Consider the following 115,343-nt stretch of genomic DNA (forward strand, 5'->3'; position numbering starts at 1 on the left):
TTAACATGGTTAACGTTGGATTATTTGGTGAGCTTGAAAGCTGGTTTTCAATGATTAAGGTGCTGGCCATCTTAGCTTTAATCGTTACTGGCTTAATCCTCTTAGTTATGCATAGCAAAATTGACTCTAGAACTGTTTCACTGAGTAACTTGATAAATTATGGGGGCTTTTTTCCAACAGGCTCATGGGGCTTCTTAAAGTCATTTCAGATGGTAGTCTTTGCCTTTGTTGGGATAGAAATTGTCGGTTTAACAGCAGGTGAAACGGCTAATCCCGATAAAGATATTCCCAAGGCAATCAATACTTTACCAGTAAGAATTGGGTTATTCTATGTTGGTTCTATGATTGCAATTATGGCAGTCTATCCTTGGAACAAGATTGTTACTACAACTAGTCCATTTGTGCAGGTTTTTGGCGCAATTGGGATTCCTGCAGCAGCTGGAATTTTAAACTTTGTTGTTTTAACAGCAGCTATGTCTGCTACTAATAGTGCTATCTTTTCAACTAGTAGATCACTATATGCACTTTCACGTGGAAATAATGCCCCAAAAAGATTTGGAAAGTTAAGTAGAAAAGCGGTTCCTAATAATGCTTTGACCTTTTCATCGCTAATTTTATTTATCGTCGTAATTCTAAATTATATTATGCCAGCACAAGTTTTTGATATTATTTCTAGTGTATCAACGATCAACTTTATTATGGTCTGGATAATTATTATGTGGACGCATTTGAAATATCGTGCAGAAAATAAAGGAAAGCTAGGTAGTTTTAGAATGCCTGGATTTCCAATAACTAGCTGGGTTACAATCATTTTCTACTTAGTGATTTTAATAATTTTGGCGCTAATTCCAGCCACAAGGCTGCCGTTACTTATTTCAATTATTTTTATTCTAGCTTTAGCATTGAGTTACACCCTTTTAGAAAGAAAAAATTAAATATCAAATAAAGACTGGTAAATAAAATTGTCGGTCTTTTATATAGCATTAAATTCGAAAAAAGCAAAATCCTATCTCGTTATTAGTAATAGGGCTTGGTATAATGATTGTAATTAATGCTCTGAAAACGCTATACTGTATAGGAATAGAATAATAATAACGAGGCAAAGGATATGGCAAGACAAAAAAATTTAGCAAGACGACATGAAATACTACGCAATACTTTTATGCTCTTGAAAAAAAGAGGCATGGAAAATGTATCGCTACAAATGATTGCAGATAAATCTGGCATTTCTAAATCATTACTCCAGTCATATTACCCACGTAAGAATCTACTGATTACTGAAATTGTTACCAATTTTATGACGGCGGTCTTAAAGAGTTTAAATGCGACTGATTTCAAAAATTTGAATACATATTCTAAGATGAAAATCTTTATCTATTTGATTTTAGAACAAGGTATTCAAGATGAAGGCGTTGAACGTGTCGTTAAAAGTATTTTAAGTGATGGCGATTCACTAGATCGCTGGAGTCAGATACTTGATGATTGGCTTAAGAATGAAGGCGTTAAGCATGATTTGGGAAATGATCGTCAGGTTCAGATTGGTTTAAACTTTATTGTTACAGCTGGAGGAGGTCTATACGTAAAACGGACTGAATTTGATTTAGATGCCGATCAAATTTCTGATATAATGGTAAAAACTTTTATGTCAACATTTTTATCAATAGATGAGTCAAAGATAAGCCAAACACTTGTAGAGGCTAAATCAGCCTTACAAAAATATGAATTAACTACCTTAACGCAGGCTATTAATAAAATGTTCGACAATTAATTTTAAGGAAGGTCGAGGAAATGGCAGTACGCACACGCAGTGAGCTGCGTAGAATTGATCAGGCTCAAACTGTGCATGATAAAAGATCTTTTGGAATTGCAATCTTTACAATTGTAGTTTTATTTTTCAGTTTAGTAACCTTCATGAATCCGATTTTTATGAAGAGTCAAATTGCTAAGGAAAGCAATGGAGTTGTAGCTGAACGCTATATTAATCAGAAATTTGATAATTTCGCTGCGGCAATTGGCGCTGATCGAAGTAGTAATAACAGTACTAATAATCTCCTAACTGTTAAGCAGACAAGACCGATTGCGAATGCAATGATTGACTATACTTTGGGAGTTCATTTATTTAGAGCAGAAAATTCTAGTTTAGCTAGTCAAATTCGTAAGGTTATTTTGACTAAAATCGATGACAATTCTTCAATGGAAGCTAAGTCTGTTCAGGAAAAGTTGAAGAAGAATAAGGAAAGTGGGCTTTACGCAATCATTACAAGCTTTGGTTTAGCTAATGCCACTTTAGCAGCAAATGTTGAGCTCGTATTTTTGATTTTAAATATCTTGGTAATCATTTTTGTGGGTATCTTAGCTTATCAACAAATTAAAAGGCTCAAAGAAATTGTTTCAACTGGGCGTTTAATTCATATGTTTGCGGCTGGAGGGATGAGAGCATCACTAGGACTGATTGTGGTTTTTGGCTTACTAGCTTTCATTCCAACAATTTTTAATGTTGAAGGTTTGATCTTGAATATTGGCTATTTTTTGGAGATAGCGAGTGGCATTTTCTTAGAGTTAGTAATTGTCGGAGTAGTCTTGTTTGTAATTAGCACTGTTACTTGGCAGCTTACAAGTGCAAAATAGTAAAAAGTTAATGAATAACAAAAAAGGTCTCAGGTTTTTACCTGAGGCCTTTTTCTGGGAAATGGCGCCGGATTGGATGATCTTAATTGTATTCAAGTAAGTGTAAAGTAGTTAGGGTATAAAATAATTGTAATATGCAACAGCCATAACGGCTCTTGTAAGGGTCCTCAACCATTTCTCACTACTTATTTTTACAGTAATTAGTGCTTAAATCAAGTTGAAAAGCCTAATTATTCTTAAATAATATAATATGTTTGAATTGAGCTGAAAGAATATTCTAAAATCACAAATTCGTTACTTTATAGTCTTTCATAAGGTATTAATTTATTAATTATTCTGCCTGATCCATTGCTTTTTACCAAGATAATACCAAGTTATATGGTCGGTAGTAATTGACTGACCATAAGCGTAACTTTTTCCAGAAGTAACATGATTGGCGGTGCGTTTTTGTAGATTTGGATAAGGACTAGTATAAATATTGGTATCGAATGAATGATTATCGATATTTACCACACCCGCAGTAAAATCTGGATTGTTGTAAACATAGAAATTATGGAACCATTGGTCATTACCTAAGTTATAGTAAGAATAACCATCTTGATAAGAACGACCGAAAATTACTGTATTCATTCGGCGCTTTTTATTTAAAGAATCACGTAGTTTTTCTGCTTGAAGTAAAAGGGCTGATTTAATAGTTGCAGATGAATCAGGATCAGCTACTTGTTTTAAAATCTTGCGCGTTGTCTTGTCACTGCTATCTTTAATATTTTGCGAGGAAGATATTTTTTCAGAGTTTTTTTCTCTGCTCTTAGTTTCAGTGTTATCATTTGAGGTTTTTAGCTTAGGTTGATTAGCAGCAACCTGATTAAATAATTTAAAACTATATTGGTAGACATTATTAATATTCACGTTATATTCATGCCCTGAAACTAACTTAATATCTCCTGGGAAGTAAGTAATAATTGTTTTGAAGTAACCATATGCCTTATTGCTAAAGTTATTAACATTTGTAGCTTGACTAACTTCGCCTGTATCTAAATCAGTGACAGTAATTTTAGGAATGCCAGGGGTAGTTTTATCAGATAAATAAAGAGACCAAGCAATGTTATTTCCTTGAAGCAATTCTATTGGAAAAACGCCACTATTGGGATAAGCAACAGCACTTTTAGCAGCAGCCTTATAGCCATCGCTTGAATATGCAACTTGCTGGACTGAATAGCGGTAGCTATTTTCACCGTATGCTGCACCAATACCAGTGGTAGTAAGTCTACTTGATAAAAGCCACGCACGATGTCCAGTATCCGATCCATCAAGATTATAGGTATCAGTTAATAAATCTGTGATTACATCACCAGCAGATTGATTGCTTACATTAAAATTCAAATTAGAGCTAGCAGAAACATTTTTGGCAATTGTCCAGTAAGTATCGCTAATGTAGTTCGGTCGTGTTTCACTAGGTAACCCGTGTTGATTAGTAAATGGGTTAGCCTTAATTGCAGCCATAACACTTGCGGTAATTTGCGCGTTGTCATTATCTGTCTTATTTGTAGAAATACTTGGCAGATCAAACAACCTACGATAAAAATTAATATAGTCTAATTGAGAGCTAATATAAGAACTGGTAACAGAACCAGGTGAAAATGGTGCTGTTAGGTGAGGGCTGCTTGCATAAAGATTACTGGAGTTAAAAGTTTGTTTTGGTAATCTTGAATATTGATTTTGAATTTGATGAACTTCTTGAATTTCATCTTTGGTAAATGTTGCGGCCAACGCTTCGTTAATCGTAACGGTGCTAGTTGTGGCACTGAGCGTAATAGCAACTATAAAAGCGGTGGCTTTTTTTGTAAAATTCATCTTATCTCCTTTTCGGGATTTATTAGAGTAATAGTAATATATATAACTTAATTATAAAAAATTTTCATTCTTTTGAGACTTTTTTTCAAAAATAATGCATTATAGCGTCACGATTGTTTATAATAAGGTTTCGAGGACAAAAAGGAGATAAAAATATGACTGACAAAATTAAGGTAGGTTTGATCTTCGGTGGAAATTCTTCAGAATATGAAGTTTCTATCATGTCTGCCCACAACATTTATGAAGAAATTGATACTAATAAATTTGATGTTTATCCAATGTGGATTACGAATGATGGTTATTTAGCTAATGACGCCGATTCTCGCAAAGTTTTAGATAATCCTAAAATGGAAGTAGCTAATCCTCATAAAGTAGCAAATATTTCTAATATTGTTGAATTAAAAGATCGTCCTGAAATTGACGTATTTTTCCCAATTGTACACGGAAACTTAGGTGAAGATGGATGCTTACAAGGTTTATTTAGAGTTTTAGATAAGCCATTTGTTGGGGATGATGTTTTAGCTGCAGCTGTAACGATGGACAAGGAAATGACCAAGATTTTAGCTCAACGTGCTGGTGTTCCTGTCGCAAAATGGATTGCAGTTAAGCGTTTTGAATATAACGATCCAGATAATAATAAATTGGACTATGAATACGTAGCCAGTCAATTAGGCTCAGATTTATTCGTGAAGCCATCAAATCAAGGCTCTTCAGTTGGTGTAAGTCACGTTACTAACGAAAAGGAATACAAAGTTGCCCTAGCTGAAGCATTCAAATATGATGACAAGGTTTTAGTCGAAGAAACTGTTCACGGTACTGAAGTAGAGACTGCCGTTTTAGGTAATGATAAGCCAATCGTTGCTGGTGTTGGTCAAATTATTAATGCCAAGGATTCATTCTATACTTATGAAAATAAGTACGATGATAATTCAACTTCAACTTTGGAAATTCCAGCTAAATTACCTGAGGGAATTGTTGAAAAGGTTAGAAAGAATGCTTTGAAGGTATTTCAAGCAACTGAATGTAGTGGCTTAGCACGTATTGACTCAATGCTTCGTACGGAAGACAAGGAAGTTGTTTTAACAGAAGTAAATGCTCTTCCAGGATTCACTAATATTAGTATGTATCCTAAACTATTTGAAGAAGTTGGGATTCCATATACTGACTTGATTACTAAATTAATTGATTACGCAATGGAACGCTACGATCACAAGAAGACTTTGTTACATAAACATGATTAAACTTAGTTTAAGTAAAGGGAGAATTTAGGATGGCAAGCGACCATAATTTTGAAGAACTCGAGGCCCCAGCAAAAACGGCGGAGGAACTTCATATTAGCGTAGCAACATTAAGAAAGTATTCTTTAATTGTTGAAAAAGTTACTGGAAATAAAGACTACTATGAAAGGACTAAGCAGAAGTCTCGGCTATATTCAGCTAAAGACATTGAAGACTTAAAAGCTTTCAAGGCTCTGTCTAAAAAAGCTGATCTGACTTTACAGGAAGCAGCAAGACAAATTTTTGCAGTGAGTGATAAAAAAGCTGAAGAGGCTAAAAAGGCTGCAAAAGTGCAAAAAGAAGTTGCAACTAAGACTGCTACTGTAGATGCTGATCAAGTAGTTAAACTTTTAACTATGCTACAAAATACGATTGCAAGTCAAAATCAAGCAATTCAGGATTTGCAAAAGCAAGTAGCGCGCGTTGAAGCTCAAAATAAAAAGTTAATTGATCGATCACACCAATTAGCTGAGCCAGAATCAACAGATTCACAAAAGGAAGTTCAATCCAATAAAGATCAGGAAGCTGCCAATAATATTACTGAAGAACAGAAAAGTGACCAAGAAGTTCATGAAGAAATCTTAAGAAAAGCTAGAGAGAACGAAGAAAAGCGTCGTAAACAAAAAGTAGAAGAAAATATTCATCGTACTTTAGCTCAGATGCAAATTCGTCCCAAGAAAAAACACCATTGGTGGGATCGCTTTTTTAATTAAAAAATAGGATGCCTGTTTGTAGGCATCCTATTTTTATTCGTCTTCAGGTTCAATAATTAATGACTCTGCTAACAAAACGTCGTTATATAGATTTAAAATATAGGTTCGATATTTGCTTTCCTTTTGCCCAATCATTTCTAGATATTCGCGTTCAATCGCAAAAGCCCTAAAAAAAGCAAGACGCTGTAGATACTGTTCTGATTTGCTTAGGTTAGGCTGGTCAATTGTTTTTAGTAGAACGCGCATATACTCACGTGTTTTAACAACTCGTTTTTGATTAAGTAGGGTATAGATAACATGGCGTTTTACTCTTTGCGGTAAATACATTTTATGAACGACAACTAAGGCGCGTTTAACCATTTCACTTCGTATTTTATCCATTACAATATGAGCTTCTTCGTCACTGACATTATGCGGAAGAATAAATTGAAAGACAATTATTGGAACAAGCATACTTAAAATAATTAAAACAGCCTCAGACATGATGACTAGGTTATAACTTTGACTTCCTAGGAAGTCAACGCTTATCGTTAATGCTAATGCTAAAGTAACTGCACCATGAATCCCTCCAAGTGAAAAGACTATGCTTTCTCTTCGATCATAACGAATAATTAAGCGACCATATAGGTAACGAACTAGCAAGTTGGCAAGGTAGACTATAATGCCAACAATAATCCATTTAGCTAAATCTCCATTAAAGAGCTTATTACGTGAAATTCTTACCATCATTAATCCTAAAATAATGAAGACCATACTATTAAAGATATCAGAAATAAGATTTTGTAAGTCTCGGCTCATATGAACCTGTCTTGAATTAAGTAATAAACTTTGCTGAGATTCTGCATTATGTAAGAGACCAGCCACTACCACAGCGATAATTCCGGAAACCTGTAGATGTTCTGCTAAAGCATACAAGGCTAATGGGGTAAGAATATAAATAAGATTTTGAGCATTTAAGGAATTAAATCTGGATCTGACAAGAGTCTGACGAAAAATAATTATTACCCACGCTACAGCAAAGCCTAAGACTGCACCGCCAATCGAAGAAATACAAAAGTCCTGAATAGTCTGTCCATAATTAATATATCCGTTTGCAAACCAAAGCAGGCTCATGTTAAGCAAGATAATCCCAGACGCATCGTTAAAAAGTGATTCGGCCCTTAAGGCTGACATTACACGACGAGGCATCCGTAATCCATTCGTTACCGCTTCACTTGCTGTAGCATCTGTTGGCGTACTAATACTGCCGATAATAAATGCAAGCGGTAAGCTAACGTCAGTAAGCAGATGGATGCTAAAGCCACTAACAATTAAAGCCAGTAAAACCATGATAATAGTTAGTCCAATTATCTCTTTAATACGTCGGCCAACGTTATGAATCCTAGTCTTTTGACCTTCAAAAAATAAAAGTGGCGCAACGATCAATTCCATAAAAATTTCTGAATCAAAACTGGCAACTTGTTGGTTTAAAAAGGGGACAAGACCAATAATGATTCCGATGATCATACTTATATAGTTAACTGATACTTTATCAATTGCTTGGGCAATAATAATACTAATAGCAGCTGCAATTGCTAGAGTAAAAGTTGAAATCATAAGTTCCATAGTTTAGATTTACCTCAGATAAATTACTATTTTTTAATAATTAGTAAAAACTTTTAATGCTACTATATTAGCATACTCACCATTTAGGTTATTAGGGAAGGTGAAGATGTGAAAAAGAATCAAAAAGTTTGGCTTAGTTTAACGACTTTAATTGTTGGCATAGTTTTTACGGCAATTACGTATTTTTCTACAACTTTTGCTAGCAAGCCAATTGCTGTAATTACCGATAATCACATTCAAGACACGCTAATTAATAAAACCAAAGACAATTATGAAAATAAAGATGAAGTTAGGCAACAAATATTGCATTTAAAAATCATCTCAGGAAAATACCGAGGTAAGAGATTCGTTGTTACCAATACCTACTCTCCTTCACAGGCTGTTTCACAAAAATATCGTCCTCATCAACGTGTGATTGTATCTTTTATTAAAGAAAAGCCAAAATTAGTTGAACCTAAACGTGATTGGGTAGTTGTCTTGAGCATGTTTTTGACTATTAGTCTGATCATTTTAATCACAGGAAAACAAGCCAGTTTATTATTAATTTCAATGGTTTTGAATAGCATTATTTTTTATTTTGTAATTAAAAATGATATTAAAGAAAATGGAACTAAAATTTTCTTAGTTTATGGTATTGCGGCCATTTTGTTTACCCTTATTTCCCTGATAATTGTACAAGGCTTTAATCAGAAAATGATTGTTACATTATGCGCTACGCTTTTAGGAGTTTTTGTGTCGTTTGGAATTTTTTATTTAGTTATGAGGTTGACACATGAACACGGGATTGACTATGAAGCAGTTGATTATGCAACGCAAGATCCGCGTGCGCTATTTTTATCTCAGACCATTTTAGGAGTTCTTGGAGCTGTAATGGATGAAGCGACTGATATCGTTTCAAGTCTTTATGCATTAGCTAAGCATAAGGTTGACTTAACTTTTAAGGAGTTATTTCTTAGTGGCCGGACCTTAGGACAAGAAATTATGGGGCCATTAATAAATGTATTAGTACTGATTTTTATGGCCGAAGCGCTCCCTATGACAATTTTGTATCTAAGAGATAATAATACTTTAGTTTATACTTTTAAATATACTCTTTCTTTAGGTGTAATTCAGAGCTTAAGTTCAGCGATAGGCATAGTTTTAACTGTGATTTTTGCCACTCTTGCTAGTTCTGTCTTTTTAAAAAAATAAAAAAGTAGAGGGGGCAGTAAAATGACAACTTTAACGGCCCTATTGATAATTCTCTTAATTTTAATGATTATCGTTGGTGGAAAAACTGGCCTTAAAAGTTACCTTAGCGTAGTTATTAATGCCTGTTTGTTAATTCTTGTTGCTTTGTTAATTTCTTGGGGAGTAAATATAATTTTAGTAGGAGTAATTTTTATTCCTTTAAAATTATTAACAATTATTTATTTAGGGACGCATGATTACACTGTAGCTAAGAACGCATTTTTGACGGCCCTGTGCGTGAGTTTGATCGTAATGCTGATAATTATCCTGTTTGAGAGCTTAGCTCAGACTCAGGGCTTTGGAGACCAGGCAGGAGAAGAATTAATTGGTTTATCGTTGAATGTAGGAATCAGTTTCGCTCAAATAGCTATTTTAGTTGCGATTTTTTCAATGCTAGGAGCCATTGCAGAAGCAAGTGTAGCGATGAGTGCAGGATTACTTGAATTAAAAAGGCATGATCCAAATATTACACAGAAACAATTGATCAAGAGCGGAAATGAAGTTGGTTCTGATGTATTAGGAACAGCCATGAATACGATTTTATTTGGTTTATTTGGTAGCTTTTTGCCAATATTTATTTGGTATATGAGGTTAAATTATTCATTGTTTGAGATTTTAAATGATAAACTTTTTGTAGATGAATTTTTAATTATTGTGTATTCATTTATCGGTGTACTTTTAACAGTTCCATTGACGACGATATTTTTAGCACATACGTTAACGCATGACGAAATTAAGAAATAAATTGCATAGAGGCTTAGCAAGATGAAAGTAGAGTATTTAACACAAAAGAATTTTAATAATCGCGAGTTTAAAATCACGTATTATGGATTACAAGATAATCCGCAGCTTTTGCAAAAAAAGAGACCGTTGATACTCGTTTTTCCTGGAGGAAGTTTTGACCATTTATCTTTAAGAGAGGGAGAACCAGTAGCATTGGCATATGCAGCTCGTGGCTTTAATGCCGCAGTTGTTTCATATAATCTAACTACTGATCCAGGTAAAATATATCCTGATGCGGCCTTATCAGGATTAAAGGCTATTTCTTATTTTAGAAAAAATAGTGAAAAGTTAGGAATTGATCAAGATCGAATTACTACGATCGGATTTTCTGCAGGTGGTCATGTTGTTAGTTCAATGAATGTGATGGCAGAAAGTGAAAAATGGCAGGCAAAATATAATTTTAACCATGATCAAGTAGCACCTAATGCCACAATCTTGGGCTATCCTTTAATTAATATTAAAGACATTGGCTTTCCATTACCACCTGATGCTAATCAAAAAATGCCTACTGTTAAAGAATTATTAGATACTGCTTTAGGAGTAACGCCTGATACGCCACCGACTTTTATTTTCCAAGCTGTCGATGATCCAGTTGTCTTGATTGATAATACAATCGAATATATTACAGCTTTAAGAAAGAAAAGAGTTCATTTTGAAGCACATTTGTTTAATAAAGGCGGCCACGGTTTTTCACTTGCTACTCCTGAAGTGGCTATGGCTGGACGGGAGCCTGATTCACATCTTGCACATTGGTTTGAACTAAGTCTTGAATGGTTAAAAGACAGAAAAATTTATATTTAGTTTCACGTGAAACAAGACTTAGTTTTATATAAAAAAGTCCGAAAAGGAAATGAAGTTAATCATTTCGCTTTTCGGACTTTTTGTTTAGTATTAGATGTTTTTTATTCTTTAGCCATAAAGAATAAAATTTCTTTACCAGAAGCTAGATTATCAGAAGTAGCTAAGATTCTAAGCTTGATTGCTTTTGCTACTACATCTCTTAACCCAATTACTTTGTTTTTAGCATCATTTGGCCAATTAATTTCTTTACTGAAGTCGCTGAAGTTTTCACCATCTTTTGAAATGGCAACTTGAACTCGTAAAATGTGACCTATGCGGTCGCGTGAACGAGGCACATAAACCATTCGGCTCAGTTTATAAATATGATTGAAATTGAAAGTTAAGTCTAGCGGACTATCTTTACTAATTTTGTCTTTTGAAAGCCATTCACTAGCTAGCTTAAGATCGGTTAAGTTTTCGACTGGAGAATCTTTTTCACTTTCTGCCGCGCTAGTAACTTTTACATTAGAAATTGCATAATCCATTTGATCGCGCTTAGTATGAGTTCCAAAGTATTCAGACCAATCCGATACCTTGTTACCAAATTTATTTCTAATTCTGAACCGATAACGTGTATTAGGTTCAAGTTCGTGGAAAGTAAAGGTATCTCCATCAATATTAGTATGAACAATTCCATTAACTTCGATATCAGCCATTATATTTTTACCGGCGAAGTTAGTTGGATTAGTCCAAGTAATAGTGATGCTCTTTGAAGTTAAACGATCTGTTAAAATTGCGGCACTTCTTGGAGAAGCCATAGCAGAATCGATGATAGCATGTTGTTCAACTTCACTACCATAACTAAAGTTTTCAATCGTAAGCTCAAATTTATTATCATGAATGTCAACTGCTGGCATTTTTACCTTAATAGCAGGTTGCAGTTGACCTGTGAATTGGCCGAATTCTTTACATGGTACGTAATCTTGCTGGTAGAAAATACCTTCTTCTGATTTGTTAAAGCTATCTAAATCATTATATTCAGGTAGGGGAACAATTTGATCATTTAATTTAAGTGAAACTTTACCTGGATAGCGATCAGCCATAATTGTTAAGAAAGTAGCCTGTTTTTCTTCAAGTCCCGCATAGCTTCCCTCAGTTGGATAAACCGTAATATGAAGATTAGATCCATTAACCGAACTAGTGATTTGAGTTGTAGCTGCGTTGCCTTTTTCATAATCATTAGTTTGATTATCATCTTCATATAAGATGGCAGAACTCTTATTTTGTGGGTAAACAAGAGCACTTCTAAGTGATTCTTGTAAGATTGCTCCTCCGCGGACATAAACCGGAAGATGCCACAATGGATAGTGCAACTTATCGTAGATTCTGCCACCAATTAATTTTTTACCAGTAAAGAGATCAATCCACATAGTTCGGTGATCAGGTAGGTAAAGATTGTCTTTTAATGAAGCTCCACTTGGATCTTCTCGCCCGTTAGTAATTGGTGCTACTAATAAGTTATTTCCTAGCATAAATTCATGCTTTACCTGATTTGTGTAGTTAACTTTTTCGTGCGGGAATGACAAGAACAGAGGTCTAACAATCGGCATCCCATCTTGAGCAGCTCGAGTAAGAGTGTAGAGATAAGGAGTAATTCTTCCTCTAAGCTTTAGGTAAGCGCGAGTAATTCGCGTCATTTTTGCATTAAATGCAAATGGCGTTTTTTGAATATTGCCATAATTATCAATTGAGTAGAGCAGAGGAGTGAAGACTTTCCACTGTAGGTCACGGATGTTTACTTGAGCATTACCGCCGCCCTCTTTTCCGTCAATAGCACTTCCGACATTTGGTTGACCAGAAAGAGACATACTTAAGAAACTAGCAATCTCCGTTGCAATTTGTTCCCACTCGCCACCTACACCTTCATTTGCAGTAGTAGCTAAAGTTTGAATAGCACTCCAACCATTACTTGCCATTGCCCAAGGACGATTAGTTTTGTTTTTATCAACTAAAGGCTCACTAGCAATTGCAAAATCTTGCATAATCTTGTCATTAGCTAAATTAGGGGCTTCTGTCTTAAATTTTAAGAAATTAGCTGGTGCATTTGTAGGTAAAGCGCCGTAAAAACCAAGTTTTATATTTTGCTCCTTGGCAAAATCAACTAAGTTAGCTAATTCGGTTTCATTTAAAGCTTGTTTACTGTTGTAGTTAGGAACAAACCAGCTAAGTGGGAGATGGTATGAGCGGTAGCGTTCAATCATTGCACGAGCAGAAAATTGATATTGTTCTTCACCATTAAGAGAGGACTTAGCAATAATTTCATTATCAGCATGGGCAATTTTATAAGTATTACCATCTTCAAATTTTATGGCGTTATTTTCTTGAGGCTTAGCAACACTCCAGCAAGTATCAAGATAGTTACCCAAGTATCCTAGACCAAGTGCATATTTAGGTAAGAAGAGGGGAGAGCCAGTAATTTTGTAGTACTGACGCAAAATTTCAGCTGGAGAATCTCCTAAAAGATAGAAATTATCAAAAATAGGAGTTTGATGGGTAATAATAGCAGTATTTCCATTTTCACCTTTAAAGTTGTAAATTCCATCTTTCCAAGTGTTTCGCAATTCTGCAAAACCAGCATTAGACCAGAAAAAGCCTTCTGGGCAAGCAACTGCCCCGGGACCAGTTAAGTTAGTATTTTTAATTTCAATAATTTTTCCTTTATGGCTAAAGCTTCCATTTTGCATTCCGCCGCCATAATAGAATTCATTTTTGTTTTGACGTAGGAATTCCCTAGAACAATCTGCTCCTAGTTCAATTGGACTGCTTTGCATCATACGGTAGCGATGGAGTTGATCATCAAAAATGCTAAAGATTGCAGGATTTTTTTGTAAGCGAAGTGAAAATTGACCACTTTTAATCGTGAAAGTTTCATCAGTTACTAAAAGTTGTGATTCTTCAAAAGGACGCAAACTAAAGTTACCTGCGGCAATCGTTAAAGACGGCGACAAAGGTTTAAATTCTGCAGTTGGATCAACGATTAATCGAAAGATCCCTTTAGCAATAATGTATAGACGTGCTCTTTTTCTGTCTGCAAATTGCAGATCGTAGTAGCGAGTACCTTTCGCTACCTGCACTAAACGACTTAATTGTTGTGGTTGTTGATTATTAGTAATTTCAGACATATTACATTTCTTCTTTAAATTAAATTTTTCATTTACGTATAGTTCATATTATAACGAAAAAATGCATTTCGTGTTTTTTTAGATTTGACATAAAGCGCTTTCTAGAATATTCTGTAGAAGGTGGTACTAACCAGTTTAAGATTGGATGGGGTTAGAAGATGAAAAGACCACTTTATCAGCAAGTGATTTCAGATCTTGAAAAGAAAATTAAGACTGAAATGAAGCCAAATGATCGACTGCCTAGTGAAAGACAACTTTTAAAAGAATACGGTGTGAGTCGAAATACAATTCGATTAGCATTAAATAATTTAGAAGAGCGAGGCATTATTTATCGATTGCATGGAAAAGGTACATTTGTTTCCACAATTTATCTAGATCAGACCAACTTAGGAAGTATGTACTCATTTAGTGAACAGATGTCAGAAGCAGGACGCAAGCCAACAACACAAAACCGCACATTAGAGCTTGTTGTTCCCGATGCAGCTGTCGCAAATCAGCTTAATTTGAAAGCTGGAGAAAAAGCGTACAAGTTAGTTAGGTTACGTCTAGCTGATGGAGTACCACTAATGTATGGAGAAACATATTTACCAGAAAGTATTTTTCCGGATCTAAAAATGTCGGATTTAAATGAAAATCATTTGTACACCGTTATGAAGCGAAAATACAATGAACAAAGTGTTCTTGCCTTTGAAGATGTACAAGCGGTTAATTTAGATAAAAGAGACAGTAAGATTTTAGGCGTAAAGCCCGGGGATGCGAGTTTAAAAATTTTTAGACGGGCAATCAATGATAAAAACGTGCCAATTGAATTTACCATTTCTCTAGCTAGAGGAGATAGATTCATTTACCGATCACGGCAATATAATCATTTAGTTTAGTTATTGAAAGGAATAAGCCAATGTTTACAAAAAGTGACGCAGAACTAAAAAAGATGGGCGCAGATATTACTACTAGAGAAATTCAGCAACAGCCTTCTCTATGGAAAGAAACTTTTAAGATTTATCAAGAAAAGAAACAAGAGATTGATGACTTTTTAGCTAAAATTAATCAAAAATTTAACAAGGTAAAAGTTATTTTTACAGGTGCAGGAACAAGTGCTTATGTTGGTAACACTGTGATGCCATATTTAAGAAAGCATGGCGATCGCACTAAGTATGACTTTGAAGCAATTGATACTACTAAGATTGTTTCAACACCAGAGGATTATCTTGAAGCAGAAACGCCAACAATTCTAGTTTCTTTTGCCCGTAGTGGTAATTCTCCTGAATCAGTTGCAACTGTTGAACTTGCTAAGCAATTAGTTACGAATTTATATCAAATTGCTATTACATGTGCTCCAGAAGGACACTTAGCTCAAGACTTAAAGGATGATCCAAATGGACTTGTTCTTTTAATGCCTGCTAAGTCATTAGACCAAGGTTTTGCGATGACAGGTTCATTTTCATGTATGAGCTTAGCCACTTTATTGGTATTTGATACTAGAGGTGATGCAGAAAAAGAAGCAATTGTTAATGAAATTTCTAAGATGGGCGAAAGCGTAGTTGATCGTGAAGCTGAAATTCAAAAGTTAGTTGATACTGATTTTGACAGAATTACTTATATCGGTAGCGGTGCTTTAGGTGGCTTAGCTGAAGAAGCTCGACTTAAAATTTTGGAATTAACAGCTGGAAAAGTTGCAGCCCTATTTGATACTTCAATGGGATTAAGACATGGACCTAAGTCATTCTTAGATAAAAAGACTATTGTTTTTGACTTTGTTTCAAATAATTCTTACACCAGAAGGTATGATTTAGACATTTTAGATGAGATTAAGGCTGATGAAATAGTTCCATTAGTAATGGGAGTAGGTCAACTTAAGAAGGGACAAGACTTTGACGGTAAATTCTTTGCCTTTTCTGGAGAAGAGTTACCAGATGCATATTTAGCATTGCCAGATATTATGTTTGGTCAAACAATTGCCTTGCTTACCTCGGTTAAGGTTGGAAATACCCCAGATACTCCTTCACCAACTGGTACAGTTAACCGTGTTGTTAAGGGTGTAACAATTCACAAATTCATCAAATAAAATTCAAATTTTGAAAACAGTTTCAATTTAGAATAGAAGTTAATTTAAGGAGTTAAATACTATGTCATATTACATTCATGCAGGAAAGTTCTTTTTAGAAAATCGAACTGAAAATGGTGGTTATCTTGAAGTTCAAGATGATGGAAACTTTGGTTTATATTATCGAGAAGATGAAAAGCCTAGTCATGGCCTAATTAAGGAATATGGCGATCAATGGATTGCACCTGGTTATGTTGACACGCATATTCATGGTTTGCTTGATGAAGATACAATGAAGAGCGACTGGGAAGGCGTTAATAAGATTTCTGAAGGTTTGTTGCAAGCTGGTGTAACTAGTTGGTTGCCAACTACTATTACTGCAAGTGATAAAGAATTAACTGAAACTTGTGAAAAGTTTGCTGCACATAAGGGTGAAGAAACTGGTGCAAAAATCCAAGGGTTACACTTTGAAGGTCCATTCTTTACTCCAAAGCATGGTGGAGCAGAAAATCCTAAGTATATGACTGATCCTTCGATTATGCTTTTAAAGAAGTGGCGTAAGGCTTCAGATGACATGTTGATTAAGATTTCAATGGCACCTGAAAGAAAGAATGCCCGCCAATTTGTACGCGAAGCTGTAAAGATGGGCTTAGTAGTTGCCTTAGGACACTCAGATTCTGATTTTGAAGATGCCATTGCTTGTGTTGAAGCCGGCGCTAGCGTCTTTACACATACTTTCAACGGGATGAATGGCTTGTCACAACACTCACCTAATATTATTGGTGCTGCATTTTCTTCTCGTTTAACAACGGATGAATTAATTTGTGACGGTCACCACGTTGAAGAACCAGCTGTTCGCGCTTTAGTAAATGCACGTGGACCAGAGCATATTGCCTTAATTACTGATTGTATGCAGGCTGGATTAATGCCTGATGGTGATTATGTTTTAGGTGAATTGCCAGTTTATGTTAAGGATGGTATGGCACGTTTGAAAGATACTAACAACTTAGCCGGCAGTATTTTACTCTTAAAGGATGCAGTTAAGAATATAGTGGACTGGAATGTTGCAACGCCAGAAGATGCAGTTATGATGGCTAGTTATGTACCAGCTAAGAGTTGTAACTTACTCGATAAGTGTGGTGTGATTAAACCTGATCACCCAGCTGACTTTGTTGTTTTGAATCATGATATGACTGTCAGTGAAACTTATCTAAATGGTGAGTCACGTTACAAGGCTTAAAAGAGTATACTTTTAGTAGGAACTTTAGAAATTCTTAAAAAAGTGGTCACAACCAGTTGACTAGTAAAAGTTAATATACTAAGATTAAAACTGTAGAAAGCGTTTACAGAAATATTTTACAGAATATGGAGGAATCTATATGAATATTGTGGGAGCTAGAATTGATGGACGACTAGTCCATGGTCAAGTAGCCAATCTTTGGACCCCGAAACTTCAAGCTGATCGTATTATTGTTGTCGATGAAGAGGCAGCAAAAAGCGATATCCAAAAAAGTGGTTTGAGAATGGCTACACCTCTTACGACTCGTCTTAGCGTTTTGCCAGCACAAGTTGCAGCAGATCATTTGATTCATGAACGTTATGGTAATCAGCGAATATTTATTGTCGCTAAAAAGCCAGCAGCCTTCTTAGATTTACTTAACTTAGGTCTTAAGCTTGATACTTTAAATGTAGGTACAATGTCTCAAACAGATACTACTAAGCAAGTAACTAAGCAGATTAATGTTGAAGAAAAAGATGTCGAAGATTTTAAAAAGATAGCAGATAAGGGCGTGAAAATCACAGCTCAGTTAACCCCAAGTGATGATTCTCATGACTTTATGAAATTAATGAATGAAAAGATTAAATAGGAGGTCTAACTATGGCTTGGTGGCAAATATTACTACTTACCCTCTATGCTGGTTATGAAATTCTTGATGAATTGCAAATTTATTCATCATTGAATACACCAGTTGGTGCCGGTTTAATTGCCGGTTTAATTATGGGTGACTTAAAGACTGGTTTAATTATTGGTGGTGCCATGCAGCTTACAGTTTTAGGTGTTGGTACTTTCGGTGGTGCTTCTAAGATTGATGCAACTACCGGTACGGTTTTAGCAACAGCATTCTCTGTAAGTATTAAAGGAATGAGCCCACAAGTAGCTATTTCTTCAATTGCGGTTCCAGTAGCTGCAATTATGGTTCAATTGGATGTTTTAGCAAGATTTGCTAACACTTACTTTGCACACAGAATTGACCACTTAATTGAAGAAAACAACTACAAGGGTATTGAAAGAAACTTCCTCTATGGTGCAATTCCTTGGGCTTTATCTCGTGCAATCCCTGTATTTATTGCTTTAGCATTTGGACGTGGCTTAGTTCAAACTATTGCTAACTCATTAAACGGAAACTTGAAGTGGTTAGGTACTGGTTTAACAGTAGCTGGTGCGGTTCTTCCTGCAGTTGGTTTTGCTATTTTGCTTCGCTACTTACCAGTTAAGAAACACATTGCTTACCTAATTATGGGATTCACATTTACTACTTTATTCTCAGTATTATTCACAAGTATTCAAACTTTAGGTACAGGCCTTCAAGCAGCAAACAAGTCATTTACTGCAACTTTCAACGGCTTGCCAATGCTTGCAATGGCTTTAATTGGATTAGCATTTGCAATCTTACACTACAAGGATGAAATTAGTGGTAAAGGTGGCAGCGGTAAAGGTGGAACCAAAGAAGCCGCAGCTACTACAGAATCAACTAATGTAGCTTCAGAGGGGGAAATCACCGATGATGAACTCTAAACCAAAATATAAATTAACTGACAAAGACTTTAATCAAATTAACAGACGTTCTTTATTTGGTTTCCAACTAGGTTGGAACTATGAAAGAATGCAAAACACTGGATACTTATTCTTGATCTTGCCACAACTTCGTAAGATTTATGGTGATAATACTCCAGAATTACAAGAAATGATGAAGACACACGTACAGTTCTTTAACACTTCTAACTTCTTTAACACAATTATCACTGGTATTGACTTAGCTATTGAGGAAAATGAAGGTGTTGAAGGTAAAGATACTGTTACTGGTTTGAAGGTTGGTTTAATGGGACCATTTGCCGCAATTGGTGACTCAATCTTTGCTGCTTTGATTCCAACCATCTTCGGTGCCTTGGCTGCTTCTATGGCTTCACAGGGAAACCCAGTAGGTGTATTTATCTGGATTGCCGCTCAAATTGCGATCTGTTTCTTCAGATGGAAGCAACTACGCTTTGCTTATGACAAAGGTGTAACTCTTGTTACTGAAATGAGAGACCGCTTGAATGCTTTAACTGATGCTGCTACAGTACTTGGTGTATTCATGGTAGGTGCTTTAGTTGCTACGATGGTTAACGTTAAGTTTGCTTGGGTACCACAAATCGGTAAAGTTACAATGAATATCCAAAACAACTTAGACATGATCATTCCTAAGTTATTACCTGCCTTGATCGTTGGCTTTGTTTACTGGTTACTTGGAAAGAAGAAGATGACTTCAACTAAGGCTATTTTAATTGTTTTAGTTCTATCAGTTGTTCTTGGCGGTATTGGTGTTCTTGCCAAAATTTAGCAGTCAATTAAAGGAAAAATATTATGGCAAAAGAATTAGTATTGATCAGTCACGGTAAGATGGCTGAAGAAGTTAAAAAGAGTGCAGAATTAATTATGGGTCCCCAAGAGCATATTCATGCTGTATGCTTGCTTCCTGAAGAAGGACCTGAAGATTTTGAAAAGAAGTTTCAAGATACTATTAATGGCATTCCTGAAGAAGATTTAACAGTATTTGCTGATTTAATGGGAGGAACTCCTGCTAATACAGTTAGTCGTTTGATTATGGGTGGTCAAAATATTCATTTAGTTGCAGGGATGAACTTAGCAATGGTGATTGATTGGCTCAATAGTCAAATGATTGGCAATGATTCAGATGCTGTTAATGCTGGTAAAGCTGGAATTGTGGATATCAATCAAATGCTAGCTAGCATGAAGAAGTAGACTATTTAAATAGAAATTAAAAACGACTTACGTTGGTAAAACCACACGTGGGTCGTTTTTTTATAATAAAAAAATTTATAGATTTTTGCTTTGATCAAGATAGGTCAAAACAATTGCAAGATGGCGTGACAAAGATTATTATTAATTCACAAGTTTCAACTGAGGGTCAGAGTGAAGATTTAAAGGCCCTAGCTAAATTAATGAATAATAAACCAGTTAAATTAAATAAGCATTTTGACTATGCGCAAAGAAGAATTAAGGAAATTAATGAAGATCCAGAAACGAGGGAAAAGATCATGCTTTACGAAACGAGAATGCTAGAACGTGAACAAGCTGCTGGAAAAGCTGGATATGAGCAAGGAAAAGTGGATTCTGCTAAAATTATTCTCGAAAATCAATTGAATAATGGCAGAACTTTGGAACAAGCTACGGAATTTGTTAGAAATTTGAAACTGATTTCTGATAAAGAGTTAGAAAAAGTTGTTGCTATGTATAAATAGTAAAAAATGCTTGCGACATTTATATCCTGAGCATTGTACAAATAATTTATAAGTATTCAATAGTGATATTTAAAAGACTGATAGATTTCATTTCTATCAGCTTTTTTTGTTGATTAATTTGTTACAATATAAACAATTTAATGATAGCGCTATAATTTATACTTTTAGAAAGGTCAAGATATGAATAAATTCTGTCCCCACTGTGGGAAACCAATTAAGCCTACTGATAGTTTCTGCTCACATTGCGGAAAGCCGGTTGTATCTTCCGAATCTGAAAAACAATTGATGCCCAAAAGAAGTGAAATTCACAGCAATAGATTAAAATCCAAAAAAAGAAATATTATTATTGGAGTAATCGTCGCCGTACTTGTTTTAATTATGGGCGGCTGGGGATTATATCAACATGGTCGAAATTCAGCGGAAAGCACAGTAATTGGTGGCAACGGAAGGCTAACTAATGCTGAGATTAAAAAGATCCCGCGTAAGCAATTAGCTGCTTGGGCAATTCTTTATGCTGATAAAAAATATGGTAAAAAGTGGGGCGAAGCAGCCGATGATCTAAGAAGTGGTCACTTGACAATAAAAAGTTATTCAAAATATCGTTTTGGAGATTATGAAATCAGTGCTACTGACGGAAGTACTTTATATGTTATAAATGATCAGGTTGGCTATTTGGTTTCTAAAGATAACAAAGAGATAACTTATGTTGGAAATAAGTCTAGCTATAGTAATAGAAGTGTTTTAAGTCAGATTTATCCAGAAATTAAATCTGAAAATACGGAGAAAAATGTAAATACTTGGAATGATAACCTGTCAATTGTTACTGGTAAGTCGGATGAAAATGCTAGTGATCAGAGTTCTAAAACTAGCAAAAAAACTAAGAAGACTGTATCTGAAGATAAATTATGGTCAAGTAATCAAAATGATGAACTAATTAGTTATATGGATGAATTTGGTGATAAAATGCACCAATCGTATGAGCATTATACTGGCAGTGGTAGCTTGACAACTGCGGCTGGACAAGAATATCCAAGTTGGTTGTCTCAAGGACGTTTTAAGCTAAGCACAGGTGACCACGACAGTCGCGATCCTGAAGATATGAGCAGTATTGACTTGAAATGGAATCCACAGGTAACTAGTGAGGATAGTGATGATGATACATATAACGTGGTTGCCATCTTTAACTATAATGGGAAGAGTGCGGAGCAACATATTACGTATCTATTTTGTTTCTATCATGGTGAACCAGTAGCCTTAGTTGATCAGACAACGAATGGTGATTATACAATTGTTCATGCAACTGCAAATAAAGACTTAACTTCTCACTTTGAAGAAATTGCAAATAATGATTAAAAAAACTTGGAGATAAAAATGAAAAATAGAGTATTTATTTTCTTACTAGTAGGATTTTTGGTTTTAACTATGGCTGGATGTCAAAGCCAGATTAAGCAAGAAAAAGGCAGTAATGAACAAGCTAGAATTATTAAAAAAACTAAAGCAAATAAAAACATAAGTATCATAGGAAGTTATCGTGATGATGCTGATGGGGCGGCAATTGCATTTAATTCTGATCATACTGGAAGATATGTATATGCTGATCCTAAAAATTCAGATACTGACGATCAGTTAACTTGGAAGAAAACTGGCAAAAATACTTATATAATTAGACTTAATGACAGTGATGTAAGCAGTGCTTTAACTGCTAAGCTTACTGGCAGCACTTTGGTTATATCAGGAGATGGCGACTGGAATACGGAAACTTTTAATAAAACAAAGAATAAACTTAATTTGGATGACTTCCTTTCAAATAGAAAAGTAGGAAATTCAACTTCAAGTAAGGCTAACGGTGATGTAAAAAATTCTAAGTCTACAAATAGTATTCCAGGTGATGAAGGATTATTTGATATGCCAAATGAACTACGTGGTACATGGTATTTAGCAAATGAAAGCGACGGAAGTGTAAGTAAACTGATAATTGATAAAAATACCATTACTGGTGAGGGATTTGTAGAAAAATTGCATAAAATGAGTAAGAACTTTGATTTTACCAGCTATGTTCAGGAACATCCATCTTACCAAGATATGACGAAGGATTGGGCAAGAGTAGTTGTTTTATCTGAAAATGGTGAAAGTAAGATTAACGTTCGTGGTTGGCTACAAGGTGCTGGAGCTGGAGAATATTATAATTTAGCTACAGAACATGGACAAAAAGTTTTAGTAATAGGTGGCGGTGCTGAGGCTTGGGTAGATGGCATTGGCTGGAAAAATAAGACAGATGCCGAAAAATATGCAAAAGAAAAATTTAGTGATCTTCATTATCGAGAAGATATTAGCCTAGAAAATAACGACGATTCTGATAGCGCTACAACAAATGATGAAAATTAACCAATAAATAAAATTAGGAAGAGTTCTTTGGATAGTAATTTATGTACAAATAAATAAGCTGGTAGATTTTTTCTACCAGCTTATTTTTATCTAATTAATATACAGCACCATCGTAGAAGTTGTATCTTGGACGGTTGAAATCAAATGTTGCTAATTCACTCATCTTGATTACGTTGTCGGCAACGCCCCAGCTCATCAAATTGATTGATTCACCGTATAAGTCATCAGGAATTACAAGTAAAACGTATTTACCTTGAGACATAGCGTATCCTAATTCCATTCCTAAGCCAACGTCCTCTTCCTTAGGAACATAAACGCCAAGCATAACATCGCTAGTCCTAATTCCAACTAAGTCACCGCTATAAGTTGCTTGAGCCCATTCTTTGTCGTGTAAATATTCAGGGTGTTCATCAACACGAATGTCTTTGTATTGATTTTGAAGTGGAACATAGCTGTTTTCTAAATCAATAGTTGGGTTAGCATTTAAAGCGCTCATTGCATCTTTGTAAGCCTTGTTTTGTGTTTCAGTAAACCAACCAGCACCAAAGTAAACTGTCTTTTGTTTTGTCATGGAAAAACCTTTCTTTCTTATCGGTGGAATATTTTTACATTAACTAACTTTAACAAAATTTGAACAAAAGGAACACCCACTTTTGTGTTTTTGAAATCGGTTTTATATAATGAAACTAGAAATTTTTGCTTAGGAAAGGCGGAACCTACTACGAATACTAAAAAAAATCTTTTCGATCCAGAAGCTGTCTTTGTAACAGATTTAACTGATCGAAATGAGATCTTCAAGACCGTTTCTCAAAAATTATATGACTTAGGCTATGTTAAAGAAGATTTTTTAGGCGATATTATTGAACGTGAAGATAAATATCCAACTGGAATTTCTATGAGACCTTTATCCCGAAAATTGCCTGATGTTGCCGTACCTCATACTGAGGGTAATTATGTAAGTACGCAATTGATTGTGCCAATTGCGCTTAGAAATTCTGCAACTTTTAACAACATGGTTAACCCTACTGAAAAGTTAAAGGTTAAATTTTTATTTTTAATTTTGAATAATGATCCAGATATGCATTCAACTATTTTGGCTAAAATTATGGATTTTCTTGCTGGAACTTCAGTTGATGATTTAAATGAATTATTTAATTCAGATTCAAATGAAGAAATTTATGATTTCTTAGAAAATAATTTTGAAAATTAAGATAGAAAAAAGAAGCTGCATCGCAGCTTCTTTTTGTCTCCAGATTAAATTATTAAACTTCCGGATAATCAGTACTTGAAAACGAAAGTGAGAAGTAGTCGCAGCGTTTATATCCGATTACTAATTCAACAACTTCACCTGTTGCACTTAAGATAGTCTTCTTAACTTGGCGTACAACTGGATAGTCTTTAGCAATATTTAGTCGTTGACTGATTTTATCGTCTGCTTGTATGATTGTATCCGTTTCTGTAAATGGCTCATCAAATAGATATAATTGCTTATCTTTTTGTAAAGTCTCATATATGCTGTGGTAGTTATTTGGATCTTTAGCCAAATTTCTATTGATGAATTTGGCTGGGATAAATGAACGGTGTAACATGAAAGGCTTATCGCCAATTAAACGTAAACGTTCAATATAGTAATAACTATCATATTTTGGTAAACCAAGCCTTTCAAGTATGTCTGGTTTATTATTTTCTTGAAGTTTTAATACTTCAACTCTATCTTCTTGTTGGTTGTCAGAGAAGACCTCATTATCACTTAGACGAACTAACTTGTCCTTTCTTGAACGTGAAATAAACGTGCCTTTTCCTTGGTGACGAACCAAATAGCCCGCCTTAACTAGGTCTTTGACAGATCTGATAACAGTAATCGAAGAAACATTAAATTTATCTTTTAATTGAGCTTCACTATAGAATTTATCTCCGTATTTAAATTTACCGGAGATGATTTCTTTTTTTAACTCATTTTCAATTTGTAAATATTTTGGAATATCCATAATATGTATCAATCCTTAAGATAGATTCTCCTAAGATCCATGATATCACGGCTTGAGAGCTTCATGGTAGAACGAAGGTATTCATTAATTCCGCCGTATTGCTGGTTTAGAACGTGTATGGCGTGATCTAAGTATTCTGGATAGACTGACTGAATGTCCTTAATAGATTGCAAGACGCGCTTGCTAGAGCCATCAGCGGCAGCTTGCTTAAGCATCCCATCAACGAAGCTCTTAGTAGTAACATTTGTTAGAGTATAGTCATATTTGATAGTAGTAAAAGGTACACCTAATGCTGATAAAACTAGCAATGCACCAAATCCGGTTCTGTCTTTTCCTGCGGTACAGTGGAAGAGCAGGGCATTTTTCTCTTGATCGTTAGCAAGTAAAAGATCAAAAAACTTACGATAGGCTTTTTGAGCTGTTTGTCCATTAATCATATCTTCATAAGCAAAGAACATATGCTTAAAGCCAAATTCAGGATCTTTTTCAGCGTTTTCTTCTAAAGCAAAAATCCCTTTAGAAGCGTTAGTTAAGTCGTCACTAAAAACTGGATCGAAAATATATTTTGCACCTTCAGGTACACGATCAGGATGCTCGGTCTTTTCTTTTTCGGTTCTAAAGTCAACGTCGTATTTTACACCGTGTTTTTGCAGTAAATCTAAGTCTGATGAAGAAAGATCAGCTAAATTTCCGGTTCTAAGCAGTTTATTATATTTGATGGTTTGACCAGATACGGTTTTATAGCCCCCAAGTTCGCGGAAATTGCGACCATTTTGGATGCCAATTAATTTTGTCTCATAATTTTCGCTCATTAATATTTTTCCTCACTAAAGTTATTTAAATACAGTATTATTACTTTAACATATTTTTTCATAAATATTTTAGATTTATTAGATCTATAAAAAGAAAACAAATTTATTAATTGTTATAATTAATGGTAAAATTACAATGTAAAGATGCGAATTCCATTTGGAGATGATTACTTATGGTAAAAGATTATGACAACATTTTAGTTCCTGTTGATGGATCTGAAACAGCAGAGCGTGCATTTGATAAGGCAGTAAAGATTGCCCTTGATAATAACGCTCACTTAGATGTATTAAACGTTATCGATACTCGTCAATTCATGGGGGAAATGCAAGATACTTTGATTTCCGGAGATACTATTTATCAAATGACCCAAGATTCTGAGGAGTATCTTAAGAGCTTAAAAGAATGGGCTAAGGAACACTTTGATTTTACCGATGTTTCTTATCACATTCGTTATGGTTCACCTAAGAGAATCATTGCGGTTGATTTCATTAAGGACCACCACAATGACTTAATTATTATGGGTGCAACTGGTATGAACGCAGTTGAAAGAATGTTAATGGGAAGCGTTACTGCTTACGTTAACCAACATGCATTATCTGATGTTTTAATTATTAAGACTGATATTGATAATAAAAAAGTTGCCAAACCTAAGAAAAAACTTTTCTAAAAAGCGAACATTAAAAAGCCACTCTATATATTTATTAATAGAGTGGCTTTTTGTAAAGTGGATCGATCCAATTCAATTAATTAAAACTTACTAGCGCTTTCATTAAAATAATAGTACCCAAGTACGAATATTTTTGGTATGATACATAAGAACGAACGTTAAATACTAGGGGAAGGAAGAGCGATGATGGTGAATTTCGATTACAACATTATAAAACGTAACCAAGATTCAGTGGCTCGTTCTTGGGCTGATTCTTTCTGGGAATCAGTCTTCATTGATGTTGGCGCTTTCGTTGGTTTTTTAGCGACTTTTAGGACTCGATGTGATTAGCTGTTTTTGTCAGCTTATCATATTGAGTCTTTTTTTGTATTTGTCATTTAATGTGTTTCATTAGGAGGAAACGATGAAAAAGTTCAAAAAAGTCTTGGTTGGCCTTTTTGCAATTTTACTTGCTGTTGTTGCAACTGCTTGTTCTAACAAGTCAAATGGTTCAAAAGATGGTTATACACCTAAGTCATTAACTATTCAGTTTGTACCTAGTCAAGCTGCTAATAAGCTTGAAGCTCGTGCTAAGCCTTTAGAAAAGATGCTTTCAAAGAAACTTGGCATTCCAGTTCATGTTTCAATGTCAACTGACTACAATACTGTTGTTGAAGCAATGAAATCTAAAAAGGTTGATGTTGGTTTCTTGCCACCAGATGGTTATGTATTAGCTCACAAGCAAGGAGCAGCTAATGTTTTACTTCAAGCACAACGCTACGGTGTAAAACAACCAGGTGGTCAAGCTACTAAGAACTTAGTTAACTCTTACAGAGCCGAAATTCTTGTTAAGAAGGGTTCTAAGATTAAGTCTTGGAAAGATTTAAAAGGTAAGAGTATTTCAGTTCAAAACCCAACTTCTTCAGCAGGATATGTTTTCCCAGTTGCTGAACTTGAAGAAAAAGGGTTAAACGTTCCAAAGGATTGTAAGTTAGTTACTGTTACTGGACACGACCAAGCAGTTCTTAACGTATTAAATGGCGATACTGACGCAGCATTTGTTTTTGAAGATGCTCGTAACATCGTTAAAAAAGATAACCCTAAGATTATGGACCAAGTTGTTCCAATTTACTTCACTAAGCCAATTCCTAACGATACTATTTCTATTAGAAGCGATATGTCTAAGTCATTCCAAAAGAAACTTGCAAAGGCATTTATTGAAGTTGGTCAATCTAAAGAAGGTAAGAAGATTATCGAATCTGTTTACAGTCACGAAGGCTACACTAAGTCTAAGGACAGTAACTTCGATATTGTTCGTAAATATGACAAGATTATTGCCAAGGACAAGAAATAGTCAATTAAATATAGCTTAGTTAGTAAAAAGATAATTGTCTCCAAAAGATGATTATCTTTTTATGCACTGTAAACAATATAAATATGTTAAGGAGAAATTTAGATTAAATGGCAGCTACTAATCAGCCAATGATTCAACTTAAAGACGTTAGCAAAATTTATGATAACGGAACAGTTGGTTTAAAAGATATTAACTTAAATATTGATAAGGGAGAATTTGTAGTAGTGGTAGGTTTATCTGGTGCAGGTAAATCAACATTGCTTCGCTCTATTAACCGTCTACAAGATGTTTCTAAAGGAGATATCTTAATTGATGGCAAATCAATTACGTCTGCTAAAGGAAAAGACTTGCGCGAAATTCGTCGTGATATCGGTATGATTTTCCAGAGCTTTAACTTGGTTAAACGTTCAAGCGTTTTGCGAAATGTTTTAACTGGTCGAGTTGCATATTATCCAACTTGGAAGACAACTTTTAACTTATTTACTAAAGAAGATAAACAAAAAGCATATGAAGCATTGCAACGAGTTGATTTAGCAGATAAAGTTTATACTCGTGCAGACCAACTTTCTGGTGGACAACAACAGCGTGTTGCTATTGCTCGTGTACTTACTCAAAATCCTAAAATTATTTTAGCTGATGAACCAACAGCTTCTCTTGATCCTCAAACTTCACGTCGAGTTATGCATGACTTGAAGATGCTTAATGAAGAATATGGTATGACAGTTGTTGCTAATCTTCACAGTGTTGAACTTGCTAAAGAATTTGGAGATCGAGTAATCGGTGTCCGTGCCGGTCAAATCGTTTATGATGGCAAGATGAGTGAAACTTCTCAAGCCGTGTTTGACGATATCTACAATGGCGGAAACGGCAAGAAAGGGGAAGAAGATGCCTAAATCTAAGGAACAGCATTTAGCTGAATTACCTAAAAAGAAATTTAAGATTATGAACCTTGTGTGGGTCGTAATTATGGTTTTAGGTCTCTTTCTTTCGGTAAATGTAACCAATACGCACATTAGTGTTTTGTTTAACAACTTTAGCCAATTTACCGATATTTTTGTACAAATGTGCCACCCAGACTGGGGATACGCTGCTACAGCAGTTCCGCTTTTAATTGAAACAATTAAAATGGCTATCTTAGGAACTGTGATTGGTTCAGCTATTGCATTTGTATATTCACTTTTAATTGCGAGAAATATTGTTAAAAATAAAGCAGTTACAGGTATTTTAAGAGTGATCATGAACATTGTTAGAACTATTCCAGATTTACTTTTGGGTGCAATTTTTGTTGCAATTGTTGGTATCGGTCCAGTTGCCGGTGTTTTAGCCTTATCAGTATTTACTTTTGGGGTAGTTGTTAAATTGTTCTATGAGGCCATTGAAACCATTGATCCAGGTCCAATTGAAGCTTTAACTGCTGTTGGTGCAAACAAGCTTCAAATTATCCACTTTGCTGTGATGCCGCAAATTATTACTTACTTTATTTCTTATGTTTTATATGCGTTTGAAATCAATGTCAGAGCTTCAACAGTTCTTGGATATATCGGTGCTGGTGGTATTGGTCTTTACTTGCAACAAACTCTACAAGTCTTTGACTATGCTAAAACTGGTCTAATTATTTTAATTATTATCGTCGTCGTAGTTCTTATCGACTATGTTTCTACTAAATCTCGGGAGGCGTTGATGAAATAATGGATACTACAATGAAAAAACTACCTCCTAAACCAATTGACACTAAGAAAAAAATTAAGCATTGGGTAATTGCAATTGTTACTGTAGCTTTAATTATTTGGTCATTTGTAGGAATGAACTTTGGTGGAATAAAAGCTACCGCTGGTCAAATTGCCGGTGCTATTTTGGCTGGTATTTTCCATCCAGATTGGTCTTATGTATATAACGGAAGCGGCGAAGATCTAATTTCTCAATTATGGGAAACAATCTGTATTGCTTTCTTGGGTACTTTTATTTCTGCAGTTATCTCATTACCTTTTGCTTTCTGGGCAGCTAACACGCGCCACAAAAAATGGTATACTTCTCGTTCTGGAAAAATTGTTTTAGCAATTATACGTTCTTTCCCAGAAATTGTTTTGGCTTTGATGTTTATTAAAGCTGTTGGACCTGGTTCGGCAGCCGGTGTTTTAGCTTTAGGTTTTCACTCCGTGGGGATGCTTGCTAAATTGTTCTCTGAAGCAATTGAGAACCTTGAAGAAGGAGCTAATGAAGCTGTTACAGCAGCTGGTGGATCTAAGTTTAACATTATTATGTTTGCAACAATGCCAAACTTAATGCCAGCTTTAATTTCTAATACTTTGTACCGTTTTGACGTTTCAATTCGTTCGGCATCTATTCTAGGTTTAGTTGGTGCTGGTGGTATTGGTTATCCATTAATTATTGCCTTGCAATATCGTCAATGGAACCGTGTAGGTGTTATCTTAGTTGGTATTATTGTCATGGTGGTCATTATTGACTGGATTTCTGGTTGGATTCGAAAGAAATTAGTCTAATTTATTATTTAAACGAGTGGAATTTTTATCTGCTCGTTTTTATTTTTGTCAAATTCTAAATTTTTTTGTAATATCTACCTATAATAATGATAAGTAAAGGAAAAAAAGAACTTTTTTGTTATAATGGAAGTTGTATTTCAAGGAGGACAATGATGGATAATTTAACTACCATGACATTGGCTGATGATATTGCTTTATCACAAGAAAAAATTATCAACGGTCAACAAGACCTGAATACCAAAAGAATTTATAATGAAATTAATAGTCTAGGCATTCTTGATAAGCCAATCGAAGAATACTTTGATATGACTCAAGATGAATACTACAACAGTGAATCTGATGGTAAATTAACTCTACTTCATTTAGATCAACCACTAAGTGAATTAAGCGATCGCATTTTGACTAATCATGTAGATGGCTATGTTGATAAGGATGAAATTAATCTAACCTATAATCATGAAGATCCACTGCAAGATGGTAGCTATGATCGTGCTACTGACTTACATGTGCTTTTATATAGTTTGAAAGTTATTGGTGCTGTCAGAGCAATTGCTCCAGATGACTTAAAAAAGGTTTTGTCTAAAGATGCGGTTTTATCATTGGGTCTTGCCGCAGCTGCTTTGGCAAAAAATTAACCCCAAGGCCAATTAAAGGCCTTTTTTTGTGTGATGAGTGGGGAAGAGTATCATGAAAATTATCAACAAAACCAAGGGTATGATTGATAAGTTTTCCGGGATGACTCGGAAGATGATGCGAAAGAAAAATAATGTTCCATTTGACGGAATGCAAAAATACATGACTGTCGGTGAGTATAACGTTGGAGCGCCAGAAGGCACGCCACATGGCGAAGAATATAAGCTTATTGTTTATAAAGATACTGATAATGTCTTACATCAAGCTTTACGTTCAGTTAATGCGTCTGATCTAGCACCAGCTTATGTCAGAAAGTTTGATAAAAGGTTAAATCGGTATACTGCCTTTGTTAATAAGCGTACTGGGCGTCGTTATATTGTTGAAGATCAGTTAGATCAATTAGTCGACTATGTAAAAAAGCATAGTAGAAAGGGCTATAATTCGATTAATATTGGCGTTATAACTGATACTCATTATAAAGATGCTGATAGTGTAGACTTCTATGGCCATAACGGTTTAAGGCATGTTAAGGAATTTAATTATCTTGAAGACAAAGACATTCTAGACTTAAAAGCACATTTAGGTGATTGGATGGACGGGTCTGATCCAGGCTTAGTAGGTGAGGCCGAGTTAATTTCTTTATCTCGAACATTTCGTTCTAAAAAGACTAATTTTGCTGTGATTAAGGGAAATCATGATGAAAATGATAAGTTTGATGAACATCATGATTTAAGGGCTAGTTTTCCTGAAAATGAATTCGAAGATATTATGTGGCCAAGCATGTATGCACAGGATGGCATTCATTACATCACGCGTAAACATGGTGTTGCATATTTTGATAAAGATGACGTCAGAATTATTACCGTTAATACTTCTGACTTACCGTATGAATTAGACGAGCAGGGAAAGAAAAAGTATGATACGAAGCTTTCTTTAGCTATTCGTGAAGACCAGATGCAAGAAATTATCGAAATTCTTGAGAATTCAAATGGTAAAACAATTATTTTTATGAGTCATGCTAACCCCATTACTCGCAAGGGAACCAATGCCCTAAAATTCAATGGTCGTTCGTTACATGAGTTGATGGTTGCTTTTAATCAACATGAAAAAGGCTACCTTAATTCTAGAGACGTTCCTCCTGAATTTACCTTAGCTAATAGCTTTGATTTTACGAAAATTAAGAATGCAAAAATAGTTGCATATTTCTGTGGACACCGTCATACTGAGGACCAATATCGGATTAATGGTATCCAATATATATTTTTTAATTGCTCGGCCCTTATGGGTCCAAACCACGCGCTTACTACGCAATATAATAAGCGCTGGAATAGACAGATGGATCATGCTAATGAAGCAGCAGGCTACATTGTAAATGTTGATATTAAAAGGCATTTACTACAAGTATTTGGTTATGGTGCAGCTTCTAAGAGAAGATTCTATCGAATTTAGTTTTTGAAATGTAAATAGCTTATAATAAGACTACTGTTTATTTTGAGGTGAAAGTTACTTATGTGTGGAATTTGTGCGTTTTTCGATCCTGAATTGAAGGATAAAGACTGTGCTATTCAAGGAATGATGGACACGATCAAGCACCGTGGGCCATCTTCAGATGGAAAATATACTAATGATCAGGTGGCTTTAGGCTTTAGGCGTTTGTCAATCATTGATCTGCGTGGCGGAAGTCAACCTATTTTTAATGAAGATAAAAGTAGAGCAATTATTTTTAATGGTGAAATTTATAACTTTAAGCCATTAAGAAAAGAATTAATTGATGCTGGCCATACTTTTACTACTAAGGCTGATACTGAAGTTCTACTTCATGGCTATGAAGAATGGGGAATGGACGGCTTATTGAAGCGCGTTCGCGGTATGTTTGCCTTTGTAATTTGGGATGACAATACTAAGACTTTATATGGTGCACGTGACTTCTTTGGAATTAAGCCAATGTATTATTCAGACCAAAATGGTAAGTTGATCGTTGGTAGTGAATTAAAGAGTTTCTTAGCTTATCCTGGTTTTAAGAAGGAACTAAATACTGAAGCAGTTAAACCATACTTGATGAATCAATATAATGACTTAAAGGAAACTTTCTTTAAGGGTGTTTACCGTTTCCCAGCAGGTCACTGGTTTGAATATAAAGATGGTAAGATGAAGACTCATCAATACTGGGATGCTAAGTATGTTGAAAATAGCTTAAGTTTTGAAGAAACTTTAGATAAGATCAACGAAGATTTAAAGGAAACTGTTGACTTATACAGAAACGCTGACGTTCCAGTTGGTGCTTTCTTATCTGAAGGTATTGATTCTTCTTATTTAACTAGCTTACTTGATCCTGAAGATGTCTTTTCAGTTTCTTTTGATGATTCAACTTATAATGAAGCATCAAAGGCTAAGGCACTTTCTGATTTACATGGCTGGAAGTTTTTCGCTGATAAGGTTGATGCAGATGAAGCCATGCGCGACTTCCCAGAAATGCAATATCACATGGATGAACCAGATGCTAACCCATCAATTATTCCATTATGGTACTTGTGTAAATTAGCTAGAAAACATGTTACTGTTGCTCTTTCTGGTGAAGGTGCTGATGAATTATTTGCCGGCTATGTAAACTATGGAATGCATACGCATAACGACGTAATTAAGGTCTTTACTGCTGGCTTGAAGAAATTACCTAAGAAGAGCCGTGTACGTTTAGCTCATAAGATCAAGAAAATGCCTAACTTTCCAGGTAAAGTACATATGTACACTAACCTGGCAGAACCAAGCGAGTTTTACGTTGGTCAATCCGTAATTTATGACATGGATTATCCAACTATCTTTACTTCTAAAGATGCTAATAATATCTTACGTGATAAGTACAAGAACGATTTGACTGTTAATGGCATTTATCAAGAAGATTTCAAGAAAGTTAAGAATATTGATGAAGTTAAGCAAATGCAATATATTGATCTTCACCACTTTATGCTTAATGATATTGAACAAAAGGCAGATAAGATCTCAATGGCTCACTCATTAGAATTACGTGTACCATATCTTGATAAGAAGATTGCCGAACTTGCTAATTCAATTCCAACTAAGTATTTAGTTAACCGTCATGATACTAAATATGCTCTTCGTAAGGCCTCTGAAAAAGTCTTGCCAGAAGAATGGGCACAAAGACCTAAACTTGGTTTTCCAACTCCAATCAAGCAATGGCTTAAGGAACCTAGATTCTACAAGCAAGTTAGAGAATTGTTTACTGAAGACTTTGTAAATGATATTTTTGACCAGAAGAAGATTGTTAAGTTACTTGATGATAATTATAAAGGCGATGGATCAGCTCGTCGTCAAATTTGGGCAATTTATACTTTCTTAGTATGGTACAAATTATTCTTTGTTGACTATGATGAAACTGTTAAAAAGTATCAACATGTTCAACCAGAAGTGGCAGAATTAATCGAAAGTGGCAGACTTGTTTAATTAAAGTTAGAGAGAAGTACGGATACGAAATGGTACAAGCAAAATTTACTCCTATTTTATTAGGTAGCGACATCAATGTTTATGGAATGGCACGTTCATTCAATGAAGCCTATGGGATCAAAGTTCAAGCATGGGCAGCTAGCCAATTAGCAGCAACGCGTTACTCTAAAATTGTTGACGTAGAAGTTCATGAAGGCTTTGAAGAAGATCCAGGCTTTATGAACGTGATGAAGCAAAAGATTGAAGAATACAAGAATCACCCAGAACCAGTTATTTTAATTGCTTGTGGGGATGGTTATGCTGAATTACTTGCTAAACACAAGGATGAATTAAAGGATACTTTCGTTGTTCCTTATATTGACTATGACTTGCTAGAGAAGTTAATTTCTAAAGAGGGATTCTACGAAATTGCTGAAAAATATGGTCTTCCATATCCACATACTAAGATTGTGACCATGGATGATTACAAGGCCGAAAATTACTTAGATTTACCATTTGATTATCCAATTGAATTGAAACCAGAAGATCCTGTTTCTTGGTTGAATTGTCAATTTGAAGGTCGTAAAAAGGCATTTACTATTCATGACGAAACTGAATTAGTAGATATTGTGGGCAAGATTTATACTAACGGTTATACTGAAGACTTGATTTTGCAAGACTTTATCCCAGGTGATGATTCTAACATGCGTGTTCTTAACGCCTATGTTGATAAGGATCACAAGGTTAAGATGATGTGCTTAGGTCACCCACTTCTTGAAGATCCTACGCCACAATCAATCGGTAACTACATGGCAATTTTGCCAGCATTTAGTCAAAAACTTTATGATACAGTTCAATCATTCCTTGAGAAGTTGAACTACACAGGGATGGCTAACTTTGACATTAAGTATGATCCGAGAGATGGAGAATACAAGTTCTTTGAAATTAACTTGCGTCAAGGTCGTTCAAGTTTCTATGTAACTTTAAATGGCTATAACTTAGCTAAGTGGTATATAGATGATTATGTAGAAGATAATTTAAAAGATAAGCCAACTGTATATGGTAATAAAGATGGCGCTAATTACATGCTTTGGCTTGGTGTTCCTAAGAAAATCTTTAAGGAATATGCTTATGAAAATGGCTCAAAGCGTTTAGCTGAAAAATTAATTGATGAAGGTCATTATGGTACTACTGTCTTTTACGATAAAGATCGTAGCTTCAAACGCTGGTTATTAATGCGTTATATGTTCCACAACTACTATGCTAGATACAAGAAGTACTATGAAGTAAACAAGGGACAATACTTTGAAGAAGAAGCTAAGAAGTTAAAAAAGCAAGCACTTCGTGATGGTCAACAAGAAAACCATGAAAATGAAATTTAGTTAAGAAATACCCTCTAAGTAGAATGACATTGCTTAGAGGGTATTTTTGTATCTAAAAGTATTAAAATAAAGATGATAGGAAAGCTACTTGAAGAAAGTAGGAAAATAGAATGATTGACTGGGGATTAATGGCTCTATGCATAGTAACGATGTTACTAGGATTTTTTGAGCTGTACCGTACTTTTAGATTTTATAAATGGGATAAAAAAACTAAAGAAATACCAACTGCACCTTATGTGATTTATTTTGGAACGTTTTTTAGTGGGGTATTAATTGTCGTGTCAGCTATGTTTATGATGGGGAATACTTCATTAACACTTCCTAAAATTTTTTACATAATTTTGGGAATTATTCTAGTAGTCGTGGCAGTTTTAATGTATCGTCGTGGACACCAAATGGCGAAGAAATTAGGTAAGGATGATAGTAACATTGCTGTTTGGCAAACTTATTTGATTAGCACAGTAATTTTAATTACTGGTTTGATTAATTTTCTTAGATGATAAAGGAGAGCTGAAATTCAGCTCTTTTTTTCCAATAAATTGTGGCTTATTATTTGCTAATAATTTTCTACTTTACTGATTATAGAAAAAGTTTAAAATTCTCTTCTTTCTTGTCTGACGTGAATTTTGCTAAATACAATATATATGTTTTGAAAAGTCAATACCTACAATATCATGTAGTTTTTGGTAGAATATAACCATACATATTGTGAAAGAAGAGAATGACCATGTTACAACAAGATGCTCAAATTAAATCAATTACTCAAATGACCCTTCCAGAAACAGCCATTAAAAGAGATGGTAGCATCTATCCTTTTGCTCTTTACAAAATTGAAATGGTCTTAGACAACTTGCATCTTACGAAACATGAAGCAGATATTTTACCTTCTATTTTGAAGAAATTAAATGGTGTAAAACAAACTTCTACGAAAGATATTGCAGATGCCTTTGTCCAAACTTTAACGGAATTAGGATTTGATGATGAAGCCAATGCTTATGTGGATTACCGTAGAGAAGATGAGGCCAATTTTGAAAAGCAAACAGAAACTACCAACCGTCTGGATCGTTTAGTTCACCATGATCCAACGATTGTTAATGAAAATGCCAATAAGGACTCACGCGTTTTCTCAACTCAGCGTGATTTAACTGCTGGTGTTGTTGGTAAGACGATTGGATTGACAATGATGCCTGAACATATTGCTAAGGCGCACTTACGTGGTGATATTCATTGGCATGATTTAGACTATACTCCACTTAGTCCTTTAACTAACTGCTGTTTGATTGATTTTAAAGAAATGCTTAGTCATGGCTTTACGATTGGAAATGCCAATATTGAATCACCTCATTCAATTGAGACTGCTACGGCACAAATGTCGCAAATTATTGCTAATGTAGCTTCCAGTCAATATGGTGGCTGTTCAGCTGATAGAGTTGATGAAGTTTTAGCTCCTTATGCTGAAAAGAATTACCACAAGAATATTAATGAAGCACGCGAATTCTTTGATGATGAAGAAAAGATCAAGGCTTTTGCAATCAAGAGAACTAAGAAAGATATCTATGATGCTATGCAAGCTCTTGAATACGAAATTAATACTTTACTTTCAAGTCAGGGACAAACTCCATTTACTACCTTAGGTTTTGGGCTAGGAACTTCATGGATTGAACGTGAAATTCAAAAGGCTATCTTGAAGATTAGAATTGAGGGTTTAGGTAAAGATAAAAGAACTGCTATCTTTCCTAAATTAGTTTTCACCTTAAAGAAGGGGCTTAACTTACATCCTGGCGATCCAAATTACGATATTAAGGAATTAGCCTTAGAATGTTCAACTAAGCGGATGTATCCAGATATTGTTAGCTATGACATGATTAAGAAAATCACCGGTTCATTTAAGGCTCCGATGGGTTGTCGTTCATTTTTACAGGGCTGGAAAGATCCAGAAACTGGTAAAGAAGTAAATTCTGGCCGGATGAATTTAGGTGTTGTTACTTTGAACTTACCTAGAATCGCAATGGAATCAAAGGGCGACAAAGATTTATTCTGGCAAATCTTTAGAGAAAAAGTTCAAACAGCACATGAAGCTTTACAAATTAAGGCTAAGCGTTGTACTGAAGCTGTTCCTGACAATGCCCCAATTCTTTACGAATACGGTGCTTTTGGTAAACGTCTGAATGCAGAAGATAATGTAAATGACCTATTTAAAAATGGTCGTTGCACTATTTCTTTAGGCTACATCGGCTTATATGAAGTTGGTACCGTCTTTTACGGACCAAACTGGGAACACAATGAAGAAGCTCATCAATTTACAATTAATATTGTTAAAGAACTTCATGACTATTGCGCTAAGTGGGAAAAAGAAGATCCAAATCATTACCACTACAGTGTTTACTCAACTCCAAGTGAAAGTTTAACTGATAGATTTTGCCGTTTAGATACTAAGAAATTCGGTAAAGTGAAAGATATTACTGACAAGGAATACTACACTAATTCCTTCCACTACGATGTTAGAAAACACCCAACCCCGTTTGAAAAATTAGCCTTTGAAGCACCATATCCATTTTATGCAGCTGGTGGTTTTATTCACTATTGTGAGTACCCAAACCTTAAACAAAATCCTAAGGCTTTAGAAGCTGTTTGGGATTGGGCTTATGACAAGGTAGGATACTTAGGAACTAACACTCCAATTGATCAATGCTATAAGTGTGGTTTTAAGGGTGAATTTAAGGCAACTGCTAAAGGATTTGAATGTCCTCAATGCGGCAACCACGACCCAGAAACTTGTGACTGTGTAAAACGTACTTGTGGTTATCTTGGTAATCCTTTGAAGCGCCCGATGGTTCATGGCCGTCACGAAGAAATTGTTCATCGTGTAAAGCACTTGAACTTAGGAATGGAAGAAAAAATGGCTAAGGATGAAGTTAGAAAGAATGACGAATATTAATGCCAGAAAAAGATAAAAACAGTCAAGAAGGTCCTGATGTTCGAGGTAACTTAATTAAAGTTAATGTTGGCGGCGATACAATTTTTGTTGATTCTAACCAATATAAGCCACAAGTTGAACATGCTAAAAAATTAAAGCAGCAACATAGGAAACCTAAAAATCCTAAACCACAAGAATGGATATCGGAAGAATATTCTAAGCATAAAATTGCGGACTATAAACCATTTAACTTTGTTGATGGGGAAGGCGTTAGATGCAGTTTATATGTAAGTGGATGTTTATTTGATTGTCCTGGATGCTATAATTTGGCAGCGCAGAACTTTAATTATGGGCGTCCTTATACACAAGAGTTAGAAGATAAAATTATTGAAGATATGTCTCAATCTTATGTGCAAGGATTGACTTTATTGGGCGGAGAACCATTTTTGAATACTTGGGTTTGCTTAAAATTAATTAACCGCGTCCGCAAAGAATTTGGGCATACTAAGGATATTTGGTCCTGGTCAGGTTATACTTGGGATGAACTCCAAAAAGAGACTCCGGATAAGAAAGAAATGCTTTCAAAAATTGATATTCTGGTTGATGGACGCTTTATGGATGACTTAAAGGATCTTACTTTACAGTTCCGTGGTTCAAGTAATCAAAGAATTATTGATGTTCAAAAGTCACTTAAAGCTAAGAAAGTCGTTATTTGGGACAAGCTAGTTAGATAAGTTTGATAGAATAAGGGAAACGATAACGTTTCTCTTATTTTTTTAGGTGAAAAAGATGCAAGAAAAAAATTTGAAATTAGTCGATAAAATAATGACAGCTCTTCAAAAAGTAGAAGATCCTGAATTATTAGTTGATGTGGTTAATCTAGGCTTGATTTATGGGATTGATATTGAAGGAGATCATGCCACAATTAAGATGACTTTAACAATTGTTGGCTGTCCCTTATCGACATATCTACAAAATTCAATTGAAAAGGCAGTTTTGTCGGTTCCTGAGATTAAGACCTGTGATGTGAAATTAGTTTGGTATCCAGTTTGGAGTCCAGAAAGAATGACGACAGCTGCTAAGCAGCAATTAGGGATGCTTGATAATGAACAAGCTCTTGACCAAGAAGAAGAGATTGAAGACACCGAAGAAAAGCAAAAGATCATTGATTTTTCAGTGCCGATTAAGAAACTAGCTGAAGAATATCCGGATTTCGTTCAAATTATGTATGATTGTGGTTTTACTAGAATTAAAATTCCGGGCTTATTATCAACAGTCGGACGTGTGATGACCATTCCGCTTGGAGCACAGGCTATGAAAATTGACTTGGATAAAATAAAGAGGGCTTTTGAAAATAAAGGCTACAAGGTGATTGATAAATGAAAGAATTGGATAAACAACGCCAAGAATCCATTTTGAAAATTTTAAATTTTATTCAAAATGGCGGAGAATTAGAAGAAGCTAAAAAAATGTTTCAAGCTGCTTTTGATCAGGTTGATGTGGCTGAAATTACAGCAGCTGAAAGAGAGTTAATTGCTCAAGGACTAGATCCAAGAAAGATTCAGTACTTGTGCAATGTTCATGCGGATGTTTTTAAAGGCAATATTAAAGAAAATAAAGAAAGTCCAGAGTTTGAAACTCCTGGACATCCTGTTCATACTTTTAAACTAGAAAATATTGTAATTAAATCTTTAATTAATGATGCCTTGCTTCCTGATTTGACTAAGTGGGAAGATGGATCTTCTGATGCTCTACCTAAATTGAAGCGAGAGTTAAAAGATCTGGCTAAAATTCACTATCACTATGCCCGTAAAGAAACTTCTATGTTTCCAATTATGACTAAGTATGGCATTACTGCTCCACCTAAAGTTATGTGGGGTGTTGACGATAAAATTAGAAAATTAATTGGTCAAGCTAATATGCTTGTTAATCAAAAAAATGTGGACCAAAGTGAAGTTGCTAGTGTAATAAAAAGTGCTGCTCATGAAGTTCTTGAGATGATTTTTAAAGAAGAAGAAATTATGCTTCCGATGATTGATGAAGTTGCTAGTGAAGAAGACTGGGGCAATGTTAAAAATGAAGAAGAGCAAATTGGCTATACTTTGATTCAAAAGCCGATGAACTGGAAGCCGAAGATAAAAGAAAAAGTAGCCGGGCCAATCTCTTTAGATAAGTTGAGCAGTTTAGCGCTGAATTTTGCGGAAGGTAGTTTAAATTTAAAACAATTGTCGGCAATCTTAGATTTATTGCCATTTGCGATAACTTTTGTCGATGAAAATGATAAGGTTGCATATTTTGGTGGTGGAGCAAATATTTTTCCGCATTCTAAAAATGCAATTGGAAACAGTGTATATTCGTGCCATCTTCCTGAGAGTGTTCCTCGGGTTAAGAAAATTTTTGATGATTTTCATCAAGGAAAGAAAGATAAGTTCGAATTTTGGTTCGAGCCACGGCATATGGGGAGATATTTATATTTGCAATATTTTGCTGTACGAAAAAATGGACGGTACTTGGGATGTTTAGAAGTTGCTCAAGATGTAACTGAGATTAGAAGCTGGAAAAATGAAAGAAGATAAAAAATAGCTTGCATTTTGCAAGCTATTTTTTGTTTGGAATCTATTGTGTGTTATGTTAAAAATGTAATCTGTAAAACTTAATTTTGTTTTCCATTAGTTTACGTGAATGTCAATCATAACTTTTATTTAATCTTTAAAGTATATGTATTGGAAATTCGTAATAATGTAATAATTGAAAAAATTCTAGTATAATAAGAATAGCAATCTCTAGAGTTAATACTGATAAAGTAGTAAATTGAGTTGTTATAATAAATTAATCAAAAATCCTATAAGAATTATTTTTAACGCGTTAAAATAACTATAGAAATCTTATAACTATTACCAATTTAAAATTGAAGGGACAGGCTAAAATGTTATTCAATAAAAAAGACTTTGATTCTAAACAACGTTTTAGTATTAGAAAATTGAGCGTTGGTGTTTGTTCTGTTTTACTTTCAACTTTATTTCTAACTTTTAATGAAGGTCAGACAGTTCACGCAAGTACGGATGCTAATGCGGCGGACACTACAACGACTAGTGTATCATCTAATACTACTAATAATAGTTCTGATAATAATACTGATAAAAAAGATGACTCCAAAGTAGAGACATCTTCTTTGGCAACCGCTGAAAAGCATGCCCCAATTCCAATTGCTGCTGAAGTTAAGAGTAACAAGTCGGAAGATCAGACAAATAGTGCAACTACTGAAACTGCTACTCAAGTAAGTAAATCTAAGCAAGCACAAAGTCAAACAACTACTAATATTGTTAAAGCTACTGCTACTCAAGCATCTACTTCTTCAAAAGATAGCTCTGACACAACAAGGTTTAAGGATAATTCTGCCCAAAATACTGTTGAAAAAAATAGATCAACCTCAACTTCAAAATATACACCTGTCTTAACTAGCGAAACTTCCGTTTCTACTAAAACTAATCAAAGTAATAGTAATTCTGCTACTCAAGAAAAATCGAATATTAAACCTGTTACCCCACACGCTGATTCAACTGAACATATTGCACCAAAGACTTACAGCATGGATAGCGACTCACCTGCTTATGTAGTTGCTGGAAGTGATTTAACGAATTTGGCCTCAAAATTTATTTCCAATGCGGATGTCTTGACTCAAAATGGTGCTACTTTTTCTTGGGTTGGCAATGTCCCGACTCCAACTCAACAAGATGCCATTGGTGGTAATACAATAACTGGAACTATTAAAGTAACGTATAAAGATGGCACAAGTATAACTATTGATATTGAATCTTACGTTGAAGCACGATCAGAGCTTCAACCAAGTACCTTCTACTACGTGAATAGGGTTGGCGATACCCCAGACTTTAACACCGCCGATGCTAATGGCAATAACTTTTCTACAATTCTTAAAAATACAGACGTATATGATCCGACTGCTTTTTCTTATAAGATATTAGGGACACTGGATACAAGTAGTTTAGGTATCCACTGGGCCAATGTTCAAGTTACGGATAACAATACTTTTGCTGGTGCACCAGATGCTCCTAAAGTTATCGGTGGCCTTTATATTGTTAAGGTTCCTTACGTAGTTCAGGGACTTAAATTGAAGGATAATATTCCAACTGATGCTAACGGTAATCCTATAATTAATGCTCAGTTGGCAACAATGCCGAAGTCAACATCTACGACACCGACAACACCGGAGGCTGCTTTTGATCCTGTCCATGGAAATTCTACTAATTTTCCAGCGGGCTTATGGGGACAATATTTCTACCAAGATTATGCTTTGGCTTATGCGCTAGGTATCAAAGTGCAAGTAGCTGCAGATGACCTAGATAATAATGGAAAGTGGAAAAACAAACCAACGGATTTAGTCAATACTAAGACCAACCACTTCGCAATGACTTTTAACAAGTTGCCTAATGCTACCCAGCAGGAAGTAGACGTAAATTACGTATCTGCTCCACATGCTGAAGATATGTATATCTATAATGCCGCAAACAAAACTTATATGACTGGTCGACCAGAAAATGCGCAAGCAATTAAGGAATTGCTTGCTGACGGCTACATGAATGATAAAGTTTGGGTAACGTTAGCTGATGGCACTAAGGTCTATGCTTCTAAACTTGACTATCTTAATAATGGTAATAACTTTGTTGTTGGTGGTGCAAAAGCCGGCCGATACAACATTAACTTCAATGCTAGTTTTGACCAAAAAAATAGCGCTGGTCAACCACAGATTTTTTCAAATAACATTTTTAATACAGCAAGTGCTGACTTTAATGATGACCTAAATAAGTGGTATCGGAAGACTAACAATCAGACGGTTGCTAATTATGCTGCACCTACTGCCGCAACCTGGGATAAGGTTTCAACTAATGGGATTTCCTTAGCACCAACGATCAAAGCCAGTGATGATCCCTACGAACAAGATTTAACCGACGGCCCAGTTACTTTTGATAGTGAGGCACTTAAAAATGTGGTTAAAAATCCAAGTACGGGTGCAGAGGTGCGTAAAGTTCAACATACTTGGCTAGCTAATATGGTCCCTAACTCAATTCTGGACAATAACACGAAATGGCCAGAAGGTACTAAACTCACTTGGGCTGGTAATGATGGCAGTACCAAATTAACCTTCGATAAAGCCGGTGAAAGCAAGACCGGGAACGTAACAATTACTCTTCCAAGTGGTTCTTCATACACGGTTAAAGACATTACAGTTATCTCTAAAGCTAATGTGATCGCAAAGAGCGAAACTGTTGACTACGGTAAGAAACTAACAGCAGCAGATTTGGTAACTAACCAGAATGTTTTCCCAGCAGGCACGACTTATCAATTCGTAGATGGTTCAGAACCAACTTGGGGGACAGCTGGCTCATACGATCATGTTAAAATTACAGCTACTTACAAGGATGCTAGTGGGGCAAGTGTTAATACACCAGTTGCAAACTGTGCAGTTGCTATTAACGATAGCCGGAGCATTAAGGTATTAGCTGGTAGTGATGTTCCTTCAGTTGATAGTGTTTTGAACTTGCCTAACAATTGGGAAGAGCACACTGCATTCTGGACTACGCCAATTAACACTACTGCAACTAATGAAGGTTTAATTACGATTCATTACCCATCAAGCAATTTGGATCAGAAAATTAAAGTTTATGTAACTGTTATTCCGAAGACCAGTGCAGTTGATGGACAAAACTTCTTTACTAATGGTAATAAGTACGATGGTACAGAGGGTAGCATTGCTAACGGTGCTAACCAAGGTGCAATTTTAACCCAAGCTAATGGTCAAGCAATTGACTACACTACTTATAGTGGTTCTAATACACCGGGAACGCAAACATCTTATGATACGAAGACGACCAGTTACACACCAACTTACGGTCTGTCTGGACTTCAGACCAATAGCGATGGCAGTTTAGTTAGCGGCGTTCAAACCGCAACTGTTCGCGTGTCTGTACCTAAGGGTACGATTGGTGCCAAAGTAGATGCTGATGACAATTACTACTATGAACTAAACGCTAAAGTAAATATTGCTCAACCTGTTACTTTTGAGTTTGTAGATGAATATAACAATGATCAAGTAGTTGGTCAGACCTACTCACAAGAATTTGTGCCCGGAATTGATACAAATCTCAATTTCAGTATGGCTATGCCAGATGGTTATGAACTAGGAAATGGTGCTTCAATTCCAAGTCAGTATACTTTGCCTGCCTTTAGTCAAACGACACCGGTTGTCAAAGTACCTATTCACCAGAAGATGCACTTCTATATTACTTTCCACGATGAAGATTCAAATACTAATCTTGGTACGGTAGAAGTGTCAGGCAGTGCTGCAGCAGGAACTGGTGGCTATTATCCAAGCATTAACACGAAATTAACATTCCCAGCAGGTGCTGATGCTGGTGACTATTATTCTGTTTCAACTTCTGGCGTGCCGGATGGGGTGCAGTTAGTTGGGAGTTACGGGGTATCGCTTACCAATCCAACCGCCGATTGGACAACTCCAAACTATCAGTGGGAGAATACTTTCTCCGTTCTTAAGGCTTTAACCGGTGCAACGATGACCATTAATCTTAAGCACAAGTTTAATGAAACGCAAGAAAAACAGACGCGTACTGCAACGGTTAACTATGTTAAGGCTAAAGTTAATGCGGATGGTACTTATACCCAAGATGGCAATGCATTTACTTCTGCTGTCCTTGATGTGTACTACTCAAGAACTAAGTCAGAGGATCTGGTTACTAAGAAAATCACTTATACTCCATGGCTGTGGGATACAAATCAAGGTGATAGAACAACTCCTGGTTATCATGTTGAATCTGGTAAGTGGACTAGTCTTCCACAGCATTGGGCAGCTGTTGTTGCAGATGTGCCGACATTAGCTGGTTACACTGCTGCTACAGTTACCGATAAGTCCGGCAAGCCAGCAAATCAATTTGTTTTTCCAACTTGGAATGGATCAGATCAAGATACATCTAATATTAATAAGGAATCCTTAGCATATACTGAGAACGCCCCAATTTATGAAGCACGTCCAGTCCATACTGTTTTGTATATTCCTAATGAACAGCAAGCGAGAACAATAACTGCTAAATATGTAATTGCTGGTGGCAATAATAATGGTCAAAAGTTTGCACCTGATTCGCAAATTCAAATCTTCTATGGCCGAACTGGTACTTTAAATGTTGCCAACAATAAGATTACTTATGGAAATTGGCAGTGGGACAATACAGCAGGCGATCAAGATACACCTGGATTCCACGTGATTTCAGGATCGTGGAGTTTGCCTACAAATGGATCGTCTTGGCAAGTTAATATTCCTAATTCAGGTAACGACTATGTTGTTGCAAATTTACGTTATGATGGAGCATATTCAACTTTTACTTTAGCAGCGCCAAGTTATAATGCTAATGATGTGTTTACTAGCTCTACAAGTGATCAATGGTTCACCCGTAATACATTAGTTACTTACTATGTGCCAACTTCAATGGTGAATAAAACAGTAACGCGGACAATTACGATTTTTGAACCCGGCCAAGGTAGTAAGACCATAACTCAGACTGCTAAATTGACTAGACAGGTAAGAGTTAATAACGATGATACCGGTGTTGTTTATGATGGCTTTGCAGGTAGCGGCTGGAGTACTGGCACTTGGGGAGCTCAAGATGTTACAACTCATGACGGCTACACGATGTCTGCAACCCAAACAGTTAATGGAGTTACTACTCCAATTCAACTTGTTAACGGTCAAGTTCCAGCTGAAGAAGTCGATGGTAATACCAAAAATACTACAATTAATATCACTTGGGGTGCTGTAGCTACAGCTACATTAACTGGTAATGGCACTAGTACTTATAATGGCCAAGCTATTACTAATGCTGAACTTAATAATGCTTTGAAAGTGAATGTTACAGGACCAACTGCAGGCGCAGGTACGTATACTCTTCAAGCCGGCGATGTTGAATTTTCAACTGATGGTACAAACTGGACTACTGCCTTACCAATCAATGCTGGCAACTATCAAGTTCGTTTAACTGCTCAAGGTAAAAATGGCATTATTGCTAAATACGGCAACAACAGTATTATTTGGACTCAAAATGGTCAGTCAACTATCACCAGCAATGCAACTTACATGATTAATAAGCTTGCTGGTAATGCCGTGATGACTAATGCCCAGATCGGCAATTACGAGATGACTTATAATGGTGCTGCTCCAAGTACAATTGATCCAAGTAAGTTTGTCTTTACAACGACTGTCAATGGTCAAAACGTTGAGCTTGATACCACTGGCTTAGATAGCAGCGACTTTACTTGGGTTGATAGCAATGCACCAGTTAACGTGGGTACTTACAAGGTTATTCTAACTGATGCTGGTTTAGCTAAATTAAATGTTAATAATCCAAACTTTAACCTAAGTAATTCTGGTAATGGTACTTTCACAATTAACCAGGCTAATGCTTCAGCTACTCTTTCAGGTAGCGCAAGTCGTGAATACAATGGTCAAGCAGTCAGTGTTGATGATCTCAACTCAACTAGTACTGGTAACAACATTACTTTGACCTTGCATTATCCAAAGGATGGTAATGCTAACTATTCAACTACAGTTAAATTAAATGCTGGCTACTTTACTTGGAATACACCAAATGGTCAAGCTCCAGTTAATGTAGATAGTCAACCTTATACAATTAGTTTGAATTCAGATGCAATTGAAAGAATAATTAAACAAGCTGTTGGTAACGGTCAAAATGATGTAAGTAACGTTAAGTTTGCTAGTGATGCAATTAGTGGTAGTGCAAATTACACAATCACACCATTAGAAAGTTCAGCAGAACTTTCTAATATTACTAATGGTAATTACACGAAAGTTTATAACGCTGAAACTACTAACCAGATTGATGCTTCGAAGTTGCACATTACTGCAAATCTTGGCGGTCAAAATGTGGACTTAGATACTACAGGAATCACTGGTAGTGACTATCAATGGGTTGATGCAAGTGGTGCAGAATTGACTTCTAATCCAAAGAACGTTGGTACTTACTACATCAAGTTAAGCGATACTGCTTTTGCTAGATTGCAAGCACAAAACCCTAACTTCAAATTGACAAGTAACGACGGATTAGGTGTTTATACGATTACACCAGCTACTGCTAATATTACTTTTGGCGGTACTAACTCTCGTGTTTATAACGGTCAAGGTACCACTACTACAGAAATTAACAGTAACGGTCAAATTAAAGTTCACTTTACTTTCCCGGGCTCAGTTTTAGATGCCTCTTATACGCTTAAAGATCGTGATTATTACTTGGTTGATCAGGATGGGGCTGGTTATGATGGTGCTCAAATAATTAATGTTGGTACTTATACGATTAAGCTGACCCAACAAGGGATGCAAAATGTCATTGATACGATTCATCAACTATCAGGTAGTGGCGATGGCGGCTATAACATTAATGTTGACTCCGCAACTCAATTGGGTAATTTGACTTCAACATTTGATATTGTTCCTTCGCAAAATACGATTAGCGTTTCTGGTACACAAACTGAAACCTAGGTTTCAATCGCTCAAACTAGTGGTAATACCACTGGCGCTGTCGCAAGTTTAGCCGATGTAGCCCTTGATTCAGGTGACTTTGCGATCGTTAACGGTCCAGCTGAAAATGCAGGTAGCTATCAAGTTAAGTTGACTGATGCTGGCTTAACTAAGATTCAAAATGCAGTTGGCGATAACTACAGCGTAAGTCTTGCCGACACAACTGGTACACTAGTCATTAATAAGGCAAAGGCTAGTGCAGTCTTCAGTGGTGATCCTTCCTACACTTACACTGGTACGCCAGTAAGTGCTAATGATTACTTGGGTAAATACTCAATCAAGTTAACTGAACCCAATAATCCAACTTATAACTTAGTTGCAGGTGATATTGAATTCAAATTTAACGGCAATTGGACCACCCAAGCTCCTGTTAAAGTTGGTCAGTATGAAGTTCGCTTATCGCAGCAAGGTTGGAACCACATTAAGGCAATTAATAGCGATAACGTTGAATGGTCTGCTACTGCCTCTGCAGGAACTGGCACTTACACTATTAATCAGGCTAAAGTTACCGCTGATCTTAGTGGTAGCAACTCTATGACTTATACCGGATCAGCGGTAACGACAAATGATTTGTATAGTCAAGATTCAACGATCAAGGTTGTAATTAATGGTACTGATATTACTAACTTGCCACAGACCTTTGAATTAAAAGATGGCGACTATGTATGGCAAACCACTGCTGGTCAAGCACCAAAGGATGTTGGTAATTATCAGATTAAGTTAACTGCTGCTGGAATTAGTCATATTCAAAAGCAGATTAATGATGCATTGGGTGCAGGGAATGTTGCTTTGACTACTACTGCCGATAATGCTGGTACTGCAAATTTTGAAATTAAGCAAGCGGTAGCTGAAAATGTTCAACTGTATGGGGATGAACAATCAACTTATGATGGAGATACAGTAACTTTTGATCCAACTAACCTTGATGTGAAGAATAACTTTGGTTTCCACAACGTTGAAGGATTGACTATTCCTAACTTCACGAGTGCAGACTTTGATTGGTATGATGCTAATGGTGAAAATAGAATTGCCGCACCAAAGAATGCAGGACATTACACCTTGAAGTTAAACGATCAAGGAAAGCAAGTCTTGGCGGATGCTAACAAGAATTACACCTTTGTTGATCAAAATGGCAAAAGCACCATCTCCGGGCAAATTACTTATGTAGTAACCCCAGCAGAACTCGTAGTTAAAGTTACTGGTAAGGCTTCAAAGGTCTACAATAATCAGAATGCAAAAATCACGCAGGATCAGATCAACCAGGGTGACATTAAGTTAGTTTGGGGTAATTCAACTACTGAACCAACTGATTTAGGTGAATTTACTTTAACTCCAGATGATCTTGAAGTTGTTGATGCAAGCGGCCAGCCTGCTATCCATGCAAACTACGTCGATGGTCAGCAAACAGGTGACACGTATTATGTCCGGTTAACTGCTGATGCGCTTGCTAAGATTAAGCAATTAAGTGGTGCTGCTAACTACAATATTAGCCAAGCAACTGATACGGCAACTTACCAAATCTACGCTCACAAGGCTGAATTAACCTTAACCGGTAACCAAACCACTGCTTACGGTACTGAATTGCCATTTAATGAAAGCAAGTATACCTTAGACTTCACTAACTGGGTTAATACAAACATTCCCAAACCAGTTATTACTTGGCAAAACGGTGAAATGCTCATTAATGGTCAACAACCTGAGGATGGCTATAGCTACCACACTGGCGACCTCTATGTTGAAGGTTATTCGGACGGTGGCGTACCAACGAATGCTGGATCGTACAAGGTTAAAATCTCAGCTAACTTAACTAAAGAACTGCAAAAGATATTCCCTGATTATGATTTTTCAGGTAATATTGATTCTAGTACTTTAAACTCTAATAAGACGGTTAATAATGATCCAGTTGAAGCTTCACATGAACCTGCTAGCTATGTGATTACGCCAGCTGAAGCAACCATTACGATTAATGGTGCTCAACACGTGAAGTATGGCGAATCAACTGCAATTGCTGGTGATCAATATACTGCTAGCGTCACTGCACCGGTTTCTGGCAATGAAACTAATGTAGTAACTGATGTGGCTTTGACTAGTGATGATTTGACGACTGTACCAAGTAACGCGGGCGTTGGTAGCTACACAATTAAGTTGACCCCTGCTGGTTTGGCGAAAATTCAAGCTGCAATTATTGGTCATGGGGATGTAACCAAGAACTATGGTTGGACGCAGGCAGGCAATGCAACGGCTAACTTCTTCGTTGACCAAATGCCGGTAACGATTACGGTTAGTGGCGGTAGAACTGTAACTTATGGTACGCAAGCTTGGTTGAGGGCAATTAAGGCTAACCCAGCTGGCTACACTTTGACGGTTACAACTGAAAACGGTACTAACTTAAGCTACACTGCTAACGATGGTGACTTAGTCTTTAACCAAACACCAGGCAATGTTGGTGAATACCAAGTAGAATTGTCTGCGCAAGGTTTGACTAACATTGGAAAAGCACTTGGTACTAATTACGCATATCCACAAATAGCTGCTGATGTAACTGCGAAGGGAACGTTCACTGTTAACCGGGGTGCAGTTACTATTACCCTTAAAGGTAGTGACGGTAAGCCTTATAATGCTCAGCAAACCTTACCAAGCGGACTTAATTTAAGTAAGTATGGCTTAGACTACTCGGCTACGGTTTACTCCGCTGATGGTAAAGCCCAGATGCTTAATTTGACCGCTAACGACTTGCAAATTATTGGTAATGCAACCAATGTTGGTACTTACCAAGTTGAATTGTCACAGGCAGGTCAAGAAAAAATTGAACAACTAACTGGTAATAATGGTGCTAACTACAAGTGGACGTTTAAGACCAACGCTGATTATGTAGTAAAAGCAGCCACAGCTAGTGCAGAACTTAGCGGTTCTAACCAAAAGACTTTTGATGGTTCAGCAGTAACTACAACTGAAGTAAATAGCAATGGTCAGATTTTAGTCCACCTTACTTACCCAGGCTCTAATGTTCAAAGTACTTACACTTTGCAAGACGGTGACTACACTTGGGAGACTGAGGATGGTCAAACAATTTCTGCACCGACTAATGCTGGCACTTACACCATTAAGTTGAATAAGCAGGCTATCTTAGCTCACTTACAAGTTGCTCTGAACCAGCAAGCTGGTTTAGGTGACAATGATCAGCCTAATGTGACTGTTTCAGCAGATAAACTAAGTGGTCAAGCAAGCTTTAAAATTAATCCACAAGCACTTACTGACGTAACAATTTCTTCACCTGATCAAAGTAAGACTTATGATGCTCAAGTAGCGGATCTTGATGTTAATGGAATAACTATTACTGCAAATGGAATCGTTGCTAATAATCCATTAGTAAATCCAGGTATTAGCGCTAGCGACTTCATTTGGTATGATGAAACTGGTAATAAGCTTGAAAGTGCACCAGCTGATGTCGGTACTTACCAGGCACGCTTGAATGCAAGTACACTTGCTGAATTGCAAAACGCAAATCCAAACTATCAATTTAGCTCTGTAACTGGTTTGATTAACTACACAATTAATCCAGCTCCTGCCACTGCAACAATTAGTGGTTCAGCTACTCGTGACTACAATGCTCAAACTACTTCTGTTTCAGATGTAATGAACAATATCAAGTGGGATGCAACAGGTTTAGTTACCGACCAAGATCTTAACCTTACTGGTTTAACTGCTAATAGTTATGCTTGGTACAGTAAAGACGCGGACGGTAATTACGTTGCAATGACAGGTAACCCAGTAAATGCTGGTACTTACTACTTGCATTTGACTAAGAGTGCAATTGAACAAGTAAAAGCTGATAATTCAAACTATGACTTTACATCAGTAAATGGAGAATTTACTTACACGATTAATGCTGTAAATGGTATTGCAACTCTCAGTGGCTCGTCTTCTAAGACTTATGATGGTCAAGCTGTAACTACTGCTGAAGTGAATAGTACAAATGGTGATATTATTGTTAACTTTACTTTCCCAGGATCAAGCGCTCAAAGCACTTATGTTTTGCAGACTGGAGATTACACTTGGGAGAATAAAGATGGTCAAGTAATAACAGCACCAACTAGTGCTGGTACTTACACTATTAAGTTAAGTGCAGATGGTATTACGAACTTGCAAAATGCAATCAACCAATATGCTGGACAAGGAAACGTAACTTTAGATGTACAAGATCTTTTGGGTGCTGCTGTTTACACAATTAAGCAAAAAGCTCTTGATGTAATCCTTGGTAATAATAGTACTGGTACAGATGGCAAGACTTATGATGGTCAGGCCGGAGTAATCAATACTCAAGCTGTAAACTTTGGCGTATTTACCACTAGTGGACTAGTAAATGGTGAAACTTTGAATGCTGCTAACTTAACTAGTGATGACTACGAATGGGTAGATGTAAGTGGCAACGCAATAACAGCACCAATTAATGCTGGTACTTACTATATTGCTTTGACTGCAAATGGATTGAAGAAATTACAAGCTGATAATCCAAACTATGTAGTTTCTGAAAGTGGCCAATTCACTTACGTAATTAGTCCCGCTGAAGAAAATGTCACAGTTTCTGGTAGTCAGGAAAGTACATCAACTTCAATTGATAGTGCCAACTTCACAGTTCATGCTCCAGCGGGTGTTACAGTTCCAGCAGGCATGACTTATGAGTTTGCAACTGGAGTTCCATCTGAATCTGGCGTTTATGTAATTAAATTAACTCCAGAAAGTATCACTACTCTTGAAAAAGCAAATCCAAACTACAAGCTGGATATTTCTTCAGATGCTAAATTTATCTTGGACGCAATTTTAAATATTGAGTTTGAAGATACACAGGATGGTAATAAGCAAGTCGGTAAGACAATTACTAAGACAGGTGTTGCTAATTCAACTATCAATGATCTTAAATTAGTTGTTCCTGAAAATTACGAATTAGCTCCAGATCAAGAATTACCAACTAGTTATACTTTTGGTAAGACATTGAATCAAAACATGTATATCAAGTTAGTTCATAAGTTGAATGAGCTTAATCCAACTGATCCAAGTACTAATCCAGATCCAACTAATAAGAACTGGTTCAGAGAAAATGGCTTAGTTAAAGACATTACTCGGACGATCAACTATAAGGGATTAAGTGACGATCAATTTGCACAAATTCCAGAAGCCCAAAAAGTTCAAACTGTTGAGTTTACGAGAACTGCTAAGTATGACTTAATTACTGGTAAGATTGTTGCAAATAGTGAAGGCTCATGGACTGCAGTAGATGGTAAAGATACCTTTGCTGGCTTTACTCCATTTACTTTTGCTGGATACACTGCAGCTCCTGCTAGGGTTGAGCAAGTGAAAGTAACTGGTGATGATAAGAATAGTCAGATTACGGTTGCATACACTGCAAATACTCAAACCGGTAAGATTTCTTATGTTGATAGTGATGGCAAAGAAGTTGGTCAAACCGCATTAACTGGTAAGACTGACCAAAGTGTTGAAGTAAATCCAGAAGCTCCGACAGGTTGGCAAATTGTTTCAGGTCAAGATATTCCGAAGACAGTAATTGCTACTCCAACTGGAGTGCCTACAGTAGTTGTGAAAGTAGAACACAGCACAATTACTGTTACTCCAGGAACACCAGAAAAGGATATCCCAACTGGTCCAGTCCCAGGAGATCCAAGCAAGAATTACGAGAAGTTGGCAAGCTTAATGTCAACTCCAACTCGTACAATTGTGGTAACTGATCCAAGTGGCAAGCAGACAAGGGTAACTCAAACCGTCAACTTCACTAGAACAGCAACGTTTGATGAAGTAACCGGTGAAATTACTTACAGTGATTGGAAGAATTCTGAACCAGCAGAATGGCAAGCTTATGCAGCACCAGAAGTAGCAGGTTATACTGCAACTTCGAGTGTCAGTGCAAAATCTGTGACTGCTGAAACTAAGAATGAAACAGTAAACATTTCTTACACTGCGAATACTCAAACCGGTAAGATTACTTACGTTGATAGTGATGGCAAAGAAGTTGGTCAAACTGCAATCAGTGGTAAGACTGGCGAAACTGTTAAGGTAACGCCAGAAGTTCCATCAGGTTGGAGAATTGTTTTAGGTCAAGATATTCCTGAAACAGTAACTATGGGAGCAAATGGTGGTCCAACAGTAGTTGTTAAAGTAACACACAGCACAATTACTGTTACTCCAGAAACACCAGAAAAGGATATTCCAACAGGTCCAGTCCCAGGTGATCCAAGCAAGAATTACGAGAAGTTGGGAAGCTTAACGTCAACTCCAACTCGTACGATTGTGGTAACTGATCCAAGTGGCAAACAAACAAAGGTAACTCAAACTGTCAACTTCACTAGAACGGCAACGTTTGATGAAGTAACTGGTGAGATAACTTATAGTGATTGGACTAGTTCAGAGCCAGCAGAATGGTCAGAATACACAGCACCAGAAGTAGCAGGCTATACTGCAACTTCGAATGTTAGTGTAAAACCTGTAACTGCTGAAACTAAGAATGAAACAGTAAACATTTCTTACACTGCAAATACTCAGACCGGTAAGATTACTTACGTTGATGGTGATGGTAAAGAAGTTGGTCAAACCACAATCAGTGGTAAGACTGGTGAAACTGTTAAGGTAACGCCAGAAGTTCCATCAGGTTGGAGAATTGTTCCAGGTCAAGATATTCCTGAAACGATTACAGCAACTGCAACTGGAGTGCCAACGGTAGTTGTGAAAGTAGAACGCAGCACAATTACTGTTACTCCAGAAACACCAGAAAAGGATATTCCAACAGGTCCAGTCCCAGGTGATCCAAGCAAGAATTACGAGAAGTTGGGAAGCTTAACGTCAACTCCAACTCGTACGATTGTGGTAACTGATCCAAGTGGCAAACAAACAACGGTAACTCAAACCGTCAACTTTACTAGAACAGCAACGTTTGATGAAGTAACTGGTGAGATAACTTATAGTGATTGGACTAGTTCAGAGCCAGCAGAATGGCAAGCTTACACAGCACCAGAAGTAGCAGGCTATACCGCAACTTCGAATGTTAGTGCAAAACCTGTAACTGCTGAAACTAAGAATGAAACAGTAAACATTTCTTACACTGCAAATACTCAGACCGGTAAGATTACTTACGTTGATGGTGATGGTAAAGAAGTTGGTCAAACCACAATCAGTGGTAAGACTGGTGAAACTGTTAAGGTAACGCCAGAAGTTCCATCAGGTTGGAGAATTGTTCCAGGTCAAGATATTCCTGAAACGATTACAGCAACTGCAACTGGAGTGCCAACAGTAGTTGTGAAAGTAGAACGCAGCACAATTACTGTTACTCCAGAAACACCAGAAAAGGATATTCCAACTGGCTCAGTCCCAGGAGATCCAAGCAAGAATTACGAGAAGTTGGCAAGTTTAACATCAACTCCAACTCGTACAATTGTGGTAACTGATCCAAGTGGCAAGCAGACAAGGGTAACTCAAACCGTCAACTTTACTAGAACAGCAACATTTGATGAAGTAACCGGTGGAATTACTTACAGCGATTGGAAACTTCAAAAGTCAAATGCTGCTAGCCATGTAGCTCAATGGGATAGTTATACTCCTCAGGTTATTACTCACTATGTTCCAAGTGTAGCTGAAGTACCTGCTAAAGTAGTTAATGCACATACTGCTAATAGCCAAGTTGAAATTACTTACGCTCCTGCTTCAGAAAGCCAAGTAATTCGTTACGTTGATCAGAATGGTAAAGAAATTAGTACCCAAATTGTTCCAGGTAAGTACGGTGTAGATACAACATTTACGCCAAAATTACCTAACAACTGGCAAGCTGCTAATACTATTCCAACTTCAATCAAGATTGGTGAAAATGGTGGTTTAACTACAATTGTCGTTGAAGCTAAGACTGAAAAAGTACAACAAGCTAAGACTGTTACTGAAACTATCCATTATCACACTGCTAATGGCAAACAATTATTTGCTGATAAAGAAATGGAAGTTAACTTCTTTAGAACTGGTGTAAAGAATCTTGTAACTGGTGAGATTACTTGGAATAACTGGAACAAAGATAAAGAAAGCTTTAATGAAGTTCCTTCTCCAAAAGTTTCTGGATACATGGCTTCTCCAACTAAAGTCGCAGTTCAAACTGTAACTCCTAACTCAGAAGACCTAGTATTCAACGTAATTTACACTAAGAATTCACAAACTCATCCAACAATTCCAGAAAATAAACCAAATAAGCCACAAGAAGAAAATGTTTCTAAGCAAGAAACTAAGACTCAAGATAAACTCATTCACGAATATGGATATAAGAAACGTGCAGATGGTCGTTTAGTAGACCATACTGGTCATGTATATCCAGCAAGTAGCAAAGTTAAAGAAAATGGAGCTATCTACAGTGAAAAGGGTGAACTATTATCAGTTGGTTCAAGAAGAAAACATGAATTGCCGCAAACTGGTCTTCATGACAATAGTTTAATTGCTGCAATTGGATCACTTCTTGCTGGTATTAGTATCTTTGGTTTACTTGGTGGACGGAAGAAAAAGGATGACGATAAATAAAACTGAATAGGTTTTGAAAGAGGCAATTTGCCTCTTTTTTTTTACGCTCGTGCAAAATAGTTCATTAATTGCTAGACTGAATGTAAGAGTCTTAGAGAAAAGGGTGAAAAAAGTGCACGGTAAACAGAATATTCAACCAGATGATGAAATTAAGCTTCATTGGCTCCTATTAGGTGAGTTATTTACCTGGATTGGAGCTAGTTTTATCTGGCCATTGACTTCAGTTTATTTAAATAAAAGGCTGCATGTATCTTTGGCAATGATTGGGATTGTGTTGCTCTTTAACTGTTTAGCTAATATGCTTGGCTCCTTTGTCGCAGGTTGGGCGTATGATCATTTCAATCCCTATTATTTAATTATTGCAGGAGCAGGTTTAGATGCCTTAGTTTTGTTTGGAATGGCTGCTAATCATACTTGGCCGATTTATTGGGTCTGGATGACTTTAACTGGGCTACTTGGTGGCTGGAATGGGGCTTTAATTAATTCAATTGCAACTAGTATTAAGTCTAAGCCTGGCAGGTATGTTTTTAATACGATCTATTTTGCACAGAATCTAGGTGTGGTACTTGGTACATTGATCGTGGGTTATATTTACGATTATTCCGTTACGATTTTATTCGTTATTGCAGCTAGTCTTTTCGTGATTGTATGTATAAACTCAATTATTAATTATCGTCCAATTATTAAGTTTCATTTGGAAAGAAAAGCTCAGCAAAATACTAATAGTAAAAATAAGACCACACCAATGCCGGGTGCTAATTTGAAATTAACTATTGGCTTTTTTACTACTCTAGCTGTGATCTGGTTAATGTACATGAACTGGGAATCTAACCTTTCAGTTTATATGGTTTCTTTGGGCATTCCATTTCATTTATATAGTTTACTTTGGACGATTAATGCCAGCATTATTGTGATTGTACAGGCTTTTTTAAGTCGTTTTCCTAATACTTTTAAGAATTTATTCCATCAGGTTGTGTTCGGAGTTACAATGTTTGCTATCTCTTTTGTGACTTTAATTTTCGCGAAAGATTATGCGCATTTTGTGTTTTCAATGGTTACTTTGACTTTAGGTGAATCAACTGCAATGCCGGCAATGCCAGCTTATGTAAATGATTTATCTCCAGTTGAAAGTAAAGGAAAATATCAAGGATTAACGATTTCAACGTCTGCGATTGGTAGAGCGTTTGGTCCTTTATTTGGAGGGTTAGTGATTGATAAGTTTGGCTATATCAATTTCTTTATTGTAGCTGCAGCTGGAATCTTTATGATGCTGGCAATTATCGTGCCACTTCACGCACAGTTGAAAGATAAGCTGAAAATATTTAGGTAAACTTTTACATGATTTTTCTCATTAGATGAAAACCTTTACAGAATGTAAGCGATCTCTTCTATTTGTGAAAGCGCCATCTTATAATATAGATGTGCGGTTAAGTAAAAGGAGATACATAATGAGAAAAATTTCACCTGAAGTTGCAAAACATATGGACAATTTATCTAATGAAGCTGGAGTAATCAGCGCATTAGCAATTGACCAAAGAGGATCATTAAAGAGAATGTTAGCTGAAGCAGCAAATAAACCTGCTGATGAAACAACAATCGTAGATTTTAAAAAGGCTGTTTCTAAAGAATTAACACCATATGCTTCCGCAATTTTAACGGATCCAGAATATGGTCTTCCTGCAACTAAGGTAAGGGATAAGAATTGTGGTTTATTACTATCTTATGAAAAGACAGGCTATGATACCACTGAACCAGGCAGAATGTGTGATTTGATTGCCGACCAATCAGCTTTAAGAATTAAAAATGATGGTGCCGATGCAGTTAAATTCTTGCTTTACTACGATCCAGACGAAAGTGATGAAATTAATGATAAGAAGAAGGCTTTCGTTGAAAGAGTAGGAGCTGAAACTAAAGCAAATGGTCTTCCATTTTTCCTTGAATTATTAACTTATGATGGCAAGATGGATGACGTTAAGAGTGAAGAATATGCTAAAGTAAAGCCTGAAAAAGTATTTAAGACAATTGAAGAATTTTCAAAACCTCAATATGACGTTACTGTTCTTAAGGTTGAAATTCCATTCAATATTAAGTATGTAGAAGGCTTCAATGGCGACAATAATGTTGTTTATACTCAAGAAGAAGCAAAGAAGTTGTTGAAGAAACAATCAGACTTAACTGATTTACCATACATTTTCTTATCAGCTGGTGTAACAAGTGAAGAATTCATTGCTGAAATTAAAATGGCTGAAGAAGCTGATGCAGACTTCAATGGTGTTCTTTGTGGACGTGCAACTTGGAAGCCAGCAATTAAGCCTTTTGCTGCTGAAGGTGAAAAGCAAGGTAGAGAATGGTTATCAACTGAAGGTAAGCAGAATATCGAAAACTTGAACGATGCACTTAAGGGTGCTAAGTCATGGAAAGATAAGCTCGAAGTTGAAGATTAATAAATTATTTTAATAACTAATGAAAAACAAGGCTAGAAATTTAGCCTTGTTTTTTTGTGGAAAATTTAGCTTGATTTTTATATGTAAAATGCCGATGTTTATGCACTTGAAAAGCTATTTATAAGTTATTAGAATAAAAGAGTAATGTTAATTGGAGGAGAAAAAAATGAAAGGATTAAAATACACAAGTTTAGCTGTGGCAGCATTAACTGCTACTATTTTGGCAAGCACCAATAATGGTAAAGTCCAAGCTGCATCAACTAATGAAAATGATACTGTTACTGTAGCAAAATCAGATAAAGAAAAGGCTCAAGCAGCTATTAACCAAGCACAAAATTCAGTTAATAATGCTCAAACAGTCGTTGATAGCAAGAAGAGCGCGTTAACTGATGCCCAAGAAAAGGCTCAAGCACCAGATAATGCTTATTCTGCTCAACAAGCTAAAGTAAATGACAGTCAAAAGAATCTTTCTGCTAAACAAGCACAAGATAAATTAAATAGTGCTACTGAAATTTCAAAGCAAGCTACTCCAGAAAATATTCAAAAAGCACAAAAGAATATTACTGTTCAACAAGATGCAATTAAAAATGCGCAGCAAAATGTTAATGATGCAAATGCAGATTTGAATAAAGCACAAGCTCAATTAGCAACTGCTAAGCAAAAACAAGCTGATGCTCAAAATGTAGTTAATGCTAAAGAATCTGCTAAACAAACAGCCGATAAGAATGTTGCTAAGGCAGAATCTGATGTTAAGAACAGCGGTTTAGATGAAGCAAAGCAAGACGTTGAAAAGGTTCAAACGACATTAAACGACATTAAAAAGACCAATGCTAATAATGAATCTATTTTAACTACAAATAAGTCTGCTTTAACTGAAAACAATCAAAAGATAGCAACTGTTAATAATAAGATTGCAACTGCAAATCAAGCTGTAGTAGATGCTCAAAATAATGTTAATGCTAAGCAACAAGCATTGGCTGATGCTAAAAAGGCTTTAAAAGATTTACAAGATCAAGTTGCTAAAGATCAAGCAAGTGGTGCGGCTGGTTTCTTTAAGTCAATTGCCGATAATAAAGATAATTCTGAAAGTTTAAGAGAAGATGCACGTACTGCATATGATATTGTTACTGGTAAGCCAAATGCTTACCAAGATATTACTGTAAGATGGGTTAAACAAGCTGTTGAGTTGGGTCAAGAAAAAGACTCTACTTCATTCAGTAATATGGAAAAAGCTCTAGGATATTATGAACATTGGATGACATACCGTGATAAGTATGGCTTGAGTCATCCATCAATTTCTTTAACTGCTGTTGCCATTGCAATGCTTAGTTCTGATTTTCAACATTACTCTGATGAATTTAATCACCCTATTTTATTAACTGCTAAATATGGTCCATTTTATGAAGATGAAGAAGATATATCAGCTGGAGACGTTAATCCAATTGATAACTGGATGAGTGAAAAAGAAGATATCGATAACTATATTAAGGATCATCCAGATGCAGCTGCTTATAGTTTTGAAAGTAGTCATCCATTAACTGAAGATGATTGGGCAAGAGATGTTGATTTCTGGAGTAATAAACCAGTAGATATTGGTCACTATACTTCTATGATAAAACCAGATGCCAACTATGTTGGATTAGCTGGAAATGAATATGAGATTGAACCATTCATGGATAATGCAGATAGCATGGATGAAATTGAATTTGATCCAATTAACGGTATGGACTTCAATAGTTACCAAAATCTAGTTCACTCATATTTGCAAAACATTAAACAAGAAGATCAAATTAACACTCTTAAAGCTAACGTAGAAACCGCAAGCCAAAACTTAACTGCTGCACAAAATGCCGTTCAAGCAGCCCAAAACAATGTTAAGAGTTTACAAGCTAACTTAGCAGAATTAAACAATGGTTCTACTAAGATTAACAAGGCAATTACTGATACTCAAGATGCTCTTGCAAAGGGCAGAGAAAATCTCGAATTTGAACAAAAGCAACTAGATCAAGCAAACAAGAATTTAGCAGCTGTACAAGCTAAAGTTGGTGCAAAGGCAAAAGCATTAGATGACGCAAAAGCTGCTCAAGCTAAGGCTGCCGATGCTTTAGCTCAAGCTCAAAATGTTTTAGCTGGAGCTACTGCTGCAGTGAAGTCAGCTCAAACAACTGTTGATAATGCACAAGGCAACGTCAATGCCAAGAACAAGGATCTTAAGGCTGCTAAAGCAAGTCTAGAATCATTGAAGCAAACATTAAGCAGTTTAGAAAGTGCCAAGGCTAACTTAGCAAGTGCTCAAGCAGCTTTAACTGCCGCAAACAATGATGTATTAACAGCTGATAAAGATGTAAAAGCGCAAGAATTAATTTTAGCTTCCCTAGAAGAAGCTAAGGGTAAATCAGATGCTCAAGTTGCAAGTGCAGAAAAAGATTTGAAGAAAGCAGAAGCAGCTTTAGCTAATGAACAAAGTAAATTGGCCGACGCAAAAGCTAAATTAGCTGAATTGAACAAGAAAGCCAACAACAATACTGGTAAGTCAGATTCTAAACCTGAAATTAATAATCAAAAACCTGCTAAACCAGCAACTAAGCCAGGTTCAGAAAGTGCAAATACTGAAAAGCCAGAACCTGATTTTTCAGGTAATAACAAATCAGATTCAAAGAAAGAACAAAATTCTACAGATAATGTAAAATCAGATGTTAAATCTGAAAACAAGTCAAATAAGACTAAGGAAGAATCAAAATCATCATCTTCTGTAAAGATTGTTGATAATGGTGACGACTCAACTGCATCTGTTGTTTTAGCTGGTTCTAATACCGCAGTTAAAGTCTATGGTGAAAAGACTGTAAACGGCACGACTTACTACAAGATCGGAGCAAATCACTGGGTAAAAGCTGATAAAGCACATGTTGTTTCTATCGGTGGTCAAGCAACTACTAAGCAATTGCCACAAACTGGTGCTAAGAATGAACTCATTGCAGCAATCTCAGGTTTAACAGTTGCTTCAGTTGGTATTGCTAGTGCAATGGGCATGAGCCGTAAGAAAAAGAATAACTAATTTATAAAATTTACATATTTATACAAAAAGAGTTGATAAACCAATGGCTTAAAGCTTGGTTATCAGCTCTTTTTTCTATCTTTAAAATCACGTATTAACAGTAATTATTGTCTAGCAAAACCAGTTCTAACTGAATAGGCATCTGAAAAAATCCGAGTCATAATTTGTAAAGGTAGTCTAGAACGTACTTCATAGTCAGGGAAGTAGTTGGTTTTAGACATGTATCCCATAAAAGTTAATGTCGAAAGCGAAGCAAGTTGACCCTTGGGATTAGTAGTAAAAGTAATAGTAGGGACGTCATGGTGAGATAGGCTTTTAGCTGCATCAACTAGTTCGGGCGTATTACCGTTTAGGCTAATAAAAATAACCAGAGCATCTTGTTTAATTCGCTTAGAAGCTGTTTTGATAATGTTAGGATCAGCATGAAATTCGACATATTTACCAGTTAGTTGAAGTTTGACCATTATTTCTTGACCAATCGATTCAGATAAGCCTCGCGCAAAGATATAAACTACTTTTGCTTGTTTGGTCATGGAGATACTATCTTCAATATTACTGTAGCTAAGATTATGGAGAGTATTGTTCATCTCAATTTCATTTTTAGTGATTACGCTCTTAATTTTATCGTCGGCCTCATTTAAGACGTCAAAGTTGCTGTTAGAACGATCTTGTAACTTCAAAGATTCCCGATAGGAAGTGTAGCCACTGTAGCCCATTTTTTGCATTGTTCTAACAATTGTGGCTGTTGAAACATGGGCAAACTGGCTCAGTTTGACAATCGACATTTTTGCAATTTTTTGCGGATTATTTTGAACTATTTCCCATAAATGTAGTTCCGCATTGCTAAGATCATTATTTTGCATATTAGTACTTCCCTTTCTGTAAAACTTTACCACTTATTTCGTAAAACGCTTTCAATTCAGAAAATCCTTACGTTCTTATCTAAGTATACTAATAATGTAAGCGGTAAGAAAAGGGAGAAAACTCATGATTTATACAATAACACTTAATCCAGCGATCGATTTGGTAATCATTACTAAAAAATTAGAAGCAAATACTGTTAATCGAACTGAAAATTTTGAGCTTCAACCTAATGGTAAGGGTGTAAATGTATCGTTTATTTTGAAAAAAATGGGTATAAAAAATATGGCGACCGGAATTGGAGGTGGCTTTACTCTTGATTACATTACAGCAGGTTTAGAAGAAAAAGGCATCAAGACTAAGTTTCTTAAGGTGAAAGAACCAACTAGGATTAATGTCTTTACACGAGTTTTAGATCAAAATGTGGAATATAAAGAAGTAAATCCTGGTCCAGAAGTTGGTCCAGAGGTTCAAGATAAGTTCTTGAAGTACTTAAAAGACACCCTGAAAGCAGACGATACTTTAATTATTTCAGGTAGTTTTTCAAAAGGAATTAAAGCAGAATACTTAGTTGAAATTGCGAAGATTACAGCAGAAAAGGATATCAAACTAGTAATTGATTCTAGTTCTAAAGTTGTGTTAGATACGCTGCAGTATCAGCCGTATTTATTAAAACCAAACGATCAAGAGCTAGCTAGTTTCTTTGATCTAAATGAAAAATTAGATCAGGAAAAGATCATTGAGTTAGCTCGTAAGTTAATTAGCGCTGGCTGTCAGAATGTCTTGGTTTCACTTGGCGAGAATGGAGCGGCTTTAATTAATAAAGATCATGCTTATTTTGGTAATGCACCGAAAATTCAGGCACTTAATACGGCTGGCGCTGGTGATACAATGCTTGGAACCTTTATTGGAGAAAAGTCAAAGGCAAAAAGCGACACTGCAGCTTTAAAATCTGCAATAGCGGCTGCTAGCGATACAGCTAGCCGATCCGGATTAACGGATTTTAAATTAGAAAAGTACCTAAAGGAAATTCAAGTAAGTGAAATTAAGTAGTAGGAAGGATGAAATAAAATGGCTCAATATGATTTAGTCGGGGCAACGGGCTGCGCTACGGGAGTTGCCCATACTTTTATGGCTGAAGAAGCTTTAGAAAAAGCTGCCCAAAAGTTAGGTTATAAGATCAAAATTGAAACACATGGTCAAACTGGTGTTGAACATGAGCTTACGCCAGAAGAAATAAAAGCGGCGAAAGGTGTTGTTATTGCTTCTGATGTTGATGTTGATCCAGATCGTTTTGCTGGAAAAAGAGTAGTAATTGTTCCAGTTGCCAAAGGTATCAAAGAACCTGAAACTTTAATTAGAGAGGCATTGAGTTCAGAAACGCCAATTTATAAACCAGGACAAACGGCCAAAAGTTCTACTGGAAAAAGTAGTGCTGGTGCTGAAAAATTAGGCACTAAAATTTATACTTCATTAATGAATGGTGTTTCCCACATGTTGCCATTTGTTGTGGCTGGTGGTGTTTTGATTGCTGTTTCATTCTTCTGGGGTATTTATTCAGCTGACCCTAAGAGCAGTCAGTATAATCAATTTGCTTATATGCTAAATACAATTGGTAGCACAACCATGGGATTGATGGTTCCAGTTCTAGGTGCCTTTATTGCAGAAGCCTTAGCTAAAAGATCAGGGCTAGTTGTTGGTTTTGCGGCCGGGATGATTACTAGCGTTGGTGGTGGCGGCTTCTTAGGTGCGATCATTGGTGGTTATTTAGCTGCCGTTGTAGTACTTTTACTGCAAAAATTAATGAAGCCATTGCCAGACAAAGAATTCCGAGGATTAAAATCAATTTTCTTATTGCCTGTATTAGGGGTATTTATCACTGGTGCAATCATGTTCTGGTTGAATGGACCAATTAAGGCAATTAACACAGGAATGATGTCTTGGCTAAAAGGTTTTGAAAATTCAAGTCCAATTCTTTTAGGTATTATCATTGGTGTAATGTGTGCCTCTGACTTTGGTGGACCAATTAACAAAGCTGCTTATGTAACTGGTACTGCACTTCTTGCTCAAGGTAACTATTACTTCATGGCGGGTGTATCTGCTGCATGTATTGCACCGCCTCTAGCAACTGGTTTTGCAGTTTTATTAAATAAGAAGGCATATTCTAAGAACGAGCGTACTGCTGGATATGTTAACTTCTTGTTAGGATCAACCCACATTACAGAAGGTGCAATTCCATTTGCTGCTAAACACCCATTATGGAATATTCCAGCATTTATGGTCGGCTCAGCAATTGCCGCAGCTTTGACTTATGTTTCTAGAATTCAAGTTCCAGCTCCTCATGGCGGTTTTATTATTTTGCCACTAGTTAATAAGCCATTTCTATGGGTATTGTGGATTGTAGTTGGTGCACTTGTTTCCGGAGTTTTACTAGCTTTAATTGCTGGTAGATTTGCTAAGACAGAACCACAATTTGAAGATGGTCCAGATATTGATGTCTTTGGTGAAGAAGAAAATGTTAACAAGCCAGTAGCTGAAAAAGAAACTACTGATTATAATCTTAAAGATATTTTGGATACTCAAAATATCAAAATTAATGTTGATGTTCCAGATAAAGATTCAGCGCTTAAGTATTTAGCTAACTTTGCTGTAAAGAATGGCTTAGCTAGTGATAGCGAAGAAGTTTATGATAAATATTTAGCTAGAGAAAAGGAAAGCTCTACAGGGATGACTGATGGTTTTGCAATTCCACATGCACAATCTGCTGCTATTAAGCAATCTGCCATGCTTGTTTTGAAGTTGAAAAATCCGATTGATTGGAATTCCTTAGATGGGCAAAAGATTGATACGGTGATTTCTTTCTTAATTCCAGCAAAGGACAGTAAGACTCATTTACAGTACTTATCTAACACGGCTAAATTGCTTACTCATAAAGACTTTATTGAAAAATTGAAAGAAGCTAAAACGCCAGAAGAGATTAAGAAGTTATTTGATGGAGAATAAGTAAAAGCTGATTTTTAATAATAGACTAAAAATTTTAATAATGATATCATCTATATAACCACTTATGAATTACAAGGAGGAATTAATTAATGGCATTATTCAATGTACGTGGCGGTGCTGGTGATATCACTAAGCCAGATCTTAACGCAAGACCACAAGATAATCTTTACTTAGCAGTGAACTCTGAATGGATTGAAAAAGCAAAGATTCCTTCAGACCGTTCAAGAATTAGCTCATTTGACGGCATTGACTTGAATATTGAGAAGAGCTTAATGCAAGATTTTGCTGATTTTGCAGCTGGTAAAAAGAAATTGCCAGAAGTTCCTAATTTTGACAAGGCAGTTGAGCTTTATAGGATTGCTAACAATTTCGATAAAAGAAATGAAGACGGTGCTAAGCCAATTAAGGCTGATCTTGAAGAAATTACTAGTTTACGCAACTTAGCTGATTTGAACTTAAGAGCAGCTGATTTCTATAAGAATGCTTTTGACTTACCAATTAGCGTCTCAGTTGATGCAGATATGAAGGATACTAAGGTTCATGTTGTTTACTTTGGTGGACCTGGCTTGTTCTTACCTGACACAACTACTTATGACAATCCTGCAGCTGCTGACTTATTGAAAGTATTACAAGATCAATCTGAAAACTTGTTGAAGATGGCTGGCGTAAGTGAAGCAGATGCTAAGAAATATGTCGAAGATGCATTGAAGTTTGATAAAAAGCTTTCTAAAGTTCTTAAGTCAACTGAAGAATGGGCCGATTATCCAGCAATGTACAATCCAATATCTTTAGCTGAATTTGAAGCAAAATTTGATAGTTTCAAGATTGATAACTTCTTAGCTAGTTTATTTGCTAAAAAACCTGAAAAGATTATTGTAACTGAACCGAGATTCTTAGATCACGTTGAAGAATTGATCAACGAAGATAATTTTGATGAAATTAAGGGCTGGATGGTTGTTAAGTTCATTAACGGTGTAGCTGCATATCTTTCGCAAGACTTCCGTAAAGCGGCCTTTCCATTTAGTCAAGCTTTATCAGGTCAGCCTGAATTATCTTCTGGAACTAAGCAAGCTTACCATTTAGCTAATGGTATGTTCAGCGAAGTAGTTGGTGTATACTACGGCCAAACTTACTTTGGTGCAGAAGCTAAGGCTGATGTTGAAGATATGATTCATAAAATGATTGATGTTTATGAAAAACGTATCTCTGAAAATGATTGGCTATCTGAAGATACTAAGAAGAAGGCAATCGTTAAGTTACGTGCCTTAATTTTAAAGATTGGTTATCCAGAAAAAATCGAAAAAATTTATGATCGTCTTCAAGTAACCCCTGAATCAGAAGGTGGTAGTCTTTACTCAAACGAAAGTGCTGCTGCTGTTGAATCAATTAAGTACAACCTTGAGAAATTAACTGAACCAGTTGATAGAACTGTTTGGTTAATGCCAGGTAACTTGGTAAATGCATGTTACGATCCACAAAGAAACGACATCACTTTCCCAGCTGCAATTTTGCAAAAGCCATTCTATGATTTGAAGCAATCACGTAGCTTGAACTATGGTGGTATTGGTGTGGTTATTGCTCATGAAATTTCGCATGCCTTTGACAACAATGGGGCTAAGTTTGATGAATTCGGTAACTTGAAGAACTGGTGGACTGACGAAGATTTCGCTGAATTTAAGAAGCGTACCCAAGCTGAAATTGACTTGTTTAACGGCATTGAATATGGTCCAGTAACCTTGAATGGTAAGCAAATTGTTTCAGAAAACATTGCTGACCAAGGTGGCTTGACTGCTGCTGTTGAAGCTAATAAGGGTGAAAATGGCAACATGAAGGAAGTCTTTGAAAACTTCGCTCGCGTTTGGGCAAACAAGCAACTTCCAGAATCAATTAAGACGCAAGTTTCAGTTGACGTTCACGCTCCTGGTCCTGAAAGAGCTAATGTTCAATCACAATGCCAAGAAGAATTCTACAAGGCATTTGATGTGAAACCAGAAGACGGTATGTGGCTTGATCCAGAAAAACGTGTTGTAATTTGGTAGGAATTAAATAAGAATCATTAAGAATCAAATGGTAAAAAGCTGTTTGATTCTTTTTTCATAGTTTGCAAAAAAATATCGTTAATAATATTATGAATTGGTATTCTTATTATCTAAGACAATCTTCTTAATTAGAAAAGGTTAAAAATGTTAGAAAAAATAAAAACTAATAAATTTTGCCAATTTATCTGGCCGTATCTCTTAATTATTTTGGCCACTACAATTGTTATCTCGCCGCAATTAATTTCGCATACTATCCTAGCTAGCGATGATACGGCAGATACCTTGTTTCACTATAGTCGTTTCTATGATGCAGGAATGCAGCTAAAAACTGGAATTTTTAGCATCTTTCAAACTAATTTTACCTTCCAGCAGAGCGGTAGAATTATTAATGCAATTTATGGACCGTTATTTGCATACTTTAATGGAATTTTAGTTCTTATTGCGGGTAATTGGTTTAATTATCAAGTCATTTTAGCCTATGTTATTTCGCTATTAGGTGCTGGGAGTATGTATTACTTACTTCAAAAAGTAGGTATTAATAAACTACTAGCTACAGTAATAGGAATTATTTACATTAACATTGGGATGATTCCAGCCTTTATTAACCGTAGTTCATTTAACGGTTGGGGACAGGCATTAATGCCGTTAGTTGTGTTATGCGGCGTACGCATGATTCAAGATAAAGAGAAACCAATTAACTGGATTCAGCTAATGTTAGTAATGAGTTTGCTAGTGCAAGTTCATGTTTTGAGCACTTTAATGGCAGCTCTTTTATTAATTCCTTTCTTTATCTATTCCTTAATTATTAATTATAATTCTAAAAAGGTGTGGATCCCTTTTATTAAGGCTGTTGTCGGAACAATAGTATTATCAGCTAATGTAATTGGGGCTTTTTTAGTTTTAATGCCTAATAATCATTTAGCTGCGAATACTGAATTTGATCTGTCTCGTGGCGGGTTACGTCCACATGTGCTGTGGCATAACGAATATGGCACAGCTTTTGCCTATATTTTGCCAATTTTTGTTTTATTAATTATTGCGCAATTTGTTTATGTCGTAATGCACTACAAAAAAGATAGATTAAATACTTTTGTAACTATTTGGGGTACGGTTTTATTAGGACTGTCTTCATTTGTTTTTCCTTGGGGATTGGTTCAACGCATTTTTCCAAGCTTGAAGTCATACTTCCAATTTCCGTTTAGATTAACTGTTGTTGCCTATCCATTAATTTTACTAGGGATGGCATTAACTATTAATCAGTTACTAAAACAAGGAGTTAAACCAAGAGCAGTTGGAATTAGTTTAGTGGTAGTTCTTCTTTTAGAAGCTGCTGTACCAAATATCATTACTAATCACATCTTTACTGTTGCTTGTGGAAAAGATGCGCAAGTTCAAACAGTAGCTAAAGCATCAAACAGTGATCAGATGCTTAAGATGTTGAAATGGCACTACTTGCCTGATTATTTACCAACTAAAGACAAGTCTATTGACCAAAATGCAGCTTATCTTTACAAACTAAATGTAGTTGATCAATATCAAAAATTTAATCATAAAGTTGCTAAAAATGGTGATTTGATTCTTTCTTGGAAAGGAAAAAAGGATAAAGATATTGTCTTGCCCGTTGTTTTATACAAGCAAAGTGAATTAACTGTGAACAGTAAGAAATTCACTGGTGCAAAAAACGTAATTGGAAATCCAATTATTTCGCAAAAGTCAGGTCTCAATCGTGCTGTTTTGCGTTTTATTGCTCCAGCTTGGTTCTATGTAGTCAGCGCAATTTCGTTAATAGCATGGCTCAGCGTACTTGTATTTTACCTGTGGAAAAAATTTATTAATAATAACAACAACAAAATAAAAGTTGCTTAATCATATACAAAAGTAGTCTTTTAATAAGATAGTCTTATTAAGAGGCTCCTTTTTGTTTGTATGGTTTTACTTACTATTAATATCAATTTATTTTTTGATTATTACATGGCTATAGCTGTCTTGTTATGTTATGATTTAATTGTAATCATTGAAACCGCTTTCTATGGTTTCAGAGGAGGAAAAATAAGGTGAGTACACAAGAACGTTATTCTCATGATGAGTTAAGAAAAGCTAACAAAAAATTTAGTCGGGTTCGTTCTACTATTGAATCTGCCTTTTATGGCAACAATGTACACGAAGTAACTAGTGTTGCTGAAGCTTATAATTTAGCTAAAAAACAATCTGGTGTTATCGAAACTGACCTACCGATTTTGCATACTAAGGAACTAGGCTTGCCACAAGGTGCAAAGCAATTAGTTTATAACCACGGTAAAATTTTGGGTAGAACAGCAAGTGCACGTCACTTTGTTGATGATCCAAAAGAAGATCCAGAGGCATTAGCAGGTAACTTACGTGAAGATATTTATAAGGGCCATGATCAAAAATTCTTAAAGGCTACAGTTTTAGTTGGATTAGACCCAACCTTTACTGTTAAGGCACATATTATGATGCCAGAGGATCAAGCCTTTAACTTACTTTCATATATTTTGAACTTCCACTTCTTTGATGAAGAAGCAGAGAAAATTTACAAGAATTCTAAAGTATATGACGAAGGAGATATTTACTTCTACTTCGATCCAAATACTCAAGATGAAGATTATCCTAAGGGATTCGGCGTCTTTGACGCACCACATAACTGTGCTGCAGTCTTCGGCTTACGCTACTTTGGAGAATTGAAGAAGGGTACTTTAACTCTTGCTTGGGCTATGGCTCACAGAAATGGTTATACTGCTTGTCACGGTGGTGAAAAGTCATTCCACTTTAAGGACAAGGACGATAAGGTATTTGCCTTCTATGGCTTATCTGGTTCAGGTAAATCTACTTTGACTCATGAAATGTACGATGGTAAATATGACATCACTGTTTTACATGATGACGCATTTATTATTTCTCGTGAAGATGGTTCTTCAGTAGCATTGGAGCCTTCATACTTTGATAAGACTCACGATTATCCAGCAGGTCACCACGAGACTAAGTACTACACTACAATTATGAACTGTGCAGTTACTCAAGATGAAGATGGTAAGAAAGTTATTGTAACTGAAGACTTACGTAACAACAATGGTCGTGTTATTAAGACTCGTTACACTTCACCACATAGAGTTGACTACGAAGATGCACCAATTACTGCTCTATTCTGGATTATGAAGGATGGTTCATTACCACCAATCTTAAAAGTTGATGATCCAGTTTTAGCAACAACAATGGGACTTACTTTGGCTACTAAGAGAACTAGTGCTGAAAACTTGCCAAAGGGCTTTGACATGAATACTTTGGTAATTGAACCATTCGCAGATCCATTCCGCGCATATCCAGTATCTGGCGATTATTCAGACTTCAAGGAATTATTCACTAAGCGTGGAGCTTCTTGTTACATCTTGAATACTGATGCCTTTATGGGTAAGGACATTCCAAAGGAAGTAACTAAGAAGTTAGTCGAGGATCTTGCTAACGGCAGTATCAAAGATAGTGACTGGAAACCATTTGGTAACTTCAAGGGTGTATCTTACTTGCCAATTGAAGGTTATGAAGTTCATCTAGAAGATCCTGAATACCAAAAGACCTTAGCTAAGAGAATGCAAGACCGCTTAGACTGGTTGAATAAGTACGATGAAGAACATCCTACTCAACCAATCCAAGAAGAAGCTAAGAAGACTTTGGAAGGTATCATTAAAGAATTAAATTAGTTAATTGAAAAATCCCCTATCAATTTCTATATTAGAACATTGAAAAAGCGCATCCCATTGGGATGCGCTTTTTGTATATCTATATCTATTTATTACTCTTTGAGTTCACCTTCAGCTTGAAGTTTCTTTTTGATATCTTCAAATTTCTTTGGTGCGATACGAGTAATATGTTGTCTTCGTTGATTTCCTAAGATTAATGGTACACGTTCAATAACTGTATCAGCATAATCTAAGCCAAACCAAGAAGCTGGATTAGAAGAAAGATTTTGAAGCCATACACGTGCTTCAACTAAGAATTTTTCATAACTTCTAAGTTGCGTTTGTGGACTAATTACATCATTAACGATAACGAATGAAAAATCACCAACATCTCTACCTGGAGTAGTGGTGTATTCTTGTGGTTGCGATTCAATCGTGCCATCTTTGATTAAATCGTGGACAATTTGACGTAAGTAAACATTAACTTTTTGTTGCTGTTTAAATCCTAAATATAGTTGAACATTAATTACGTTCTTTGTGCCATAGGTATTAACTGCATATTCAGCAGTAAAAGGTTCATTCGTTACATTTACGGTTACAAACCAATAAGCATGAGCACGCTTAGGGCGTTTATCTAAAATTGAATACAGCATATCGCGCTTAATAAACTTGTTGTATTTAACTTTTGCCATGTAGACCAAGTTGGTTGCATATAGCGGAATACTTTCGTCATGGCTTAAATTGCTTAGCATAGTTGTAAATTCATCTAAACGGACATAAGCATTTTCAGCTTCACGTTTATCACGAATTTTATTGCCAAAATACCAAATATACATAATTGCCCCAATAAAGGCTGCAATAATTACCGTGACATAACCACCATGTAAGAATTTAGCTAAGCTGGAAATCAAGAACATGGTTTCAATTGCACCAAATAAAAGTAAGAAGACTAGTCGCAGGCTCAAGTTAACCTTTCTAAGTGATAAGTATTCAAAGAGCAAAACTGTCGTCATGAGCATGGTTACGGTAATTGCTAAACCATAAGCTGCTTCCATGTGTTCAGAAGTTCTGAATAAGAAGACAATTCCGATGGTAGCAGCGCAAAGCATCTTATTAATTGACGGAATAAAAAGCTGTCCTTGTTCAGTAGAAGGGTAAATAATTTTCATTCTTGGTAAAAACTTTAAACCACTAGCTTCAGAAACTAAGGTGAAGGAACCAGTAATTAAAGCTTGCGAGGCAATAATTGCGGCTAGGGTAGCTAGAATTATTGCAAAGAACTTCCATTGACTTGGCAGAGCTTCAAAGAATGGGTTAAAGTCTGTCGCACCAGCATGATAATTAGGATTTTCTAAGATCCAAACGCCTTGACCGAGATAATTTAGGGCTAAACAAATAAAAACGTAAGGCCAAGAGCCCATAATATTACCTTTACCGACGTGTCCCACATCTGAATAAAGGGCTTCTGCACCAGTAGTAGCTAAGAATACTGCTCCTAGAATTAAAACACCGACTTTATTAGCTGGACTAAATAAAATTTTTACTGCTAAAAGTGGATTGAGTGCTTCAAGTAAAGACCAGTCATGACTTAAGTTCATAATTCCAGTTAGTCCTAGGAAAGTAAACCAGACTAGCATGATTGGTCCAAAGGTCTTACCGATAATGCTTGTTCCCATTCTTTGGATAGAGAATAGGAAAAGCAAGATGACAATAGTAATCATAATGACACTATTTTGATTTGGTACTGGAATATCGTTACCAAATTTCATGTTTTTAAGACCTTCAATAGCAGTTGTAACAGTAACTGCTGGTGTTAAAGTACCATCAGCTAGCAAAGCAGCTCCTCCAACTAAGGCAGGGATGACTAGCCATTTAGCCTTTTTTCTAACTAAAGCATAAAGTGAGAAAATTCCACCTTCGCCGTGGTTAGTTGCTTTAAGGGCAATTAAAACATATTTAACAGTTGTTAAAAGAGTAATCGTCCAAAGAATAAGCGAGATAGAACCAACAATATATTCGCGGCTAACATGAGCGATTCCACCATTTTCGTTTACGATTGCTTTCATAACATAAAGTGGACTTGTACCAATATCGCCGTAAACAATTCCAATCGAAACTAAAAGCCCCGCTAAGGTGACTTTTTTACGTAAATTACTATTCATAATAAGCTTTCCTCTAAAAAGTATTAAATAACATTTGAATAAACAAAAAAGAATGTATTGTAATAATACATTCTTTTTATTTTCGTTAGCACTATTTTGGCCCTTTAGAAACCAATATGCAAATAATAAATTGTGATTTTTTTATGAAAGAGTTTGTTTGATTTCATTACGACGATCAGTGTACCATTTATCCCAATCTTCATAAGTCTTCATGTTTTGTGGGTCTACGCCAGTTTGCTTTTGAATATTGTTAAGCATATCCATAAAGCGTTCTGCATGAATATTTAATACGTGCTTAACCAAGTTTTGACGGCTGAAGGCCATATTGTTAGTTAAGTAAGTGTTAATTTCAATAACATCATGATTACCATCGTAGACGTCCATAATTTCAAGATCACTTTCATCGAATTTTGAAATATAGAAGTTAGCAAATGTCTTTAAGTAATCAGGTTGTTCTTTAAATTCAGTAGCCGGCATTTCTACACGATTTGCCTCTGGCATAACTACTTCAAATTCTTCTTTTTCTTGAGTTTCTTCGGTGTTCTTCTTGTCTTCAGTCAAAGTTAAGAGCTCCTTTACTGTCTAGCTGTACAAAAATTCAATATAATCTTACATTGAATTACAAGCAAAAGCAAATTTTGTCAGGTTTATTGAAAGTTTTCTACATCTTGCTTAGTGTATGAATCAATTGTAGTGTGACCGTTATTAGCAGCTGATCTCATGAAGTTAACTACTTTTTGGTCAGACCAAGAACTAGTGTCAACACCAAGTGAACTTAATTGGTTACGAGTTTGTGCGATTACTCGACCAGTAACTGTTTGACCATCAATCATCATGCCACTATTTGAATTTGATGAAGAATTAGTATTTGAACTATTGTTAGCATTGCTATTTGAAGTGGTGGTATGGGATGATTGTTTACTTGCCGCAGAGTTGTTTTGAGTGTTAGCGGTATTTGAATTATTTTGGCTAGAGTTAGAACTAGTATTGGTATTACTATTATTAGATGAATTAGATTTTGAACTAGTAGATTTGTGTGAAGTAGTTGCTTCATCGTCATCATTAGCATCTAAATTCTCAGTATTAATATCGTCGTTAACATCTTCACCGTTTAATTTAGCATTAGCAACTTTACGTAAATGTTTTACATTTTTCTTTACTTTTTTGTAGTACTTACCATTAATGTAAGACAAGTCTAAAATTTGGTCACAAGATTCAACGGTTGCTTGATAATTACCATCACGATAGCTTAATTTAGCTTGCTTGTATAAAGGATTGATATCGTGAGTGATATGGTCTTGTACCTTGTTAATGGTCTTATAAAGCTTAGTAGCTTGCTTAGTCATTACAGAATAGCCATTGGTCTTGTTAGCTGCCTTGTCTAATTCACCTAAAGCATCTTTAAATTCATACTCTCTAATTTCTTCTTGAGCATCTTTCATAGCGCCTGCTTGGTCTGCATAGGCTTTTGACTCAGAAGTTGCTTTCACATCGTGAGCATCTTCAAATTTTTCTTCAGCTGCTTCATACTTTTGACTGGAAGCAGCATCTTTTCCTTGACTCATATAAGTGATGTACTTGTCTGAGCTGTTATTAGATGAACTGTTTGATGATGAATTAGAACATCCAACTGCAAAAAAGGTAATAAAGAATGCCATAATGGCAACTCCGATTTTTGATCGTTTCATTGTTTCTTCCTCCTATAAAAATGAATTTATCTTACTTAAATTATACCAAATTTCACTAGTAAAAAATTGGTTGAAAAAGTTGGCACAATTCTTTGAGATAAATCGTTAGTAATAGTGTAAGGCAATTCACCGGTGATGACTTACAAAACATATTTAGTTACTAATTAGATTATTAGAGGTAGAAAAATGGAATTTATTTTAAAAGATCAATCAGTTCAATTTACTTTTGCAGGTGAAAAATACAGCAATGGTAAGAAAAACAGAATTTTGAAGAACGTTAAAAAGCAAGCTAGTGCTGAAGAGGTAATGAAAGTCGGAAATGCCTTGTCTAAATTGCAAAAAGATGCTGGCATCAAAAGCGCTAGATTAATTTCTTATTCAGATATTCAAGCTTAAGAAATAAAAGAAAATAATATATAGAAGATTTTTAAGGAGAATTCAAAATGACCACTACTAAGACTTTAAGACTTACATTTAAAAATGCTAAAAATAAGAAAGTGAACTTATCATTACCTGATGCAGCAGAAAATTTAACCGAAGAAGAGGTTAAAACTGCCATGAATGAAATCTGTGAAGCTAACTTGTTTGTCAAGGAAGAAGTTGATCAATATCAGGCTCCTTTATCTGCTCAATATGTTGAACGTACAGTTACTTCTGTGTTTGATGATAGTGAAAAGAACTAGAACAATATTTTATGAGATAAGGATCTTAATTAAGTTATTAAATAAACTCTTGAAAGGTTAATGTTTCGGCATTGCCTTTTTTATTTTGAGACGAAAGTATGTAATTTATGTTACTTTTTTATTTCAGAATGTCTGTTCGGTTGTATCTGACAACTTGCCACACTACAATAAAGGGTGTATGTAAATTGGAGGGAGTTTAAGCAATGAAAAAAAGAACATTCACTGGTATTGCTACCGCGGCACTTATCACAACTGCCGGTATATCAGTTACCAACAACCTTAAACCAGAAAATCCATTAAAAACTGGTGAAGGTACTGTTCAAGCTGCAACATATCAACAAGAATTTTTAAACAAAGCTATTCCAGCTGCTACAACTGCATCATCTAAGTATGGTACTTATACTTCAGTTATGCTTGCTCAAGCAGCTGTTGAATCAGCTTGGGGTCAATCAGGTTTGGCACAAGCACCTAATAATAACTTATTTGGTATTAAAGGCTCTTACAAGGGTCAATCAGTAAACATGAATACTGGCGAGTATGGCAGCAATGGTTATTACACTACTAACGCTGGATTTAGAAAGTATCCATCATATACTGAGTCATTTGAAGATAATGGCTCTTTGTTACGTAACCAAATGGGTAACTACTACTCTGGTACTTGGGTAGAAAATTCAAATAATTATGCTCAAGCAACTCAAAATGGTTTACAAGGTAAGTATGCAACTGCGCCAAACTATGCTAAGACACTTAACAGCGTTATCGCAGCTAATGGATTTGATAAGTACGATCCCGTTACCCAAGTTGTTAACGAAAACCGTACAGTTGCACAAACCACACCAATTATGAGTGCACCAGTTGACGCTAGTGTTGGTACTCAAGTTGGTACTGCAAGAACTGGTCAAAATGTAAATGTTACTAAGTACATCACTTATAACAATGGTGTTAAGCGTGCATATATTGGTACTGGCTGGATTAATGCACTTGCATTTAGCCCAATTACTACTAATACTACTGCAAACAATGCAGCTACTAACAAACAAGTTAGTCAAACAGTTAAAACGCCAGTAGCCCAAACTCAACAAGCTAAGAGTCAAGCACCTGCAGCTCCAGTTAAAACTGCAACTGTAACGGTAAAAGCAAAGAGTGCAGCTGAAGTTAAAACTCCAGTCCAAACCAACACTTTAAACGTTAAGACTGAAAATAAAGTAGCACAACCTGTAAAACAATTAGCTACTTCATTAGCTGTAGCTCCAGCTAAGAAAGAAGTTAAGAAGGAAGTTATTAAAGCTGAACCAGCTAAGACAACTCCTGTAAAGGCTGCGTCTACTAAAGTTGAAACTAAACAAATTAAACCTGCAACTCCAGCAGTTAAAACTACTGATACAGTTAAAAAGGTTGAAACTCCAACAGTTAAACCAGTTGAGTCTGTAAAGAAGGAATCAACTCCAGTTGTTAAGACTGCTCCAGTTACTGTAACTAAAGAAGCTGCCAAGACCACTGAAGCTCCAGTAGTTAAACCTAAGAAAGTTGAAGTTAAGGAAGTTAAGACAACTCCAGTAACTACTAGTGCTAAAACTGTTGTCAAGCCTGTTCAAAGCTACCAAAATGTTGTTGCAAACAATAACTATGGTACTCAATGGATCAGTACTAATACTGCTCCTAAGGCTGCATCTACTGTTTTAGTTAAGGTTACTAAGACTGTTGACGTTTTATCAGCACCAGATGGTCAAAAGTTAAATCAACAAGTTGAAGCTGGCTCAGAGTTCGTTGTTATTGCTTCTAAATACTACAACGGTAACTTATATTACGAAATTAGCAACGGTAAATGGATTATGGCAAAATATACTACTCAAGAAGCACAAATTACTGCAAAATCTGGTGTATTAACTATTAATTCTAAGCCAGATTACGGTGTGCCAGTATGGCGTGTGCCAGGTCAAGATCAAGTTTCAGGTAAATTCTTGAAAGATGGCTCAAGTTGGAGATACTTCCGTGTAGCTAATGTTCATGGACAAACTTGGTATGACCTTGGCGGAAATCAATGGGTATCTGCCAAGTCTGTATTAGTTCGTTAATGTATAATTGGGATAGAATTTAATTCATTAAAATTTTTTGGAGGAGAAGTTTTTAATGCGTTCAACAAATAAAAGATTTATTAGTGCCTTAGCTTGTGCTAGTGCTATGACAGCTTTAGCAATTGCCGATCCAATGGGTGTTACTAAGACTCATCAAGTAGTACAAGCTGCAACTGATAATGTACCTGCAAGATCTGCAGGTGTGGATGTTGCAAGCTGGCAAGGTACTAATTTGACTCAACAAGCTAAGTCAGGTGCTAAATTTACTGTAGTTAAAGTATCTGAAAGTACAAACTACCAAAACCCTCATGCTCAAGGTCAAATTAATAGTGCTGAACAAAACAATATGATGCCAATGGGTTACCACTATGCTCACTTTGGTGCAGATAGCAACAGAGCTGTTCAAGAAGGTAACTATGCTGTTAGTTCAGCTCAACAAGCTGGTTTACCACAAGGTTCATATTTAGCAGCTGACTGGGAACAAGATGCTCATAACAACACTAATGGTGGTCGTGAAGCAAGTGCTAATGCAATTACTAGCTTTATGGATACTGTTCACAATGGTGGTTATAACCCAATGCTTTATTCAAGTGAATGGTTATTAAAGGCTAAGGTTGATACTAATAAGGTTACTCAAAAGTATCCAAATTCATTGTGGGTAGCAGCTTATAAAACTATGGGCCGTCAAGATCAACCTGATTATAACTACTTCCCATCAATGAGTAATGTTGCTATTTGGCAGTATACTCCAAACTGGCGTGGTCAAAACGTTGACGGAAATGTTAATGTACTTCCTCTTTCAAATAAGAGTAACAACGCTAACCAAGCTAATACCAACACTTTAAACGTTAATACTAATGGTCAAAGCAGTAGTCAAGCACCTGCAAATCCAGTTGTTAACACTTCTAATAAGGTAGTTGATACTAATTGGGTTAAGCAAGAAGGTACTTTCACTACCGGTGGCGCAATTAACTTGAGAACTGGTGCAAGTACTAATAGTAGTATCATTGCTCAACTTCCAGCAAACAGTGAAGTAAAGTATGATGCTTATAGTACTAAGGGTAACTATACATGGTTGAGACAACCACGTGCTAACAACCAATATGGTTACTTAGTAGGACGTGCAAATGGACAAGATTGGGGTACTTTTAAAGTTGCTCCAGTTGCTAACCATGTAACAAAACCAACAACTAACACAGCTAAGCCAGCTCAAAATGTTAACAAGCCAAGTCAACCAGTACACGTAAATACAAATAATAATGTAAACAATAACTGGACTAAGCAAAATGGTGTATTTATCACTGGTGGAGCAATTAACTTGAGAACTGGTGCCAGCACCAATAGTAAGGTAATTGCATTATTGCCAACAAACACTGAAATTAAGTACGATGCTTACCGTACTACAGGCCAATACACTTGGTTAAGACAACCACGTGCCAATGGTCAATATGGCTACTTAGTAGGTCGCTTAAACAACCAAGCATGGGGAACTTACAGATAGTTTAAAAAAATGAATAATCTGAAAAGACATGATCCGAATAGGAATCATGTCTTTTTTGTCTTATAATAAATTATGAAAAAAGTATGGAGGACATAGTTTTGATTTATACAGTAACTTTAGATCCTAGCGAAAGTGTAGTAGGTAAAGGAATTAATATTTCACTTGTTTTAAAGAAATTAGGTATTGAATCGATTGCAACTGGTATTGTAAATCATAAAAACGTAGAGCAAGTTGCAGAAGAACTTGATAAAGCAGAGATTGAAAATCAATTTATTGAACAAAAACGTGGAATTAAAATCACTGCTAAAAATCAGCAAAAGTTATTAGATTATCTGAAAGTCTTAAAAGCCGGTGACATTCTAGTTATTGCTGGTGGTTTTGCCAAGGGAATTGATCCAGTTTATTTAACTGATCTTGCTAAAGTAGCTGATAAAAAGGCAGCAGGCTTGGTAGTGGATGTTCCTTATGAAAACGTTCTTGATATCTTGCCAATGAATCCTTTATTGATTAAGCCGAATGAAACGGAATTAAAACATTGGTTTGAAAAAGATAATCAAAAGGTAACTACGAAAGAATTAATTAATATGGCTCATGATTTAGTAGTTAAGGGTGCGCAGCATGTTCTTTTGTCTTTAGGCGCAAACGGCGCTGCAATTGTTAATATGATGGACGCTCTAATGGCACATGCACCAGAAATTGAAGAAGTAGTTGATAGTACGGGTAGTGGAGATGCGCTTCTTGGTACTTTCCTTGCAGGGATGCTAAAGGGCTATATGCCGGTTAAAAATTTGTCAGATGCAATTGCAGCAGGGAGCGATACAGCTCAAAGCGATTGGCTTACTGACTTTAGAACTACACCAGCACTTCAAAAGCAAGTCATTGCAAGACGTATTACTTTTGAAGAAGCAGAATAAAGAAAATAAGTTGGCTTGTTAGAGCCGACTTATTTTTTGATGCTTTTTTTAGTATAATGACAATAATTTTATAATAAGGGAGAAAAAACGTGGACTTATCTCTATTTATTGTTAGTCTAGCTGCCCTAGTTATTCCGATTATTATGGCACGGTTTAAGATCAATGCTATTCCAACTGCCGTTGCTGAAATTGTAACTGGAATAATTTTAGGTAAGAGCTTATTAAATACAATTAAAATTACCAGTAGTGTATCACTTCTATCGAATTTAGGTGTGATATTACTGATGTTTCTTTCAGGAATGGAAATCAATTTTGATTTATTTAAGAAAAAAGATTTGCCTGATACTAAGCCAAGTAGTGTTAACCCAGCGCGTATAGCAGTTTTTTCCTTTGCCACGATAACAGTTATGGCGCTTATTTTAGCTGAGATATTAAAATTAATTGGACTCTTTAGCGATGTAATGCTGGCAATGATCATCTTCATGACTGTAGCCTTAGGAGTGGTTATTGCAACCTTAAAAGAAAAAGAAATCTTATCTCGTCCAATTGGACAGACAATTTTACTAACAGCAGTTTTAGGAGAAGTAATACCACTACTACTTTTAACTGTCTATGCTTCAATTAATGGTGGTAATGCAGGAAAACTATGGTTGATCATTTTATTATTCCTCGTAGCGATTGTTTTACTGAAAAGATTTAAGCAGCCGTATCAATGGTTTAACAGAATATCTAAATCTACTACGCAATTAGATATTAGACTAGCCTTTTTCTTGATTTTCACTTTAGTAACGGTTGCTGAACGAGTAGGTGCTGAAAACATTCTTGGAGCTTTCTTAGCCGGAATGGTTATGAAATTACTTGAGCCAAGTGAAGCAACTATGGACAAATTAACTTCTATTGGTTATGGATTTTTTATTCCAATTTTCTTTATTACAACTGGTGTTAAGCTAGATCTTAAGACTTTAATTACTAATCCGAATGCCTTAATGTTAATTCCGGTTTTGGTTTTATTTCTACTTTTGTCAAAGCTACCAATCTTTTTAGTCTATGTTCGTAGCTTTAATAAGCGCAATAGTATTGCAGGAACGTTTTTAATTATGACTACGATTACGATTGTGCTTCCAACTTTGGAAGTTGCTCGTAAACTGAATGCAATTACAGAAACTCAATCAGATGCCTTTATTTTAGCAGCTGTTGTGGTATGTATTTTAGGACCGATTTTGTTTAATTCAATTTTTAAGTTGACTAAAGAAGATAAGATTAAACAAAGAGTTGTCATCATGGGAACAAATGTGATGACTGTACCGGTTGCACAAGAATTGCATGATAACTGGTATGATGTTCTTTTAGTAACTCATAAGAAAGAAAATTACGATACTTATAAGAGTAAAGTTGCTAATTTAAAATTAATTTCAAGTCTTGAAGAAACATGCTTAGAAAAAGCCGGTGCCTTTAATTGTGATATTTTGGTAGCTGGATTTATTGAAGATGAATTGAATCGTAAAATTGCCCGGATGGCTAAAGAGCATGGCGTTCAAAGAGTAATTGCAAGTCAAGAGCGACCAAAACCAGAGACGATTAAGAACTTAACAAATGAAAAGATTGAGATCTACAATCTCTTTAATGTTCAAACTTCAGTTTTACGTGCTTTGATTGAATCGCCATCTATTTTAAGAATTCTAACTGATACTAAGAATGGTCTTTTTGAAGTTACAGTTAGAAATCATAAATACGCTGGTCAAAAGTTGATGAATCTTGACTTTATTGAACAAATGACAGTAAGTCGAATTTGGAGAAATGGTACTTGGTTAGTACCGCATGGTAACACGATTATTGAAACTGGTGATCATTTGATCTTTACGGCTAAAGGCGAAGATGCAGAAAGAGTACGAGAAGAATTAGGAAGAAAAAATTAGCAAGAAAAAGGACAGGATTTTAATTCCTGTCCTTTTTGTTAACGTTGACTTTTAGCTTCTTGTAAAACAGCTAAGGTATTTAAACTATGGGTAAAAGCTTGATCAGCTTCTTTGAAATCATGTTGAGCAATGATTTTAGTAAATTCAATGAATTCAGCCACCATTCGGTGAGAGTACTTATTGTTGTTGATAACTTTAACTTCTTGTCCTTTTAATTGCATTCCAACTTTAGGCATTTCATTAGGGTGACCATAAATTATCAATGCGCCTTTTTCACCTTCAATGGTGCTGACATTCGGTGAAAAACTATCTTTAGCAGCGATTGAACTAGCTTGTTTATCAGGATAACTTAGGTGCAAGATGCCTGAAGTGTCGATATTTTTCTGCATTGTAGGGAAGTAATTGACAGCTTCTGGCTTGCCAAATAGTTTGATAATAATGTGCAAATTGTAAATTCCTAGATCCATCAAAGCACCACCGTCTTTTTTCGGATCAAAAGCTGGCTGAATATCACCAGCTAGAAAGGCATCATAGCGACTAGAATACTGAGTGTAGTTAAGGTTAACTACATGAATTGGAGCAATTTTATCTAAATTTTCTTCAATAAACTTAAAGTTTTCCAAATAAATGTTAGTTATGGCTTCAATAATGATGAGCTTCTTCTGATCAGCAATTGCTTTTAATTCTCTTGCTTCATCAACAGTTGCGACAAAAGGCTTTTCGCAAATAACATTTTTACCTGCTTCAAGTGCAGCTTTTGAAATAGAAAAGTGAAAACTATTTGGTACTGCTACATAAACAGTATCAACGTTAGGATCATTAAATAAGTCATCATTATTATCGTATAATTTAGTGATCTGATATTCTTTTTGTAAATCTAGGCCAATTTGATGACTTCTCTTAGTAGTTGCAAGAGCTGTAAGTTCGAGATTGGGAATTTGATCAGCAATTGTTAGAAAATCATGGACAATTTTTCCAGAACCAATAATACCTAATTTCATAAGTTTCTCCTTTAATTTGATTTAATATTTAGTTTTTTGGCATTTTTAGTAACCGAGGTTGGAATCTTTAATTTCTTAACCTGGTTAACATCATATAAGTGAAGTGATAAGGTGCCTTCTTTTTTACTATAGTAAGTAACTTTATAGTAAAGATCGGTTAGCTCTTTTTTGCGGTTAACTTTAACTCGCAGCTCAATGCTTTTTACATTACTTGACTGCGGGTCACTTGTAGAAGCTACTGAAGTAGCTTTTTGCATGCTTTTAATGACGTCTTTATCATTGCCATGGTAAGAAATTACATAGCCACTAAAGCCATTAGATTTTAGTTTTAACTTTTTAAAAGCATCATCAGAGAATTGTTTAAAGTTGTGAGCTGTATAGAGCTTTTTGTAGCCAGAGTAAACCTCATTGAAGATCGCATTTTGCTTAATATAATTCCATGCTTCATCATTATCACGATGATAGACGTATTGATCATTAGACCAGAGTTCAGAATTTGTATCTGATTTTGGGATACTTCTCATTGTGATGTGAATTGTGTTATTAGGACCAACGACATAGTTTGAGTACATTTTGCCTTTTGAATTGGTAGTTTTAACATCGACACGTGCTGTTTGAATTTCAGTATCTGCTGCTTTAGTTAAGGCAGCTTTAGGACTAGGCTTGCCAAGGGCAAAAGTAGCGCCCAAAATAATTACTACTAAAATAATAATGGCTAAAATTAAAGCGGCAATTTTGCCGCCTTGATTGTTAGGAAAAATAATCTTTTTATTTTTTGCTTTATTTTTCTGCATTAGTTTATCTTTCTAAAATGATTATTGTTTGTTTTGCTCAGCTTGAGCTTTCTTGATCTCTTCAGCGTCAATCGCATTCTTCTGAATATCAGCAGGAACTGCTAAGTCAGCGTGCTGGCCGAGTTGATCATAAGTTAAGGTCCAAGTGAAGTTATATTTTCCACCAGCAATGTATTGTGCCTTGAAAGTCATAGATTCAACATTTTTTGTTGTAGGATCAATTAAATAAGTAACTTTTAAGTTCTGCACTTGGGCTGATTTAACTAGACGAGCTACTTGCATGTTTTGTGAACCTGGAGTATTCATAGCGTCAATAACAAGTGGATTGACCGCATTCCATAGATTAGAATCAGTCCCATTGAAACTGATGTCATAGTTGCCATTTTTCTTTTGAACAGTAGCCTTTTTAGCAAGTGCTTTGTTGATCTTCTTAAAAGTTGCAGGATTAAATCTTTCTTTTACTTGGTCGGGATCAAAAGTATTGGCATTAGCTGAGTTTTTGATCCAGTGTCCCTTATTTTGCTCTAAAAGAAGGTACATATCTTTTTTAGTTAACCACATTTGTTCTGTTTGTGATTTTTTCTTTTGAGTCAAAGTGTAAGTAAGATTAGTTACATCGCCTTTATCTTTAAAAAGACCTTCCGATTTTGACTTTTGGCTCATTTCATCAGAATTAATTGTTTGAGTGAAGTGACCGTTAGCTAAGCTAGAATTAAACTTAGCATTAATTAGCGAACTTGCAGAAGGTTCAGGATTAGTTTTTGGTTTACTATCTTTCTTTGAACAAGCTGTAGTTAAAGAAACTAAAATTACTCCCAATAAGAGCAGGAAGTTGAATTTTTTCTTCATAAAAATATTCCCCCAATAAATGTATCTATCGTATCCTATTTTACTCTATTTTCTGTTGAAAAAAGTATTATAAGAACTTAACTTTAGTGCTTTTTAAGGACATTTAAGATATTGCGCAATTTGCTGCCCTTAACTTGCAAATTTTTAACTGCTTGCGTTACTTCAATACAACCAATATATTTTCCATCTTCGTTATGAAGGCTATAAAAAGAAATATTTATTGGTTGCTCATCTTTAGTGATCATAATTGAAATATTTTTACGATTGCCTGCGTGCATTTGGTTTAAAACTTCTTTAACGTGTTTTTGGCTGTGGCCGGGATGCACCTCAAAAACAGTCTTACCAATATCTTTTTCGGTTCGCTTGAAGAGGCGATTCTTATTCATTGATGACCAGACAACGCGATCATTTTCATCTAAGACGTCCATTTCTTGTGGAATAGTTCTAAAGATTGCATTTAACTGTTCAAGTGAGAGATGACCACCGTCTAAATTAATATTATCCATAGGTAATTCTTCCAATCTGTCCAAATTAATATATCTATTGTTATTTTAACATTAAAAAATTGTGGATTAATAAAGCTTTTTTTCGTAATTCCTATGAAAATTTCTCATAAGCGTGTAAAATAGTTAGTGAAACATTGAATTTTAAAGGAGATACAGTTCATGTCGAAATTAGTTTTAATTCGTCACGGTCAAAGTGAATGGAACCTTTCTAACCAATTTACTGGTTGGGTTGATGTAAACCTTTCAGAAAAAGGTGTTGAAGAAGCTAAGAAGGCTGGTCGTTTAATTAAGGAACACGGTCTTGAATTTGATCAAGCTTACACTTCATTATTAACTCGTGCTATCAAGACTTTGCACTACGCACTTGAAGAAAGTGACCAACTTTGGATTCCAGAAACTAAGACTTGGAGATTAAATGAACGTCATTACGGTGCTCTTCAAGGTTTAAACAAGAAGGCTACTGCTGAAAAATACGGTGACGAACAAGTTCACATTTGGCGTCGTTCATACGATGTTTTGCCACCAGCTATTGATGATGACAACGAATTTAGTCAAGCACATGACCGTCGTTACGCAAACTTGGATCCACACATCGTTCCTAAGGCAGAAAACTTACACGTATGTCTTGATCGTGTAATGCCATTCTGGGAAGATCACATTGCTCCAGATTTACTTGACGGCAAGAACGTTATTATTGCTGCACATGGTAACTCACTTCGTGCTTTAACTAAGTACATTGAAAACATCTCAGATGATGACATCATGAACTTAGAAATGAAGACTGGTGAACCAGTTGTTTACACATTTGACGACAAGTTAGATGTTGTTAACAAAGAAAAGCTTGACGACTAATTTTTAGTTATTGAGTATTAAAGCTCTGACGAAAGTCAGAGCTTTTTTTGTAAATCAAAAAACCTCCTAAACAGGAGGCTTTTAAGTATGACTATTATGTTTGTGTATTTAAGTTTTGCTTTAAATAAGAGCTAGTCTTATAATTTTTACCAACTAGCTTTACGCACGCCAGGAAGTTGTCCTTTATGTGCTAGTTCCTTGAAGCGTAAACGTGACATACCAAACTTACGCATATAACCATGTGGTCTACCATCGTGTAGATCACGGTTGTGGTAGTGAGTTGGGTGAGCATCAAGTGGCAGTTTTGCTAGTGCTTCGATGTCACCAGCTTCTTTTAATTCGTAGTATTTTTTGATTAATTCGCGCTGCTTAGCAGCCTTAACAATTTTGGATTTTTTTGCCATATATCTTTCCTTTCGAATATAGAATTTGAATGTGATAAAGATTAACTATAATAATTTGAGCTAACTTAAAGTAAGCATATTGTATTAAATTATTAATAATTTGTCAAAAAGAAAGTATTTTAAAAAGAATTAGTTTAAAATAAGTAATGATTGATTAAAGAAGGGAAAAGAAGCCGTGGGTATTTTTAAAAGAATACTTCATAATGAAGACTTGCGACAGCTGATTATTTATGTATTAATTGGTGTGTTAGGATTAGGTGTTGATTTTGGAATTTTCGCACTCCTTACCCATTTTAAGATGCAAGTCGAAGTAGCTAATTTTATTTCATCATCTTGTGGGTTAATCAATAACTTCTTCTGGAATAGTTTTCTTAACTTTAAGGTTCACGATAAGTTATTAATAAGATTCGTTTCTTACTATTTAGTTGGACAAATTACGACTTTATTTACCACATTATGTTTATTTATTTTCGTAACTCAGCTAGGCTATAACCAACTAATTGTTAAGGCCGTTTCAACATTTATCGCTACCTTAATTCAATTTGTAATTAATAAATTACTTACATTTAGAAAAATAAAAACTACTAAGTCAAAAGTAGACATTAGAAAGTAATCAGAAAGCCTGTTAAAGTATGAAAAAATTATCAATTATTGTTCCTTGTTACAATGAAGAGGAATCTGTACCACTTTTTTATCCAGCTGTGAATAAAGTAATGGATACAATTCCAGATTTAGAGCCAGAATATTGGTTTATTAATGATGGTTCCAAAGATAATACACTTAAAGAAATTAAAGAATTACGCAAAAAAGATCCAGAACATGTTCACTTTGTTTCTTTTTCAAGAAACTTTGGTAAGGAGTCCGCACTTTATGCCGGACTTCAAGCTGCAACTGGAGACTATGTAGTCGTAATGGATGTTGACTTACAAGATCCACCTAAGTTTTTGCCGCAAATGTATGATTTGATCAAGACGGGAGAATATGACTGTATTGGAACTCGTCGGGTTGACCGTACAGGGGAAGCTAAGTTTAAGTCTTTCCTAAGTGATATGTTCTATAAGGTTGTTAATAAGATTTCTGATACTGAAATTGTACCAGGCGCCCGTGACTACCGAATGATGACTCGTCAGATGGTAAATGCAGTTTTGGATATGCCTGAATACAACCGTTTTTCAAAAGGAATCTTCTCTTGGGTTGGATTTAAGACTAAGTATTTAGACTACCACAATGTTGAACGTGTAGCTGGCGAAAGTGATTGGAACACTTGGAAATTATTCAAATACGCGATGGACGGAATTGCGGACTTTTCACAAGCGCCACTTAACTTAGCCGTTTGGATTGGTACTGGCTCATTTGTATTATCAATTATTGGCTTGATCATTGTAATTATTCGCAGAGCACTCTACCCTGGTTCAAGCATCTTTGGCTGGGCTTCAATGGTATGCATTATTTTGCTACTGGGTGGTCTGCAACTACTCTGCATTGGTATTTTGGGTAAATACATTGGTAGGGTATATATTCAAGTTAAGAATCGACCGATTTATATTATTAAAGAGAAAAAATAAACATTGCAAAAAGTTTCGGAATTATCACATAAATTCCGAAACTTTTTTTATGAGATTATAAATTTGAAAAGTGAGATAATCTTAGCGAGGGAGAATTTTAGAATGAAAAAAATTAGTCAAAATACATGGATAAAAATTGCTTTATCTATTCTGGGAGTTTTGGCTGCAATTTTGGTTTATGTACCTAACTATGCAGCAGTTGATCAGGGGCTTAAGGGTAGATGTGCAATTTTCTTTATTATTGCAGTGGTCTTGCTTTGGCTACCAATGGAGTTAAAAAGCAGTATTTTTGCGCTTAATTTCTATTATGAATTAGGATTAATTTTAATTATTGTCTTTTTGATGACTAATCAAATGGCAATGAATTTCACTATTGGTCTAGTTATTGCTTTACTATTATTAACCTGGGTCGGGATGGTAATTTTTAAAAATAATCTCGTAATGAAACAAAAGAATAGCGAATTGTTAATTATTAGATTAGTGATGATGCTAGTTTTAGCATATTTGGCTTATATTAGTGGCTTTGCGGCACTAATGGGTGCTGAAATTTTTACTGTACAAGGCCAAACTTGGCTACTTATTTTAGGTTTTGTACTTTGTGTCTACTATCTTGTTTTAGCAGGGAGTATTTGGCAGCCCTGGTTTAGAAGGTGGACTTCTTGGATCATGATTTTAGCGGCAGTTGTACTGCACATGATCTTTGCAAGTGCAACTTCATTAAATGTTATCTTTTTGCCAATAATTGGTGAAATAATTATGCTAATTTTGGTCTGGCGTAGCAATCGGATCTTAATGAAAAAGAAAATGATTTCATAATTGACTCTTGCCAGACGGTATTAATCCTGATAGAATAAATTGTTTAAAAGTTTAGGGAGAGATACAAAATTATGAAATATGTTTATTTGTTTTTACCAGCAATTGGCTGGGGACTGATGCCCTTAGTTATTGCTAGTGTGAAAAATAGTACAGTTTATAATCAAATTGTGGGTACAGTTGCGGCTTCATTTATTTTTGGTGCAGTTGTAATGGCAATTATGCATCCAGCAATGAGTTGGTCACTATTTTTGCTTTCTGCATTAGGTGGTGCTTGCTGGGTAATTGGTCAAGTTGGTCAATATATTTCTTATGAAAAAATTGGTGTTTCAGAAACAATGCCAATTTCAACTGGTTTGCAGTTGATCGGTGTGCCTCTTGTAGGTGTGCTTGCTTTTGGCGAATGGGCTAGTCCACAAGCTAAGCTTTATGGCTTTATTGGTATTTTAGTATTAATTATTGGAGTTGTTTTAACTTCATTGACTGATCGGGGAACAAGCGAAGGCAACAAGTCTAATCAGATAAGCACAATTATTTTGCTTGTGTTAACTTCACTTGGCTACATTACTTCAAGTTCAATTCCAAAGGCTTTACATGGAAGTAGTATTTCAATCTTCTTTGGTCAAACCTTCGGTATGCTTGTAGCTGTGTTTATCTATACGCTTGTTACTAAAAATTTACATGTTTGGAAAGAAAAATCTACTGTTCAAAGTGGTGGAGCAGGTATTCTATATGCAATTGCTGCATTAGCTTACATTCTTTCTGTTCAAGATAACGGAGTTAACATGGCTTTTGTTATTTCACAACTTTGCGTAGTTATCTCTACTTTAGGTGGCTTAGTTTTCTTACACGAAAAGAAAACTCGCAACGGTTTAATTTTTACCATTGCAGGCCTAGTATTAATTATTGGCGGTGCAATGTTAACTACATTATTCTAGGTATGAAAGAAGGCATCCCATTGGGATGCCTTCTTTGTATCAACTTGTCCTAATTCTTAAATCATTTTTAGTATTAGAACACCTTTCATTGTATTAGAACTAAATTAAAAGTCAAGCTAAATACAACAGTGTTTAACTTATTATAACATTTAAGAATTAATAACAAGTGTAGAGATACGGAATTCAGTAATAATCTATATGTTATCGCTTGCAGTTGACATATTGAGTATGGCGTGATATTTTCAGAATAGGATCAGTCGAAATTGTTTAGGAGGACAATTGATGGTAACAATTGAAAACAACCAGTTAAAGGTTGAAATTAATGAAGTCGGCGCCCAGCTTACTCATGTAGTTGATAAGGCTACTAATGCCGACTACATTTGGAATGGGAGTGAATGGGAGAGACATGCTCCAATTCTTTTTCCAGCGATCGGAAGATCAAATGATAATAAATATATTTTAAATGGAAAAACATATGAAATGAAACAACACGGCTTTGCTCGTGACTATCCATGGACAGTTGTCGATAAGGGAGACGACCGAGTAAGTTTAACTCTAACCGAAAATGATGAAACTTTAGCTGTTTATCCATTTCGTTTTAGCTTGATGGCTACATATACATTAGAAGCTAATCAATTAAAAGTAGAATTTTTAGTTAAAAACAATTCAAAAGAAACAATGCCTTTTGGATTAGGATTCCACCCTGGGTTCAATGTCCCAGTAGCTGGCGATGAGCTAGAATTTTCTGACTATGAAATTAATTTAAGCCCAGAAGTAACAGAATTGACTCAATTTCAAATTGATCCAATTCCATTTAGAAATGGTAAAGTTATTCCTGTACCTAATGCACAAAAGAGTACTTTACCATTGTCATATGCTGAATTTGATGATGGGCTGATCATTATTAATAATCCTGGCTTAACTGGAATTGAACTATCTAGTGCGAAGTCTGACCACAAGATTTCTTTAACTTTAGAAGATTTTCCATATGTGGCACTCTGGGCTATGACAGATCCAGAAGCTAAGTTTTTATGTATGGAACCTTTTGCTGGCTTACCAGACATTAAGAGCAATGAATTAACTGACTGGATGGAAAAAGAAGGTAATAACTTCCTGGCACCAGATGAAAGTTCACATTTTTCAACTACAATTACTTTAGAATAAATATGAAAAGAGGGAAGCGAGAGATGTTTCTCTCTTTTTTACTAATTGATTAAGATTTGGCATAATAAAGTTTTCAGATTGTAATTTTGCTATAATATCCTTGTTTTAAGAAAGTTTGAGAAAGAATATTATGGATAATAAGCCCAAAGAACCTGTTCTCTCAAGAGTTGAGCTGAACAAAGAAAAACATAGTAAGAAAAAGCCAATCCGTATTATCATTGCGGTAGTTTTAGTGTTGGTTTTAGGACTTGGTGCCTACGCAGGATCTGTCTATTTTAAAGCTAAGAATGCTTTTGATAAAACCTATGATCCTAAGAATGCCGTAAAGCAAGATAGTTTTTCTGGCAAAGAGCCATTTAATATTTTGTTATTAGGGACAGATACAGGCGCTTTTGGTAGAAAAGAAGTTCGTGGAAATTCGGATACGATGATTATAGTAACCGTTAATCCAGCTAAAAAGAAACTTTCTTTGATGTCGATTCCGCGTGATACGATGGCAAGAATGATCGGGACAGAGAGCTTTAGCGTCCACAAGATTAATGCAGCTTATAACATTGGTGGAGCTAAGATGGCGATGCAGACTACTAGTAAAGTCCTTAATGTTCCGATAAAGTATTATATTTCAATGAATATGGGTGGTATGCGTAAGATTGTTGACGGCGTTGGCGGTGTTACTGTGACGCCTCCTCTTACCTTTACCTATGATGGCTATACTTTTACTAAAGGTAAAAAAGTTCACTTAAATGGTAGTCAAGCTTTGGCTTATTCAAGGATGCGCTACGATGATCCCAAGGGAGACTATGGTAGGCAGCTACGTCAACGTGAAGTTATTATGTCAGTTTTAGAGCATGCTATGTCATTTAGCACTTTAAAGAACTTAGATTCAATTTTAGGCTCAGTTTCTACTAGTTTAAGGACTAATTTAACTTTTGATTCAATGGTGAAGATTAGTAAGAACTATCGTAAATGTACCCAAAACATGTCTAGCGACTACTTGCACGGAGTAGGAGCAATGATTGGGGATGCATCATATCAAGTAATGTCTGACAAAGAATTACAACGAACTTCTAATATTGTGAGAAATGATCTGGGTCTAGATTCAATGAATATTGATAATAATGAAACTTATCAAAATTCAATGAATTCTCAATTTGATTGGACCAGTGGTGATTCTAATCAGGTATACTACGTATATGATCCTTATACGGATGAATTATGGAACGGAGATCGTGCTTATTAATGAATGAATTGATTTCACTAGTAATAGGATATTTCCTCGGAAATATCCTTTTTGCTATGATTGTCGCAAAAATATTTTTACATAAAGATCCAACTAAGTATGGTTCAGGTAATCCTGGCACAGCTAATATTGGCGCAGTTTTTGGTAAAAAGTGGGGTATTCTCACTTGTATCGGAGATTTAGCTAAGACTTTGGCAGCGTTGTTAATTGTTTACTCTCTTTATCATGGTAATCGTTTAGATTTGTCTTTTGCCGGTCTTGGCGTAGTCTTAGGGCATTCATTTCCGTTCTGGAATCACTTCAAGGGTGGTAAAGGAGTGGCAGTTACTGCATTATGGCTTGTCTTTTTCGATTGGCGAGCTGGCTTAATTGCTTTATTGTTTGGCTTGTTTTTAGTGATTATTATGAAAAATCTTACAATTCCGCCACTTGTCTATATGTTGGGTTTCAGTATTTTTACTTGGCTTAACTTTGGTTGGGAACAAGGATTAATCTTTTTAATTGCTACTTTAATTATGATTTTTCAATTTAGAAAAGACATTGTTGACTTCTTTACCGGACACGGTAAGCGAGTGGATGTTTTGGTAACAATTAAGAAAAAGTTAGGGATATACAAATGAAATCAGCGTTAAGAAAAACAATCCAGTGGATCTTACTTTTATGTTTATTGCTGGGAATATTAATTCAAGCCTTAGGCTTTTGGAACTATAATCCAACTTCAGTTTCTACTAAAACGCGAATTGGCATGGTAATCAGTCTGATTCAATTGATAGTGGTTGTCTGGTATGGGATGAGCTACGGCAGTAAGGAGTATAGCTTTAAAGAGGTAGTTAAGAACTGGCTTGAAGGTGTCATTACTCTGATTATTTTCTATTTAGTATTTGTTATTTCATTGCCGCAATTGTTCTCCGCCTGGAACTTATGGGGAGTCTTTTTCCCAGTTTTAACAAGTACGTCAGCTTTATTTAGCGGAATTATTATCTCTTTATTCTTTCAGCCTTTTATTTTTCGACTACAAGAAAGATTAAATACTAAGCAAAATGTGTTGTTATTAACTACCATTACACTTTTAATTTTTACTTTAAGTGCTGGAAATTCGCTTTTAACTAGCTATAGTATTTTTGGCTTGTACTTAGTTTTGCCTTTTGCCTGGGGAATGTTGATTTCTAAAATTAAGGTATCTAAGAAAGTACTTTTTGGCCTGGTAGTAGCAACGATTATTTTGCTACCAGCAGTTTACTATCTTACGATTAAATTAATGCCGATTCAGACGCCACAAGGATTTATCTTTTCTCAGATGAATATGTCTTGGAATACTAGTCTTTTAATGGCCCCATCATCACCGTTGATGATTTTATTTGTGGTTACTGGAGCATTATTATTTAGAAGTTCAATGCTAGGAGCATCTCACAGAGTATTTTCAATTTTAATTCCAGCAATTATTTTTGGGACTACCTCTTATGGGATGAGCTTGTGGAAGGAAAAGCTGCAATTGTTGCTTGCACCCGTAAGTAAGAAAGTTACTGTCTTATTGATTCTTTCTTTATTAGTTGCAAGCTTTATTATTAATTTCATTTTCGTTAAGTTTATTCTGTCAAATAAGTGCGTTCAGAGATTCTTAAATAAGTTTGATGAGAATAATCTGGATGGTCTTGTTAAACTTTTAGAAGCGGGATTGGGCTTTTTAAAGAAACATAGCAGATCAATTATCTTATTTGCATTCCTGATATTCTTAAGTATCGTCGGTTTTTATACTGTTCGAGATATTCAATCTGCAAGTGATTTTTGGGTTGCTTTAGTCTTTATTTTTACTAGCAAATTTGGCACTTTAGTTTTATCGTCGATCTTCTTATTTGCAATTTATGAGATCTTTTATGTAATTACTACTAGGTTCTGGGTATCCGCAAGCATTCCAACTGTTTTGGCTTTAGGAATTGCAATTGCAGATGGAATCAAGATGGATTTAAGAGAAGAGCCAGTTTATCCCAATGAAATTAGTGAGATCGTTAATTGGAAGACACTAATTCCAATGATTGGTGTGCAAACCTTAATTTATATTTTAGTGGGCATTGCACTCTTAGTTGCTGTTATTGTCTATCTTGAATTAAAGCACCCATATAACTTAAAGAGAGAGAAAAAGAGCTGGGTTGCTTTAATTGGAAGTCTCTTAATCTTAATTACACCGGTGTGGTTTAATGATGAAGATTCAGTGATTTACTATATTTCAAAAGGCTTTGATAATAACCCTGATTTTAGAAATCCACCAGATAGTACAGCTAATAACGGTGCAGTTTTAACGTTTTTAGACTTTATTAAAGTTCCAATTATGGATAAGCCAGCTGGTTATTCAGAACATGCGATTAAAGAAATCACTAAGAAGTATCAAAAAGAAGCAATTGCTATTAACAAGACAAGGAAAAATAAGTTGTCGGATCAAACAATTGTCTTTAATTTGAGTGAAAGCTTTGTAGATCCAAAAGAATTTCCAGGTGTTAAAGTTTCTAACAATGTTAGAGATCCGATGGAGTATATCCGTAGCTTAATGACTCAAACGACCTCTGGTAAAATGCTTAGTGCTGGATATGGTGGCGGAACTGGAAATATGGAATATGAGTCTTTAACTGGCTTTAATATGGGTAACTTTTCTAGTGCCTTAACGCCATATACTCAAGTAACTTCGCACTATGAATTCTACCCAACAATTGGGATGAATTTCCCTTATAGTAGTGCAATCCATCCATTTAAGGGTACGTATTACGGCCGAATTGATAATTACCGCCGGTTTAAGTTCAATAAGTTTGCTTATTTGGGTTCTAAATATAAGATCTATGATCAAAAGTCACTTGGTACCAGTCCATATCTTTCTGATGAAACAGCCTATCAAAATGGTTTAAGACAGATCAAGAGTAGAAAAGGCGGTCAATTTATTAACCTTATCTCAATGCAAAACCATATGCCCTATGGCGATTATTATTCACCAAATGAATATAAGGATAATGTCAGTGGCTCTTCTCTTGCAGATGATAACGTTAAAACTAGTTTTGCGGCATATACGAAGGGGGTTGAATATACTGATAAGGCAGTTAAGGAATTTATTGCACAAATTGATAAGCTTAATAAACCTGTCACGCTAGTCTTTTATGGGGACCACTACCCATCAATTATTGATCAATCGCTTTTAGCTAAATATCCTTTAAAGATGCATTCAACTACTTACTTTATCTATTCAAATAAGTATGCGCGTGAACATGGGGCTAAGAGTAAAATCGTGCCAGATAAGTACGTTGCAACTAGTTCCTTTATTCCGATGGCTTTAGAGCAAACTAATGCTAAAGTTACTGCCTATCAAGCTTTACTTACTCGGATCTACAAAGATCTTCCTGCAATGACAATTAACTATAGTAGCAGTGACGGTTTTGAACTAGTTGATCAAAATGGTAAGAAAGTTTCTGAAAAGAAATTAACTAAAAAGCAAAAAGAATTATTGAAAGACTACAAACTGATTCAATATGATATGTCAGCTGGTAAGGGTTACACTTTAGATGTTAAAGGCTTTTATAAATAAGCAGTTGACTAAATAGCTATTCTCCCTTATTATCATAGGTAAATATAAAGTAGCAACTTGATTCAGTGTTCAGAGAACTAGCGGTTAGTGTGAGCTAGGCAGGTCAAACTTGCGAAGTACAATAATGGGGTTGTTTCCTTATCAACTGTCTCAAGGCGCATTAAGCGTGAACGTGGGTGGTACCACGGCTAATGAAGTAATTTAGTCGTCCCTAGATTTCGAAAGAAGTCTAGGGACGTTTTTTGTTAGGAGAAATTATTATGGCAAAATTTGACATTTTAGAAGATTTAAAATGGCGCGGTGCTATTAACCAAGAAACCGATGAAGAAGGGTTACGTAAGTACTTAGCAGAGCATGATGATTTAGCTCTTTACTGCGGAACTGATCCAACTGGAGATTCTCTTCATATTGGACACTTAATTCCATTTATGATTTTAAAAAGATTCCAAATGGCTGGCTACCATCCAGTAATTTTGATTGGTGGAGGAACTGGTTCAATTGGTGACCCATCAGGTAGAAAGACCGAACGTGTTCTTCAAACTGCTGAACAAGTTAAGCACAATGAAGAAAAATTGACTACTCAAATGAAGAAGTTATTCGGTACTGAAAACTTTGAAATTAAAAACAATGCTGAATGGCTTGGAAAACTTAATTTGATCGATTTCCTACGTGACTATGGTAAATTTTTCCAAGTTAATAACATGATTAACAAGGATGTTGTTGCAAGCCGTTTAGAGAACGGTATTTCATTTACTGAATTCAGTTACCAAATTTTGCAAGCAATTGATTTCTACCATTTGAACAAAGATAACGGTGTTCAACTTCAAATTGGTGGTTCTGATCAATGGGGCAATATTACTGCTGGTATCGATTTAATCCACAAGCTTGAAGGTCAAGAGCGTCCAGCATTTGGTTTAACTATTCCATTGATGCTTAAGGCCGATGGGACTAAGTTTGGTAAATCTGCTGGTGGTGCTGTTTGGCTTGATCCTGAAAAGACCAGTCCTTACGAATTCTACCAATTCTGGATTAACCAAGATGATCGGGACGTTGTTAAGTACCTTAAATACTTTACTTTCTTATCTCGTGAAGAAATTGAAGACTTGGCTGAAAAGACTGAAAAAGAACCTTGGAAGCGAGCAGCTCAAAAGAGATTAGCTGAAGAAGTAACTAAGTTTGTTCATGGTGAAGAAGGCTTGAAAGAAGCTCAAATGATTACTGAAGCATTATTCTCAGGTAACGTTAAGAGCTTGTCTGTACCTCAAATTGAACAAGCTTTGAAGAATGCACCGAGTGCTGAAGCAACTCATGAAGCTAAGAATATTGTTGAATTCTTGGTTGAAACTAAGATTGAACCATCTAAGCGTCAAGCACGTGAAGATGTTAAGAACGGTGCTATTTACGTAAATGGTGAACGTCAAAATGATATTGACTTCATTATTGAACCTGATAATGATTTTGATGGTAAGTACGTAATTATCCGTAAGGGTAAGAGAAAGTACACTCTAGTTAAAATTAAATAGTTAGTGAAAAAAGAAGACGAGGGATCGCTAGAAAGCATTCCTCGTCTTTTTTGTTATAATTAGGTGTAGATTAAATGTGTTTGCCGTTTTAGCTCAGGAGGTAGAGCACCGCCGTGGTAAGGAGGAGGTCCCCAGTTCAAATCTGGGAAACGGCTTAGTTATTAAATAAGCTTAGGTTAGCAGAAGTTTTTTTTGATGGATGATGCATTAAGGGATGGTCAAAACGACTATCCCTTTTTATAATGGAGATAAAACATTGTGATTTATGAAAGAAGAATTAATATGGCACATGAACTTACGCTAGATGAAATTGCAAAATTTCAACAAGATTATCAACGAAACAAGCAAAATAAAATCGCTGAATTAGCTGTTGTGAATAACGGTGTGCAAAAAGTAAGCTTTAACAGTGAAGGAATTCGTGATTTAAATCGGACCTTCTCAATTGAAATCCCAACTGATAACGTAACTGATCAAAAGCAATCAGGCCGTTGCTGGTTGTTTGCGGCATTGAACGTTTTACGTCACAAGTTTGCTAAGCAATATCATGCAAAGAACTTTACTTTTTCACAAAGTTATCTCTTCTTCTGGGATCGAATTGAAAGAGCAAATATTTTCTTTAATCATATCTTAGAAACTGCGGATAAGCCTGTGGATGATCGAACTGTGCATTTTTATTTGCAAGCTCCAGATACAGATGGTGGACAATGGCATATGGCCATTTCTTTGATTAGAAAATATGGTTTAGTACCAACTTATGCACAAGATGAGAGTTTTACTGCCAACAATACAGCAGCATTTAACCAAGCTCTGAACATGAAATTACGTGAAGACGGACTAGTTTTACGTAAACTTGCACAAGCAGGCAAAAATGATGAAGTAGAACAAAAGCGTCAAGAATTTTTAAGTGAAGTTTATCGCATGGCTGTGATTGCTTTTGGACAACCTGTGCAAAAGTTTGATTTGGAATTTAAAGATGATGACGGTAATTACAAATTAGATCAAAATCTTAGTCCATTAGACTTTTTCCACAATTATTTTGAAGATGATTTGGATGATTATGTTGTTCTCTTTAACGCGCCAGACCATGAATATGATAAGCTTTACGCTTTCCCATTTGAAGATAATGTTGAAGGCGGTAGTCCAATTAGATTTTTAAATACAAATATTGAAAATCTTAAGGAAGCTGCTATTAAGCAATTAAAAGATGGTGAAACAATCTGGTTTGGTTGTGATGTAGGCAAGCAAAGCGACCGTCAAAAGGGTATTTTAGCTGCTGATTTGTATGAAACTGATACTATTTTTAATATTGAAACTAAGTTAAGCAAAAAAGAACGTCTTGAAACCGGTGCAAGTGGATCAACACATGCGATGACCCTTGTTGGTGTAGACGTAGTTGATGGTAAACCTCGTCAATGGAAAGTTGAAAATTCTTGGGGAACAAAAGTTGGTGAAAAGGGCTACTTTGTTATGGATGATAAGTGGTTTAACGAATACCTCTTTAAGGTTGTAGTAAAGAAGCAATACTTACCAGCAAAATTAGTAAAGATTGCTGAAGGTAAAGCAACACCAGTTCCTTGCTGGGATTCGATGGCTTAATTGTGGTGATAAATAGATGGATATTGAATTAGTTAAGCAATTTACCAGGGTTCATTTAAAAGGTGAAAAAACAGGTCATGATTATTATCATGGGCAGAGAGTAGCAAACTTAGCTACAAAAATGTATTTAAGCGATTATCCTAATGCACATGAGGATAGCCGAGTTGTTGCTATTATTCAGACTGGTAGTTATTTACACGATACAATTGACGAAAAGATTTGCGAAAATCCAAGCAAGGTAATTGCAGAAATTGAAGAGCTACTACCTAAAGTTGGATTTACTGAATTAGAAGTACAAGATATTTTATTTACGATTCAGCACATGTCTTTTTCTGACAATATTGAACACCACTACAAGTTGCCTCTCAGTGGACAATATGTGCAAGATGCAGACCGAATCGAAAGTTTGGGTGCAATTGGAATCGCACGAGCATTTACTTATGGTGGAAAGCATGGAAATAAAATCTATGATCCAGAGATTAAGCCTGAAAAGTTAGTAAGTCATGATCAATATCGTAATCATGATGAAACAACAATTAATCACTTCTATGAGAAATTATTTGATTTAGAGGGATTGATGAATACTCCTGCTGCTAAGAAAGAAGCACATCGAAGAACTGAATATATGCGTGAATTCGTTCAAGAATTTATGGACGAATGGAATGTGTAATAGAAAAGCGCCTTGTATCAAAAATGATACAAAGCGCTTTTTTTATCAATATATTTTATTTTTACTAAGCAAGTGAATCCCAAGCTGGAAGTGGAGTAGGTTTGCTTTCTGCGAGTTTCTTTTGATCGTCAGTTAAGAATTCTTTTCTAACAACTACTTCATAAACAAACTCATCAAACCACTTATCGCTCATTGTGAAGTAACCTTTACGGCCTGACTTTTCACTCCATGAGTTTTCAACTTTCCACTTACGGATTTCTCCCTTATCTAAGTCGACACCAACTAGGGTCATTGCGTGACTGACTTCACCTTCGCCAGTAGCCAATCTTTCAGCCTTAGTCATGTAAGTATCAACATCAAATAATTCGTCGGTCTTGTACAATTCAGTATCTAAGTAGCCAGTCTTACGGTCCATTTCCTTTAAGACGTCGTTACCGAACCAAACACTTTCGCCGTCTTTCAATTGCTTGACTGCAGCTTCTTTTAAGTATTCGATTGGAACATTTAAGAAAGTAATAGGAAGACCTCCATTAACGTTATCTTCGAATGGAAGTGAGTAAAGCTTGCCATATTCGTGATCAGGTGCGTTAGTCAAGCAAACATAATCATCGAAGTTAATATCCCAATACTTATTGAAGAATTCAACTGGTGTTAAGTTTTTATCTAAGTGCAATTTTTTATCGTCGTCGCGGTATTCTAAGTCAAAAGTCTTAGGTGGTTCACCAACAGCAATTGCAGTCATCCGGTAAATTTCGCTTAAGAACTCTTTACGTTTCTTTTCAACTTCGTCGGTTTTACCTTCTTGAACTAATTTACGTAAAACTAAGGCATCTTTTCTTTCTTTACGAGCTAAGGCATCAGCTAAGCCAGCAGTGTGGTTAGTGTTAAAGCTTTCTGGCATTGCATTGGTTGGGACAACGCCGTACTTCTTAACTAGTGAAGCAGCCATTGCCCATTGACCACCATCTGAGCCTGCAAAGTTCATGTATGCTTTAACAGTACGATCATCTAATGGCTTATCAGCGGAATCGATGATTGCATCGTAGAAGATATTTGCACGTTCAATTTTATCCCAGAAAAAGTTGTATGCTTGGGATAAAGTAAAATTCTTAGCCTTATACTTTTTACCAAAGTCGTGACGTAAGGTGTTTAAAGTGGCAAATAACCAGCAACGTCCTGATTGCATTTGGTTAGTAACGTTATCAGTTTCTACTTCAACAGAAAAGACATCATTTAGACGGTTAGTAACTGCTGGATTAAAAGATGCTTCTAATACACCAGAGCGCATTGCTGCGCGAGAAACAACTTCATTGCGTGAATTATCAAAATCATTACGGAATTGATCAATTTCTTGTAGAGTTAATTCGTGAGACATGTAATTTTACACTCCTTTAATTTTTTTATCATGTTTTTCATTATCTTTACTATACAGCAAATGACGACTTAATACACTAATTTTATTGAATGAAAGTAGCTTTCATAAGTATGACAAGGGACAATATGAAGTATAATATTGATAATAATATCGGAGGTAAGACTATGAAAAAGAATATTTTTGTATCAGGCATTACCCTAATGACTATGCTTCTTGCTGTAGGTTGCAGTAATAGTGCAAATCAATCTAGTACTAATAACGAAGCAAAAAGTAGTAAGACAAGCCACAAGAAGAGTCATAAGGCTAAGAAACATACTACTAAGAAAGATAAGACCGATGTAGATACTGACGATTCAGAAACTACTAATTCAGATAAGAAGAACGATAAGAGTAGTGAAAGTTCAAGCAATACTAACGGCAAAAAGACTAATAAGAACGAATCAACTAATTCTAATAATTCTTCTGATTCAACTGGCTCAAATAATTCGAATAATGCATCAAATTCGGCTGCATCTAACAACCAAACTAATGGTAAGAGTCAAAACGCATCATCAGCTAATAACGCTTCAGATGCCATGTTTAACAAGATGGTTTCTGACACAATTAAAGAGCACGGCTATTCAAGTAGTTATGGTCCAGACAACTTTACTTTAATTGATGGCGGCAATGGTCAATACTCTTTAGCTGAAAAGTCAACTGGAACAATTGTTGGTCATTATTCAGTCAAGAATGGTGAACTTTACAAGCAAGATATTCTTACTGGAAACGATGTTAAGGTTAAATAATGGTTTACTATCAAAAAATGACGCCAGAAGGCTATCAAGAAATTAAAGACGAGATAGCCCGTTTAAAAAAAGATCGACCACGTAGAATTAAAATTTTGCAAGAAGCTCGTAGTATGGGAGACTTGTCAGAAAATTCAGAATATACGACTGCTAAGATGGAATTAGGGCACTTGCAGAGTCGACTGCGTTATCTAGATAAACAATTAAGATATTCAGAAATTATTCAAAAAGATGAAAGTGGAACAATTGATTTAGGTTCAAATGTAAAATTGCTTTTTGAAGGTGATGACGATGCGGAAGAATATCGGATTGTCGGCAGAATGGAAGCAGACCTAGCTAAAGGAAAAATCTCTTTTGATTCTCCTTTAGGGCAGGCTTTAATGAAGCAAAAAGCTGGTGCAACAGTTACTGTTCAAGCACCAGCTGGAAGTTACGATGTAAAAATTATTGCAGTAAATTAAAAAACACCTCGCTCATGCGGGGTGCTTTTTTATAAGCAATCAAATTTATTCAATTGTGATGGTGTTTTCTTTATCTTCTTCAGTTAACTTTGGCAAGGTAATCGTTAAAACGCCATCGATGTCTTTAGCAGAAATTTCTTTAGAATCAACATCAGGAATACGATAGCTTCTTTGAATGTGACCAACGCTTCTTTCACGGTGAATAAGGTTACCATTCTTGTCATCTAAGTTGTCAAATGAGTCGCGACTACCTGAAACATTCAAGATACCATCTTTATAAGAAACCTTGATGTCCTTCTTGTCCATTCCTGGCATATCGACTTTAACGATATAGTCTTTGTCTGTTTCAGCTACATCAGATTGCATAATGTTCTTAATTGAACTATCGTCAAAAAAGTCTTTTGGAAAACTAAACCAATCGCTTAATTGATCCATCATATTATCATTGTTACGATTTTTCATCATTTCGTTTGCCATAATAAAACTTCCTTCCATTACGCTCTCTACACTTTCTATTGTAGTAGCTCAGAATAGAATGTAAAATATTTAGCACTCTAATTGGTGAAGTGCTAATCCTAATGCAAAAAATAGGATTTAGAGTAATTCTAGATCCTATTTTTCGTGATTAGTCTAAGTCTTTACCGTTAGATTCAATAACTTTCTTGTACCAGTCAAAGGAATCTTTCTTTGAACGCTCAAGTGTTCCTTCACCCTTGTCGTTTTTATCAACATAAATAAAGCCATAGCGCTTGTCCATTTGACCAGTTCCAGCTGATACTAAGTCAATGCATCCCCAAGGAAGGTAACCCATCAAGTCAACGCCATCTAAGACAACAGCCTTTTCCATTTGTTCAATGTGTTTTCTTAAGTAATCGATTCTGTATGGATCATGAACTGAGCCATCAGCTTCGCGTTTGTCGTAAGCACCAAGACCATTTTCAACAATAAAGAGTGGCTTGTGGTAACGGTCAGTTAGGTGGTTAAGAGAAATTCTTAAACCTTCTGGATCGATTTCCCAGCCCCAGTCACTGCGTTGCAATGTAGGATTTTCAACAATTGCTTCTTGTAAATCAGTCAACTCATCAGGCTTAACTTTCTTACTTGAAACAGTAGTTGATTGGTAGTATGAAAAGCCAACGTAATCAACCGTACCTTCCTTTAAGGCAATCTTATCTTCTTCAGTAATATCTGGACGGTAGCCGTTTCTTTCAATATAGTCTTCAACAGCATTTGGATATTCACCATTTACGTGAACGTCAGAGAAGAAGTCACGTCTTTGTTCGAACTTGTCAGCAAGTAAGACATCGTCTGAAGATGGAGTTAAAGGACGAACAGGTGAGTAGTTAATCATACAACCGATTTGGAAGTCTGGATTAATCTTGTGTCCCTCTTTAACAGCTAGAGCAGAAGCAACTAGTTCGTAGTGAGCTGCTTGATACATTGCTGCTTCTTTTTCTTTATCGCCCATGCCATTTTTGAACAAAATACCAGAGTTAGTAGCCATCAAGAAGTCATTGTTGAAGCTAGATTGGTTATCGATTTCATTAAAGGTCATCCAATACTTAACTTTGTTCTTGTAACGCTTAAAGCATACCCGTGCAAAGCGAACGAAGTAGTCAATTAATTTACGGTTAGTAAAACCACCATATTCTTTAACTAAGTGATATGGAATTTCAAAGTGAGAAAGAGTAATTACCGGTTCAATACCGTATTTGTGGCATTCGTCAAATAAGTCATCATAGAATTTAAGACCTGCTTCATTTGGCTCTTTTTCGTCACCCTTAGGAAAAATTCTAGTCCAAGCAATTGAAGTACGAAAAGCCTTAAAACCCATTTCAGCCATTAATTTGATGTCGCCCTTGTAGTGGTGATAAAAATCAATTGCATCATGGTTAGGGTAATTCTTACCAGGGATGACGCCATCTGTAATTTCACGTGGCTTAGTTGCAGATCCTACAGTCATTACATCAGCAACTGACATTCCTTTTCCGTCTTCATTCCATGCACCTTCAAGTTGGTGAGCAGCAACAGCGCCACCCCATAAAAAGCCTTTTGGCATAGTGTATCCAGTCATATTCAATACATCCTTTCTAAAGTAAGCGTTTTCGAAGTTCATTCTACAAATTAAAAACTCAATTGTAAAGATTAAAAGTATAGAATTTTATTTTTATTATAAAACGGTCTTTATTGTTGCAACCGTTTTCAATTAGTAGTATTATACAGGTGTTGTCTGAATTGTTCAGGAACAATATTGAAAGGGCAGATACAATAATGACTAAAAAAGATCAGAGTTTAGAACAAAAGAAACATGATATGAGTGTGAGATCTATAAACTTTAGCCGCTATTTAATGATTCGTTATTTTTCTGCGGCGTTCTTATTCACTAATCTATTTTGGTTAGTTTTTGCAATTTGTTACAAAGATATTGTTGCTTCGATAATTTCGGGATTATTGTTTGTTTTATTATTAGTAGCTTCAGTTGAGCAAGTAAGTAAATGGAATGTGAGAAATACTGACTTGAAGTTTACAAAACTTTATTATCAGCTGCAGCTAGTTGCAAATGTAATCTTTGCTATAGGTTGCTATTTACCATTTGGAAAGGTTCTGTTTCCTTTTATGGCAACAAATGATGTCGCAAATGTAATTTTTACGATTTTAGTTGTTGGAATATTAGGTTCTATTTTGATTTTAAGAAGAATTAGCAACATTCAAAATGGGCGCGACAAATATGCACGAGCAATTAAGACATTTGAAAGTAATAGACAGTAGGACAAATTGAGGGGGATGTACTATGTCTGACACTGCGCAACCATCATTTAAAGATAAAATGATGAAGATACTAGGCAAGTTCTCAGGTTCACGTTTTGTACGTGCAATTATGGGTGCTGGTTATTCGATTATTGCCTTTTCTATCATTGGATCAATGTTTTTGGTCTTAACAGTTTTGACTCAAGTTATTACTGCTAAAGGATTTGTAGATTTTTACAATAATACATTTGGACGTTTTAACAATATTTATACTGTTATTTACAACGCCACCATGGGTATTATCGCAATTTACTTTGCTGGATCATTTGCTTATAACTATGCAGATATTTACCGTAAAGAAGAGAATTTATTGCTTGATCCATTGAACGCAGTTTTCTTAACTTTAATGGGCTTATTCATTACCGTTCCACAATTAGTATGGAAGGGTGGTAACACTGTCTTTGTTAACATTTTAAAGAAAGATAATGTTATTGCCGGTGGTTATGGCGTTTCTGGTTCTGGGTTAACTAGAATTGGTGCTACAGGTATCTTTACTGGTTTAATCGTTGCCTGGTTAACTGTTCAAATTTATCGTTTCTGTATTAAACACAATTGGCGAATTAAAATGCCAGCATCTGTTCCATCAGGTGTTGCTAACTCATTTACTGCTTTGATTCCTGGTTTTGTGATTGCGATTGTCATTGCTTTAATTGACGTTATCTTAATTGTTCTTGGTACAGATATTTTCCAATTATTGTTTATTCCATTCTCATTTGTTTCAAACATTGCTAATACCTGGTGGGGAGTTTTGATTATCTTCTTCCTGATTCACTTCTTATGGTGGTTTGGTATTCACGGTGCGACTATTATTTCAAGTTTCTACCAAGCAATTGTTTTATCAAACATGGCTGCTAATGCTTCTGGTGCTCACTATGTATTTGCAGGTGAATTCGCAAACGCATTCGTAATTATGGGGGGATCAGGAGCTACCTTGGGTATGGCACTCTGGATGGCTTTTGCTTCTAGATCTAAACAATTACGAGAACTTGGTAAACTTGAAGCTGTTCCTGCTGTATTTAACATTAACGAACCTTTACTATTTGGTTTGCCAATTGTTTATAACGTACGTTTATTTGTTCCATTCTTATTAGCACCTATGACTTGTTCAATGGTTGCTTATGCAGCTATTGCAACTCACTTAGTACCTAAGATTATTGTTCAACAACCATGGCCAATTCCTGTAGGTATTGGTGGTATGATGGCCACTGCTAGTTGGCAAGGTGCTGTTTTAGCTTTAGTCAATGCTATAGTTGCATTCTTAATTTGGTATCCATTCATTAAGCATTACGACAATGAATTGCTTAAGAAAGAGCAAGCTGGTGCTGAGAAAGCTTAATTATAAAATATAGACTTTGAAAATTCTCATAGTTAAAATATAACTATGAGAATTTTTCATTTAGGGATGTAAATAATGAAGAAATATGAATTAGTTGCGGATAAAATAAAAGATTATATTACTGAAAAGCAACTTCATCATGGTGATAAATTGCCAACTATAACTGACTTAATGAAGAAATATCAAGTCGGAAAATCAACTATTTTGCAGGCAATTACTTTACTTACGCAGCGAGGGATTGTCTATAAGGTGCAAGGGTCAGGCGTCTTCGTTAGGCCTACCGGGCAAGATGGTTATATGTCTCTAACAGACAATGCTGGTTTTGCCCATGTATTAAAAAAGCCTACTACGGAAGTAATCGAGTTTTCGGAGAAGAAGGCACCTAAGCCAATCAGTGAACATCTTCATTCTAATGAAGAATGCTACTTTATTAAAAGATTGCGCAAACAAGATGGTAAGCCCTTTGTCTTAGAAGAGTCATATTATCGTAAAAGTATAATTCCCTTCATGAGTAAAGAAATCGCAGAAGGCTCAATTTTTGATTACATCCGAGAAGGACTAAAGAAAGAAATTCGGTTTTCTGATAAGTATATGCGTGTTAGAAAATTAACTGCTGACGAGGCAAAATACCTTGAATTAAAAGAAGGAGATCCTTGTTTAGAAGTCTATGATACCTTCTATTTAGCTAATGGAACTGCTTTTGATAGTTCTAAATTGGTTTATAATTACAAAAACTCTAAATTTTACGATCAAAGTTCTGATGATATTATTTAACAAAAATAGCCCTAATCTCGAAATATTGAGACTAGGGCTATTGTTATTTGGCGTAAGCTAACACATTATTCTTCATTTGCTTTAGTTGTTTTTTAGCACCTTGTTTTAACTGCCAGTTGTAAAACCAGGTACCAAGATTAGAATGTTTTTTTTCATCAAAACTAAGAACGTCTTCTTTAAAAGTGATCTGACAGCCACGATCATTGTCTTCTAAATAATAAGCAATTTTAACATCTAGCTTAGAAGATTTAAAAATTGAAACGTATTTTTTACCGAATTCGTACTCAGTGATTTCGGCTTTCACGTTTCCTTGCTGATAGGTAGTTCCTGCAGCAATTTTGACAGGTAGATCATTATCACGCGTTCTTTTAATAGCTTGTAATAGCTTGCGTGAGCTGCATATTAAGGTAATTGAAGAAGTCTTTTGCTTTAAACTTGGCTTGGTCTGTAATTGTAATCATTTTTTGTCTTTCTAACTCTTAACTTGTTAAAAAAATAGAGCCTAGAAAATGCTAGGTTCTATTTTTATTTTAGTCTAAATCTTTACCATGGGATGCAATAACCTTTTTATACCAGTTAAATGAATCCTTAGGATATCTCTTCAAGGAACCGTTGCCTTTATCGTCGCGGTCTACATAAACAAAACCGTAGCGTTTCTTCATTTCACCGGTTCCGTTTGATACTAAATCAATTGCTGACCACATAGTGTAGCCCATTAGTGGAATTCCGTCTTCGTTAACTGCTTCTTCCATTGATTTAATTTGAGCACGTAGGTAGTTAATGCGGTAGTCATCATGAACCTTATGATCTTTAGTTAATTCATCGCCCCAACCAAGACCATTTTCAACAATAAATAGTGGCTTGTGGTATCTATCCCAGAGATCATTTAAAGCAATTCTTAAAACGTCAGGGTCTGTTGCCCAGCCCCAAGCATTATAGTCAAGGTACGGGTTCTTAACGCCACCTGCTGACATATTGCCGTTTGCTTTAGCGTCCGCTTCATGCGTTGTTAAGACATTAGATGTGTAGCAAGAGAAACTTAAGAAGTCAACCGGATATTTCTCGATTAGTTCGTAATCTTCTGGGCGATCATCTAATTTAATGCCATCTCGTTCATATTCTTTAAGACGGTATTCAGGATAGCGGCCACCTGTTTGAACGTCAGAATAGAAAAGCATTTCTTGCTTAGCTTTCATGACTAAAAGCTGATCTGCGGGGTCTGATGTATATGGATAGTAAGCAGAGTAGGCGAGCATTTGACCAACTTGATTATTTTTATCAATTTCATGCGCTAATTTAACAACTTTGCTGCTGGCTACAAATTGATTGTGAGCTCCTTGAGCACGATTTTGCTTGCTCCCATCAATTAAGCCTCCACCCATATAAGGAGCCATGTCCATGGCATTAATTTCATTAAAAGTCAGCCAGTATTTAACTTTACCCTTGTAGTGGTTCATAACGATGTCTGCGTAGTGAACGAAGATATCGATCATTTTTCTATCTTTCCAGCCACCAAAGCGATTAATCAAAGATAGGGGAGTTTCATAGTGCGAAAGGGTAACAAGTGGCTCAATTCCGTACTTAGCACATTCATCAAAGACCTTGTCATAGAAAGCTAAACCTTCTTTATTTGGCTCTTGGTCGTCTCCATTTGGCAAAATACGCGACCAATTTAGAGATAAACGGAACATATTAAAGCCCATCTCAGCCATATATTTAATATCTTCTTGATAATGATGGTAAAAATCAGTTCCTTCATGGCTAGGATAGTAATAGTTATCTAAAAGTGCTGGTTTTGCACCATCAGGTAATTTGAATTCTTTACCCCAAGTCATTGGAGTGACGCCTGTTTTACCATCGTTTGTTTTCCAAGTTACTTTTCTTGGCTCAGTAGCAGAACCATTAGTCAAAACATCAATAGCGTTTAGTCCCTTGCCGCCTTCGTTATAGCCACCTTCATATTGGTTAGCAGCACTAGCGCCACCCCAATAAAAATTCTTTGGCATTGAGTAGGTTTTAGTCATTATTTTTCCTTTCTTTATTTGTTTAAATTTATAAAAAAAGTTCTAGACTTGCTCTAGAACTTTTACTTAAAAGCTGCTTGTCTCTACAACGACATAATTTCGTTCATCGTAGCGATTACGACTGGTTGAATATTCAACTGGTTGACCATTATTTAACCATACGATTTGCTCAAGCTCTAAAATTGGGTCATTTTTTTTAGCTTTAAGATATTTTTGATCCCAATCGTCTGCTTTAACAGCCTTGATTTTACGATATGCAATGCCAAACTTAAGTTTCAAGTCTTGATGAAGATAATTGTAAATAGAATTGTGTAAGATATCTTCAGTTAAGTTAGGAACTAAGTGAACTGGCATAAAAGTGTGTTCAAGAATCAGTGGCTTTCCTTTAAGTCTTCTTAAACGCCGGATATTATAAACTGGGTCGCTAGACTTTAATTTGAGGTAATGTTGAATATTTTCATTGGGAAACTCAACATTAAATTCAATAATATCGCTAGTAACCTCATCTGATCCAAGTAGGTTAGCCAAGCCACTAAAGGCATTTGCTGGTGAATCAAATTTATCTTGAATTGGAACTGGACCTAAGACAAAAGTTCCTAAACCAGATTCTTTATAAACAAGACCCTTTCTTTGTAATCCATCTAAGGCTTTTTTGACAGTTAAACGGCTTACTTGTAATTCGTCTGCAAGTGTTTTTTGGTCAGGAAGGGGAGCTTGAGTTTTGTAGACTCCATCTTCAATTCTTTTTTGTAGAATTCGAGCAACTTTTAAGTATTTTGCTTCCGCAGTCATTATTTTTCAGCCATTTTTTTGTAAACAGCTACTACTTCTTTAGCTAAATCAATAAAGGTAATAGCTGTCATCAAGTGGTCTTGAGCGTGAACCATGTAAAGGTCAACTTTTACATGGTTACCTTGTGCTTCTTGAGTCAACATATCAGTTTGAACATTGTGAGCATTTACTAAGCCTTCATTTGCTTGCTTAATAAATTCATCAGCCTTGTCAAAGTCGCCTTTTTTAGCAGCTTGGATTGCTTGCATAGCAGCAGCTTTTGCATTACCTGCTTGCATAATAATTCCCATTACAACTTGCATGTTATCGCTATTTTCTTGTGCCATAATTTAATTCTCCTAGATAGTATTTTTAAAATAAAAGATGCTCCTGACAATACTTTATTTTACTATGTCAGCGAGCATCTCCCATAAATTATTTTTGTTTTAATTCTTGAATTCCTTGATCAATTGCTGCATCACAGTCAATTGGTAGTTGCAGCATCATTTTTCCGTCTAATTCAAGCCCCTTAGGAATCTGAATAATACCTGGGAAATGATAGCCGTGATGGGCTTTAGTTTCATTATCTATATAGATAATGAAACTTGTCCATCTGCGCTAACGCCAATTTTGAAGTGATGACCATCACGATCAAATTCATTAACAATTTTTATTTCGTCATTCATTTTGACTATTTGTCGCCCATTAATTCTTGAGCAGTTTCAAGAACGTGTTCGCCATTCATCATGCCGTAGTCTTGCATGTTAATAACTGTTAATGGGATGCCTGCTGCATCAGTAATCTTCTTAACACTGTCTTCCATGTATTGAACTTGAGGCCCAAGCATCAATATATCTGGGTGTTCCTTGTCAATTTCGTCTTGAATACCTGATGCTGCAGTAGCAAAGATCTTGTAGTCCTTGCCTTTTTCTTTAGCTGCGTTTTGCATCTTGGATACTAATAATGAAGTTGACATTCCTGCTGAACAAGCAAGCATAATAGTTTTATCTGCCATAATAATTATCTCCTTTGTAAATACAATTAAGTGTTTTTCAGTGTTTGAGTGTTGATCTATAAATTAAATGTATGCACTTTCATCATTGAAAGCATTTACATTATAGCACTATTTTAATGATAAGTGTCAATTAATAACTGAAAAAATTATTTACTTTCAGCCTCGTCTTTCTTGAGAGTAGCAGCTTCACGTTTAACAAGAATGTTGTCGTATTTCTTAGCAAATGGCCAGTAAATTAAGGTTGAAATTACTAAGGTACATGCTTGCCAAATTGCCATCTTCCAGCCGCCAATTAGGAAGCCAGAAATAACTGCTGGCATCGTCCATGGACAGGCAAAACCATTTAGAGGAGGAACAATACCAGTTTTAATTACGAAGTAAGTTGAAATAGCAACTACAACTGGAGTTAAGAAGAATGGTATTGCAAGGAATGGATTCATAACAATTGGTAAACCAAATAGGAATGGTTCGTTAATGTTAAAGATACCAGGAACTAATTCAACTTTACCAATTGAACGTAATTGTGCTGATTTAGCAGCAATTAAGATAAAGATAATTAAACCAATAGTAATCCCTGAACCAGTTAAGTTAATGAAGTTATTGTAGAATTCATTAGTAACAACGTGAGCACCATTAGCAATAGTTAACTTGCCGGCCTTGTATAATTGTGCATTATCAAATGAGTTTGCTTGAAGCATAGGACCAGCTAAGGATCCAACAATTAAACCACCATGGACACCGAAGAACCAGAAGAATGGGACTAAGAATCCAATGGCAATTGCACCACCAAGTGAATCAGAGATACCTTGAAGTGGAATTTGAAGGGTTTGGTAGGTCCATTGTAAGAAGTCTGAACCAGTGGTTAGCTTGAAGCCTGCGTAAATAAGCATAGTACCAATTAAGATCATTCCTGATGGAATCATAGCAGTAAATTGGTTAGAAACAGCTGCTGGAACTTGTTCAGGCAACTTAATAGTCCAGCCTTTTTTCATAATAGCTGAATAAATCCAGCCGACTAATAAACCAACAATAATTGCGGCGATCATACCGTCTCCGCCAAGCCAGGTAATATTAAATACGCCTGTAACTGGGGATTCTAAGAAACTTTGTAAAGCATGTGGTAACTTGTCAATATTTTCGGTTACAGCTTTAGCAGTCATTTGACCGTCGATACCTTTAGCCATGGCATTCTTTAATGGACTGTCAATAGTTAAAGTTTGAAGCATTAAGAATGATGCTAAAGAAGTAAGACCGGGAGCTAATGGCTCATAGCCTTCATTTTTAACATAAATATAGGCGATACCAACAGATGCCCACATAGCCATGATACTAAAAGTAGTAGTGTAGGCTTGGTTAAAGAATGCTCCCCAACCAGAAGCATTGATTGCATCAGCTACTGATTTGATTGGAATATTTCCTAGAATAAGGAAGATAGAACCGATTAAGATAAATGGTAAAGTGTAAATCATACCATTTTGCAAGGCTTGGATGGCCTTGGTGTTAACAAATTTCATTACTGGGGGCAAGATGTGTTTATTAACGAAAACACTAAAGCCCGATTTTTTCTGTTCACTCATTATATTTCGTCTCCATTATTCTTTAATACTTTTTGGGACCAATAAAATGATTTCTTAGGAACACGTTTTAAATCTTTTAAGTCATGGTTTGACCGGTTAACATAGACAGCGCCGTAACGCTTTTCCACATCGGCATGCGAACTTGGAATATCAATTAGTCCCCAGCCTAGATAACCAAGAACTTTGGCACCATCTAAAAACATTGCATCTTTCATTGCTTTGATATGTTCTTCATGGTAAGCAATTCGTTCATCATCTTCGATCATATGCTCGCCGTCCCAAGTTTCTTTTAAGCCAATTCCGTTTTCGATTGGAAAGACTGGAATCTTGTAGTGGTTGTACATCGTCGTAATAGCGTTTCTAAAGCCAAGTGGATCAATCGTCCAGCCCCAAGCATTAGTCTTGAGATACTTGTTTTTAACACCGCCATAATTCATGTAACGGTTAGGTGCGATGTCTTCTGGAATTTTGTCAGCTGAGAGAGTCCAAGAAGAGTAGTAGCTGAAAGCTAAGAAATCAGCTTGGGCTTTTTTCATTTCTTCTTGATCTTCATCAGTGATATCCCAATTAATATGGTGATCTTTTGCATATTGCATAACTTCTGGCGAGTAACCACGCCCAGTATCTGCATCATAAATATTAAAGTTCAAAAATTCTTGAGCTTGCTTAGCAGCCCAAACATCAGTGGCTTTTGATGTTTCTGGGTAAATTTGCTGGTAGGCAAGCATACCGCCAATTTTTACATCATCATATTTTTCATGAATGTAATTAGCCAGTCGAATGTGGCTAATCATTGTATGGTGAAAGATGGTGTACATGTCGTCTAAGGTTTTATCGCCTTTTTCATAGCCAGAAATATTGAATACTTCATCTTGGAAGTAGAGATTATGTTCATTAAAGACAATCCAGTATTTAACTCGGTCTGAAAAATGATCGATCATCTTTTTACCAAATCTGACAAAGGCATCGACAACATGTCTTGACATAAAGCCGTTATATTCTTTGGCTAAATGTAGTGGCATGTCGAAGTGATAAAGACAAATCATGGGTTCAATACCACGTTTGAGCATGGCATTAATCAATTTGTCGTAAAAATCGATTCCTTTAAGATTAAATTTTCCGTCTCCTTCAGGACAAACTCTTGACCAGGAAATTTGAATACGATACATATTCATATTCATTTCTTTCATTAGGTCTAAATCTTCGTCATAACGGTGGTACTCATCAATTGCGGTGTGCCAATCTGTGGTGTTTTCTGTAGCAGGTCGTACATCGTAAACTGATAAGCCTTTACCATCCTCATTCCAGGCACCCTCAGTTTGCATACTTGAAACTGAATTGCCCCAGAAAAAGTCTTTAGGCATTTTCTGCTTATTCATAATATTCCCTCTTTGCAATCGCTTACACGTTTTACGCGTATAAATATAAACTTATTTTATATAAAAGTAAAGCACTTTAATATAAAAAATATATACTTTTGTAAAATTGGATAACAAAAAAAGACCGAGATAGTATTCTCAGTCCTTTTTGTGATGCTTTCAAACACATTTATTTAATAATAAAAAAGTGTCTATATAAAATTTAATGCTCTTTTTCAAAATCTGCAACAGCTCCACGCAAATTTGCTTCATTTTTTAAGGTACAGATGTCTAAAATTGGCTTAACAGTCGCAATATCTAATTTATTTCTTATTTTTGATATTTCATCATTAAGAAGAGGTATTAATTCTTGATTTTGAGAAATTCCGCCACCAATGATAATTTTTTCTGGATCAAAACTATGTTGAATATTATAAATAGCAGTAGCTAAAGCATGGATCAGCTTGCCGCGTTCTTCCTGTGCAACTAAATCATCGGTGTCAGCAAGTTCAAACACTGTCTTTCCATCAAAATTTTTACCAGTTTTTTCATTATGGCGTTTAGCCATAGAAACAGGAGAAGCCAAGACACTAAGTTGCTGACCATCAATAATCATAAAGCCAAACTCACCGCCGTATAGATGAGCACCATGCCAAATTTGGTTATTAATGATAACACTACCGCCGAC

90 protein-coding genes, 1 tRNA gene and 4 pseudogenes (2 of these 95 running past the window's edge) are annotated in these 115,343 nt (G+C 35.7%); 68 read left to right on the forward strand and 27 right to left on the reverse strand.

Annotation, left to right across the window (positions count from 1 at the left end):
- The 3 genes from LGAS_RS00500 to LGAS_RS00510 form a co-directional block, all read left to right on the forward strand.
- Window positions 1–935 carry the 3' portion of an amino acid permease gene (locus tag LGAS_RS00500; protein WP_003651406.1) on the forward strand. 415 nt of this gene lie to the left of the window's left edge, so 935 of the gene's 1,350 nt are visible here — the last part of the coding sequence; its start codon lies off the left edge, out of view; its stop codon occupies window positions 933–935.
- Window positions 936–1,108: 173 nt separating this feature from the next.
- Window positions 1,109–1,768 carry a TetR/AcrR family transcriptional regulator gene (locus LGAS_RS00505; protein WP_003647976.1) on the forward strand — a complete coding sequence of 220 codons (660 nt, stop codon included), beginning with the start codon at window positions 1,109–1,111 and terminating at the stop codon, window positions 1,766–1,768.
- A gap of 20 nt (window positions 1,769–1,788) precedes the next feature.
- Window positions 1,789–2,628, forward strand: coding sequence for a hypothetical protein (locus LGAS_RS00510; protein WP_003647975.1), 840 nt, complete (start codon window positions 1,789–1,791; stop codon window positions 2,626–2,628).
- Window positions 2,629–2,955: 327 nt separating this feature from the next.
- On the opposite strand, the gene LGAS_RS00515 is transcribed toward LGAS_RS00510, so the two are convergent.
- Window positions 2,956–4,482, reverse strand: coding sequence for a CAP domain-containing protein (locus LGAS_RS00515; RefSeq protein ID WP_003651402.1), 1,527 nt, complete (start codon window positions 4,480–4,482; stop codon window positions 2,956–2,958).
- A gap of 155 nt (window positions 4,483–4,637) precedes the next feature.
- Here LGAS_RS00515 and LGAS_RS00520 point away from each other — a divergent pair, with 155 nt between their 5' ends.
- Window positions 4,638–5,723 carry a D-alanine--D-alanine ligase family protein gene (locus LGAS_RS00520; protein WP_003647974.1) on the forward strand — a complete coding sequence of 362 codons (1,086 nt, stop codon included), beginning with the start codon at window positions 4,638–4,640 and terminating at the stop codon, window positions 5,721–5,723.
- A 29-nt stretch (window positions 5,724–5,752) separates the two neighbouring features.
- Entirely contained in the window at window positions 5,753–6,472 is a 720-nt protein-coding gene (locus LGAS_RS00525; RefSeq protein ID WP_003651400.1) for a coiled-coil domain-containing protein, read from the forward strand.
- A 33-nt stretch (window positions 6,473–6,505) separates the two neighbouring features.
- Here the strand turns inward: LGAS_RS00525 and LGAS_RS00530 are convergent, their stop codons facing one another.
- On the reverse strand, window positions 6,506–8,077 hold the full coding sequence (locus LGAS_RS00530; RefSeq protein ID WP_003657143.1) for a cation:proton antiporter: 1,572 nt from the start codon (window positions 8,075–8,077) through the stop codon (window positions 6,506–6,508).
- Window positions 8,078–8,185: 108 nt separating this feature from the next.
- Between LGAS_RS00530 and LGAS_RS00535 the strand changes: the two genes are divergently transcribed.
- Genes LGAS_RS00535 through LGAS_RS00545 form a run of 3 tightly spaced genes read left to right on the forward strand, consistent with a single transcriptional unit; the run spans window position 8,186 to window position 10,891 of the window.
- Window positions 8,186–9,268: a YibE/F family protein gene (locus LGAS_RS00535; RefSeq protein WP_003651395.1), complete on the forward strand. Its 1,083-nt coding sequence runs from the start codon at window positions 8,186–8,188 to the stop codon at window positions 9,266–9,268.
- Window positions 9,269–9,289: 21 nt separating this feature from the next.
- Window positions 9,290–10,051, forward strand: a complete 762-nt coding sequence (locus LGAS_RS00540; protein WP_003647973.1) for a YibE/F family protein — start codon at window positions 9,290–9,292, stop codon at window positions 10,049–10,051.
- A 21-nt stretch (window positions 10,052–10,072) separates the two neighbouring features.
- On the forward strand, window positions 10,073–10,891 hold the full coding sequence (locus tag LGAS_RS00545; protein ID WP_003647972.1) for an alpha/beta hydrolase: 819 nt from the start codon (window positions 10,073–10,075) through the stop codon (window positions 10,889–10,891).
- 101 nt (window positions 10,892–10,992) lie between these two features.
- Here the strand turns inward: LGAS_RS00545 and LGAS_RS00550 are convergent, their stop codons facing one another.
- Window positions 10,993–14,052, reverse strand: coding sequence for a DUF5110 domain-containing protein (locus LGAS_RS00550; RefSeq protein WP_003651391.1), 3,060 nt, complete (start codon window positions 14,050–14,052; stop codon window positions 10,993–10,995).
- A gap of 158 nt (window positions 14,053–14,210) precedes the next feature.
- On the opposite strand from LGAS_RS00550, the gene LGAS_RS00555 reads away from it, so the two are divergent.
- The 10 genes from LGAS_RS00555 (at window position 14,211) to LGAS_RS00600 (ending at window position 23,005) form a co-directional block, all read left to right on the forward strand.
- Complete coding sequence (locus tag LGAS_RS00555; RefSeq protein WP_003647971.1) at window positions 14,211–14,930, forward strand: GntR family transcriptional regulator; 720 nt, start codon at window positions 14,211–14,213, stop codon at window positions 14,928–14,930.
- A gap of 20 nt (window positions 14,931–14,950) precedes the next feature.
- Entirely contained in the window at window positions 14,951–16,117 is a 1,167-nt protein-coding gene (locus LGAS_RS00560; RefSeq protein WP_003647970.1) for an SIS domain-containing protein, read from the forward strand.
- 61 nt (window positions 16,118–16,178) lie between these two features.
- On the forward strand, window positions 16,179–17,336 hold the full coding sequence (gene nagA, locus LGAS_RS00565; RefSeq protein WP_003651388.1) for an N-acetylglucosamine-6-phosphate deacetylase: 1,158 nt from the start codon (window positions 16,179–16,181) through the stop codon (window positions 17,334–17,336).
- A gap of 139 nt (window positions 17,337–17,475) precedes the next feature.
- Window positions 17,476–17,964: a PTS sugar transporter subunit IIB gene (locus LGAS_RS00570; RefSeq protein ID WP_003647968.1), complete on the forward strand. Its 489-nt coding sequence runs from the start codon at window positions 17,476–17,478 to the stop codon at window positions 17,962–17,964.
- 11 nt (window positions 17,965–17,975) lie between these two features.
- The gene (locus LGAS_RS00575) at window positions 17,976–18,893 is read left to right on the forward strand and encodes a PTS mannose/fructose/sorbose/N-acetylgalactosamine transporter subunit IIC (protein WP_003647967.1); all 918 of its coding nucleotides are present in this window, start codon (window positions 17,976–17,978) and stop codon (window positions 18,891–18,893) included.
- On the forward strand, window positions 18,880–19,698 hold the full coding sequence (locus tag LGAS_RS00580) for a PTS system mannose/fructose/sorbose family transporter subunit IID (RefSeq protein ID WP_003647966.1): 819 nt from the start codon (window positions 18,880–18,882) through the stop codon (window positions 19,696–19,698). Before LGAS_RS00575 ends, LGAS_RS00580 begins: the two co-directional genes overlap by 14 nt.
- Before the next feature lie 23 nt (window positions 19,699–19,721).
- Window positions 19,722–20,120 carry a PTS sugar transporter subunit IIA gene (locus LGAS_RS00585; RefSeq protein WP_003647965.1) on the forward strand — a complete coding sequence of 133 codons (399 nt, stop codon included), beginning with the start codon at window positions 19,722–19,724 and terminating at the stop codon, window positions 20,118–20,120.
- A gap of 113 nt (window positions 20,121–20,233) precedes the next feature.
- Window positions 20,234–20,620 (forward strand): hypothetical protein, encoded by a 387-nt coding sequence (locus LGAS_RS00590; RefSeq protein WP_003651383.1) that lies wholly within the window; start codon window positions 20,234–20,236, stop codon window positions 20,618–20,620.
- A 180-nt stretch (window positions 20,621–20,800) separates the two neighbouring features.
- Complete coding sequence (locus tag LGAS_RS00595) at window positions 20,801–21,973, forward strand: DUF4767 domain-containing protein (protein ID WP_003651381.1); 1,173 nt, start codon at window positions 20,801–20,803, stop codon at window positions 21,971–21,973.
- Window positions 21,974–21,991: 18 nt separating this feature from the next.
- Window positions 21,992–23,005, forward strand: a complete 1,014-nt coding sequence (locus LGAS_RS00600) for a lipocalin/fatty acid-binding family protein (protein WP_003651379.1) — start codon at window positions 21,992–21,994, stop codon at window positions 23,003–23,005.
- A 94-nt stretch (window positions 23,006–23,099) separates the two neighbouring features.
- On the opposite strand, the gene LGAS_RS00605 is transcribed toward LGAS_RS00600, so the two are convergent.
- Complete coding sequence (locus LGAS_RS00605) at window positions 23,100–23,576, reverse strand: nucleoside 2-deoxyribosyltransferase (RefSeq protein ID WP_003651377.1); 477 nt, start codon at window positions 23,574–23,576, stop codon at window positions 23,100–23,102.
- 84 nt (window positions 23,577–23,660) lie between these two features.
- On the opposite strand from LGAS_RS00605, the gene LGAS_RS00610 reads away from it, so the two are divergent.
- Window positions 23,661–24,215, forward strand: a complete 555-nt coding sequence (locus LGAS_RS00610; RefSeq protein WP_003651375.1) for a PTS sugar transporter subunit IIA — start codon at window positions 23,661–23,663, stop codon at window positions 24,213–24,215.
- 52 nt (window positions 24,216–24,267) lie between these two features.
- Here the strand turns inward: LGAS_RS00610 and LGAS_RS00615 are convergent, their stop codons facing one another.
- A complete protein-coding gene (locus tag LGAS_RS00615) occupies window positions 24,268–24,993 on the reverse strand; it encodes a GntR family transcriptional regulator (protein WP_003647960.1) in 726 nt (241 codons plus the stop codon).
- Between the two features lie 8 nt (window positions 24,994–25,001).
- Entirely contained in the window at window positions 25,002–25,805 is an 804-nt protein-coding gene (locus LGAS_RS00620) for a tyrosine-protein phosphatase (RefSeq protein WP_003647959.1), read from the reverse strand.
- 173 nt (window positions 25,806–25,978) lie between these two features.
- Here LGAS_RS00620 and LGAS_RS00625 point away from each other — a divergent pair, with 173 nt between their 5' ends.
- The 20 genes and pseudogenes from LGAS_RS00625 to LGAS_RS00715 all read left to right on the forward strand — a co-directional run bounded on the left by LGAS_RS00625 (window position 25,979) and on the right by LGAS_RS00715 (window position 62,357).
- Complete coding sequence (locus LGAS_RS00625) at window positions 25,979–26,473, forward strand: universal stress protein (RefSeq protein ID WP_003647958.1); 495 nt, start codon at window positions 25,979–25,981, stop codon at window positions 26,471–26,473.
- A gap of 183 nt (window positions 26,474–26,656) precedes the next feature.
- Window positions 26,657–26,803 carry a hypothetical protein gene (locus LGAS_RS09615; protein WP_003647957.1) on the forward strand — a complete coding sequence of 49 codons (147 nt, stop codon included), beginning with the start codon at window positions 26,657–26,659 and terminating at the stop codon, window positions 26,801–26,803.
- A 73-nt stretch (window positions 26,804–26,876) separates the two neighbouring features.
- Complete coding sequence (locus LGAS_RS00630) at window positions 26,877–27,806, forward strand: phosphate/phosphite/phosphonate ABC transporter substrate-binding protein (protein ID WP_003647956.1); 930 nt, start codon at window positions 26,877–26,879, stop codon at window positions 27,804–27,806.
- 107 nt (window positions 27,807–27,913) lie between these two features.
- Window positions 27,914–28,699, forward strand: coding sequence for a phosphonate ABC transporter ATP-binding protein (gene phnC, locus LGAS_RS00635; RefSeq protein WP_003651369.1), 786 nt, complete (start codon window positions 27,914–27,916; stop codon window positions 28,697–28,699).
- A complete protein-coding gene (phnE, locus tag LGAS_RS00640; RefSeq protein WP_003649608.1) occupies window positions 28,692–29,495 on the forward strand; it encodes a phosphonate ABC transporter, permease protein PhnE in 804 nt (267 codons plus the stop codon). Before phnC ends, phnE (LGAS_RS00640) begins: the two co-directional genes overlap by 8 nt.
- Window positions 29,495–30,307 carry a phosphonate ABC transporter, permease protein PhnE gene (gene phnE / locus LGAS_RS00645; protein ID WP_003647954.1) on the forward strand — a complete coding sequence of 271 codons (813 nt, stop codon included), beginning with the start codon at window positions 29,495–29,497 and terminating at the stop codon, window positions 30,305–30,307. The genes phnE (LGAS_RS00640) and phnE (LGAS_RS00645) overlap by 1 nt, the downstream gene beginning before the upstream one ends.
- Before the next feature lie 152 nt (window positions 30,308–30,459).
- Window positions 30,460–30,942, forward strand: a complete 483-nt coding sequence (locus LGAS_RS00650; protein ID WP_003651367.1) for a hypothetical protein — start codon at window positions 30,460–30,462, stop codon at window positions 30,940–30,942.
- Window positions 30,943–30,994: 52 nt separating this feature from the next.
- Window positions 30,995–32,389, forward strand: a complete 1,395-nt coding sequence (locus LGAS_RS00655; protein WP_025012190.1) for a metallophosphoesterase family protein — start codon at window positions 30,995–30,997, stop codon at window positions 32,387–32,389.
- A gap of 60 nt (window positions 32,390–32,449) precedes the next feature.
- Window positions 32,450–34,399, forward strand: a complete 1,950-nt coding sequence (gene asnB, locus LGAS_RS00660) for an asparagine synthase (glutamine-hydrolyzing) (protein WP_003647951.1) — start codon at window positions 32,450–32,452, stop codon at window positions 34,397–34,399.
- A gap of 29 nt (window positions 34,400–34,428) precedes the next feature.
- Entirely contained in the window at window positions 34,429–35,760 is a 1,332-nt protein-coding gene (locus LGAS_RS00665) for a carboxylate--amine ligase (RefSeq protein ID WP_003647950.1), read from the forward strand.
- A gap of 110 nt (window positions 35,761–35,870) precedes the next feature.
- The gene (locus LGAS_RS00670; RefSeq protein ID WP_003647949.1) at window positions 35,871–36,260 is read left to right on the forward strand and encodes a hypothetical protein; all 390 of its coding nucleotides are present in this window, start codon (window positions 35,871–35,873) and stop codon (window positions 36,258–36,260) included.
- Window positions 36,261–36,487: 227 nt separating this feature from the next.
- The gene (gene nrdD / locus LGAS_RS00675; RefSeq protein WP_025012191.1) at window positions 36,488–38,698 is read left to right on the forward strand and encodes an anaerobic ribonucleoside-triphosphate reductase; all 2,211 of its coding nucleotides are present in this window, start codon (window positions 36,488–36,490) and stop codon (window positions 38,696–38,698) included.
- Complete coding sequence (nrdG, locus tag LGAS_RS00680) at window positions 38,698–39,411, forward strand: anaerobic ribonucleoside-triphosphate reductase activating protein (protein WP_003655599.1); 714 nt, start codon at window positions 38,698–38,700, stop codon at window positions 39,409–39,411. The genes nrdD and nrdG overlap by 1 nt, the downstream gene beginning before the upstream one ends.
- Before the next feature lie 55 nt (window positions 39,412–39,466).
- On the forward strand, window positions 39,467–40,060 hold the full coding sequence (locus LGAS_RS00685) for an iron-sulfur cluster assembly protein (protein ID WP_025012192.1): 594 nt from the start codon (window positions 39,467–39,469) through the stop codon (window positions 40,058–40,060).
- Entirely contained in the window at window positions 40,057–41,253 is a 1,197-nt protein-coding gene (locus tag LGAS_RS00690; RefSeq protein WP_003657374.1) for a DUF438 domain-containing protein, read from the forward strand. The genes LGAS_RS00685 and LGAS_RS00690 overlap by 4 nt, the downstream gene beginning before the upstream one ends.
- 350 nt (window positions 41,254–41,603) lie before the next feature.
- Window positions 41,604–48,257 (forward strand): MBG domain-containing protein, encoded by a 6,654-nt coding sequence (locus tag LGAS_RS09650; RefSeq protein WP_230633409.1) that lies wholly within the window; start codon window positions 41,604–41,606, stop codon window positions 48,255–48,257.
- A 33-nt stretch (window positions 48,258–48,290) separates the two neighbouring features.
- Window positions 48,291–56,858: pseudogene (locus LGAS_RS00700) on the forward strand (MBG domain-containing protein); the annotation flags it as partial.
- 112 nt (window positions 56,859–56,970) lie between these two features.
- Window positions 56,971–58,188 carry an MDR family MFS transporter gene (locus LGAS_RS00705; RefSeq protein ID WP_003652627.1) on the forward strand — a complete coding sequence of 406 codons (1,218 nt, stop codon included), beginning with the start codon at window positions 56,971–56,973 and terminating at the stop codon, window positions 58,186–58,188.
- Window positions 58,189–58,306: 118 nt separating this feature from the next.
- On the forward strand, window positions 58,307–59,302 hold the full coding sequence (locus tag LGAS_RS00710) for a tagatose 1,6-diphosphate aldolase (protein ID WP_003652629.1): 996 nt from the start codon (window positions 58,307–58,309) through the stop codon (window positions 59,300–59,302).
- A gap of 166 nt (window positions 59,303–59,468) precedes the next feature.
- Window positions 59,469–62,357: an SLAP domain-containing protein gene (locus LGAS_RS00715; RefSeq protein ID WP_003647944.1), complete on the forward strand. Its 2,889-nt coding sequence runs from the start codon at window positions 59,469–59,471 to the stop codon at window positions 62,355–62,357.
- A 104-nt stretch (window positions 62,358–62,461) separates the two neighbouring features.
- Here the strand turns inward: LGAS_RS00715 and LGAS_RS00720 are convergent, their stop codons facing one another.
- Window positions 62,462–63,220, reverse strand: a complete 759-nt coding sequence (locus LGAS_RS00720; protein ID WP_003652632.1) for a MurR/RpiR family transcriptional regulator — start codon at window positions 63,218–63,220, stop codon at window positions 62,462–62,464.
- 124 nt (window positions 63,221–63,344) lie between these two features.
- Here LGAS_RS00720 and pfkB point away from each other — a divergent pair, with 124 nt between their 5' ends.
- The 5 genes from pfkB (at window position 63,345) to LGAS_RS00745 (ending at window position 71,973) form a co-directional block, all read left to right on the forward strand.
- Window positions 63,345–64,271, forward strand: coding sequence for a 1-phosphofructokinase (pfkB, locus tag LGAS_RS00725; protein WP_003647943.1), 927 nt, complete (start codon window positions 63,345–63,347; stop codon window positions 64,269–64,271).
- Between the two features lie 18 nt (window positions 64,272–64,289).
- Window positions 64,290–66,221, forward strand: coding sequence for a fructose-specific PTS transporter subunit EIIC (locus LGAS_RS00730; RefSeq protein WP_003652634.1), 1,932 nt, complete (start codon window positions 64,290–64,292; stop codon window positions 66,219–66,221).
- Between the two features lie 89 nt (window positions 66,222–66,310).
- Window positions 66,311–68,260 carry a M13 family metallopeptidase gene (locus tag LGAS_RS00735; RefSeq protein WP_003655621.1) on the forward strand — a complete coding sequence of 650 codons (1,950 nt, stop codon included), beginning with the start codon at window positions 66,311–66,313 and terminating at the stop codon, window positions 68,258–68,260.
- Window positions 68,261–68,404: 144 nt separating this feature from the next.
- On the forward strand, window positions 68,405–70,126 hold the full coding sequence (locus tag LGAS_RS00740; RefSeq protein WP_003647942.1) for a hypothetical protein: 1,722 nt from the start codon (window positions 68,405–68,407) through the stop codon (window positions 70,124–70,126).
- 188 nt (window positions 70,127–70,314) lie between these two features.
- Entirely contained in the window at window positions 70,315–71,973 is a 1,659-nt protein-coding gene (locus LGAS_RS00745) for a phosphoenolpyruvate carboxykinase (ATP) (RefSeq protein WP_003655625.1), read from the forward strand.
- 92 nt (window positions 71,974–72,065) lie between these two features.
- On the opposite strand, the gene LGAS_RS00750 is transcribed toward LGAS_RS00745, so the two are convergent.
- The 3 genes from LGAS_RS00750 to LGAS_RS00760 form a co-directional block, all read right to left on the reverse strand.
- Window positions 72,066–74,114: a KUP/HAK/KT family potassium transporter gene (locus LGAS_RS00750; RefSeq protein WP_011678740.1), complete on the reverse strand. Its 2,049-nt coding sequence runs from the start codon at window positions 74,112–74,114 to the stop codon at window positions 72,066–72,068.
- A 141-nt stretch (window positions 74,115–74,255) separates the two neighbouring features.
- A complete protein-coding gene (locus LGAS_RS00755) occupies window positions 74,256–74,675 on the reverse strand; it encodes a hypothetical protein (protein ID WP_003647938.1) in 420 nt (139 codons plus the stop codon).
- An 86-nt stretch (window positions 74,676–74,761) separates the two neighbouring features.
- Window positions 74,762–75,802: a hypothetical protein gene (locus LGAS_RS00760; RefSeq protein ID WP_025012193.1), complete on the reverse strand. Its 1,041-nt coding sequence runs from the start codon at window positions 75,800–75,802 to the stop codon at window positions 74,762–74,764.
- A 186-nt stretch (window positions 75,803–75,988) separates the two neighbouring features.
- Between LGAS_RS00760 and LGAS_RS00765 the strand changes: the two genes are divergently transcribed.
- The 6 genes and pseudogenes from LGAS_RS00765 to LGAS_RS00790 all read left to right on the forward strand — a co-directional run bounded on the left by LGAS_RS00765 (window position 75,989) and on the right by LGAS_RS00790 (window position 82,891).
- A complete protein-coding gene (locus LGAS_RS00765) occupies window positions 75,989–76,198 on the forward strand; it encodes a DUF1659 domain-containing protein (protein WP_003652642.1) in 210 nt (69 codons plus the stop codon).
- Between the two features lie 47 nt (window positions 76,199–76,245).
- The gene (locus LGAS_RS00770) at window positions 76,246–76,485 is read left to right on the forward strand and encodes a DUF2922 domain-containing protein (protein ID WP_003647935.1); all 240 of its coding nucleotides are present in this window, start codon (window positions 76,246–76,248) and stop codon (window positions 76,483–76,485) included.
- Window positions 76,486–76,688: 203 nt separating this feature from the next.
- The gene (locus LGAS_RS00775) at window positions 76,689–78,560 is read left to right on the forward strand and encodes a glycoside hydrolase family 73 protein (protein WP_003657051.1); all 1,872 of its coding nucleotides are present in this window, start codon (window positions 76,689–76,691) and stop codon (window positions 78,558–78,560) included.
- Window positions 78,561–78,615: 55 nt separating this feature from the next.
- Window positions 78,616–80,058, forward strand: a pseudogene (locus tag LGAS_RS00780) (GH25 family lysozyme); the annotation flags it as partial.
- A gap of 86 nt (window positions 80,059–80,144) precedes the next feature.
- On the forward strand, window positions 80,145–80,975 hold the full coding sequence (locus LGAS_RS00785) for a PfkB family carbohydrate kinase (RefSeq protein ID WP_003647932.1): 831 nt from the start codon (window positions 80,145–80,147) through the stop codon (window positions 80,973–80,975).
- Between the two features lie 89 nt (window positions 80,976–81,064).
- A complete protein-coding gene (locus tag LGAS_RS00790; RefSeq protein ID WP_003655634.1) occupies window positions 81,065–82,891 on the forward strand; it encodes a monovalent cation:proton antiporter family protein in 1,827 nt (608 codons plus the stop codon).
- A 38-nt stretch (window positions 82,892–82,929) separates the two neighbouring features.
- Here LGAS_RS00790 and LGAS_RS00795 read toward each other — a convergent pair whose 3' ends face one another.
- The 4 genes from LGAS_RS00795 to LGAS_RS00810 all read right to left on the reverse strand — a co-directional run bounded on the left by LGAS_RS00795 (window position 82,930) and on the right by LGAS_RS00810 (window position 86,041).
- Window positions 82,930–83,892, reverse strand: a complete 963-nt coding sequence (locus tag LGAS_RS00795) for a Gfo/Idh/MocA family protein (RefSeq protein WP_003647931.1) — start codon at window positions 83,890–83,892, stop codon at window positions 82,930–82,932.
- 11 nt (window positions 83,893–83,903) lie between these two features.
- Window positions 83,904–84,686, reverse strand: a complete 783-nt coding sequence (locus tag LGAS_RS00800; RefSeq protein WP_003647930.1) for a hypothetical protein — start codon at window positions 84,684–84,686, stop codon at window positions 83,904–83,906.
- Between the two features lie 21 nt (window positions 84,687–84,707).
- Window positions 84,708–85,535 carry a DUF6612 family protein gene (locus LGAS_RS00805; protein ID WP_003647929.1) on the reverse strand — a complete coding sequence of 276 codons (828 nt, stop codon included), beginning with the start codon at window positions 85,533–85,535 and terminating at the stop codon, window positions 84,708–84,710.
- 83 nt (window positions 85,536–85,618) lie between these two features.
- The gene (locus tag LGAS_RS00810) at window positions 85,619–86,041 is read right to left on the reverse strand and encodes a PAS domain-containing protein (protein WP_003650691.1); all 423 of its coding nucleotides are present in this window, start codon (window positions 86,039–86,041) and stop codon (window positions 85,619–85,621) included.
- A gap of 159 nt (window positions 86,042–86,200) precedes the next feature.
- Between LGAS_RS00810 and LGAS_RS00815 the strand changes: the two genes are divergently transcribed.
- Complete coding sequence (locus LGAS_RS00815; protein ID WP_003650693.1) at window positions 86,201–86,893, forward strand: 2,3-diphosphoglycerate-dependent phosphoglycerate mutase; 693 nt, start codon at window positions 86,201–86,203, stop codon at window positions 86,891–86,893.
- A 146-nt stretch (window positions 86,894–87,039) separates the two neighbouring features.
- Here LGAS_RS00815 and rpsN read toward each other — a convergent pair whose 3' ends face one another.
- Window positions 87,040–87,297 (reverse strand): 30S ribosomal protein S14, encoded by a 258-nt coding sequence (rpsN, locus tag LGAS_RS00820; RefSeq protein ID WP_003647927.1) that lies wholly within the window; start codon window positions 87,295–87,297, stop codon window positions 87,040–87,042.
- A gap of 175 nt (window positions 87,298–87,472) precedes the next feature.
- On the opposite strand from rpsN, the gene LGAS_RS00825 reads away from it, so the two are divergent.
- The 12 genes from LGAS_RS00825 (at window position 87,473) to LGAS_RS00880 (ending at window position 100,371) form a co-directional block, all read left to right on the forward strand.
- Window positions 87,473–87,910 carry a GtrA family protein gene (locus LGAS_RS00825; protein WP_003647926.1) on the forward strand — a complete coding sequence of 146 codons (438 nt, stop codon included), beginning with the start codon at window positions 87,473–87,475 and terminating at the stop codon, window positions 87,908–87,910.
- A 19-nt stretch (window positions 87,911–87,929) separates the two neighbouring features.
- Window positions 87,930–88,862: a glycosyltransferase family 2 protein gene (locus LGAS_RS00830; RefSeq protein WP_003647925.1), complete on the forward strand. Its 933-nt coding sequence runs from the start codon at window positions 87,930–87,932 to the stop codon at window positions 88,860–88,862.
- Between the two features lie 102 nt (window positions 88,863–88,964).
- Complete coding sequence (locus tag LGAS_RS00835) at window positions 88,965–89,678, forward strand: hypothetical protein (RefSeq protein WP_003650696.1); 714 nt, start codon at window positions 88,965–88,967, stop codon at window positions 89,676–89,678.
- 71 nt (window positions 89,679–89,749) lie between these two features.
- Complete coding sequence (locus tag LGAS_RS00840; protein ID WP_003647923.1) at window positions 89,750–90,613, forward strand: GRP family sugar transporter; 864 nt, start codon at window positions 89,750–89,752, stop codon at window positions 90,611–90,613.
- A 282-nt stretch (window positions 90,614–90,895) separates the two neighbouring features.
- Window positions 90,896–91,777 carry an aldose 1-epimerase family protein gene (locus tag LGAS_RS00845; RefSeq protein ID WP_003650698.1) on the forward strand — a complete coding sequence of 294 codons (882 nt, stop codon included), beginning with the start codon at window positions 90,896–90,898 and terminating at the stop codon, window positions 91,775–91,777.
- Window positions 91,778–91,907: 130 nt separating this feature from the next.
- Entirely contained in the window at window positions 91,908–93,017 is a 1,110-nt protein-coding gene (locus LGAS_RS00850; RefSeq protein ID WP_003647922.1) for an LCP family glycopolymer transferase, read from the forward strand.
- Window positions 93,017–93,637: a glycerol-3-phosphate acyltransferase gene (locus LGAS_RS00855; RefSeq protein WP_003647921.1), complete on the forward strand. Its 621-nt coding sequence runs from the start codon at window positions 93,017–93,019 to the stop codon at window positions 93,635–93,637. The genes LGAS_RS00850 and LGAS_RS00855 overlap by 1 nt, the downstream gene beginning before the upstream one ends.
- Window positions 93,634–96,582: an LTA synthase family protein gene (locus LGAS_RS00860; RefSeq protein WP_003647920.1), complete on the forward strand. Its 2,949-nt coding sequence runs from the start codon at window positions 93,634–93,636 to the stop codon at window positions 96,580–96,582. Before LGAS_RS00855 ends, LGAS_RS00860 begins: the two co-directional genes overlap by 4 nt.
- A 260-nt stretch (window positions 96,583–96,842) precedes the next feature.
- Window positions 96,843–98,105 carry a tyrosine--tRNA ligase gene (gene tyrS, locus LGAS_RS00865; protein WP_021314877.1) on the forward strand — a complete coding sequence of 421 codons (1,263 nt, stop codon included), beginning with the start codon at window positions 96,843–96,845 and terminating at the stop codon, window positions 98,103–98,105.
- Between the two features lie 82 nt (window positions 98,106–98,187).
- A tRNA-Thr gene (locus LGAS_RS00870) sits at window positions 98,188–98,260 on the forward strand.
- A gap of 127 nt (window positions 98,261–98,387) precedes the next feature.
- Window positions 98,388–99,701: a C1 family peptidase gene (locus LGAS_RS00875; protein ID WP_003647919.1), complete on the forward strand. Its 1,314-nt coding sequence runs from the start codon at window positions 98,388–98,390 to the stop codon at window positions 99,699–99,701.
- A 16-nt stretch (window positions 99,702–99,717) separates the two neighbouring features.
- The gene (locus tag LGAS_RS00880) at window positions 99,718–100,371 is read left to right on the forward strand and encodes an HD domain-containing protein (protein WP_003647918.1); all 654 of its coding nucleotides are present in this window, start codon (window positions 99,718–99,720) and stop codon (window positions 100,369–100,371) included.
- A gap of 64 nt (window positions 100,372–100,435) precedes the next feature.
- Here LGAS_RS00880 and LGAS_RS00885 read toward each other — a convergent pair whose 3' ends face one another.
- On the reverse strand, window positions 100,436–101,746 hold the full coding sequence (locus tag LGAS_RS00885; RefSeq protein WP_003647917.1) for a C1 family peptidase: 1,311 nt from the start codon (window positions 101,744–101,746) through the stop codon (window positions 100,436–100,438).
- A gap of 164 nt (window positions 101,747–101,910) precedes the next feature.
- Between LGAS_RS00885 and LGAS_RS00890 the strand changes: the two genes are divergently transcribed.
- Both LGAS_RS00890 and greA read left to right on the forward strand, forming a co-directional pair.
- Window positions 101,911–102,531 (forward strand): hypothetical protein, encoded by a 621-nt coding sequence (locus LGAS_RS00890; RefSeq protein WP_003647916.1) that lies wholly within the window; start codon window positions 101,911–101,913, stop codon window positions 102,529–102,531.
- On the forward strand, window positions 102,531–102,992 hold the full coding sequence (gene greA, locus LGAS_RS00895) for a transcription elongation factor GreA (protein WP_003647915.1): 462 nt from the start codon (window positions 102,531–102,533) through the stop codon (window positions 102,990–102,992). Before LGAS_RS00890 ends, greA begins: the two co-directional genes overlap by 1 nt.
- Before the next feature lie 45 nt (window positions 102,993–103,037).
- Here the strand turns inward: greA and LGAS_RS00900 are convergent, their stop codons facing one another.
- Together LGAS_RS00900 and LGAS_RS00905 are read right to left on the reverse strand one after the other, a co-directional pair.
- Window positions 103,038–103,469 carry an Hsp20/alpha crystallin family protein gene (locus tag LGAS_RS00900; protein ID WP_003647914.1) on the reverse strand — a complete coding sequence of 144 codons (432 nt, stop codon included), beginning with the start codon at window positions 103,467–103,469 and terminating at the stop codon, window positions 103,038–103,040.
- Window positions 103,470–103,617: 148 nt separating this feature from the next.
- Window positions 103,618–105,066 carry a 6-phospho-beta-glucosidase gene (locus LGAS_RS00905; RefSeq protein WP_021314878.1) on the reverse strand — a complete coding sequence of 483 codons (1,449 nt, stop codon included), beginning with the start codon at window positions 105,064–105,066 and terminating at the stop codon, window positions 103,618–103,620.
- Between the two features lie 197 nt (window positions 105,067–105,263).
- Here LGAS_RS00905 and LGAS_RS00910 point away from each other — a divergent pair, with 197 nt between their 5' ends.
- From LGAS_RS00910 to LGAS_RS00920, 3 genes are all read left to right on the forward strand, one after another.
- Window positions 105,264–105,761 carry a hypothetical protein gene (locus LGAS_RS00910; protein WP_025012195.1) on the forward strand — a complete coding sequence of 166 codons (498 nt, stop codon included), beginning with the start codon at window positions 105,264–105,266 and terminating at the stop codon, window positions 105,759–105,761.
- A 22-nt stretch (window positions 105,762–105,783) separates the two neighbouring features.
- On the forward strand, window positions 105,784–107,136 hold the full coding sequence (gene celB, locus LGAS_RS00915) for a PTS cellobiose transporter subunit IIC (RefSeq protein WP_003647912.1): 1,353 nt from the start codon (window positions 105,784–105,786) through the stop codon (window positions 107,134–107,136).
- A gap of 75 nt (window positions 107,137–107,211) precedes the next feature.
- A complete protein-coding gene (locus LGAS_RS00920; RefSeq protein ID WP_003655663.1) occupies window positions 107,212–107,910 on the forward strand; it encodes a GntR family transcriptional regulator in 699 nt (232 codons plus the stop codon).
- 43 nt (window positions 107,911–107,953) lie between these two features.
- Here LGAS_RS00920 and LGAS_RS00925 read toward each other — a convergent pair.
- The 9 genes and pseudogenes from LGAS_RS00925 to LGAS_RS00965 all read right to left on the reverse strand — a co-directional run.
- A pseudogene (locus LGAS_RS00925) lies at window positions 107,954–108,371 on the reverse strand (DUF3284 domain-containing protein).
- Window positions 108,372–108,440: 69 nt separating this feature from the next.
- On the reverse strand, window positions 108,441–109,934 hold the full coding sequence (locus tag LGAS_RS00930; RefSeq protein WP_011678748.1) for a glycoside hydrolase family 1 protein: 1,494 nt from the start codon (window positions 109,932–109,934) through the stop codon (window positions 108,441–108,443).
- A gap of 66 nt (window positions 109,935–110,000) precedes the next feature.
- Entirely contained in the window at window positions 110,001–110,726 is a 726-nt protein-coding gene (locus LGAS_RS00935) for a GntR family transcriptional regulator (protein ID WP_003647910.1), read from the reverse strand.
- Window positions 110,726–111,052 carry a PTS lactose/cellobiose transporter subunit IIA gene (locus tag LGAS_RS00940; protein ID WP_003647909.1) on the reverse strand — a complete coding sequence of 109 codons (327 nt, stop codon included), beginning with the start codon at window positions 111,050–111,052 and terminating at the stop codon, window positions 110,726–110,728. The genes LGAS_RS00935 and LGAS_RS00940 overlap by 1 nt, the downstream gene beginning before the upstream one ends.
- A gap of 88 nt (window positions 111,053–111,140) precedes the next feature.
- Window positions 111,141–111,391 (reverse strand): annotated as a pseudogene (locus tag LGAS_RS00945) (hypothetical protein).
- A 5-nt stretch (window positions 111,392–111,396) separates the two neighbouring features.
- Entirely contained in the window at window positions 111,397–111,720 is a 324-nt protein-coding gene (locus LGAS_RS00950; protein WP_003647908.1) for a PTS sugar transporter subunit IIB, read from the reverse strand.
- Window positions 111,721–111,866: 146 nt separating this feature from the next.
- Entirely contained in the window at window positions 111,867–113,297 is a 1,431-nt protein-coding gene (locus tag LGAS_RS00955) for a PTS sugar transporter subunit IIC (protein ID WP_003647907.1), read from the reverse strand.
- Window positions 113,297–114,676, reverse strand: a complete 1,380-nt coding sequence (locus LGAS_RS00960) for a glycoside hydrolase family 1 protein (RefSeq protein ID WP_003647906.1) — start codon at window positions 114,674–114,676, stop codon at window positions 113,297–113,299. Before LGAS_RS00960 ends, LGAS_RS00955 begins: the two co-directional genes overlap by 1 nt.
- A 202-nt stretch (window positions 114,677–114,878) precedes the next feature.
- Window positions 114,879–115,343 carry the 3' portion of an ROK family protein gene (locus tag LGAS_RS00965; protein WP_025012196.1) on the reverse strand. It continues 396 nt past the right edge of the window, so only the last 465 of its 861 coding nucleotides appear in the window; the start codon falls outside the window, past its right edge; the stop codon is at window positions 114,879–114,881.

The organism is Lactobacillus gasseri ATCC 33323 = JCM 1131, from assembly GCF_000014425.1.
In the GTDB taxonomy this organism is placed as follows: Bacteria; Bacillota; Bacilli; order Lactobacillales; family Lactobacillaceae; genus Lactobacillus; species Lactobacillus gasseri.

Bases quoted from the DNA above. Each gene is read 5' to 3' on its own strand.
- LGAS_RS00505 (WP_003647976.1), top strand. From the start codon at position 1,109: ATGGCAAGACAAAAAAATTTAGCAAGACGACATGAAATACTACGCAAT.
- LGAS_RS00510 (WP_003647975.1), top strand. From the start codon at position 1,789: ATGGCAGTACGCACACGCAGTGAGCTGCGTAGAATTGATCAGGCTCAA.
- LGAS_RS00515 (WP_003651402.1), bottom strand. From the start codon at position 4,482: ATGAATTTTACAAAAAAAGCCACCGCTTTTATAGTTGCTATTACGCTC.
- LGAS_RS00520 (WP_003647974.1), top strand. From the start codon at position 4,638: ATGACTGACAAAATTAAGGTAGGTTTGATCTTCGGTGGAAATTCTTCA.
- LGAS_RS00525 (WP_003651400.1), top strand. From the start codon at position 5,753: ATGGCAAGCGACCATAATTTTGAAGAACTCGAGGCCCCAGCAAAAACG.
- LGAS_RS00530 (WP_003657143.1), bottom strand. From the start codon at position 8,077: ATGGAACTTATGATTTCAACTTTTACTCTAGCAATTGCAGCTGCTATT.
- LGAS_RS00540 (WP_003647973.1), top strand. From the start codon at position 9,290: ATGACAACTTTAACGGCCCTATTGATAATTCTCTTAATTTTAATGATT.
- LGAS_RS00545 (WP_003647972.1), top strand. From the start codon at position 10,073: ATGAAAGTAGAGTATTTAACACAAAAGAATTTTAATAATCGCGAGTTT.
- LGAS_RS00550 (WP_003651391.1), bottom strand. From the start codon at position 14,052: ATGTCTGAAATTACTAATAATCAACAACCACAACAATTAAGTCGTTTA.
- LGAS_RS00555 (WP_003647971.1), top strand. From the start codon at position 14,211: ATGAAAAGACCACTTTATCAGCAAGTGATTTCAGATCTTGAAAAGAAA.
- LGAS_RS00560 (WP_003647970.1), top strand. From the start codon at position 14,951: ATGTTTACAAAAAGTGACGCAGAACTAAAAAAGATGGGCGCAGATATT.
- nagA (WP_003651388.1), top strand. From the start codon at position 16,179: ATGTCATATTACATTCATGCAGGAAAGTTCTTTTTAGAAAATCGAACT.
- LGAS_RS00570 (WP_003647968.1), top strand. From the start codon at position 17,476: ATGAATATTGTGGGAGCTAGAATTGATGGACGACTAGTCCATGGTCAA.
- LGAS_RS00575 (WP_003647967.1), top strand. From the start codon at position 17,976: ATGGCTTGGTGGCAAATATTACTACTTACCCTCTATGCTGGTTATGAA.
- LGAS_RS00580 (WP_003647966.1), top strand. From the start codon at position 18,880: ATGATGAACTCTAAACCAAAATATAAATTAACTGACAAAGACTTTAAT.
- LGAS_RS00585 (WP_003647965.1), top strand. From the start codon at position 19,722: ATGGCAAAAGAATTAGTATTGATCAGTCACGGTAAGATGGCTGAAGAA.
- LGAS_RS00595 (WP_003651381.1), top strand. From the start codon at position 20,801: ATGAATAAATTCTGTCCCCACTGTGGGAAACCAATTAAGCCTACTGAT.
- LGAS_RS00600 (WP_003651379.1), top strand. From the start codon at position 21,992: ATGAAAAATAGAGTATTTATTTTCTTACTAGTAGGATTTTTGGTTTTA.
- LGAS_RS00605 (WP_003651377.1), bottom strand. From the start codon at position 23,576: ATGACAAAACAAAAGACAGTTTACTTTGGTGCTGGTTGGTTTACTGAA.
- LGAS_RS00615 (WP_003647960.1), bottom strand. From the start codon at position 24,993: ATGGATATTCCAAAATATTTACAAATTGAAAATGAGTTAAAAAAAGAA.
- LGAS_RS00620 (WP_003647959.1), bottom strand. From the start codon at position 25,805: ATGAGCGAAAATTATGAGACAAAATTAATTGGCATCCAAAATGGTCGC.
- LGAS_RS00625 (WP_003647958.1), top strand. From the start codon at position 25,979: ATGGTAAAAGATTATGACAACATTTTAGTTCCTGTTGATGGATCTGAA.
- LGAS_RS09615 (WP_003647957.1), top strand. From the start codon at position 26,657: ATGATGGTGAATTTCGATTACAACATTATAAAACGTAACCAAGATTCA.
- LGAS_RS00630 (WP_003647956.1), top strand. From the start codon at position 26,877: ATGAAAAAGTTCAAAAAAGTCTTGGTTGGCCTTTTTGCAATTTTACTT.
- phnC (WP_003651369.1), top strand. From the start codon at position 27,914: ATGGCAGCTACTAATCAGCCAATGATTCAACTTAAAGACGTTAGCAAA.
- phnE (WP_003649608.1), top strand. From the start codon at position 28,692: ATGCCTAAATCTAAGGAACAGCATTTAGCTGAATTACCTAAAAAGAAA.
- phnE (WP_003647954.1), top strand. From the start codon at position 29,495: ATGGATACTACAATGAAAAAACTACCTCCTAAACCAATTGACACTAAG.
- LGAS_RS00650 (WP_003651367.1), top strand. From the start codon at position 30,460: ATGGATAATTTAACTACCATGACATTGGCTGATGATATTGCTTTATCA.
- LGAS_RS00655 (WP_025012190.1), top strand. From the start codon at position 30,995: ATGAAAATTATCAACAAAACCAAGGGTATGATTGATAAGTTTTCCGGG.
- asnB (WP_003647951.1), top strand. From the start codon at position 32,450: ATGTGTGGAATTTGTGCGTTTTTCGATCCTGAATTGAAGGATAAAGAC.
- LGAS_RS00665 (WP_003647950.1), top strand. From the start codon at position 34,429: ATGGTACAAGCAAAATTTACTCCTATTTTATTAGGTAGCGACATCAAT.
- LGAS_RS00670 (WP_003647949.1), top strand. From the start codon at position 35,871: ATGATTGACTGGGGATTAATGGCTCTATGCATAGTAACGATGTTACTA.
- nrdD (WP_025012191.1), top strand. From the start codon at position 36,488: ATGTTACAACAAGATGCTCAAATTAAATCAATTACTCAAATGACCCTT.
- nrdG (WP_003655599.1), top strand. From the start codon at position 38,698: ATGCCAGAAAAAGATAAAAACAGTCAAGAAGGTCCTGATGTTCGAGGT.
- LGAS_RS00685 (WP_025012192.1), top strand. From the start codon at position 39,467: ATGCAAGAAAAAAATTTGAAATTAGTCGATAAAATAATGACAGCTCTT.
- LGAS_RS00690 (WP_003657374.1), top strand. From the start codon at position 40,057: ATGAAAGAATTGGATAAACAACGCCAAGAATCCATTTTGAAAATTTTA.
- LGAS_RS09650 (WP_230633409.1), top strand. From the start codon at position 41,604: ATGTTATTCAATAAAAAAGACTTTGATTCTAAACAACGTTTTAGTATT.
- LGAS_RS00710 (WP_003652629.1), top strand. From the start codon at position 58,307: ATGAGAAAAATTTCACCTGAAGTTGCAAAACATATGGACAATTTATCT.
- LGAS_RS00715 (WP_003647944.1), top strand. From the start codon at position 59,469: ATGAAAGGATTAAAATACACAAGTTTAGCTGTGGCAGCATTAACTGCT.
- LGAS_RS00720 (WP_003652632.1), bottom strand. From the start codon at position 63,220: ATGCAAAATAATGATCTTAGCAATGCGGAACTACATTTATGGGAAATA.
- pfkB (WP_003647943.1), top strand. From the start codon at position 63,345: ATGATTTATACAATAACACTTAATCCAGCGATCGATTTGGTAATCATT.
- LGAS_RS00730 (WP_003652634.1), top strand. From the start codon at position 64,290: ATGGCTCAATATGATTTAGTCGGGGCAACGGGCTGCGCTACGGGAGTT.
- LGAS_RS00735 (WP_003655621.1), top strand. From the start codon at position 66,311: ATGGCATTATTCAATGTACGTGGCGGTGCTGGTGATATCACTAAGCCA.
- LGAS_RS00740 (WP_003647942.1), top strand. From the start codon at position 68,405: ATGTTAGAAAAAATAAAAACTAATAAATTTTGCCAATTTATCTGGCCG.
- LGAS_RS00750 (WP_011678740.1), bottom strand. From the start codon at position 74,114: ATGAATAGTAATTTACGTAAAAAAGTCACCTTAGCGGGGCTTTTAGTT.
- LGAS_RS00760 (WP_025012193.1), bottom strand. From the start codon at position 75,802: ATGAAACGATCAAAAATCGGAGTTGCCATTATGGCATTCTTTATTACC.
- LGAS_RS00765 (WP_003652642.1), top strand. From the start codon at position 75,989: ATGGAATTTATTTTAAAAGATCAATCAGTTCAATTTACTTTTGCAGGT.
- LGAS_RS00770 (WP_003647935.1), top strand. From the start codon at position 76,246: ATGACCACTACTAAGACTTTAAGACTTACATTTAAAAATGCTAAAAAT.
- LGAS_RS00775 (WP_003657051.1), top strand. From the start codon at position 76,689: ATGAAAAAAAGAACATTCACTGGTATTGCTACCGCGGCACTTATCACA.
- LGAS_RS00785 (WP_003647932.1), top strand. From the start codon at position 80,145: ATGGAGGACATAGTTTTGATTTATACAGTAACTTTAGATCCTAGCGAA.
- LGAS_RS00795 (WP_003647931.1), bottom strand. From the start codon at position 83,892: ATGAAATTAGGTATTATTGGTTCTGGAAAAATTGTCCATGATTTTCTA.
- LGAS_RS00800 (WP_003647930.1), bottom strand. From the start codon at position 84,686: ATGCAGAAAAATAAAGCAAAAAATAAAAAGATTATTTTTCCTAACAAT.
- LGAS_RS00805 (WP_003647929.1), bottom strand. From the start codon at position 85,535: ATGAAGAAAAAATTCAACTTCCTGCTCTTATTGGGAGTAATTTTAGTT.
- LGAS_RS00810 (WP_003650691.1), bottom strand. From the start codon at position 86,041: ATGGATAATATTAATTTAGACGGTGGTCATCTCTCACTTGAACAGTTA.
- LGAS_RS00815 (WP_003650693.1), top strand. From the start codon at position 86,201: ATGTCGAAATTAGTTTTAATTCGTCACGGTCAAAGTGAATGGAACCTT.
- rpsN (WP_003647927.1), bottom strand. From the start codon at position 87,297: ATGGCAAAAAAATCCAAAATTGTTAAGGCTGCTAAGCAGCGCGAATTA.
- LGAS_RS00830 (WP_003647925.1), top strand. From the start codon at position 87,930: ATGAAAAAATTATCAATTATTGTTCCTTGTTACAATGAAGAGGAATCT.
- LGAS_RS00835 (WP_003650696.1), top strand. From the start codon at position 88,965: ATGAAAAAAATTAGTCAAAATACATGGATAAAAATTGCTTTATCTATT.
- LGAS_RS00840 (WP_003647923.1), top strand. From the start codon at position 89,750: ATGAAATATGTTTATTTGTTTTTACCAGCAATTGGCTGGGGACTGATG.
- LGAS_RS00845 (WP_003650698.1), top strand. From the start codon at position 90,896: ATGGTAACAATTGAAAACAACCAGTTAAAGGTTGAAATTAATGAAGTC.
- LGAS_RS00850 (WP_003647922.1), top strand. From the start codon at position 91,908: ATGGATAATAAGCCCAAAGAACCTGTTCTCTCAAGAGTTGAGCTGAAC.
- LGAS_RS00855 (WP_003647921.1), top strand. From the start codon at position 93,017: ATGAATGAATTGATTTCACTAGTAATAGGATATTTCCTCGGAAATATC.
- LGAS_RS00860 (WP_003647920.1), top strand. From the start codon at position 93,634: ATGAAATCAGCGTTAAGAAAAACAATCCAGTGGATCTTACTTTTATGT.
- tyrS (WP_021314877.1), top strand. From the start codon at position 96,843: ATGGCAAAATTTGACATTTTAGAAGATTTAAAATGGCGCGGTGCTATT.
- LGAS_RS00875 (WP_003647919.1), top strand. From the start codon at position 98,388: ATGGCACATGAACTTACGCTAGATGAAATTGCAAAATTTCAACAAGAT.
- LGAS_RS00880 (WP_003647918.1), top strand. From the start codon at position 99,718: ATGGATATTGAATTAGTTAAGCAATTTACCAGGGTTCATTTAAAAGGT.
- LGAS_RS00885 (WP_003647917.1), bottom strand. From the start codon at position 101,746: ATGTCTCACGAATTAACTCTACAAGAAATTGATCAATTCCGTAATGAT.
- LGAS_RS00890 (WP_003647916.1), top strand. From the start codon at position 101,911: ATGAAAAAGAATATTTTTGTATCAGGCATTACCCTAATGACTATGCTT.
- greA (WP_003647915.1), top strand. From the start codon at position 102,531: ATGGTTTACTATCAAAAAATGACGCCAGAAGGCTATCAAGAAATTAAA.
- LGAS_RS00900 (WP_003647914.1), bottom strand. From the start codon at position 103,469: ATGGCAAACGAAATGATGAAAAATCGTAACAATGATAATATGATGGAT.
- LGAS_RS00905 (WP_021314878.1), bottom strand. From the start codon at position 105,066: ATGACTGGATACACTATGCCAAAAGGCTTTTTATGGGGTGGCGCTGTT.
- LGAS_RS00910 (WP_025012195.1), top strand. From the start codon at position 105,264: ATGACTAAAAAAGATCAGAGTTTAGAACAAAAGAAACATGATATGAGT.
- celB (WP_003647912.1), top strand. From the start codon at position 105,784: ATGTCTGACACTGCGCAACCATCATTTAAAGATAAAATGATGAAGATA.
- LGAS_RS00920 (WP_003655663.1), top strand. From the start codon at position 107,212: ATGAAGAAATATGAATTAGTTGCGGATAAAATAAAAGATTATATTACT.
- LGAS_RS00930 (WP_011678748.1), bottom strand. From the start codon at position 109,934: ATGACTAAAACCTACTCAATGCCAAAGAATTTTTATTGGGGTGGCGCT.
- LGAS_RS00935 (WP_003647910.1), bottom strand. From the start codon at position 110,726: ATGACTGCGGAAGCAAAATACTTAAAAGTTGCTCGAATTCTACAAAAA.
- LGAS_RS00940 (WP_003647909.1), bottom strand. From the start codon at position 111,052: ATGGCACAAGAAAATAGCGATAACATGCAAGTTGTAATGGGAATTATT.
- LGAS_RS00950 (WP_003647908.1), bottom strand. From the start codon at position 111,720: ATGGCAGATAAAACTATTATGCTTGCTTGTTCAGCAGGAATGTCAACT.
- LGAS_RS00955 (WP_003647907.1), bottom strand. From the start codon at position 113,297: ATGAGTGAACAGAAAAAATCGGGCTTTAGTGTTTTCGTTAATAAACAC.
- LGAS_RS00960 (WP_003647906.1), bottom strand. From the start codon at position 114,676: ATGAATAAGCAGAAAATGCCTAAAGACTTTTTCTGGGGCAATTCAGTT.